General features: G+C 69.2%; 92 protein-coding genes (2 of these 92 only partly in view). 53 read left to right on the top strand and 39 right to left on the bottom strand.

Features of this window, described 5'->3' with window-relative positions; translation table 11 throughout:
• From kduD to AB3X07_RS00575, 3 genes are all read left to right on the top strand, one after another.
• Positions 1 to 335 carry the 3' portion of a 2-dehydro-3-deoxy-D-gluconate 5-dehydrogenase KduD gene (kduD, locus tag AB3X07_RS00565; RefSeq protein WP_369941797.1) on the top strand. Its footprint begins 421 nt before the window's first position, so the window shows 335 of its 756 coding nt (coding positions 422–756); its start codon lies beyond the left edge, outside the window; the stop codon is at positions 333 to 335.
• Between the two features lie 103 nt (positions 336 to 438).
• On the top strand, positions 439 to 1,095 hold the full coding sequence (locus tag AB3X07_RS00570; protein ID WP_369941799.1) for an RpiB/LacA/LacB family sugar-phosphate isomerase: 657 nt from the start codon (positions 439 to 441) through the stop codon (positions 1,093 to 1,095).
• 146 nt (positions 1,096 to 1,241) lie between these two features.
• Positions 1,242 to 2,390, top strand: a complete 1,149-nt coding sequence (locus tag AB3X07_RS00575) for a GDSL-type esterase/lipase family protein (RefSeq protein WP_369941801.1) — start codon at positions 1,242 to 1,244, stop codon at positions 2,388 to 2,390.
• Between the two features lie 104 nt (positions 2,391 to 2,494).
• On the opposite strand, the gene AB3X07_RS00580 is transcribed toward AB3X07_RS00575, so the two are convergent.
• A complete protein-coding gene (locus tag AB3X07_RS00580) occupies positions 2,495 to 3,109 on the bottom strand; it encodes an NAD(P)H-dependent oxidoreductase (protein ID WP_369941803.1) in 615 nt (204 codons plus the stop codon).
• 71 nt (positions 3,110 to 3,180) lie between these two features.
• On the opposite strand from AB3X07_RS00580, the gene AB3X07_RS00585 reads away from it, so the two are divergent.
• A complete protein-coding gene (locus tag AB3X07_RS00585) occupies positions 3,181 to 3,843 on the top strand; it encodes a TetR/AcrR family transcriptional regulator (RefSeq protein ID WP_369941805.1) in 663 nt (220 codons plus the stop codon).
• A 235-nt stretch (positions 3,844 to 4,078) separates the two neighbouring features.
• On the opposite strand, the gene AB3X07_RS00590 is transcribed toward AB3X07_RS00585, so the two are convergent.
• Together AB3X07_RS00590 and phhA are read right to left on the bottom strand one after the other, a co-directional pair.
• A complete protein-coding gene (locus AB3X07_RS00590) occupies positions 4,079 to 4,525 on the bottom strand; it encodes a hypothetical protein (protein ID WP_369941807.1) in 447 nt (148 codons plus the stop codon).
• A 55-nt stretch (positions 4,526 to 4,580) separates the two neighbouring features.
• Entirely contained in the window at positions 4,581 to 5,471 is an 891-nt protein-coding gene (gene phhA / locus AB3X07_RS00595; protein WP_369941808.1) for a phenylalanine 4-monooxygenase, read from the bottom strand.
• A gap of 127 nt (positions 5,472 to 5,598) precedes the next feature.
• On the opposite strand from phhA, the gene AB3X07_RS00600 reads away from it, so the two are divergent.
• Positions 5,599 to 6,078, top strand: a complete 480-nt coding sequence (locus AB3X07_RS00600; protein ID WP_369941810.1) for an Lrp/AsnC family transcriptional regulator — start codon at positions 5,599 to 5,601, stop codon at positions 6,076 to 6,078.
• A 57-nt stretch (positions 6,079 to 6,135) separates the two neighbouring features.
• Here the strand turns inward: AB3X07_RS00600 and AB3X07_RS00605 are convergent, their stop codons facing one another.
• Entirely contained in the window at positions 6,136 to 7,005 is an 870-nt protein-coding gene (locus AB3X07_RS00605) for a hypothetical protein (RefSeq protein ID WP_369941812.1), read from the bottom strand.
• 329 nt (positions 7,006 to 7,334) lie between these two features.
• Here AB3X07_RS00605 and AB3X07_RS00610 point away from each other — a divergent pair, with 329 nt between their 5' ends.
• The 3 genes from AB3X07_RS00610 (at position 7,335) to AB3X07_RS00620 (ending at position 11,916) form a co-directional block, all read left to right on the top strand.
• Positions 7,335 to 9,533, top strand: coding sequence for a TonB-dependent siderophore receptor (locus AB3X07_RS00610; RefSeq protein WP_369941814.1), 2,199 nt, complete (start codon positions 7,335 to 7,337; stop codon positions 9,531 to 9,533).
• 130 nt (positions 9,534 to 9,663) lie between these two features.
• Positions 9,664 to 10,530 carry a hypothetical protein gene (locus tag AB3X07_RS00615; protein ID WP_369941815.1) on the top strand — a complete coding sequence of 289 codons (867 nt, stop codon included), beginning with the start codon at positions 9,664 to 9,666 and terminating at the stop codon, positions 10,528 to 10,530.
• Between the two features lie 36 nt (positions 10,531 to 10,566).
• Entirely contained in the window at positions 10,567 to 11,916 is a 1,350-nt protein-coding gene (locus tag AB3X07_RS00620) for an XVIPCD domain-containing protein (protein ID WP_369941817.1), read from the top strand.
• Positions 11,917 to 12,039: 123 nt separating this feature from the next.
• On the opposite strand, the gene AB3X07_RS00625 is transcribed toward AB3X07_RS00620, so the two are convergent.
• The 3 genes from AB3X07_RS00625 to AB3X07_RS00635 all read right to left on the bottom strand — a co-directional run bounded on the left by AB3X07_RS00625 (position 12,040) and on the right by AB3X07_RS00635 (position 14,379).
• Positions 12,040 to 13,068 (bottom strand): patatin-like phospholipase family protein, encoded by a 1,029-nt coding sequence (locus AB3X07_RS00625; protein WP_369941819.1) that lies wholly within the window; start codon positions 13,066 to 13,068, stop codon positions 12,040 to 12,042.
• Between the two features lie 109 nt (positions 13,069 to 13,177).
• A complete protein-coding gene (locus AB3X07_RS00630; protein WP_369941821.1) occupies positions 13,178 to 13,819 on the bottom strand; it encodes an NrsF family protein in 642 nt (213 codons plus the stop codon).
• Positions 13,816 to 14,379 (bottom strand): sigma-70 family RNA polymerase sigma factor, encoded by a 564-nt coding sequence (locus AB3X07_RS00635; RefSeq protein ID WP_369941823.1) that lies wholly within the window; start codon positions 14,377 to 14,379, stop codon positions 13,816 to 13,818. Before AB3X07_RS00635 ends, AB3X07_RS00630 begins: the two co-directional genes overlap by 4 nt.
• 509 nt (positions 14,380 to 14,888) lie before the next feature.
• Here AB3X07_RS00635 and AB3X07_RS00640 point away from each other — a divergent pair.
• The 7 genes from AB3X07_RS00640 to AB3X07_RS00670 all read left to right on the top strand — a co-directional run bounded on the left by AB3X07_RS00640 (position 14,889) and on the right by AB3X07_RS00670 (position 19,250).
• The gene (locus tag AB3X07_RS00640) at positions 14,889 to 15,176 is read left to right on the top strand and encodes a DUF2282 domain-containing protein (protein ID WP_369941824.1); all 288 of its coding nucleotides are present in this window, start codon (positions 14,889 to 14,891) and stop codon (positions 15,174 to 15,176) included.
• A gap of 16 nt (positions 15,177 to 15,192) precedes the next feature.
• A complete protein-coding gene (locus AB3X07_RS00645) occupies positions 15,193 to 16,035 on the top strand; it encodes a DUF692 domain-containing protein (protein ID WP_369941826.1) in 843 nt (280 codons plus the stop codon).
• The gene (locus tag AB3X07_RS00650) at positions 16,032 to 16,796 is read left to right on the top strand and encodes a putative DNA-binding domain-containing protein (RefSeq protein ID WP_369941828.1); all 765 of its coding nucleotides are present in this window, start codon (positions 16,032 to 16,034) and stop codon (positions 16,794 to 16,796) included. Before AB3X07_RS00645 ends, AB3X07_RS00650 begins: the two co-directional genes overlap by 4 nt.
• On the top strand, positions 16,793 to 17,251 hold the full coding sequence (locus AB3X07_RS00655) for a DoxX family protein (protein ID WP_369941830.1): 459 nt from the start codon (positions 16,793 to 16,795) through the stop codon (positions 17,249 to 17,251). The genes AB3X07_RS00650 and AB3X07_RS00655 overlap by 4 nt, the downstream gene beginning before the upstream one ends.
• Positions 17,252 to 17,337: 86 nt before the next feature.
• Entirely contained in the window at positions 17,338 to 17,613 is a 276-nt protein-coding gene (locus AB3X07_RS00660; protein ID WP_369941831.1) for a hypothetical protein, read from the top strand.
• A 66-nt stretch (positions 17,614 to 17,679) separates the two neighbouring features.
• Positions 17,680 to 18,516 (top strand): DUF692 domain-containing protein, encoded by an 837-nt coding sequence (locus tag AB3X07_RS00665; RefSeq protein ID WP_369941833.1) that lies wholly within the window; start codon positions 17,680 to 17,682, stop codon positions 18,514 to 18,516.
• On the top strand, positions 18,513 to 19,250 hold the full coding sequence (locus AB3X07_RS00670) for a putative DNA-binding domain-containing protein (RefSeq protein WP_369941835.1): 738 nt from the start codon (positions 18,513 to 18,515) through the stop codon (positions 19,248 to 19,250). Before AB3X07_RS00665 ends, AB3X07_RS00670 begins: the two co-directional genes overlap by 4 nt.
• Before the next feature lie 55 nt (positions 19,251 to 19,305).
• On the opposite strand, the gene AB3X07_RS00675 is transcribed toward AB3X07_RS00670, so the two are convergent.
• Positions 19,306 to 20,322, bottom strand: a complete 1,017-nt coding sequence (locus tag AB3X07_RS00675; protein WP_369941837.1) for a TIGR00266 family protein — start codon at positions 20,320 to 20,322, stop codon at positions 19,306 to 19,308.
• A gap of 486 nt (positions 20,323 to 20,808) precedes the next feature.
• Between AB3X07_RS00675 and AB3X07_RS00680 the strand changes: the two genes are divergently transcribed.
• Positions 20,809 to 23,745, top strand: a complete 2,937-nt coding sequence (locus tag AB3X07_RS00680; RefSeq protein ID WP_369941839.1) for a TonB-dependent receptor plug domain-containing protein — start codon at positions 20,809 to 20,811, stop codon at positions 23,743 to 23,745.
• A 137-nt stretch (positions 23,746 to 23,882) separates the two neighbouring features.
• On the opposite strand, the gene AB3X07_RS00685 is transcribed toward AB3X07_RS00680, so the two are convergent.
• The 3 genes from AB3X07_RS00685 to AB3X07_RS00695 form a co-directional block, all read right to left on the bottom strand.
• Positions 23,883 to 24,713 (bottom strand): acid phosphatase, encoded by an 831-nt coding sequence (locus AB3X07_RS00685; protein ID WP_369941840.1) that lies wholly within the window; start codon positions 24,711 to 24,713, stop codon positions 23,883 to 23,885.
• 352 nt (positions 24,714 to 25,065) lie between these two features.
• Positions 25,066 to 25,845, bottom strand: coding sequence for a rhomboid family intramembrane serine protease (locus AB3X07_RS00690; RefSeq protein WP_369941842.1), 780 nt, complete (start codon positions 25,843 to 25,845; stop codon positions 25,066 to 25,068).
• Positions 25,846 to 25,948: 103 nt separating this feature from the next.
• Positions 25,949 to 26,902 (bottom strand): TerC family protein, encoded by a 954-nt coding sequence (locus tag AB3X07_RS00695; RefSeq protein WP_369941844.1) that lies wholly within the window; start codon positions 26,900 to 26,902, stop codon positions 25,949 to 25,951.
• Between the two features lie 258 nt (positions 26,903 to 27,160).
• Here AB3X07_RS00695 and AB3X07_RS00700 point away from each other — a divergent pair, with 258 nt between their 5' ends.
• The 10 genes from AB3X07_RS00700 to AB3X07_RS00745 all read left to right on the top strand — a co-directional run bounded on the left by AB3X07_RS00700 (position 27,161) and on the right by AB3X07_RS00745 (position 41,692).
• On the top strand, positions 27,161 to 28,342 hold the full coding sequence (locus AB3X07_RS00700) for a class I SAM-dependent rRNA methyltransferase (protein WP_369941846.1): 1,182 nt from the start codon (positions 27,161 to 27,163) through the stop codon (positions 28,340 to 28,342).
• Positions 28,343 to 29,140: 798 nt separating this feature from the next.
• Positions 29,141 to 32,314, top strand: coding sequence for a TonB-dependent receptor (locus AB3X07_RS00705; RefSeq protein ID WP_369941848.1), 3,174 nt, complete (start codon positions 29,141 to 29,143; stop codon positions 32,312 to 32,314).
• A 140-nt stretch (positions 32,315 to 32,454) separates the two neighbouring features.
• Positions 32,455 to 33,219, top strand: a complete 765-nt coding sequence (locus AB3X07_RS00710; protein ID WP_369941850.1) for a SapC family protein — start codon at positions 32,455 to 32,457, stop codon at positions 33,217 to 33,219.
• Positions 33,220 to 33,224: 5 nt separating this feature from the next.
• Entirely contained in the window at positions 33,225 to 34,244 is a 1,020-nt protein-coding gene (locus AB3X07_RS00715) for a cupin-like domain-containing protein (RefSeq protein ID WP_369941852.1), read from the top strand.
• A gap of 56 nt (positions 34,245 to 34,300) precedes the next feature.
• Complete coding sequence (locus tag AB3X07_RS00720) at positions 34,301 to 35,824, top strand: tryptophan halogenase family protein (RefSeq protein ID WP_369941854.1); 1,524 nt, start codon at positions 34,301 to 34,303, stop codon at positions 35,822 to 35,824.
• Positions 35,825 to 35,949: 125 nt separating this feature from the next.
• Positions 35,950 to 36,519, top strand: coding sequence for a hypothetical protein (locus AB3X07_RS00725; RefSeq protein WP_369941856.1), 570 nt, complete (start codon positions 35,950 to 35,952; stop codon positions 36,517 to 36,519).
• Positions 36,520 to 36,664: 145 nt separating this feature from the next.
• A complete protein-coding gene (locus AB3X07_RS00730) occupies positions 36,665 to 37,915 on the top strand; it encodes a dipeptidase (protein ID WP_369941858.1) in 1,251 nt (416 codons plus the stop codon).
• A gap of 463 nt (positions 37,916 to 38,378) precedes the next feature.
• Positions 38,379 to 39,530, top strand: a complete 1,152-nt coding sequence (locus AB3X07_RS00735; protein ID WP_369941860.1) for a glycerate kinase — start codon at positions 38,379 to 38,381, stop codon at positions 39,528 to 39,530.
• A 375-nt stretch (positions 39,531 to 39,905) separates the two neighbouring features.
• A complete protein-coding gene (locus AB3X07_RS00740) occupies positions 39,906 to 40,307 on the top strand; it encodes a DUF2628 domain-containing protein (RefSeq protein WP_369941862.1) in 402 nt (133 codons plus the stop codon).
• Between the two features lie 173 nt (positions 40,308 to 40,480).
• A complete protein-coding gene (locus tag AB3X07_RS00745; RefSeq protein WP_369941864.1) occupies positions 40,481 to 41,692 on the top strand; it encodes an MFS transporter in 1,212 nt (403 codons plus the stop codon).
• Positions 41,693 to 42,039: 347 nt separating this feature from the next.
• Here the strand turns inward: AB3X07_RS00745 and AB3X07_RS00750 are convergent, their stop codons facing one another.
• The 3 genes from AB3X07_RS00750 to AB3X07_RS00760 form a co-directional block, all read right to left on the bottom strand.
• A complete protein-coding gene (locus AB3X07_RS00750) occupies positions 42,040 to 42,765 on the bottom strand; it encodes a DUF6882 domain-containing protein (RefSeq protein WP_369941866.1) in 726 nt (241 codons plus the stop codon).
• A complete protein-coding gene (locus AB3X07_RS00755; protein WP_369941868.1) occupies positions 42,762 to 44,189 on the bottom strand; it encodes an amino acid permease in 1,428 nt (475 codons plus the stop codon). Before AB3X07_RS00755 ends, AB3X07_RS00750 begins: the two co-directional genes overlap by 4 nt.
• 234 nt (positions 44,190 to 44,423) lie before the next feature.
• On the bottom strand, positions 44,424 to 45,047 hold the full coding sequence (locus tag AB3X07_RS00760; protein WP_369941870.1) for a glutathione S-transferase family protein: 624 nt from the start codon (positions 45,045 to 45,047) through the stop codon (positions 44,424 to 44,426).
• Between the two features lie 246 nt (positions 45,048 to 45,293).
• Here AB3X07_RS00760 and rmuC point away from each other — a divergent pair, with 246 nt between their 5' ends.
• Positions 45,294 to 46,883 (top strand): DNA recombination protein RmuC, encoded by a 1,590-nt coding sequence (gene rmuC / locus AB3X07_RS00765; RefSeq protein WP_369941872.1) that lies wholly within the window; start codon positions 45,294 to 45,296, stop codon positions 46,881 to 46,883.
• Between the two features lie 144 nt (positions 46,884 to 47,027).
• On the opposite strand, the gene AB3X07_RS00770 is transcribed toward rmuC, so the two are convergent.
• Positions 47,028 to 47,729 carry a hypothetical protein gene (locus AB3X07_RS00770; protein ID WP_369941874.1) on the bottom strand — a complete coding sequence of 234 codons (702 nt, stop codon included), beginning with the start codon at positions 47,727 to 47,729 and terminating at the stop codon, positions 47,028 to 47,030.
• Positions 47,730 to 47,902: 173 nt separating this feature from the next.
• On the opposite strand from AB3X07_RS00770, the gene AB3X07_RS00775 reads away from it, so the two are divergent.
• The gene (locus tag AB3X07_RS00775; protein WP_369941876.1) at positions 47,903 to 48,445 is read left to right on the top strand and encodes a glutathione peroxidase; all 543 of its coding nucleotides are present in this window, start codon (positions 47,903 to 47,905) and stop codon (positions 48,443 to 48,445) included.
• A 1,404-nt stretch (positions 48,446 to 49,849) separates the two neighbouring features.
• Here the strand turns inward: AB3X07_RS00775 and AB3X07_RS00780 are convergent.
• The 6 genes from AB3X07_RS00780 to AB3X07_RS00805 form a co-directional block, all read right to left on the bottom strand.
• Positions 49,850 to 50,926: a VacJ family lipoprotein gene (locus tag AB3X07_RS00780; RefSeq protein ID WP_369941878.1), complete on the bottom strand. Its 1,077-nt coding sequence runs from the start codon at positions 50,924 to 50,926 to the stop codon at positions 49,850 to 49,852.
• Between the two features lie 4 nt (positions 50,927 to 50,930).
• Positions 50,931 to 51,227 (bottom strand): lipid asymmetry maintenance protein MlaB, encoded by a 297-nt coding sequence (locus AB3X07_RS00785; protein ID WP_369944857.1) that lies wholly within the window; start codon positions 51,225 to 51,227, stop codon positions 50,931 to 50,933.
• 7 nt (positions 51,228 to 51,234) lie between these two features.
• Positions 51,235 to 51,903, bottom strand: coding sequence for an MlaC/ttg2D family ABC transporter substrate-binding protein (locus AB3X07_RS00790; protein WP_369941879.1), 669 nt, complete (start codon positions 51,901 to 51,903; stop codon positions 51,235 to 51,237).
• On the bottom strand, positions 51,900 to 52,445 hold the full coding sequence (gene mlaD, locus AB3X07_RS00795; RefSeq protein WP_369941881.1) for an outer membrane lipid asymmetry maintenance protein MlaD: 546 nt from the start codon (positions 52,443 to 52,445) through the stop codon (positions 51,900 to 51,902). Before mlaD ends, AB3X07_RS00790 begins: the two co-directional genes overlap by 4 nt.
• Positions 52,446 to 52,541: 96 nt before the next feature.
• Complete coding sequence (locus tag AB3X07_RS00800; RefSeq protein WP_369941883.1) at positions 52,542 to 53,291, bottom strand: MlaE family lipid ABC transporter permease subunit; 750 nt, start codon at positions 53,289 to 53,291, stop codon at positions 52,542 to 52,544.
• Positions 53,291 to 54,082, bottom strand: coding sequence for an ABC transporter ATP-binding protein (locus AB3X07_RS00805; protein WP_369941885.1), 792 nt, complete (start codon positions 54,080 to 54,082; stop codon positions 53,291 to 53,293). Before AB3X07_RS00805 ends, AB3X07_RS00800 begins: the two co-directional genes overlap by 1 nt.
• 602 nt (positions 54,083 to 54,684) lie before the next feature.
• Between AB3X07_RS00805 and AB3X07_RS00810 the strand changes: the two genes are divergently transcribed.
• A complete protein-coding gene (locus AB3X07_RS00810) occupies positions 54,685 to 54,972 on the top strand; it encodes a DUF6916 family protein (RefSeq protein ID WP_369944858.1) in 288 nt (95 codons plus the stop codon).
• On the opposite strand, the gene AB3X07_RS00815 is transcribed toward AB3X07_RS00810, so the two are convergent.
• The 4 genes from AB3X07_RS00815 to AB3X07_RS00830 all read right to left on the bottom strand — a co-directional run bounded on the left by AB3X07_RS00815 (position 54,965) and on the right by AB3X07_RS00830 (position 57,286).
• On the bottom strand, positions 54,965 to 55,534 hold the full coding sequence (locus AB3X07_RS00815) for a GNAT family N-acetyltransferase (protein ID WP_369941887.1): 570 nt from the start codon (positions 55,532 to 55,534) through the stop codon (positions 54,965 to 54,967). The genes AB3X07_RS00810 and AB3X07_RS00815 overlap by 8 nt on opposite strands.
• An 8-nt stretch (positions 55,535 to 55,542) precedes the next feature.
• Positions 55,543 to 56,079: a phage tail protein gene (locus AB3X07_RS00820; RefSeq protein WP_369941889.1), complete on the bottom strand. Its 537-nt coding sequence runs from the start codon at positions 56,077 to 56,079 to the stop codon at positions 55,543 to 55,545.
• A gap of 59 nt (positions 56,080 to 56,138) precedes the next feature.
• Positions 56,139 to 56,666: a phage tail protein gene (locus tag AB3X07_RS00825; RefSeq protein ID WP_369941891.1), complete on the bottom strand. Its 528-nt coding sequence runs from the start codon at positions 56,664 to 56,666 to the stop codon at positions 56,139 to 56,141.
• 68 nt (positions 56,667 to 56,734) lie between these two features.
• Complete coding sequence (locus AB3X07_RS00830) at positions 56,735 to 57,286, bottom strand: phage tail protein (RefSeq protein ID WP_369941893.1); 552 nt, start codon at positions 57,284 to 57,286, stop codon at positions 56,735 to 56,737.
• A gap of 298 nt (positions 57,287 to 57,584) precedes the next feature.
• Between AB3X07_RS00830 and AB3X07_RS00835 the strand changes: the two genes are divergently transcribed.
• Positions 57,585 to 62,315, top strand: coding sequence for a putative Ig domain-containing protein (locus tag AB3X07_RS00835; protein ID WP_369944859.1), 4,731 nt, complete (start codon positions 57,585 to 57,587; stop codon positions 62,313 to 62,315).
• Between the two features lie 191 nt (positions 62,316 to 62,506).
• Here AB3X07_RS00835 and AB3X07_RS00840 read toward each other — a convergent pair whose 3' ends face one another.
• Positions 62,507 to 63,463 carry an IS1595 family transposase gene (locus AB3X07_RS00840; protein ID WP_369941895.1) on the bottom strand — a complete coding sequence of 319 codons (957 nt, stop codon included), beginning with the start codon at positions 63,461 to 63,463 and terminating at the stop codon, positions 62,507 to 62,509.
• A 256-nt stretch (positions 63,464 to 63,719) separates the two neighbouring features.
• Between AB3X07_RS00840 and recC the strand changes: the two genes are divergently transcribed.
• The 8 genes from recC to AB3X07_RS00880 all read left to right on the top strand — a co-directional run bounded on the left by recC (position 63,720) and on the right by AB3X07_RS00880 (position 75,675).
• Positions 63,720 to 67,133, top strand: coding sequence for an exodeoxyribonuclease V subunit gamma (gene recC / locus AB3X07_RS00845; protein WP_369941897.1), 3,414 nt, complete (start codon positions 63,720 to 63,722; stop codon positions 67,131 to 67,133).
• Positions 67,130 to 70,987: an exodeoxyribonuclease V subunit beta gene (gene recB, locus AB3X07_RS00850; RefSeq protein ID WP_369941899.1), complete on the top strand. Its 3,858-nt coding sequence runs from the start codon at positions 67,130 to 67,132 to the stop codon at positions 70,985 to 70,987. Before recC ends, recB begins: the two co-directional genes overlap by 4 nt.
• 154 nt (positions 70,988 to 71,141) lie before the next feature.
• Complete coding sequence (gene recD / locus AB3X07_RS00855; RefSeq protein ID WP_369941901.1) at positions 71,142 to 73,097, top strand: exodeoxyribonuclease V subunit alpha; 1,956 nt, start codon at positions 71,142 to 71,144, stop codon at positions 73,095 to 73,097.
• A 62-nt stretch (positions 73,098 to 73,159) separates the two neighbouring features.
• Positions 73,160 to 73,873, top strand: a complete 714-nt coding sequence (locus AB3X07_RS00860; RefSeq protein ID WP_369941902.1) for a hypothetical protein — start codon at positions 73,160 to 73,162, stop codon at positions 73,871 to 73,873.
• Positions 73,874 to 73,966: 93 nt separating this feature from the next.
• A complete protein-coding gene (locus tag AB3X07_RS00865) occupies positions 73,967 to 74,248 on the top strand; it encodes a hypothetical protein (protein ID WP_369941904.1) in 282 nt (93 codons plus the stop codon).
• A gap of 218 nt (positions 74,249 to 74,466) precedes the next feature.
• Positions 74,467 to 74,775: a hypothetical protein gene (locus AB3X07_RS00870; protein ID WP_369941907.1), complete on the top strand. Its 309-nt coding sequence runs from the start codon at positions 74,467 to 74,469 to the stop codon at positions 74,773 to 74,775.
• A 13-nt stretch (positions 74,776 to 74,788) separates the two neighbouring features.
• Complete coding sequence (locus tag AB3X07_RS00875; protein WP_369941909.1) at positions 74,789 to 75,142, top strand: hypothetical protein; 354 nt, start codon at positions 74,789 to 74,791, stop codon at positions 75,140 to 75,142.
• Positions 75,143 to 75,348: 206 nt separating this feature from the next.
• On the top strand, positions 75,349 to 75,675 hold the full coding sequence (locus tag AB3X07_RS00880) for a hypothetical protein (protein WP_369941911.1): 327 nt from the start codon (positions 75,349 to 75,351) through the stop codon (positions 75,673 to 75,675).
• A 263-nt stretch (positions 75,676 to 75,938) separates the two neighbouring features.
• Here the strand turns inward: AB3X07_RS00880 and AB3X07_RS00885 are convergent, their stop codons facing one another.
• A complete protein-coding gene (locus tag AB3X07_RS00885) occupies positions 75,939 to 76,271 on the bottom strand; it encodes a hypothetical protein (protein WP_369941913.1) in 333 nt (110 codons plus the stop codon).
• A 260-nt stretch (positions 76,272 to 76,531) separates the two neighbouring features.
• Here AB3X07_RS00885 and AB3X07_RS00890 point away from each other — a divergent pair, with 260 nt between their 5' ends.
• The gene (locus AB3X07_RS00890) at positions 76,532 to 77,080 is read left to right on the top strand and encodes a DUF805 domain-containing protein (RefSeq protein WP_369941915.1); all 549 of its coding nucleotides are present in this window, start codon (positions 76,532 to 76,534) and stop codon (positions 77,078 to 77,080) included.
• Between the two features lie 225 nt (positions 77,081 to 77,305).
• Here AB3X07_RS00890 and AB3X07_RS00895 read toward each other — a convergent pair whose 3' ends face one another.
• The 5 genes from AB3X07_RS00895 to AB3X07_RS00915 form a co-directional block, all read right to left on the bottom strand.
• Positions 77,306 to 78,931: a hypothetical protein gene (locus AB3X07_RS00895; protein WP_369941917.1), complete on the bottom strand. Its 1,626-nt coding sequence runs from the start codon at positions 78,929 to 78,931 to the stop codon at positions 77,306 to 77,308.
• Between the two features lie 172 nt (positions 78,932 to 79,103).
• The gene (locus tag AB3X07_RS00900) at positions 79,104 to 79,550 is read right to left on the bottom strand and encodes an HIT family protein (RefSeq protein WP_369941919.1); all 447 of its coding nucleotides are present in this window, start codon (positions 79,548 to 79,550) and stop codon (positions 79,104 to 79,106) included.
• Between the two features lie 551 nt (positions 79,551 to 80,101).
• Positions 80,102 to 80,974 carry a hypothetical protein gene (locus tag AB3X07_RS00905; RefSeq protein WP_369941921.1) on the bottom strand — a complete coding sequence of 291 codons (873 nt, stop codon included), beginning with the start codon at positions 80,972 to 80,974 and terminating at the stop codon, positions 80,102 to 80,104.
• A 129-nt stretch (positions 80,975 to 81,103) separates the two neighbouring features.
• Positions 81,104 to 81,673 (bottom strand): hypothetical protein, encoded by a 570-nt coding sequence (locus tag AB3X07_RS00910; protein WP_369941923.1) that lies wholly within the window; start codon positions 81,671 to 81,673, stop codon positions 81,104 to 81,106.
• Positions 81,674 to 81,898: 225 nt separating this feature from the next.
• The gene (locus AB3X07_RS00915; RefSeq protein ID WP_369941925.1) at positions 81,899 to 82,723 is read right to left on the bottom strand and encodes a restriction endonuclease; all 825 of its coding nucleotides are present in this window, start codon (positions 82,721 to 82,723) and stop codon (positions 81,899 to 81,901) included.
• A gap of 289 nt (positions 82,724 to 83,012) precedes the next feature.
• On the opposite strand from AB3X07_RS00915, the gene AB3X07_RS00920 reads away from it, so the two are divergent.
• Complete coding sequence (locus AB3X07_RS00920; RefSeq protein WP_369944860.1) at positions 83,013 to 83,696, top strand: DUF2306 domain-containing protein; 684 nt, start codon at positions 83,013 to 83,015, stop codon at positions 83,694 to 83,696.
• A gap of 305 nt (positions 83,697 to 84,001) precedes the next feature.
• Here the strand turns inward: AB3X07_RS00920 and AB3X07_RS00925 are convergent, their stop codons facing one another.
• The gene (locus AB3X07_RS00925) at positions 84,002 to 85,264 is read right to left on the bottom strand and encodes an alpha/beta hydrolase (protein ID WP_369941927.1); all 1,263 of its coding nucleotides are present in this window, start codon (positions 85,262 to 85,264) and stop codon (positions 84,002 to 84,004) included.
• On the opposite strand from AB3X07_RS00925, the gene AB3X07_RS00930 reads away from it, so the two are divergent.
• Entirely contained in the window at positions 85,263 to 85,412 is a 150-nt protein-coding gene (locus AB3X07_RS00930; protein ID WP_369941929.1) for a hypothetical protein, read from the top strand. The genes AB3X07_RS00925 and AB3X07_RS00930 overlap by 2 nt on opposite strands.
• A 460-nt stretch (positions 85,413 to 85,872) precedes the next feature.
• On the opposite strand, the gene AB3X07_RS00935 is transcribed toward AB3X07_RS00930, so the two are convergent.
• The 3 genes from AB3X07_RS00935 to AB3X07_RS00945 all read right to left on the bottom strand — a co-directional run bounded on the left by AB3X07_RS00935 (position 85,873) and on the right by AB3X07_RS00945 (position 89,750).
• Positions 85,873 to 86,304: a hypothetical protein gene (locus tag AB3X07_RS00935; protein ID WP_369944862.1), complete on the bottom strand. Its 432-nt coding sequence runs from the start codon at positions 86,302 to 86,304 to the stop codon at positions 85,873 to 85,875.
• A 162-nt stretch (positions 86,305 to 86,466) separates the two neighbouring features.
• The gene (locus AB3X07_RS00940; protein ID WP_369941931.1) at positions 86,467 to 87,366 is read right to left on the bottom strand and encodes a type II toxin-antitoxin system RelE/ParE family toxin; all 900 of its coding nucleotides are present in this window, start codon (positions 87,364 to 87,366) and stop codon (positions 86,467 to 86,469) included.
• A gap of 275 nt (positions 87,367 to 87,641) precedes the next feature.
• Positions 87,642 to 89,750, bottom strand: coding sequence for a methyl-accepting chemotaxis protein (locus tag AB3X07_RS00945; protein ID WP_369941933.1), 2,109 nt, complete (start codon positions 89,748 to 89,750; stop codon positions 87,642 to 87,644).
• Between the two features lie 288 nt (positions 89,751 to 90,038).
• On the opposite strand from AB3X07_RS00945, the gene AB3X07_RS00950 reads away from it, so the two are divergent.
• From AB3X07_RS00950 to AB3X07_RS00975, 6 genes are all read left to right on the top strand, one after another.
• Positions 90,039 to 91,388 (top strand): MFS transporter, encoded by a 1,350-nt coding sequence (locus AB3X07_RS00950; RefSeq protein ID WP_369944863.1) that lies wholly within the window; start codon positions 90,039 to 90,041, stop codon positions 91,386 to 91,388.
• 153 nt (positions 91,389 to 91,541) lie between these two features.
• On the top strand, positions 91,542 to 92,144 hold the full coding sequence (gene folE / locus AB3X07_RS00955; RefSeq protein ID WP_369941935.1) for a GTP cyclohydrolase I FolE: 603 nt from the start codon (positions 91,542 to 91,544) through the stop codon (positions 92,142 to 92,144).
• Between the two features lie 71 nt (positions 92,145 to 92,215).
• A complete protein-coding gene (locus AB3X07_RS00960; protein WP_369941937.1) occupies positions 92,216 to 93,685 on the top strand; it encodes a DUF3375 domain-containing protein in 1,470 nt (489 codons plus the stop codon).
• A complete protein-coding gene (locus AB3X07_RS00965) occupies positions 93,672 to 94,373 on the top strand; it encodes a DUF4194 domain-containing protein (protein WP_369941939.1) in 702 nt (233 codons plus the stop codon). Before AB3X07_RS00960 ends, AB3X07_RS00965 begins: the two co-directional genes overlap by 14 nt.
• A gap of 86 nt (positions 94,374 to 94,459) precedes the next feature.
• Positions 94,460 to 98,119, top strand: a complete 3,660-nt coding sequence (locus tag AB3X07_RS00970) for an ATP-binding protein (RefSeq protein WP_369941941.1) — start codon at positions 94,460 to 94,462, stop codon at positions 98,117 to 98,119.
• 5 nt (positions 98,120 to 98,124) lie between these two features.
• On the top strand, positions 98,125 to 99,303 hold the full coding sequence (locus AB3X07_RS00975) for a Wadjet anti-phage system protein JetD domain-containing protein (RefSeq protein ID WP_369941943.1): 1,179 nt from the start codon (positions 98,125 to 98,127) through the stop codon (positions 99,301 to 99,303).
• Positions 99,304 to 99,342: 39 nt separating this feature from the next.
• On the opposite strand, the gene AB3X07_RS00980 is transcribed toward AB3X07_RS00975, so the two are convergent.
• The gene (locus AB3X07_RS00980) at positions 99,343 to 100,116 is read right to left on the bottom strand and encodes a sulfite exporter TauE/SafE family protein (RefSeq protein ID WP_369941945.1); all 774 of its coding nucleotides are present in this window, start codon (positions 100,114 to 100,116) and stop codon (positions 99,343 to 99,345) included.
• A 97-nt stretch (positions 100,117 to 100,213) separates the two neighbouring features.
• Between AB3X07_RS00980 and AB3X07_RS00985 the strand changes: the two genes are divergently transcribed.
• Together AB3X07_RS00985 and AB3X07_RS00990 are read left to right on the top strand one after the other, a co-directional pair.
• Positions 100,214 to 100,606 (top strand): YchJ family metal-binding protein, encoded by a 393-nt coding sequence (locus tag AB3X07_RS00985; protein ID WP_369941947.1) that lies wholly within the window; start codon positions 100,214 to 100,216, stop codon positions 100,604 to 100,606.
• A 102-nt stretch (positions 100,607 to 100,708) separates the two neighbouring features.
• Entirely contained in the window at positions 100,709 to 102,400 is a 1,692-nt protein-coding gene (locus AB3X07_RS00990) for a sensor domain-containing diguanylate cyclase (protein WP_369941949.1), read from the top strand.
• A gap of 43 nt (positions 102,401 to 102,443) precedes the next feature.
• Here the strand turns inward: AB3X07_RS00990 and AB3X07_RS00995 are convergent, their stop codons facing one another.
• Positions 102,444 to 103,367, bottom strand: a complete 924-nt coding sequence (locus AB3X07_RS00995) for an IS110 family transposase (protein WP_369941951.1) — start codon at positions 103,365 to 103,367, stop codon at positions 102,444 to 102,446.
• A gap of 362 nt (positions 103,368 to 103,729) precedes the next feature.
• Here AB3X07_RS00995 and AB3X07_RS01000 point away from each other — a divergent pair, with 362 nt between their 5' ends.
• From AB3X07_RS01000 to bphP, 4 genes are all read left to right on the top strand, one after another.
• Entirely contained in the window at positions 103,730 to 106,042 is a 2,313-nt protein-coding gene (locus tag AB3X07_RS01000; RefSeq protein ID WP_369941953.1) for a lytic murein transglycosylase, read from the top strand.
• Between the two features lie 695 nt (positions 106,043 to 106,737).
• Entirely contained in the window at positions 106,738 to 107,988 is a 1,251-nt protein-coding gene (locus AB3X07_RS01005) for a TCR/Tet family MFS transporter (RefSeq protein ID WP_369941955.1), read from the top strand.
• Positions 107,989 to 108,156: 168 nt separating this feature from the next.
• Positions 108,157 to 108,762 (top strand): biliverdin-producing heme oxygenase, encoded by a 606-nt coding sequence (locus AB3X07_RS01010; RefSeq protein ID WP_369941957.1) that lies wholly within the window; start codon positions 108,157 to 108,159, stop codon positions 108,760 to 108,762.
• Complete coding sequence (gene bphP, locus AB3X07_RS01015; RefSeq protein WP_369941959.1) at positions 108,759 to 110,654, top strand: bacteriophytochrome BphP; 1,896 nt, start codon at positions 108,759 to 108,761, stop codon at positions 110,652 to 110,654. Before AB3X07_RS01010 ends, bphP begins: the two co-directional genes overlap by 4 nt.
• Positions 110,655 to 110,673: 19 nt before the next feature.
• On the opposite strand, the gene AB3X07_RS01020 is transcribed toward bphP, so the two are convergent.
• Positions 110,674 to 110,741 carry the end of a benzoate/H(+) symporter BenE family transporter gene (locus AB3X07_RS01020; RefSeq protein ID WP_369941961.1) on the bottom strand. Its footprint extends 1,120 nt past the window's final position, so 68 of the gene's 1,188 nt are visible here — the last part of the coding sequence; the start codon falls outside the window, past its right edge; its stop codon occupies positions 110,674 to 110,676.

The following is a 110,741-nucleotide window of genomic DNA, read 5'->3' on the forward strand; positions in this document are numbered from 1 at the left end:
TCGCCTCGATGCTGTCGTTCCAGGGCGGCATCCGCGTGCCCTCGTACACCGCCAGCAAGTCCGGCATCGCCGGCATCACCCGCCTGCTGGCCAACGAGTGGGGCGCCAAGGGCGTCAACATCAACGCCATCGCTCCGGGCTACATGGCCACCGACAACACCGCGCAGCTGCGTGCCGACGCGGCCCGCAACCAGTCGATCCTGGACCGCATCCCGGCCGGGCGCTGGGGCGTGCCGGAGGACCTGGGCGGCACCGCCGTGTTCCTGGCCAGCAGCGCCTCGGACTACGTCAACGGCACCGTGATCCCCGTCGACGGCGGCTGGCTCGCCCGCTGACGCCGTTCCTTCTCCCTTCGGGAGAAGGTGCCCGAAGGGCGGATGAGGGTACGACCACCGCCGACCTCTCCTAACCAAACCAATCCCCCACCAAAGGACCCCCATGAAAATCGCACTAATGAATGAGTTCAGTCAGGCCGCCAAGAACCCGGTGATCCTGCAGCAGCTCAACGACGTCGCCGCCGCGCAGGGCCACAGCGTGTTCAACGTCGGCATGGACGGCGACAACGACCATCGCCTGACCTACATCCACCTGGGCATCTGCGCCGGCCTGCTGCTCAATGCCAAGGCGGTGGATTTCGTGGTGGCCGGCTGCGGCACCGGGCAGGGCGCGATGATGTCGCTCAACGCGCACCCGGGCGTGTTCTGCGGCTACTGCATCGAACCCACCGACGCCTACCTGTTCGCCCAGGTCAACAACGGCAACGCGCTGGCGCTGGCCTTCGCCAAGGGCTACGGCTGGGGCGCGGAAATCAACGTGCGCTACATCTTCGAGAAGGCCTTCGGCGGCGAGCGCGGCATGGGCTATCCGGCCGAGCGCCGCGAATCGCAGCAGGCCAATGCCGGCATCCTGACCCAGGTCAAGCAGGCCCTGGCCAAGTCCTACCTGGACGGCCTGCGCGCGCTGGATCCGGAGCTGGTCAAGCAGGCGGTCGGCGGCGAGCGTTTCCAGCAGTGCTTCTTCGCCAACGCGCAGGACGCGGAGCTGCGCGCCTTCGTCGCCGGCGTGCTGGGCAAGCCGGAAGCCGCCGCGGCCTGATCGCATCAAGCCCCTCTCCCGCGGGAGAGGGGTTGGGGTGAGGGCCGAATGGTTCGACCAATCTGCACCGCGTCCCTATCGCCTCGCCGCGATCGCCACGAAGGAAGCGGCGGCGCAAGCGCGGACGCCGCGCAACGGAGTCCACCATGCGCCTGTTCGTGTCCGTAACGTTGTGGCTGCTCTGCATCGGGATCGCCTGCGCCGCACCGCAGCGCGTGTTCATCGCCGGCGACTCCACCGCGGCCGAATACGGTCCCGGGCGCGCGCCGCAGGCCGGCTGGGGCCAGGCCCTGCAGAGCTATCTGGATCCGGCCGCCTGGCAGGTGCGCAACCACGCCAAGGGTGGACGCAGCGCGCGCAGCTTCATCGCCGAGGGCCGCCTCGACGCGATCGCCAAGGAGCTGCGGCTCGGCGACGTGCTGCTGATCCAATTCGGGCACAACGACGCCAAGGTCGAAGACCCGAACCGCTACGACGATCCGCAGCAGGCCTATCCGCAGTACCTTTCGCGCTACGTGGCGCTGGCCCGCGACAAGGGCGCCACGCCGATCCTGCTCACGCCCGCCGCGCGCCTGCTGTACGACTTCGGCTCCTTGCTCGACACCCACGGGCTGTACACCCAGGCGGTACGGCGCCTGGCCGCCGAGCAGCAGGTGGCGTTGATCGATCTCAATGCCAGCAGCAGCGCCTGGATTCGCGCGCTGGGCGAACGGGCCGCCAAGCCGTACTTCCTGTTCGTGCCGGAACAGGGCAAGGCCGACGGCACCCATTTCAGCCACGCCGGCGCGGCCGCGGTAGCGTGCCTGGTGGTGCGCGACTGGGCGGCCTTGCAGCCGGCATTGAAGGCCCAGCTGCGCCGCGACATCGACTGCGGGATGCCGGCTGACCGCGTGGCGGCTGCGGCGCCGGCGCCGGCCGCGCAACCGATGCCGGCGGCATCGCGGGTGGTGCAGGAAGGCGACCTGGCCCGCACCCAACCCGGCCCGCATGGCGGATCCGGCGACACCACCGCCTATCCGTTCTTCGCCGACGCCCCCGGCCTGGCCTTCGTGCTGCGCAAGCGCGTGTTGCACAAGGGCGCCGGCATCGGCCTGCATCTGCACGACAAGGACGAGATCTACTACATCGTCAGCGGCCGCGGCCTGTACGCGCTGGACGGCCGGCAGTACGCCGTCGGCCCCGGCCACGCGTTGCTGACGCGGCCGGGCAGCACGCATGCGTTGCAGCAGGTGGGCGAAGACGATCTGGTGCTGCTGCTGGCGTATCCGGTCGCAACGCCCGCTGGCGCCCACTGAACGACAGACGGCGGCGGCGATCGCCTAACGGCGTGCACCGCTCGCCGCGGCCAAGCTTCCCGACGCGACGCGACGTGCTGGCGGGGGCCATTCATTCCGCCATCTCATTCCGCCATCGCCGCCTCGCGCTCGGCGGAGATCGGGAACAGCGTGCGGCCGATGGCCTGTGCGGTTTCCAGGTGCGTTGCGGGGTCCTGCACTTCGGAGTCCGCCAGCAGCGTCGACGACAGCACCCGCGCGCCGCAGTAGTCGAAGATGCCATGGTCGATCTGCGTCTTCATCGCCTCGGCATAGCCATGCCGGGCATAGGTCGGGGCATCCGCGCCGGCGACGCCGAGCAGGTGCACCTGCAGATGCCGCAGCTTCTTCACCAATCCGCCCTGGGCGCTGAAGTCGAAGGCCCAGCCATTGCTGAACACCCGGTCGATCCATCCCTTCATCAGGCCCGGCATGGACCACCAGTAGACCGGATACACCAGCAGCAGCGCCTGGTGGCGGTCGATCCTGGCCTGCTCGTCGAGCACGTCGGCCGGCGGCGATGCCTGGGTGCGGTGCACCGCGAGGTCGGCGGCGGTGAAGCGTGGATCGAACCCCTCCGCCGCCAGGTCCGCGACGTCGAAGCCATGCCCGGCGGAGGCGATGCCCTGGCCGACGCGCTGGGCGATGCCGTGGGTGAGCGAGCCCGGTTCGGGATGGGAGACGACGATGAGTGCGCGCATCGGGATTCCTGGGAGGGCAAGGCGACGGATGTGGTAATATACTTTTAGTAACCTACTTTTGGTATATGTAGATGTCAACTGACTCTGCGCCATCCGCGCCCCCTCGACCGGCCCGCCCCCGGCTGGCGCGCGAAGACCGCCATCGGCAGTTGCTGGACGTCGCCTGGCGGCTGGTGCGCGACGAGGGAACCGATGCGCTGACGCTGGGGCGGCTGGCCGAGCAGGCCGGCGTCACCAAGCCCGTGGTGTACGACCACTTCCAGTCGCGGGAAGGCCTGCTCGCGGCGCTGTATCTGGAGTACGACGCGCGCCAGAGCGCCCTGCTGGACGCCGCACTGGCCGCCAGCGAACCGACCCTGGCCAGCCGCGCGAGGGTGATCGCATCGTCCTACGTCGGTTGCGTGATGACGCAGGGGCGCGAGCTTCCGGGCGTCGCCGCGGCGCTGGTCGGCTCCCCCGCGTTGGAGAAGGTCAAGCGCGATTGGGAGGTCGCGTTCCTGGACAAGTGCCGCAGCGTACTGGGGCCGTTCGCGCGGGGCCACACGATCGCGCCGGCCGCGCTGCGCGCGATGCTCGGTGCCGCCGATGCGTTGTCCTATGCCGCCGCCGCTGGCGAGGTCAGCGCCGAAGACGCGCAGCAGGAACTGTTCGTCCTCATCGTGGCGATGGTGGAGAGGAGCCGGGCGGCGGTCGCTGTCCCGGCCGCGCCTGCCCGGGCGCGCAAGCGGCCGTGAACGGCCGGACTGCGGACGCAGGGTGCACGCGAGGCGCATGAAACGGCGCCAGCGGCGCGCCGGCTGCCAACGCGCGCATTGCCGCGGCGCCATCCGCCAACCGCCCGGTGCTGCAGCCGTTCGCTGAAACCTGCACCTGTGCCCGGCGCGCAGGCCGTGATCGCCTCGGCGAGCACGGCAGCCGGTGGCACCGGCACGCTCCATGCGCAGGTGGCGTTTCGGCCGCCCGCGGCGGCTAGCGGCTCTCGTTCAACACGCGCTGCGCCTCCTGCGTGTCCGCACGATAGCGGAACTGGGCGCTGTCGGCCGGCTGGAAGGTGGGCCCGTGCAGCAGAAAGACGTAATGGGTATGGGTCATGGCGCGCTGCATCTGTCCCAGGCTGTAGTGCCACATCTGCCACTCGGGAACCACCAGCGTGGCCGGTACCTTGGCAGAGGTGGAGGTCACCACCCGATCCACCTGCAGGTGGTAGCGGATCAGATTCGGACCACCGGGGCCGGTCCGCGCCTGCGGATCGGTCACCGGCTTGCCCTGTGCGTCGACCATGTCTACGGCGGTGACCGTGGCAAGCAGCACGTGGTCGGTCTTGGCCAGCAAGGCATCCAGCGGCATCGGCACGATCGAGGTCGACCACGCCGGTGCGGCCACCGCCAATGCCAGCAACAGCATCCATCGCGTCATCGCATGCTCCAAGGTGCGCCGCAGCGCGCCGATCCAGCGACCATACCCCCGATCGTCACACGTCGCCGTCGCGGCTCCAGCCCTCGCCGCTGCCGCGCTGGAATACGCGGTCCTGCGCCTGCACCTCGCCGGCGGCGATGGGCTGCTCGCGGCTCAGCTGCGCATAGAGCGGCGTGAAGTCCGGCGCGGTGGCCTGCATCAGCTGCTCGAAGCTGTCGATGACGAAGTAGGTCTTCTGGTAGGTATCGATGCGGTAGCGGGTGCGCATGATCCGCGTCAGGTCGAAGCCGATCCGGTTGGGCGCGGCCGACTCCAGCGAATACAGCGATTCGCCCTTGGAGGAAACGATGCCGGCGCCGTAGATGCGCAGGCCGTCCTTGGTGTCGATCAGGCCGAACTCCACCGTGTACCAGTACAGGCGGGTGAGGTTCTGCAGCGCCTCCGGGCCGATCGCATGCGCCTTCACCCCGCCGCGGCCGTAGGCCTGCATGTAGTCGGCGAACAGCGGGTTCATCAGCAGCGGCACGTGGCCGAACAGGTCGTGGAACAGGTCCGGCTCGGCGATGTAGTCGATCTGCTCGGGGCGGCGGATCCACCACGTCACCGGGAAGCGGCGGTTGGCCAGGTGGTCGAAGAAATCCAGTTCCGGCAGCAGGCCCTCGACGCCGACCAGGGTCCAGCCGGTCGTCGCGCCGAGCACCTCGTTGAGCTGATCGAAGCGCGGGATCGCCTGCGGGCTCATGCCCATCGCGTCCTGCGCCTGCAGGAATTCGTCGCAGGCGCGGCCGACCAGAAGCTCGCGCTGGCGCTGATAGAGCGTGCCCCAGGTGGCGTGGTCGTCGGCGCTGTAGCTGTCCCAGGGCTGGGCGACCACGGCGGTGGTGTAGACCGGCACGTAGCCCTTGTCGGTCTGCTGGTGTTCGACGCGGCGCGGTGCGGTGTCCATGGGCGGCAGCTCCGGGAGTAATGCCTGTGATGGTAGGCGTCAGGCCGCGCAACGGGCTTGCAAAGTTGCGCGTCCATAGCGGCTGCGCGCAAGATTGTTGCAACGAAACCATGCTGCAGAGCAATAAATGACCGACTCGGCCGTGTTCGACCGCACCGACCTGCGCCTGCTGGCCCTGCTGCAGCGGCAGGGCCGGGCCAGCAACGCCGAACTGGCCGCGCAGGTGAACCTGTCGCCGTCGGCCTGCCTGCGCCGCGTGCAGCGGCTGGAGGCCGAGGGCGTGGTCGCCGGCTATGCGGCGCGGCTGGCGCCGTCGGCGATCGGCCTGGGGCTGCAGGCGTTCGTGCGCGTGCAACTGGAGAAGCATGGGCAGAGCGGCATCGCCCATTTCGCCGAGAGCGTGCAGGGCTGGGACGAAGTGGTGGCCTGCCACGCGCTGACCGGCGACATGGACTACCTGCTGCACGTCTACGTGCGCGACCTGGCGCATTTCTCCGCGTTCCTGCTGGACAAGCTGCTCAACGCCGCCGGCGTCGCCGACGTCAATTCCAGCTTCGTGCTGCGCACGGTCAAGGACTTCGCCGGCTTGCCGCTGCCGCGCGGCTGAGGCGGCGCGGCGGGCGGTTGATCCGGGCAAGCGCCTCGCAGGCGTGCCGTTCGCCGTTCAGGGCCCGGGCGCTTCCGGATCCTCGCTGAGGTACCAGCATCCGTCGCGCCGCTCGAAAAGGAAGGAATTGCCTTCCGACATGTTCATGTCGTAGCGCACCAGGCGCGTGCCCGCGTCGGGTTGCGTGATCCGCACGGGCAGCGGCGTCGCGTCCACCTGCCCGTCGCGGCCGACGAAATGGAACGCGCCGCCCTGGTAGCGCAGGTCGAAATCGCGATAGTCCGGGCCGCGCACGTACACCGGCTGCTCCTGGTCGCTGTCGCCATCGGAGCGCAGTTCCATCACCTTGACCAACGGCGCGGTGAACCTGGGCTGGAGTGCCGTATCCGCGGCGAAGCGCTGCAGGAACTGGGCGAAGTCCTGCGCCGGGCAGGTCGTCGCCGGCGCCGCGCGCGGCGGCGCCTGGACGTCCAGGGAGCGCGCCTTCAGTGCGGTGCCGTTGTGCGCATCGTAGGGACCGTAGGTGGTGATGCGGGCCAGCAGGCCGAGCGCGCGGTTGGCGAAGCGCATGCTGCAGTAGCCATCTGCGCTGCAACTGTCGACCTCCGGGAGGAGATAGCACACCTCCGCGTCGCCGCCGATGTTGTCCCAGCACTTGGGGTCGCGCAGCGGTAGCCAGCCGGCTTGCAGGAGCTGCGCACGCAGTTCGCTGTAGGCCATGTCCTTGCGGAAGGACTGGACGATGGCCGGCGCCTGCGCGGTGGCGGTTGGCGCAGATGCAGGTGCAGGTGCAGGTGCAGGCGCTTGCGGCGGCGCGGCGGCGGTTGCCGCCGGCGGTGTCGGCGTGGGTGTGGCGCCGCCTGGTGCGGCCTGGGTGCAGCCACCGGCCAGGGCGATCGGCAACAGGAGGAGCGCGTGGGCACGCATCGCGGATCGTCGCTCGTGTGATGACCGCCGCGAGTCTAGCGTCCGATCGGTGACGGCGACAGCCGCCTCCGCGCCGGCGTGGAGGGCCGGCGGGCGATGTCGAAGCGCAGTCGCGGGGCGCCCGGACCCCCGCGTCTCGCTTGTTCAATTTTTGATAACGATTTACATTTACGTTCTCGCGACAGCCGCCGCAGCCGTCCGCCCCCCGCCGATCCCCGCCAGCCCTCCGTGGCCAGCCATGCCGGATAGCCGCGCCGTGGAGTGGGCCTGCGCGTGTCTTTTTCTCCCCACGCCCGGCCACCGCCGCGGCGCCCAACTACCCGATGCCCATGACGCTTCCCGCCCCACGCCTGCTGCCGCTTGCCCTGTCGTCCATCCTCTCTGCCGCGATCGCCCCGTATGGCGTCGCGGCCGACGCTGCCGCCGACGTCGCGCCCACCACCCTGGACAAGGTGCAGGTCGACGGCAGCCCGTCGCGCGCGCAGCCCTCGACCACCACGCGCCTGCCGCTGACGCTGCAGGAGACGCCGCAATCGGTCAGCGTGCTGGGCCTGCAACGGCTGGAGGAGGAATCGCTGTTCAGCGTCAACGACGTGATGCGCAACGTCACCGGCGTCAACGTGTCCTTCTACGACACCCAACGTCCGCTGTATTTCGCGCGCGGCTTCCAGATCACCGATTTCCAGGTCGACGGCCTGCCGACCTACAGCGGTTCCACCAACCAGGAATACGACATGGTCTTCTACGACCGCGTCGAGGTGATCCGCGGCGCCAACGGCCTGCTCAGCGGCGCGGGAATTCCGTCGGCCACGGTCAACATGCTGCGCAAGCGCCCGGGCAAGCGCTTCGACGCGTCGTTCGCGGCCACGGCGGGCAGCTGGGACTTCCGCCGCACCCAGGCCGACGTGACCGCGCCGCTCAGCGCCGACGGCCGCTTCCGCAGCCGTTTCGTCGCCGCCTGGCAGGACCGCGACTACTACTACGATCACTACAGCGAACAGAAGATGTCGGGCATGGCGGTGCTGGAAGGCGACCTGACCGAGTCCACCACCGTCACCGTCGGCTACCAGCGCCAGGACAACGATCCGGTCGGCTCCACCTGGGGCACGGTGCCGTACTTCGCCGCCGACGGGTCCTTCGCCGACCTGCCGAGTTCGACCAATCTGGCGCCGAAATGGGCGTACTGGAAGCGCGACACCCACACCACCTTCGCCAACCTGGAGCAGCGTTTCGGCGAGCGCTGGCTGCTGAAGGTCAACGTCGCGCGCACCGAGGGCGACGTGCGCAACCTGCGCGTGTACGGCAGCGGCTATCCGGACCCGCGCGACGGCAGCGGCATCTACCTGCGCGCCGCCGCCGGCGAAGCCGCCGACACGCGCGATGGCGTGGATGTCTATCTGTCCGGATCGTTCCCCTTGTTCGGGCGCGACCACGACCTGGTGTTCGGCGGCAGTTGGCAGGACCTGCAATCGACCACCGCCACGCTGGCGTTGCGCTATCCCGGCGACTGGGCCACGTGCGGGCGCGAGCGCTGCTACTTCATTCCCAACGTGCACGACTGGGACGGCAACATCTCCGAGATCCGCTACGCGCGCACCGGCGCCTCGCGGGTGGCGCGCACCACCCAGCGCGGCGTCTATGCGTCCACGCGCCTGCGCCTGGCCGAGCCGCTGTCGCTGATCGCCGGCGCGCGGCTGAGTTCGTGGGAAACGCGCACGCGCAGCTACAACGCCAGCGGCGCCTACACCGGCACCAGCGGCCGCTACGACGTCAGCGACGAAGTCACGCCCTACGTCGGCCTGGTCTACGACCTCAGCGCGGACATCTCCGCCTACGCGAGCTACACCGAGATCTTCAATCCGCAGAACTACAAGGACAAGGACAACAACCTGCTGGCGCCGGTGGAGGGCTCCAACCTGGAAGCCGGGATCAAGGCCTCGCTGTTCGGCGGCCGCGCGCTGCTCAGCGCGGCGGCGTTCGAGGCGCGGCAGGACAACTACGCGGTGCGCGACATGAGCCAGCCCGAGGCCTCGCTGCCCGACGGCGGTTCGGCCTACATCGGCGTCGACGGCACCAAGAGCCGCGGCTGGGAGCTGGAATTCAACGGCGAACTGCGCCCGGGCTGGACGCTCAACGCCGGCTACACCCACGCCAGGGTCACCCGCGCGCCGACCGACGCGATCTACGCCAACCTGCCCGAGGACTACCTGCAACTGTCCACCCAATGGCGCCTGCCGGGCGCGTGGCAGCGGCTGAGCCTCGGTGGCGGGCTCAGCTGGCAGAGCGCGGTGCGCGGCTACAACATCCCGCGTCCGCTCGGCGACGGCAGCGGCAGCACGGCGCCGGTCACCGTGGTGCAGGACGCGTACGCGCTGCTGCACTTCAACGCGAACTACCAGCTCAGCGAGCAGTGGACCGCGACGCTGGCGGTGCGCAATGCGCTGGACAAGAAATACTGGGCCAACCTCGACTACCAGAACTACGGCGAACCGCGCTTCGTGAGCTTCACCCTGCGCTGGCGGTACTGAGACGTGTCGCGCGGCGGGCAAGGAGGCCTGCCGCGGGCGTGGCCGACGCTGCGGCGCCGCGTTTCCATGGGGTCTCCGGCCGGGCACGGGCATCCGCTTATACTGCCGCGGACATCATCGGAGGATGTGCATGAAACCTGCCCGGCGCCTGGCTTGCTTGTGGTTGCTGACCAGCATCCTGCCGCTGGCGGGATGCGCGCAGCCCGGCTCCGCCGATACGTCCGCCGCCACCTCCACCAATGCGCAAGGCTGCGTTAGGAAGCGCCATCTCGGTCCGCAGGACCCGTTCCAGACACCGCCGCCGCTGATGGAGGCATGCCTGGGCCCATACAAGCTGCGCATCCCGGCCAACTACTTCGGCGACCAGATGGGGCCGAACTTCGACGACAGCTTCGGCCTGTATCTGGAATACCCGTCGCTGCAGCCGTTCGCACCAGGCGAGCGCACGCATCTGAGCCTGGATGTGTCGACGCGGACGGTCGATATCGGTTACCACTATCTGGATCGCGCGAATCTAGGTGACGTCTTGTATGAGCCGAGTTCCAACGAGAATGGCGACCCAGCAGAACGTCTTGAAGGCAGAATCCGCGGCAAGGAAATCCATGGGCTGACGCCCTATTATGCTGATATGGAGAAGTTCTCCGCTTACTATCGTAAGAAAGGTTACGACGAATCGCATTCGGATGAGCCGACCAGCATTTTCAATGTGGCTAGCCAAAAAGACTGGTATGTGGCGCGGGACGACAAGGGACAGGTCAGCACGCTCATCAAATGCACCTCCCACGAAGTGACCCCGTCCGGTGTCGAGTTCCGCGACGGAAAACTGGTGCGCAGCCGTGGTGAACCGTTGCCACAGTGCAGTCATCTGTTCGTTCTGAAAGAGTTGAAAGTCCTGGTGGAAATCCGTTACGTCCGCTTCGCATTACCCGATTGGCGAAAGATTGAAACAGCCGCGCGTGATGATCTAAGGAAGTTCATGGTGGAAAGGCCGAGGTAGTTGAGTGCAAATGACTCAGAATAAGGAGTATTTCTGATGGCGGGGCTTGATGAAAAGGATATCGAAATCCTCAAATCCTATGCGCAAGATGGAAACCGGGAGCTCTACTGGAACTATCTGGCGCACAAACAAGGCAACGACGGCTACGGCTTGCTGGCGCTGGGCGTAGTTCGCAACGACAACGCGCCAGGCGCTACCGCCAACGTGTTCGCGGATCGACAGGCTCGTGAGGATGGTGTCCGCATGAGCGAGCGCCAATGGCATGGTTTTGGGATCGACTTGATGAGGTCTGACTTCGAGCAGCGTGAGATCTATCAAAAGAAAGCGCATCGCCCCGATCTGGCGCTCAACCTCCCGGTCAAGGACGTCGAAGCCGTCCACGACGCCACCTTCCAGAAATATGGCATCGATCCCGACGGCTGGACACCGCGAAAATTGCTCGACGCCGCACGTCGTCATGGCGGCGAGGCTGCGGCCGAGAAGGTCTGGTCGTCCATGCTCGACAACTCTGAGATGGGACTCAAGCGCCTGGGAGACACCATCAAGGGCATCAAGGACCACGATGACGCGCAACTCGATGGGCGCGCCTATCTATGGGGAATGGGCGTTGCGCGGATTGGTGCCGACCTAGCGCTATCGAGTGCCGATCCAGATAGGATCGGAATCCGCGACCTTTCCTTCATCTACGATCGACAGAACCGAAGGTGGAGCGCCGAAACCAACAGCGACGGGCTGATCGGCAGGCACCCCGTGCGCGATCCCCAGCAAATTCGCGAACTCGACGACACGCGCGAACTGCGCCTGCAGCGGCAACAGCTACGGCAGCAGTTCCATCCGGACGATCCATACAGGCATCAGCCCGTCCTGCGCAGCCCGCAGACCTTGGCCGAAACCGATCCGATGCGGCCCACGAACGCCGAGCCACTGGCGGCGCGCGAGACCGATCCCAGCCAGCCAGACCATCCACGGCACGCGTTGCATCAACAGTGTGTGGCCGGCACGCATGCGCTGGATCGGCGGCTTGGGCGCAGCCCTGACGCGGCCAGCGCATGCATGGCGGCCAGTGCGACTGATCTGGCCGCGCGCAGCGGTCTGACGCAGGTCGACCACGTGTTGTTGAGCGAACGTGGACGTACTGCGCAGGCGGGGGAACTGATGTTCGTAGTGCAGGGCGATCCGAAGGATCCGGCGCATCTGCGTGCGCAGATGCCGACCGAGGACGCGGTGCGCACGCCGGTGGCGGTGTCGTTCGAGCGGCTGGCCACATTCGATCGGGAACAGGCGCTGGCGCAGACGCAGCAGCAGGCGACACGCCAGCAAGCCGCGCAGCTGCAGGAATCGCAGCAGGAAACGCAACGTCAGGGCGCGGCGGCACTGCGCATCTGAGCGATCTGGTGCGCGTCCTGACGCGCCGCTGTCAGCGTTGTTGCCTGGTCAGCTTCCAATGGATGACGAGATCGTCGCAACGACCGGCGCACCCGATTTCCGCGCCCGGCCGTGCGCCGCACCTCACTCCTGCTTCTTGCACGGATCGTCGCGGCCCAGCAGGCGGCCCAGGCGCGACCGCGGCTCGCACGGCGGCGGCGCCGGTTGCGCGGCCTTGGTCGCGGCGGCGGCGGCGGCCGCGCGCTGTTGCTGCAACTGCGCCAGTTTGGCCTTGATCTGCGGCATCGCCGCCAGCGCGGCCTTCTCGCCTTCCAGGATGGCGGCATTGCGCTGGGCGAAGTCGGCCGCGCCGATGTCGTTGACCTTGGGCCGGATCACGATGTCCGCGCGCGCCAGTTCCTGCTGGCCCAGGCGCTGGCCCATGATCGCGATCGACTGATTGACGGTGCCGAGCATGCTGCCCGGGTTCTTGCCGGTGGCCTTGCTGGAGATGTCCACCGCGACCACGAAATCGGCGCCGAGCTGGCGCGCGGCGTCCACCGGCACCGGGCTGACCACGCCGCCGTCCACGTAATGGAACTTGCCGATGGCCACCGGTTCGAACACCCCGGGAATGCTGCTGGAGGCGCGCACCGCCTGGCCGGCGTTGCCGCGCACGAACACGGTGCGCTCGCCGTCCTCCAGGCGCGTGGACACCGCGGCGAAGGGCTTGGCGAGCTTCTCGATCGGCTTGCCCTTGAGCTGGGCGTTGACGTAGTCCTGCAATGCCTGGCCCTGCACCAGGCCACCGGAGAACAGGCGCATGTCGCGAATGCTGCTTTCGTCCAGCGCCACCGCGGCCTGCTGCATCTGGAACGCATCCATGCCGCTGGCGTACAGCGCGCCGACCACGCTGCCGGCGCTGGTGCCGGACACCACCACCGGCTCCAGGCCGTTGGCCTGCAGCATCTTGATCACGCCGATATGGGCGAAGCCCTTGGCCGCGCCGCCGCCCAGGGCGATGCCGATGCGCAGCGGCTTGGCCGCCGCGGCCGGCGCCAGGCCGGTCACCACGGGCGCCGGCGGCGCCGGCTTGGGCTCGCCGCCGCATGCAGCGAGCAAGCCGAATAGGGACAGGGACAGGAACAGGCGCGGGGAACGGGAGGCGGTCATGGGTGCGGCGTCGTGGAAGGAGAGGGCGGAGCCGGCGCGAGCATACCGGGATCGGCCTGCACCGCCCACGACCGGAGGTCATGCCGACCGGCGCACGCGCCGTCGCCGGCTACCAGCGCAGCAGCCGCGGACCGAGCGCGGCGCCGAGCAGGGTCGGCAGGGCCAGCCCCAGCACGTACCACAGCGCCCAGAACGGCGCCGCCATCTCCGGGCAGTGCAGGCAATAGGCCATCGTCGCCAGCGCGCCGCCCAGCAGCCCGCCGGCGGCGCCGGCCGCGCGCAGGCGGGTCGGCGCCAGGCCGCGCAAGGCCCAGAACACGCTGGCGAAGGTCGGGACCGACAGCAACGCGATGTTGAACGGGCAGCTGTGCCAACTCTGCCCCAGCAGCAACGGCAGGCGCAGTTCCGCCGGCGCCGTCCACAGGACCGCGATGGCGGCGAGCCACACCGCCACGACCGGGCCACCGATCGCGATGGCCGCGGCGCCGACCCTCCGGCCCGGCGTCGCCAGGCGCCAGGTGACCACGCCGGCACCGGCGGCCAGGCAGGCGGCGAAACCCAGCTTGGCCCAGAATGCCGGCTGGCCGGCGGCGGCGGCCAGATCCGGGCGAATGCCGAACACCGCGCCCATCAGCAGCAGCGCTCCCAGCAGTCCGCACGGCAGCGCCAGCGCGAAGCGCCGCGCGGAGGCGTGCCGGTCCACCTGCAGCGGCTCGCGCGCGAGCAGCGCGATCAGTTCTTCGGTCTTCATGTCGCACTCCTGATCTTCAGCGCCAGCGCCTTGAGTCCGCGATGCACGCCGACCTTGACCGCCGATTCGGACATGCCGGTCAACCTGGCGGTCTCGCTGACCGACAGGCCTTGCAGTTTCACGTGCACGATCGGCAGGCGGTGCCGGTCCGGCAATTGCTCCAGCAGCCGGCCGATCTCGTGGCGGGCGTGGGCCGGGGCGTCGTCCACGTACGCGAACAGCTCGGTGGCGGCGTCCAGCGGTAAGGGGGGCGGCCCCTTGCGTGCGTGCGCCCGGTAGAAGTCCAGCAGCTTGTAGCGGGCGACCGCATACACCCATGCGGTCAGCGGTTCGCCGCGGCGATAGGTGTGGCGGCTGTTGTGGATGGCCAGCAGGGTCTCTTGCAAGATGTCCTCGACGTCGTCCGGTGCCTGGCTCAGGCGTCGGCGCAGGAAGCCGCGCAGGTGCGCGCTGAGTTCGTCCAGGAACGTGCGATAGCCGCGCGCGTCGCCGTCCAGGCCGGCCACGAATAGAAGATGCAGGCGCGCTTCCACCGCCTGCAGCGCGTCCAGGCGGCTCATCGCGCCCTGCCGCCGGCGGCAGGGCCGGGCGCATGGCGGGAAGCACGGATGGGCATGCGCTGCGCTCCAAGGCGGCCGGGCGGTCGCCGGACCACCACGATACGCCCGCGCTGGCCTGCCCGCAGGCCCCGCATCCCGCGCCCAGCGGCCGCCGCCACGGTCGCGGCAACGTCTGGCGCCAGCGCCAGGCAGGCAACGCCCAGACCAACCGGTGCCGGCCGAGCGAGGCCGGCGCGCGGGCCCGCCGCCACGACGGAGGGTGGCGCAGGCGCAGGCGTTCCGGGCGCGGCGGTTCCCCCTGTCTGGCGATTCACTGCTGTTTCCGGTCGGTGGTCATTGCGACGGTAGTTCGCCGGAGTCGCGCCGGCGGTTACAACCGCCACGCGCTTTTTTCGATCGGCGCGCGGCTGTAACCGCGGCGGCGCTTGTGGCGAATGCTGGGAGGATCCGGCCGCACCGCGGTCGCGATCCGGTTGCTTCCCTTCGATCCCTGCCACAGGAGCAGTCCCATGAAGAGCCACAACGCCGCCTCGCTCGCCCTGACCCTGGCCGCCCTCGTCGCCGGCGCGGCGATGGCGCAGTCCGCGGACCCGCATGCCCCGCCCAAGCCGATGGAGAAGTGCTACGGCATCGCCAAGGCCGGCCAGAACGATTGCAAGGCCGGCGCCGGCACCAGCTGCGCGGGCACGTCCAAGCGCGACTACCAGGGCAACGCCTGGAAGAACGTGCCGGCGGGCACCTGTGTCGGCATCAAGACGCCGAAGGGCCACGGCACGCTCGCTCCGGTCGGTGCCTGAGCGCGGCGCCGCGGCCATGCAGCTCGGCGCCGGCATCGGCCTGAAGCCGCAGCACTACGCGCAGGCGTTGGACTGCCCTGCGCCGGGACTGTGGTTCGAGGTGCATCCGGAGAACTACCTGGTCCAGGGCGGCCCGCGCCTGGCCTGGCTGGAGACGATCGCCGCGCGCCATCCGCTGGCGCTGCACGGCGTGTCGCTGTCGCTGGCGGCCGATGCCGATCCGGATGCGCTGCACCTGCGCCGCCTGGCCGCGCTCGCCGAGCGGGTCCGGCCGTGGCAGGTGTCCGAGCACCTGGCCTGGTCGGCCTGGCGCGGCCGCTACCATCCGGACCTGCTGCCGATCCCGCGCAGCGCCGCGGCGCTGGCGCGCGTCGTCGCCAACGTGCAGAAGGCGCAGGACGCGCTGGGACGCACACTCGCGATCGAGAACCCGAGCCACTACCTGGCCTTGCCCGGGCATGCGTGGAGCGAACCCGACTTCCTGGCCGAACTGGTACGCCGCAGCGGCTGCCGGCTGCTGCTGGACCTCAACAACGTACACGTCAGCGCGCACAACCTGGGCTACGACGCCCATGCCTACCTGGACGCGTTCCCCGCCGACGCGGTGGTGGAAATCCACCTGGCCGGGCACGCCGAGGACGCGGTGGACGGCCAGGCGTTGTTGATCGATTCGCACGATGCGCCGGTGCACGACGCGGTATGGGCGCTGTATGCGGACTTCCTGGAGAAGGCCGGACCGCGGCCGACGCTGATCGAGCGCGACGACAAGCTGCCCGACTTCGCCGTGCTGCTGCGCGAGCGCGAGCGCGCGCAGCGGCTGCTGGAGCGCGCCGCCATCGACCGGCGCGCGTGCGCATGAGCGCGCTGACGCACTTCCAGGACGCATTCGTCCGTGCGCTGTACGCCGATGACGACGCCGGCGGACTGGTCGCGCAACCGGGATTGCGCATCCATCGCAACAGCGTGCTGCGCGCCTGCGTCGATGCGCTGCAAGCGAACTTTCCGAGCGTGCAACGGCTGGTGGGAGCGGCATGGTTCGAGGCGACGGCGCGCGCCTACGCTCGGCGCTGTCCCCCGGACGACGTGCGCCTGCTGCACTACGGCGGCGACTTCGATGCGTTCCTCGCCGCGCTCCCCGAGGCCGGGCAGCTGCCCTACCTGCCGGGGGTGGCGCAACTGGATCGCAGCTGGCGCGAGGCGCATGTCGCAGCCGATGCCGCCGTCCTCGATCCGCAGTCCGTGGCCGCCTTGCCGCCCGAACACCTGGCGGGCGCGCGCCTGGCTCTGCATCCGAGCGCGCGTTGGCACTGGTTCGCCGGGCTGCCGGTGTATTCGATCTGGTGCGCGCAGCGCGACGCGGTATCCGTGCCCGACGACCTGGCCTGGGCCGGCGAGGGCGCACTGCTGCTGCGACGCGACGGCCAGGTGCGCTGGCAGGCGCTGGACCGGGGCGGCTGCGTGCTGCTGGAGGCCTGCCAGCGCGGGGCCACGCTGCAGGACGCGGCGGCGCAGGCGCAGCAGGCCGATCCCGCGTTCGCACTGGCCGACACGTTTGCGGCGTTGCTGAGCAGCGGCGCGTTCCGTTCCCTCACCCCTGCTTCCATGCAAGGACGTCCATGACCTCCATCCTCCCTCCGCATGGCCTGCGCGCGCGCTGGAACCGCCTGGCCGGCGCCGCCTCGCAGGCGATCGGCCATTCCGCGCTGGCGTTGCTGTTCCGGCTGTCGATCGCCGCGATCTTCTTCCTGTCCGGACGCACCAAGGTCAGCGGCGTGCTGACCATCACCGACAGCACCTATGCGCTGTTCCGCGAGGACTACCGCGTGCCGCTGCTTGCGCCGGAACTGGCCGCGCACCTGGCCGCCTACGCGGAGCACCTGTTCCCGCTGCTGCTGGTGCTGGGCCTGTGCACGCGGCTGTCGGCGCTGGCCCTGCTGGGCATGACCGCGGTGATCGAAATCTTCGTCTATCCCGATGCCTGGCCCACGCACTTGAGCTGGGCCGCGCTGCTGGCGTACCTGCTGCTGCGCGGCGCCGGCCGCCTGTCGCTGGACCGGTTGCTGCGCATCGCATGACGGTCGCATCGCGCTGTAACCGCGGCGGCGCTTGCGGCGAAGTACCTGCTGCCATTCCGGCATGCGTCCATCCTCGAGGAATCTCCATGATCGCCAACCATCCCGTTACCGGCTTCGCCGCCACCGCCGCCCTGCTCGCCATCGCCGCCGCGAGCGTTCCGGTCACCGCCAGCGCCGCCGCCAAGGGCGATGCCAAGCTCGTCGCCTGCTATGGCATCAACAGCTGCAAGGGCCAGTCCGATTGCAAATCCGGCAGCCACGAGTGCAAGGGCCAGAACGCGTGCAAGGGCCAGGGCTTCAAGGAGGTGACGGTGAAGCAGTGCACCTCGGCCGGCGGCTCGCCGACCGCGCCCGCCGCCTGACGCGGCGCCCTGTTCCGGCCGGTGCCGCGCGCCCCGGTCGGGACGACGAACGAGACTCTGCAGCGGATGGACACGATCGCGCCTTTCCACGGTTTCGGGCTGGGCCTGCGCCCGCCGCACTATCCGCGCTATCTGGAGGAGCCGCCCGCGCTGGATTTCGTCGAGGCGATTTCGGAGAACTTCATGGTGTCCGGCGGCCGCCCGCTGCACGTGCTGGACCGGGTGCGCGAGCGTTACCCGGTGGCGCTGCACGGCGTGTCGATGTCGCTGGGCTCGGCCGATGGGCTTGACCGCGACTATCTGCTGCGGCTCAAGCGCCTCGCGCGACGCGTGCGTCCGTTGTGGGTGTCCGATCACCTCAGTTGGAGCGCGGTCGGCGGGTTCAACACGCACGATCTGCTGCCGCTGCCCTACGACGGCGAAGCGCTGGACGTCGTCTGCGCCAACATCGCCCATGCCCAGGATGTGCTGGAGCGGCCATTGCTGCTCGAAAATCCGTCCACCTACCTGGCCTTCGCAGGCGCCACCATGAGCGAAGCCGCATTCCTGCGCGAGGTGTGCACGCGCACCGGCTGCTATCTGCTGCTCGACGTCAATAACGTCTATGTCAGCGCGGTCAACCACGGCGCCGATCCGCAGGCCTATCTGGATGGGTTGCCGTGGGAGCGCGTACGCCAGGTGCATCTGGCCGGGCATAGCCAGGGCCGCGAGCTGCTGATCGATACCCACGCCCAACCGATCTGCGATCCGGTGTGGGCGCTGTACGCGGCGGTATGCCGGCGCATCGGCCCGATGGCGAGCATGATCGAGCGCGACGACCGGATTCCGCCGCTGGCCGAATTGCTGGACGAACTGGACATCGCACGCGGCATCGCCGCCGGCGCGGTGCGCGCGGCCGCATGAGCCTGCTGGCGTTGCAGCGTCGCTTCTCGGGTTGGCTGCGCGACCCCGCGGCCGATGCGGATGCCTGCCTGGACACGCGCCAGCGTGCCGGCCTGCGCGTGTATCGGCACGCCTACCGCGCGCAGCTCGGCGACGCGTTGCGCGACACCTACGCCATCACTTTGGCCTGGCTGGGCGACGCCGCGTTCGACGCGGCCGCGGCCGGCTACGTGGCGCAGCATCCCCCGTCGGCCTGGAACATCGGCGCCTACGGCGACCGGTTCGGTGCCTACCTTGGCAGATGCCATCCCGAGCGGCCGGAGATCGAGGACCTGGCCTGGCTCGACCTGGCCTTGCGCCGCTGTTTCGATGGGGTCGACGCAGCGCCGGTGACATTCACGACATTGACTGGCCTGGACTGGGAGCAGGCGCGCCTGCGCTTCGTGCCGACGCTGCGCAGCCGACGGATGCGCAGCAACGCCGCCGCGATCTGGCGCGCGCTGTCCGAAGCGCTCAAGCCGCCGGCCGCAGTGCGGTTGCCGGCGGCGACGGTGATCCGGGTCTGGCGCAAGGGCTTGTCGCCCTGTTTCCAGAGCATGCTGCCGTTGGAGGCGCGCATGCTGCGCGACGCGCGTGCCGGACTGGCGTTCGGTGCGCTGTGCCGGCACGCGCCCAGCGACGATCCGGCCGTCGTCGGGCGGGTGCTGGAGCAGTGGTTGCGCGACGAACTGCTGGCGGCGGTCGTCCCGGGATAGGCGGCGTTCGCGCCGCATACCCGTGCCGCCGCGAGCGCGGCGGCACGGGGTGGCCTCAGAAGTTGTTGTCGCCGTCCAGGATCCGCCCGAAGCCGCCCAGCACCGAGCCTTCGCCGCGGTTCTGCCCGCCGCCCTGCGGCGCGGCGGCGAACATGCGCCCGGCCAGGCGCGAGAACGGCAGCGACTGCAGCCACACCTTGCCAGGGCCGGTCAGCGTGGCCAGGAACATGCCTTCGCCGCCGAAGAACATGCTCTTGATGCCGCTGACCGGGCGCACGTCCATGTCCACCGTGGAATGGAACGCGACCACGCAGCCGGTGTCCACGTCCAGGCGTTCGCCGGCGGCCAGCTCGCGCTCGACCACGCAGCCGCCGGCATGCACGAACACCCAGCCGTCGCCTTCCAGCTTCTGCATGATGAAGCCCTCGCCGCCGAACAGGCCGGTCATGATCTTGCGCTGGAAGTGGATGCCCAGCGACACGCCGCGCGCGCCGGCCAGGAAGCTGTCCTTCTGGCAGATCAGGCGGCCGCCGTGCTGGTCCAGCTTCATCGCCAGCACCGTGCCGGGATACGGCGCGGCGAAGGCGACCTTGGCCTTGCCCTGGCCCTGGTGGGTGAACACGGTGGTGAACAGGCTCTCGCCGGTGACCAGGCGCTTGCCGGCCGAGAACAGCTTGCCCATCAGGCCGCTGCCCTGGCTGTTGGAGCCGTCGCCGAACACGGTGTCCATCTGCACCGCCGCGTCCTTGAACATCAGCGCGCCGGCCTCGGCCACGGCGCTCTCGCCCGGATCCAGTTCGATCTCCACGAACTGCATCTCGTGGCCGACGATGCGGTAGTCGATCTCGTCGGCGCGGCCGCCGGCGCCGGGCGGCGGCGGCAGATCCGGCGGCAGGCCGGCCGCGTTGGTGTCGCGCAGTTCGTCGATCTGGCTGGCCGGCTTCCAGCCGCTCTGGCCCTGGCGCCAGGCCAGCGCGGCCGGATGGGTGCGGGCGAAGGCGATGGCGTCGGCGTCGTCGAGCGGGCCGGAACGCGCCTGTTCGCTGCCGGTGAGGAAGTACCACTGGGTCATGGCGAAGCTCCTGATGGGCGAAAAATGCGTGCCGAGTCTAGCCCGTGCGCCGGGGACGTCCGCATCTGTCTCAAGGCATGGGGACGGCTGGCGGAAGGCCGCCTCGGGGGCGATGGCACGCTGCGACGGTACGCAACGCGACATGCGCGCGAACAGGTGCGGCCGCTCCGGCCGAAGTCGCGCCTTGCAGGCAGGCTGCGGCGGACGAGCACCGGGCGGGCGAACGCAGCCATCGCCTTGTCGCACCGAGCGGACGTGACCCCCAACGCGCGCAGGCCGCAACTCGCTGGAGCTTCGACTCGATGGCTTGGATCGTTCCAAACACCAACGCGCATCACATTTATCGTTTGTTTATCTAGCGTATGTTCGCCCCCGGGGGATCGATGACACACGGCCGACATGTCTCCACCTCGAGCCAACGCGGCAATCGGGGGGACCTGTCCAGCGTGTCGGACCGTGTAGGCCTTTCAACGTCGGAGGGGACACATGCACTGCTCAACACTGCATCGCACCGCCATGGCGAGCGCGCTCGCCATGGCCTTGTTTTCGCCGTTAGCCGCGCTGGCGCAGGACGCGCCGCCACCGCCCGCGGAACGGACCGACCCGTCCGCCGCGGCCGGGAGCAATGAAAAGGCGAGGACGCTCGACTCGATCATGGTCACCGGTTCGCGCATCAAGCGCGCGGAGGTCGAGGGACCGGCGCCGGTCACGGTGATCACCGGCGCGCAGATCATGAAGGAAGGCTTCACCACGGTGTACGAAGCGCTCGGCTCGCTCACCGAGGTCACCGGCAACGTGCAGAACGACTACGACTGGGGCCAAAGCTCGGTCAACGCCAGTCCGCTGAACCTGCGCAATCTCGGCCCCGGCCGCAGCCTGCTGCTGATCAACGGCCACCGTGTGGCCGACTACCCCATGCCGTACCAGGGCAAGAGCAACTTCGCCAACTACAACAACATCCCCACCGGCATCGTCGATCGCATCGAGGTGCTGTCCACCGGCGCCTCGGCGATCTACGGGTCCGATGCGGTGGCCGGCGTAGTCAACGTCATCCTGAAGAAGGACATCGACGGCGACACCCTGCGCGCGCGCTACGGCACCACCACCGAGGGCGGGCGCGACGTCCGCGATGTGTCCTGGTCCGGAGGCCGCCACGGCGAGGACTGGAGCGTCGCTTACACGATGCAGTACTTCGACCGCAAACCGCTGTGGTCGCACGAACGCCCCTTCATGGACGAGGAATCGGATTCGCCGCGCCGCAACTGGAGCTACGGCGGCGTGCGGCAGAACACTGCGACCAATACGCCGCAGGCCGGCATCCGCCTCTTCGACGTGACCAACAATGTGCGGATTCGCCCGCCGAGCGGCGCCTGCGATCAGTTCGACGGCGAGTTCTACGAACACAACCGCATCACCTACAACGATTTCAACGGGGCGCAGACCGACACCGGCTGGCAGTGCGCCAATCGTGCCGCGTTCCAGCACTGGACGCTGCGCAACGGCAGCAAGGACCTGTCGCTGTATCTGTACGGCACCAAGCAGTTCGGCGACGTCGAAGCCTGGGCGACCTACGGCTACTGGGATTCGACCGGCAAGAGCAATACCTTCATGCCGGCCTGGGCCAGCCCGGACTACATCGACCGCGACAGCGGCCAGCGCCGCAGCCTGTTGCGCTACTTCGCCCCGGGCGAGATCGGCGGCGAGGACAGTGCGCTGACCAAGTCCAAGGAAAAGAACTGGGATTTCAGCGTCGGCCTGCGCGGCACCGTGTTCGGCGATCGCTTCGACTGGGAAGTGATGGCCGGCCGCGCCGAATACGAGATCCAGGAGCGCTTCCCGATCATCCACAACCCGCGCGCCTCGGAATTCTTCCTGGGCCCGTCGCTGGGCATCGATGCGACGAGCGGCCTGGAGATCCATGCCCCCGGCTACAACCGGCTATGGAATCCCGTGTCGCGCAACGACTACGAAGGCATCCGCGCGATCGGCGACAAGAAGGCGCGGACCTGGCTCAGCCAGGCCAGCGCCGTGCTCAGCGGCGATCTGTTCGAAGGCTGGGCCGGCCCGATCGGCTTTGCCGGGGTGCTGGAAGCCGCGGAGCAGGGCTACAAGCTGACCCCCGACCCCAACACCCTGGGCCTGAACCCCGTGTACGAAACGCCGTTCGGCAACGTCGAGACGGGCGGCGGCGAGCGCAAGCGCTATGCGGCCGGAGTGGAATTCAAGATTCCCCTGCTCAAGAACCTGATCCTGTCGGCCGCCGGTCGCTACGATCGCTACGACGCGGTCGCCGACGATGCCGCCACCACCTACAACGCCGGCCTGGAGTGGCGTCCGTTCACCAGCCTGCTGCTGCGCGGCAGCTATGCCACCAGCTTCCGCGCGCCGGACATGCACTTCGTCTATGCCGACCCCAGCGAAAGCGTGGCCGACCAGGTCGACTACCTGGCCTGCCTGACCGATCCCAACCGCCAGACCAGCAACTGTCCCGGCGGCGATGGCGACCCGTACCACATCGACAATCCCGTGATCGCCCGGCAGGGCTCGCAGGATCTGCTGTACGAAACCGGCGACTCGCTGACCTACGGCTTCGTCTGGGACGCGTTCGACGGCTTCTCGCTCAGTGTCGACTACTGGCGGATCAACATCGAGGATGCGATCGACGACGTCGGCGCCGACCAGGTGTTGCTGGACGAGGCGTACTGCATCACCGGGCAGCAGCCGGCGGACAAGCCGGCGCGGACCCCGCCCAGCCAGGCGCTGTGCGACCTGCAGCGCAGCCGCGTGACGCGCGACGCCGACGGCGTGGTGACCCGCGTGGAGATCGGCCCGATCAACCGCGCCAAGCAAAGCGTGAGCGGTGTCGATCTGGCCTCGCGCTACAGCGTGCAGACCGCGCGCTTGGGCAATTTCGACTTCGCGCTCAACTACACCCGGCAGCTGACCTACAAGTACGCGCAGTTCGACGGCGATCTGTTCGAGAACACCCGCGACCGCGAACGCCAGATCCGCTACCGCGGACGCGCCAGCGCGACCTGGACCCTGGATCCGTGGACCGCGGTGCTGTACGTGGACTGGACCGCGGGCACCCGCAGCGACCGCTTCGGCGGTTGCACCGCGCTGCCCAATGGCTTCCGTCCGGACGTGGCCACCGACTGCACGGATCTGCGCACGAACGCGGCGGGCGAGCGCAGCATCAGTTACGGACAGAAGAGCGAGCTGGTGGGTTACTACAACCAGGACCGGATCTACTGGAACGCCAGCCTCGGCTATCAGGCCACGGACGCGTTGCGCCTGAACGTCTACGTCAACAACATCCTCAACGATCATTATCAGGACAAGTGGTGCGGTGGCTTCGCCTACTGCGTGTCCAATCCGGTGGGGCGCGAGGTGGCTGCCGAGGTCGTCTACCGCTTCGATTGAGGCGGCCACCGCGCCGCCGTCCGAACGAAGCGCCCGGCGTGGCCGGGCGTTTCGCCTCGCGGCGCTGGCGTGGGGCAGGCGACCCCTTCTCGCGGGGCGGTTTCAGCGACAGGCCGGCCGATCGATCACCGCAGCGCCTACAGCGCGCTGGCGGGCCGTACCTGTAACGTCTCGGCTTCCGCCGCGCAATCCTTGGCCGGCGCCAGGCCGTGTGCGCGGGCGGCGGCGATCTCCTTGCGCGCGCCTTCCAGGTCGGCGCGGAAGCCCGGGTCGTCGTGCAGCCGCGCCACCGTGGCCGCGCCCATGAAGCGGCCGGCGAGTACGTCGCTCTGCCAATGCACGTTGCACACCAGCCGGCTCTCGCCGTAGTTGCGGCCGCGCGCGATCAGCGCATCGGCGCGCTCGGGCGCGATCTCGCTCAGGGTCAGCGCCCAGGCCCAACCGATGGCACTGTGTCCCGACGGATAGGAGCCGCTCTGGCGCAGGTCGTCGAGGTCGTCGGGGGTGCAGACCGCCTGCTGGTTGCGCAGGAACGGCCGCGCGCGCTGGTACTGGCGCTTGGCCGCCTTGGTGGCGGCGCTGGCGTCGATGCGGCTGCGCTCCAACAGGGTGTACAGGTGCGGGGTGCGCTGCGCATCGATCGTCACGCCCAGCGCGCAGGCGAACTGGCCGGCACCGCTCGGAAAGCGCAGATCGGCGTCGCGCGAGGCCTGCTGCCAGCGCGCGCTGCCGCCTAGCGCCAATGCCTCGCGGTTGACCGCCAGATCCAGCGCCTCGCCGGGCGAGCCCTCGGCCGGCGGCGGCGGCAACAGCTGCAAGCTGTCGGGGACCGCCGCGGCAGGCAGATAGCCCACCGCCTTGGCCGCCACAGGCGAGGGCGCACGCAGCGCGGGGCCGCTGCAGGCGGCCAGGGCGAGCGCCAACACGACGGCGACGAAGCGGAAACGGCAGGTGGGCGACACGGGCATGCGAACTCGGACAGCGAAGGCGGGCCGATCAGTGTACGGCCCGCCGCACGGTGCCAGGGCGGATGCATCGGGCGTCAGGCGTTCGATGTGGTGTGGGAGCGGCTTCCGTCGCGACGGCTCTTCACGAGAAGGCCCCGTCGCGACGTAAGGGCACCTCTAATGACGTCGGAAGCTTTCTGTAGGAGCGGCTTTAGCCGCGACAGGCGTTACCGGGAACGCTTCGTCGCGGCTAAAGCCGATCCTACAAGGAAAAATAGCATCTGACTCGATGTATGGCGGAAGCAGGTTGTCAGAGGCGCATTGAAGTCGCTCCCGCGTGTGCTAGCCCAGGCTGGCTGCATCCATCCCGGCCTCAGCCCCCGTCGCGCTCCTCGCGCGGCGGGAAACGCAGCACCACGCCGCGCGGCGGTGGCGCAGGCTGCCACAGCACCGGCACCTGCGCCGGCGGCGGCGGTTCCAGTTCCTGGTCCAGCGGCACCAGCGTGTCCTCCTCCTCGTCTTCCCAGCTGTAGCGCTGGCGCGGCGGCAACGGGTCGCGGTGGCGCAGCAGCAGCGCCGCGATCACCCCGCCCACCGCGCCGCCCAGGTGCGATTGCCAGGACACGCCGGCCTCGTGCGGCAGCACCGTCACCAGCATGCCGCCATAGAACAGGAAGGCGATCATGCTGGCGGCGATCGCCGCGCGGTCGCGGCGCAGCAGCGCCAGGAAGAACACCAGGAACAACAGGCCGTGGGTGACGCCGCTGGCGCCCAGGTGATGGCTGCCGGGGTCGCCGAGCAGCCAGGCGCCCAGGCCAGCGCCCAGCCACAGCAACGGCAGCCCGGCCAGGGTGGCGCGCGGATACACGCTGCCGGCCAGGGTGCCCAGGATCAGCAGCGCGCCGGCATTGGCCGCCAGGTGCTCCAGCGACCCGTGCAGCAGCGGCGCCGTCAGCAGCCCGAGCAGGCCGCTGGCCTGCTGCGGCCCCACCGACCAGGGCCGCCAGTCGAACAGGCCCTGGCTGGCGAACACCGCCACCAGCAACGCGACGAGGGCCAGGCTGGCATTGAAGGCGCGCAGGATCCGGGCGCGGTCGAAACGGCCCTGCGCCTCGTGCTCGGGCGGGGGCGTGGAGAGCGAAGAGGTGTCCATGGATCCCTGGATGGCGGCGCCTGGCGCACAAGGCAAGGCGCCGCCGGTGGGAGGGACTGGCCGCGGCCGCGGGACAATCCGCGGCCGCGGCGCCGGCGCCGGGTCAGTGCGCCGGCTTGGCCGGACGCAGCAGGCTCAGCACGATGGTCGCGCCGATCACCACCGCCACCGCCAGCAGCGACACCAGCACCGGGATCTTGTACAGGTCGATGATCAGCATCTTGGTGCCGATGAACACCAGCACGATCGCCAGGCCGTAGGGCAGCAGGTGGAAACGGTCGGCCATGCCCGCCAGCAGGAAGAACATCGCGCGCAGGCCCAGCACCGCGAACACGTTGGAGGTCAGCACGATGAACGGGTCGGTGGTGATCGCGAAGATCGCCGGGATGCTGTCCACCGCGAAGATCACGTCGGTGATCGCGATCAGCATCAGCACCGCGAACAGCGGGGTGAACCAGCGCTTGCCCTCCTGGGTCACGCTCAGCGCGTTGCCGTGGTACTGCGGGGTCAGGCGCAGGTGCTTGCGCATGAAGCGCAGCACCGGGTTGGCCTCCAGGTCCGGCTCCTTGCCCGCCGAGAACCACATCTTGATGCCGGTCAGCAGCAGGAACGCGCCGAACACGTACAGCAGCCAGTGGAACTTGGTCAGCAGCACCGAGCCGGCGAAGATCATCACCGCGCGCAGCACGATCGCGCCGAGCACGCCGATCACCAGCACGCGCTGGCGCTGCTCCTCCGGCACCGCGAAGTAGCTCATGATCATCAGGAACACGAAGATGTTGTCGACCGCCAGCGACTTCTCGACCAGGTAGCCGGTCAGGAACTCCAGCCCGTACTGGTTGCCGGTGGCCACGTCGATGGTCTCGCGCAGGTACCACCACAGGCCGGCGTTGAACGCCAGCGCCAGGGCGATCCAGCCCAGGCTCCACCACAGCGCCTCCTTGAAGGTGACCTTGTGCGGACCGCCGTGGCGCATCAGCACCAGGTCCGCCAGCAGCGCCACGATCACCACGATCGCGAAGCCGCCCCACAACCACACGTTGCCTATCGTTTCCATTGGGGATTTTCCGTCTATGAACAGGGAACCTCGGGGCCGCGGCGGCGGAGGCGTTCCGGACGGAGACGACGGATGTCGTCCAGAGGGTGCCTTCGCCACTGCGGCGAAGGTCTCGCTCGCAGCCGATGGACCGGCTGCCGTTGCACCGGAGCCCGCGGGCTCGAATTGACGGCGACAACGTCGGGAGCTACTCCCCTTCTGCGCGCATTCTTGCCGCTGCCGGCGGTGCCGTCAATGTGGGCGGCTACAATGGCGTTCATGAATAGTCCCCTGCCCGTAGTCCGCCTCAAGAACGCCTGGCGCTCCAGCCATCCTTGGATCTTCCAGAAACTGGTCGAAAAACCCGCCGCCAAGCCCAAGCCGGGCGCGCTGGTGGACGTGGTCGGGGTGGACGGCGCGTGGATCGGCCGCGGCTTCTACAACGGCCACTCGCGCATCGCCGTGCGCATCCTCGAGACCCATCCGGACATCGCCGTCGACGAGTCCTGGTTCGCGCGCAAGATCGCCGAGGCGGTGTCGCTGCGCCGTGACGTGCTCAAGCTGGACGCGGTCAGCGACGCCTGGCGCGTGGTGCATGCCGAGGGCGACGGCCTGTCCGGCCTGGTGGTGGACCGCTACGGCGACCTGCTGGTGGTGGAGTTCTTCAGCGCCGGCATGTTCCGCCACCGCGAGTGGATCTACGCCGCGCTGCGCGCGCAGTTCCCCGGCGCGCGCTTCTACAGCTTCGCCGAGGAGCACGTGCAGAAGCAGGAGAGCTTCGACTACCGGCCGGTGTCCAGCAGCGGCGAGCGCCCGGAGCCGGCGATCATCAGCGAATACGGCGTGCGCTTCCGCGCCGATCCGGCCGGCGCGCACAAGACCGGCTTCTTCGCCGACCAGCGCGAGAACCGCCAGTGGCTGAGCCAGCAGGTGGAGGGCAAGCGCGTGCTCGACCTGTGCTGCAACACCGGCGGCTTCGCCGTCTACGCCAAGGTCCGCGGCGCCACCGAGGTGGTCGGCGTGGACATCGACGAGGACGTGATCGAGATCGCCAAGGGCAACGCCCGCCTCAACGACGTGCGGCCCAAGTTCGTGCAGGCCGATATCTTCCCGTACCTGCGCGATGCCGCCGCGCGCGGCGACCGGTACGACGTGGTGATCCTGGACCCGGCGAAGATGACCCGCGACCGCGACCAGGTGATCCCGGCGCTGAAGAAGTACCTGGACATGAACAAGCTGGCGCTGGGGGTGGTCGCGCCGGGCGGCCTGTTCGCCACCTTCTCCTGTACCGGCCTGGTCGCCGAGCACGAGTTCCTGGACATGCTGCGCCGCGCCGCGTACTTCTCCGGCCGCACCATCCAGATCCTGAAGGTGGCCGGCGCCGGCGCCGACCATCCGTTCATGGCCCACGTGCAGGAATCGCGGTACCTGAAGGCGGTGTTCTGCCGCGTGCTGGACTGAGCGAACGGCCGCGGCGCGCCGGCACTGGCCGCGCGCGTTGCGGCATCGCGCCATCGCTGTTGCGCGAGGCCGTGGATGTGCCGGCATCGTCGTCTCTCGATGAGAGCGTTTACAGCGCCGCCGCGAACGCGCGCAGCGGCCAGGCATGCGACACCCAGTCCCCGGCGGTGATGTGTCTTGGTCTCTGCCGACGCCACGCGCGCTATCGCGCTGTCAGGCGTTGTCGCCCGGCGGTCCGCGGATTCGAGGCAACGCCGCAACCGGATCGCAGCGCTCAAGCGGCTTCGCAACGTCGCGCACACCGCGCGCCATCCCGCATTGGCGATGACCGCCGCGCGGCCGTTTTGCGCAACGTCCATCACTGATAACGCTTACACCGTGGTCCGCATCTCAGCGAATGTCTACGTCACGTTGCTTTGTTGCGCCGCACGGTGACAAACGCTGGCACACCGGATTAGGTTTGCGCGGTCGGTGATAGCGCTATCACGATCCGGCAAGAGCTGACGCGGCGAGCGCCGCGGCCAGGCCGCACGGTTCCGTTTCGCGTTGGGTACCGGCATTCGTTGTAGCGGGCGGCTGTGCCAGCGCCCGGATCGCAAAGTGGGTGGGTGCGCGATGGCGCGCCCGGCACCTTTCGGGGGGAAGGCGCGATTCATCCATCGATCGAGCAGTAGGGGATCACATGCAGGCATGCAGCGATGCGTGTCACGTACCAGGGACCGCTTCGACGTCGGCATTCGCCGCGTCGTACGCCGCGGACGGCGATGTCCGTCCGACTCCAGCACCGAGGACATTCTGATGCGTCAGCAGTTGAAGAAGTTCCGCTCCAAGGCCATGTTCACCTTCGTCGGCGGGGTGCTGGTGATCAATCCGGCGTTCGCCCAGCAGGCGCCGCAGACCCAGGCGCAGACCCCGACCCCGACCAGCCAGTCCTCGTCCTCGACCGACGCCACCACCCTGGACACGGTCAGCGTCACCGGCATCCGCAACAGCCTCAACCAGTCGATGGGGATCAAGCGCGACAACGCCGGCGTGGTCGATGCGATCAGCGCCGAGGACATCGGCAAGTTCCCCGACACCAACCTGGCCGAATCGCTGCAGCGCATCACCGGCATCTCGATCGAGCGCCGCGACGGCGAAGGCGCGCAGGTCACCGCGCGCGGCTTCGGCCCGCAGTTCAACGCGGTCACCCTCAACGGCCGCGTGATTCCCGGCGCCGACGCGTTCGGCGCGCCGGGCGCGGTGCCGATCGGCGGCGTGGACGGCGGCACCCGCGCGTTCAACTTCGCCCAGCTCGCCTCCGAGGCGATCACCGGCCTGGAGGTGTACAAGACCAGCCGCGCCAATGCGCCCAGCGGCGGCATCGGCGCCACCATCAACATCCTCACCGACCGCCCGTTCAATCACAACGGCGTGGTCGCCAGCGCCGGCGTCAAGGCCGCCTACGACGATTCGCAGCCGTTCGACAACAAGGTCACGCCGGAAGTGTCCGGCATCTTCAGCTACACCAACCCGGACAAGACCTGGGGCATCGGCCTGAGCGGCAGCTACCAGAAGCGCCGCGGCGGCTCGGTACAGGCGACCGAAAATGCCTGGAACATCCAGCGCTGGACCGGCACCGATCCGGCGCTGCGCCCTGACGCCAACGTGCAGAACGCGCCGGCGATCGGTCAGCTCTACGGCATGCCCAACGACCTGCGCTATGCCTTCGCCGATTTCGAGCGCGAGCGCCTCAACGGCCAGGCGGTGCTGCAGTTCGCGCCGACCGACGCGCTGACCCTGACCCTGGACTACACCTACTCCAGCAACGAGATCCGCGAGGACCGCGGCGAGCAGGGCATCTGGCTGCAGCGCGCCAACAGCTTCACCGACCTGGTGTTCGACACCGGGCAGGCGGTGGCCACCCCGGTGTACCTGCGCGACGTGCCCAACGGCGCCAAGGACTTCGGCATGGAGCAGCAGCGCAACATGCAGAAGTACAAGCTCGGCTCGCTGGGCTTCAACGCCGACTGGCAGGCCACCGACCGCCTGCGCCTGACCTTCGATGCGCACAACTCCAAGACGCAGAGCCTGCCCAACGATCCGGTCACCGGCGGCAGCGCCACCTATCTCAGCTACGCCGGCACCAACAACTGCACCAGCGGCACCCAGTGCGGCGGGCAGTGGGCGCAGGAACTGTTCTTCAACAACAGCCTGCCGATCGGCGCGCGCACCTGGTATCCGACCGCGGCCGATTCGATCGCCGGGACCAACGGCCTGCTCAACCAGGACTTCAGTCCGGCCGAAATCGGTTCGCAAGTGCTGCGCATCTATTACCAGAGCCAGGTGACCGAGGTGAAGGAAGGGCGCGTCGACGGCCAGTTCGACTTCGACAACGGCCGCTTCCAGTTCGGCGTGGACAGCGCCAAGACCACCATGAACCGGCGCACCAGCGATACCTATTCGGCGCTGGGCGACTGGGGCGTGGCCAATGCCGGCAACGAGCCGGGCATGCTGGCGCTGTTGCAGCCGGTCGGGATCACCGGCATGTTCAAGGACTTCAATGCCTCCGGCGCCGCGCCGCATGCCTGGCGCGGCAACGCCGACCAACTGGCGCAGTGGGCCGGCAACGCCTACGGCGCGACCACGCGCTACAACCCGCTGTTCAGCGCCGACAACCAGGTCGAGGAAAAGACCCGCGCCGCGTACATGCAGTTGGAATTCGACGGCACGCTCGGCAGCATGACCACCAATACCCGCATCGGCGTGCGCTACGAGAAGACCGATGTGGTCTCCACCTCGCAGGTCGCGACCCCGACCGCGCTGGAGTGGCAGGCCAACAACGACTTCCAGTTGTTGCGTTCCGACGAAGTGCAGCCGTTCAGCGAGAAGCACAGCTATAGCTACGTGCTGCCGAACCTGGATTTCAGCATCAACCTCACCGACGAACTGAAGGCCCGCGCCTCGTTCGGGCAGAGCATCGCGCGCGCCCCGTACAGCAACCTGCTTGCCGGGCCGACGCCGGGCACGCCGAGCGGCTCGATCCTGATCAATCCGTCCACGCGTGCGTCCGGCAGTGCCCAGAACCCGAGCCTGGATCCGCTGGAATCCAACAACCTGGACCTGGCGCTGGAGTGGTACTTCGCCGATGCCAGCTACGTCTCGCTGACGTTCTGGGACAAGCGCGTGTCCAACTTCATCGGCACCAGCGTCACCCGCGAAAACCTGTACGGCCTGCGCGATCCCACCTCCGGGCCGGACGCGCAGGCGGCGCTGGCCTTCCTGCAGAGCGGCGCCTGCGCCGCGCAGGTCGGCGCCGCCGGCAACGACGTGGCCGCGGCCTGTTCGGCCAACGACACCTCGCTGTTCTCGGCGATGGCGCTGCTGCGCAACGCCGCGGCCACCGGCGGACTCGGTGCGTACAACGGCAGCTCGGCGCAGAGCCTGGCGCTGGAGAATGCCTACGACATCGTCGCCGCACCGAATGACCCGCTGTACGAGTTCGACGTGTCGCGCCCGGTCAACCAGAACAAGGCCAAGATCCACGGCTGGGAAATGGGCGGACAGTACTTCTTCGGCGATACCGGCTTCGGCGTCTACGCCAACTACACCATCGTCAAGGGCGACGTCGGCTTCGACAACACCGTGCTCGACCGCGACCAGTTCGCGCTGCTCGGCCTCAGCGACACCGCCAACGTCATGCTGATGTACGAGAAGTACGGCTGGAGCGCGCGCCTGGCCTGGAACTGGCGCGACGAATACCTGATCGCGGCCAACCAGGACGGGTCCAACCGCAACCCGTACTACGTCGAGCCGTACCAGCAACTGGACCTGAGCGTGAGCTACGCCATCACCGACAACCTGTCGATCGGTTTCGAGGCGATCAACATCACCAGCGAGGACGTGCGCTGGCACGGACGCTCGAAGAAGCAGGTGATCAAGGTGCTGGACCAGAGCCCGCGCTATACCTTGGGCGTGCGCTACAACTTCTGAGTCCGGCCGGCCGCGCGCGGCGGTGGCCGCGTGCGGCAACGCGCGTGCGCCGCACCGCGTCTTGCGGGCGCGGCGCTTTGCTGCAATGGTCGCGTGGCGCGGCGTCCGCCGCCGATCGTCACCGACCCGCTGGAGACCAGATGGCCCGCTACGAACTGCTCAACAACGTCGCCCACCAGGACCTGCGCGTGATCCTGCGCTTCGGTACCGAGTTCGGCGACGCCACCGGCGTGGTCCAGGCGTTTCCCACCGAGTTCGCCGAACTGCAGCGCGAGTATCCGATCCTGCTGCGCAAGCGGGCGGACGGGGACGGCTACCAGGCGGTGGCATTGCTGGGCTTCGAGCAGCACGAGAACCTGTTCCTGCACGGCGAGCGCTGGAATGCCGCCTACCTGCCGGGCATCGTCGCCAAGGGGCCGTTCCTGATCGGCTTCCAGGAGCAGTACGAGGACGGGCAGCTGCGCCGCGAGCCGGTGATCCATGTCGATCTGGACCACCCGCGCGTGAGCTTCGGCGAAGGCGAGCGGGTGTTCCTGCCGCAGGGCGGACACAGCCCGTACCTGGAGCACATCATCACCGTGCTGCGCGGCATCCGCGACGGCGTGGAAGGCGGCGATGCGATGTTCGCCGCCTTCGATGCGCTGGGGCTGATCCAGCCGTTGCGCATCGACGTGCAACTCGGGCAGGCGCACAACGTGCACCTGGCCGGACTGTACGGCATCGACCGCGAGCGGCTGGCCGCGCTGGATGCGGCGTCGTTGCACGGATTGCACCAGGCCGGCTACCTGGAAGGGGCCTACCTGTTGCTGGCCTCGCTGCACAACATGCGCCGGCTGATCGCCGAGAAGCAGCGTCGCCTGCAAGCGCTGGACACCGCCGCGGCCGCCGCCGGGCAGGCCGCCTGAGCGTCGTGGCGGACCTGGCGGCGATCGCCGAACGCAGCGACTGCCGAGCCACGGCGCTGCCGCTGGCCGAATTGCTGGAGGCCGGCGAACCGGTGGTGTTGCGTGGGCTGGTGCACGAGTGGACGCTGGTCCAGGCCGGATTGCGCGGCGCCGACGCGGCGATGGACCTGCTGCGCGGGCACAGCAACGGATGCGCGCTGCAGTATTCCTACGGCGCGCCGGACATCGCCGGGCGGCCGTTCTACAACGAGGACTTCACCGCGTTGAACTTCGAGGTGCGGCGCGGCGACCTGTCGGGCCTGCTCGAGGAGATCGCCGCGCACCAGGACGATCCGCGGCCGCCGGCCTACTACCTGGCCTCGCTGCCGGTGGACGATGCCCTGCCGGGCTTTCGTGCCGGCAACGACGTGGACTTCGCCGCGCATTGGGTGCAGACGCGGCCGAGCATCTGGATCGGCAACCGCATCACCGCCTCCTGCCACTACGACGCGCCGCACAACCTGGCCTGCTGCGCGGTCGGACGGCGCCGCTTCACCGTGTTCCCGCCCGATCAGATCGGCAATCTCTACCCCGGTCCGCTGGAACCTACGCCGGGTGGGCAGGCGATCAGCGTGGTGGATTTCGCCGCACCGGATTTCGACCGCTACCCGCGTTTCCGCGAGGCGCTGGCGCATGGCCGCAGCGCGGTGCTGGAACCGGGCGATGCGCTGTTCCTGCCCGGGCTGTGGTGGCACCACGTGGAAGGGCTGGAGCCGTTCAACGTGCTGGTCAACTACTGGTGGAGCAGCGTGCCGGCCTGGCTGCCGCCGCCGCTGCCGGCGCTGTACCACGCGCTGTGGGCGCTGCGCGACCGCCCGCCGGCGGAGAAGGCGGCGTGGCGTGCAGTGTTCGACTACTACGTGTTCGGGCCGGCCGAGCGCGCCGGCGCGCATCTGCCGGAACAGGCGCGGCAGGTACTGGGGCCGATCGACGACGCGCGCGCGCGGCAGCTGCGCGCGATGTTGCTGGCCAGGCTCAACCGCTGACCGCGCGCGATCGCGCGGTCGGCCCCCACATTCACGAGCGCAGGAGAGACGAGCCCATGGCCCAGATACGCAAGGTGGTGATCGCGGGCGGCGGCACGGCGGGCTGGATCGCCGCCAGCGCGCTGGCGCACCAGTTCCGCGACCTGCTGGACATCACCCTGGTCGAGTCCGAGCAGATCGGCACGGTCGGCGTCGGCGAATCCACGGTGCCGCCGATCCGCAGCTTCCACCGCTTCCTGCAGATCGACGAACAGGAGTTCCTGCACACCGTCGCCGGCACCTTCAAGCTCTCCATCTCCTTCGAGAACTGGCGCCGGCCGGGCGAGCGCTATCTGCATCCGTTCGGCATCACCGGGCAAAGCACCCTGGTCTGCGCGTTCCATCACTTCTGGCTGGAGGCGCAGCGGCGCGGCATGCCGTCGGAGTTGGGCGACTATTGCCTGGAGACGGTGGCTTCGCGCGTGGACCGCTTCGCGTTGCAGCAGACGCCGCCGGTCAATTACGCCTATCACCTCGATGCCGGGCTGTACGCCGGCCTGTTGCGCCGCCACGCCGAGCGCCACGGGCTCAAGCGCGTGGAAGGCAAGATCCAGCAGGTGCGGCAGGATCCGGAAAGCGGTTTCGTGCAGGCGCTGCTGCTGGAAGACGGCACCCTGCTCGAGGGCGATCTGTTCATCGACTGCACCGGCTTCCGCGGCCTGCTGACCGAGCAGACCCTGCACAGCGGCTACGAGGACTGGAAGCAGTGGCTGCCGTGCGACCGCGCGGTGGCGGTGCAGACCGAGGCGGTGGCGCCGCCGGTGCCGTACACCCGCGCCATCGCCCACGCCGCCGGCTGGCGCTGGCACATTCCGCTGCAGCATCGCGTCGGCTGCGGGCTGGTGTTCTCCAGCGCGCACATGTCCGACGACGAAGCGCGCGCCAAGCTCCTGCACGACGCCGCCGCGCCGGCGATCAAGGAGCCGTGGCTGGTGCCGTTCCGCAGCGGCCGCCGGCTCAAGGCCTGGAACAAGAACGTGGTCGCGCTCGGCCTGGCCAGCGGCTTCATCGAGCCGCTGGAATCGACCAGCATCCACCTCACCATCGCCGCGGTGATGCGGCTGATCACCCTGTTCCCGACCGACGGCATCGCCCCGTCGATGGTGGACATCTACAACGAGGTCAGCCGCGCCGAGATGGAGCACGTGCGCGATTTCATCATCCTGCACTACCACGCCAACCAGCGCGACGAGCCGATGTGGCAGGCCTGCCGCGAGATGGCCCTGCCCGAGTCGCTGCAGCAGCGGCTGCGCGCCTGGCGCGAACGCGCGCACGCCTGGCAGGGCAGCGACGAGCTGTTCCGGGTGGATTCGTGGATCCACGTGTTGCTCGGCCAGGGCATCGTGCCGACGCAGCATCACCTGCTGGCGCGCGCGCTGCCGGACCGGGAACTGCAGCGCTTCCTCGACGCGATCCGCCAGCCCATCGACGACGCGGTGGCGCGCATGCCGTCGCAGGAGGCGTTCATCGCGCGCTACTGCCAGGCCGGGCCGGAGGTGTGGGCCGGTCGCACCCCGTCCAGGATGCCGACGCCGGCCTGAGCGCACTCGCGCGCCGGCCCTCACCGCGCGTAGGGCCGATCGTGGTCCGGCCCCGCATGTGCACGGGCGCTCGCCCGCTGGTGTGACGGGCGCGCGGGCGCTAGCCTTGGCGGTGAGCGTCAGCGGTGACCGCGGAGGCATCCGCCGCGGATGCCGCGCATGGCTTGCCGCGACGAGATTCCTGCGAGGCCGCGATGTCCCCATCAACGCCGCATGCCTGCCCGGATCCGGCAGCGCCACTGCGCTATCCGCCCGGCTATCCGCCGACCGGCGGGCGTGCGCGATTCTTCATCGGCGTGCGGTGGCTTGGCCCGGACCTGTCGTTCTTCGGGCGACTCGGCGCCCAGCAGAAGGCGCGCAGCGCCGCGTTACTGGATCTCTGGGGCGGCGGCGCGCGGCAGCAGGCGGCGTGCGTGATCGGCGCGATCCTGGCGCGGCGCCTGCGCTGGCCCGGCACCTGTTTCCTGCCCGACGACGCGTTCGTCGTCGTGTGCGGCGGACCGCGCTTCGGTGTACTGGACATCGACTACGACGCCGAAGACGCGATCGGCGAAATCGAGGAGCAGCTCGGGGTCGCGATGCCCGCCGGTTTCTGGGAGGGGACGGCGACGCAGACCCTGGGCGAGGTGGTCGATGCGCTGCTGGCGGCAGGGGCATGCGTTGGCGCAGCCCGCACGCCGCATGCGTCTGGCTGATCGCCGTCACGCGCAGCGGCCCGGTCCGAGCGAACCGGACGGCGGGCGTCACTCCCCCGATACGCGCACCTACCCGCCGTGGCGGGTCGCGGCAGGCGCGGCATGGCTATCATCGAACCGCCGCTCTCTCCGGGAACTTCCGCGCATGAACCTGCACGTCCTTGGTCTTTCCCTGTCGCTGGCGCTGGCCGCGGCGTTGCCGGCGCAGGCCGTCGACTTCACGAAAGCGGAAATGGCGCGCGCCACCGCGTTGCAGCAGCGCTTGCTGACGCTGGACTCGCATCTGGACACGCCGGCCAACTTCGAGCGCAGCGACTTCGACATCATGGCGGCGCACCCGGGCACGCGCATGGCGCAGGTGGACTACCCGCGCATGCGCGCCGGTGCGCTGGATGGCGGCTTCTGGGCGATCTACACCGGCCAGGGCGACCGCAGCGCGCAGGCGCACCTGGACGATCGCGACGCCGGGCTGGCAAGGCTGCTGGCGATCCACAGGGTGGTTGCAGCGCACCCGCAGCAGTTCGCCCTGGCCACGACGCCGGCCGATGCGGCGCGGATCAAGGCCGCCGGCAAGCGCGTGGTGTTCCTGAGCATGGAGAACGCCAGCCCGCTGGTCGCCGATCCGTCGCTGCTGCGCTTCTACCACGCGCAAGGCCTGCGCCTGATGAGCACCGTGCATTTCCTCAACAACGAATTCGCCGACTCGGCCACCGACCCGAAGGGGCCGCAGTGGCGGGGCCTGAGTCCGGCCGGGCGGGAACTGGTGCAGCAGGCGCAAAAGCTCGGCATCGTCATCGACCAGTCGCATGCCTCCGATGCGGTGTTCGACCAGTTGATCGCGCTGTCGCCGGTGCCGATCCTGCTCTCGCACAGCGGCGCGCGCGCGGTGCATGCGCATCCGCGCAACATCGACGACGCGCGGTTGAAGGTGCTGGCCGCGCACGGCGGGGTGATCCAGCTCAACTCCTATGGCGGCTATCTGATCGACACCGGCGCCAGCCCCGAGCGCAAGGCCGCCGAGCAGGCGTTGAGCGCGAAGTACGGCGACTGGGAGCACCTCAGCCTGGCCGAGGGGCGCAAGCTGGAGCAGGAGATCAGGGCGCTGGATGCCAGGTATCCGGTGCGGCAGGCGACGCTGGACGACTTCTTCGCGCATCTGGAGCATGTGCTGGCGCTGGTGGGTCCCGAGCATGTGGGCATCGGCATGGACTGGGACGGCGGCGGCGGGGTCGCCGGCATGGAGGACGTCGGCGACCTGCCGAAGATCACCGCCTGGTTGTTGCGCAAGGGCTACAGCGAGCAGCAGATCGCCGCGATCTGGAGCGGCAACGTGCTGCGCGTGATGCAGCAGGCGCAGGACTGGGCGGCGGCGCAGGCGCGCACCGCAGCGCCCTGAGCCCACTTGGGTCAGCGCGACCGGCGTGTTCCGCGCGGCAGCCGGTGCGCCGGCCGCCAGGTGGCACGCGGCGGTGGCGGTCGATCGAAGCGGTGCATCCTCCGCGCGCCGCTTGCCGGCCCGCGACATCGCTCGATCGCCCAGGCGGGCGCACGCGAAAAACGCTGCGCCAGTTTTTACGTAGGAGCGGCTTCAGCCGCGACAGACACGCACCGCCCCACCACGGCGACCGCCGCCGCCGCGACGAACGCGACCGAACGCTTGGTAGCGCCGCGACTGGCCCTTGGCCATGCTGCACGGCACCCCGCACCTGGCGACAACGCCGCAAACGACAGCGCTTGCGCCCACTGCCACGGCCGGCGCCACCGACGCCGATCCGCAAGACCAAGCCGCACCGGCGCCGCGCCCACGCCATGCCGCACACCGAACCGGCACCGCGCAGCATCGGCTAGCATCGGTGCCCATGCACATCGTCATCGCCCCGGACGCGTTCAAGGAAAGCCTGTCCGCGCTGGAGGTCGCCACGCAGATCGAAGCGGGCTTTCGCGACGTGTTCCCGGCATGGACCTACCGCAAGGTGCCGGTCGCCGACGGCGGCGAGGGCACGGTCGCGGCCCTGGTCGCGGCGACCGCTGGGCGCTGCATCCAGCACACCGTGAGCGGGCCGTTGGGCACGCCGGTGCAGGCGTGCTTCGGCCTCAGCGGCGACGGCCGCACCTCCTTCGTCGAGATGGCCGCGGCCAGTGGCCTGGCGCTGCTGCCGCCGGCGCAGCGCGACCCCCTGGCCGCCACCAGCCATGGCGTCGGCGAACTGCTGTTGGCGGCGCTGGACGCCGGCGCAAGCACGCTGGTCGTGGGGATCGGCGGCAGCGCCAGCACCGACGGCGGCGCCGGCATGGCGCAGGCGCTGGGCGTGCGCCTGCTCGATGCCGACGGCCGTGCGCTCGCGCCTGGCATCGGCGGCGGCGCGCTGGCCGCGCTCGCACGGATCGATGCGAGCGGCCTGGATCCGCGCCTGCGCGCCTGCACGATCCAGGTCGCCTGCGACGTCGATACGCCGCTGACCGGCGCGCAGGGCGCCGCGGCGGTGTTCGGGCCGCAGAAGGGGGCCACGCCGGCGCAGGTCGCGCAGCTCGAGGCCAACCTGCGCCACTACGCCGCGGTGATCGCGGCGGACCTGGGCGTGGCGGTCGCGGCGCGGCCTGGGGCTGGTGCCGGTGGCGGCCTGGCCGCGGCGCTGGTCGCGTTGCTGGGCGCGCCGCTGCGCCCGGGCGTGGAGATCGTCGCCGAGGCGCTGGGCCTGGAGGCCTCGCTGGCCGAGGCCGATCTGGTGATCACCGGCGAGGGCCGGCTCGACGGCCAGAGCGCGCGCGGCAAGGCGCCGCTCGGCGTCGCCCGCATCGCCAGGCGCCTGGGCAAGCCGGTGCTGGCGATCGCCGGCGGGCTGGACGCGGGCGCGGCGCTGCTGCACGCGCAGGGCATCGATGCGATGTTCGGCGCGGTGCAGCGCCCATGCACGCTGGAGCAGGCGCTGGCCGAGGCGGCGGCGAACCTGCGCACGGCGGCGCGCAATGTCGCCGAAGCGATCAGGATCGGCCAGACGCTGGGGAACTAGGCGCTGCGCCGGCGCATCACGGGGGCGACCATGCCGGGCGTCGGCGGGCAGGCGTTGCGAGGGTGGGGCGATCCTTGCCTGCCTGACCGGGAGCGTCATCCAACGTGGCCAGGGACGATGGGCTGCAGGCACGGTTCCCTGGGCGCCGATCTTGATCCCGAGTCGATGGTGCGGGTCTCCACCTCGACCTGGCTCGGCCCACGGGCCCAATCCGAAGCCTCATCGAGCCTTGCGCACCAGGCCGCACTGTCGCGCCGTTGCTGCCTACGACAGTGCCGTGAGGACGAAGCCACTCTCCCTGGCCCAAGGCGCCGATAGCGCCATCAATCCCCATTCAGCTACAATGAAAACGATTACATAAAGGATTTGATCTCCATGAGCACCCAGAATCTTCCCGAGCGCGCGCCGCTCAGCCCGAAGTGGCAGTTCCGGTTCGACTTCTTCGACCGCCACGGCGGCCCGTCCTCGCCCGGCTTCAAGCCGGCGTTCAAGGCGCTCTCGTTCGGCGACCGGCTGAAGGTCAACATGAACTTCTTCGCGTTCTTCTTCGGCTGGATCTACTTCTTCATCCTCGGCCTGTGGCGCAAGGCGATCGTGCTGATCTGCATCTCGGTGCTGCTCGGCGTGCTGTCGTTCTTCCTGCCGCGGATGGTGGTCAATGGCCTCGGCGTCGCCTACTCGGTGCTGGTCGGCATGATCGCCAACTATGCCTACTACCTGGAAGTGAAGCAGGGCAGCACCAGCTGGAACCCCTTCGAAGGCATGCGCTGGTGGTAAGCGCCGGCCTTCGGCGCGCCGGCTGAGCCAGCGCGCCGTGAGTGACGCGGTGGCATCGCCACGCCCGCCGCCGCGGAACCCCGGCCACGACGCAACGCTGTGTCGTGGCCGGACCGGTTGAGTCCGCCGGCCGCGCCGCCTACCGTGGCGCCTCCGCTGCCAGGCTGCCCGCAATGCACCCGAACCCGCCCCAGACCGATGCGGCGCCCGCCGGCCTGTCCTCCGGCCTGATCGCGCTGTTCGCCGCCGCCTGCGGCCTGGCGGTGGCCAACATCTACTTCTCGCAGCCGCTGATCGGCCTGATCGCGCCGGAATTGCGGCTGCAGCCTGGCCTGGCCGGATTGATCGTCGCCTTGACCCAGCTCGGCTATGGCGCCGGCCTGCTGTTGCTGGTGCCGCTGGCCGACGTGGCCGAGAACCGGCGCCTGGCGATCCTGCTGCTCGGCGGCGTGGTGCTGGGCCTGGTCGGGATCGGCCTGTCGCACTCGGCGGCCGGCTTCCTGCTCGGTTCCTTCGTGGTCGGCGTGTGCGCCGTGGCCACCCAGATCCTGGTTCCGTTCGCCTCGCACCTGGCGCCGGAGGCCAGCCGCGGCCGCGTGGTCGGCACGGTGATGGGCGGATTGCTGGCCGGGATCATGCTGGCGAGGCCGTTCTCCAGTTTCGTCGCCGCCACCCTGGGCTGGCGCGCGGTGTTCTTCCTGTCGGCGGCGCTGATGCTGGCGTTGATGGCGGTGCTGCGCTGGCGCCTGCCGCAGCGCCGCCCGGCGCAGCGCGCCTCCTACGGCCGCGTGCTGGCCTCGCTGCCGCGGCTGTACGCCGCCACCCCGTTGCTGCGCCGGCGCGCGTTCTACCAGGGCATGATGTTCGCCGCCTTCAACGTGTTCTGGACCGGCTCGCCGCTGTTGCTGGCGCAGTCGTTCGGCCTGGACCAGCGGCACATCGCGCTGTTCGCGCTGGCCGGCGCCGCCGGCGCCCTGGTCGCGCCGGTGGCCGGGCGCATGGCCGACCGCGGCTGGACCCGCCCGGCCACGGGCTGGGCGCTGGCCGCCGCGGCGCTGTCGTTCGGCATCGGTGCCTGGGCCGCGCACGCGCATGCGTTGCTGTGGCTGGTGGTCGCCGCGCTGATCCTGGATGCGGCGGTGCAGGTGTGCCAGGTGCTGAGCCTGCGCAGCATCTACATGCTGGCGCCCGAGCAGCGCGGCCGCCTCAACGGGCTGTTCATGACCTCGGTGTTCCTGTGCGGCGCCACCGGCTCGGTGCTGGCCGCGGCGGTGTTCGCCTATGCCGGCTGGAGCGGACTGTCGCTGCTCGGCGCCGGCTTCGGCGCGGCCGCGCTGCTGTTCTACTTCAGCGAATTCCGGCGAACGGTGGTGCCTGCGCGGTGAGCGCGGGGTGGTGTGCGGTGTCGTCTGTTTGATCCGGCTGTTCCTTCTCCCGTCGGGACCATGGCCCCCTTTTCGGGGGAAGGTGCCCCGCAGGGGCGGATGAGGGTACGGGCGAAGCCTCGTGCACCCAAACTCCGCGAGACGCTTTCGCGCCGCACCCTCACCCCAACCCCTCTCCCGACGGGAGAGGGGCTAAGCAGTTCCTTCTCCCATCGGGAGAAGGTGCCCCGAAGGGGCGGATGAGGGTACGGGCGAAGCCTCGTGCACCCAAACTTCGCGAGTCGCTTTCGCGCCGGACCCTCTCCCCAACCCCTCTCCCGACGGGAGAGGGGCTTAGGTGGCGGCGATTACTTTTTCCAGAACTGCCATTTCGGCGCCGGTTTTTTCGCCGTCTTGGGGTGCTGCTGCGGGGCGAGGTTGCCTTCCACTTGGGCCAACCGATCCAGCGCATCGAAGCTAAGCGTGATCTGACCGCCGCCGCGCACCGCGACGGTCTGCCCTGGCGCACGCTGTAGCGCATAGCCCTGATCCTCGAGAAAGCCCTCGGTCATCGCCCGGTTGTCGAGCGGAAACTGCGCGACCAGTTGCCCGAGCAAGCGGAGGACGCGCGGATCGTCGCAAGGCGCGAACACCTCGGCCGGAACATCGTCGAGCAGGAAGAACAGCGCGCCGCCCCGGTATGGGCCACGGTAGTAGCAGCGCGCGCTCAGCGCGGCGGCGAGCAGGGCCACCGAATGGCCGTCGTTGTCGTCGTCATCCAGCGGCAGCGAGGCCGTGACCAGCTCGGCCGGGCCCTCGCGCTCGCCGCGCGCGCGCAACGCATTGGCCGCGATCAGCAGGGGCTCCGGCAGGTTGCTGGCGGTATTGGCCCAGGCCCACAGCCAGGTGCCGCTGTCCTCGGCGGCGCTGCCCAGCAACTGCACCGGGAAGTGCAGGTCGTCGCCGAAGTGGGCGATGCCCTCGGACAACTCCAACCGCCAGCTACGCTCGCCGAGCACGTCGGCCAAGGCGATCTGGCGGGCGAAGGCGCTGCCGATGTGGCGCGCCAGGGTCGCCTGGAAGGCGGGCGTCACGATTGCGCGCCCTCACGCTGCAACCGGCTGTTGTGCCGCCCGTAGAGCAGGTAGGCCACCACGCCGATCGCGTTCCACAGCAGGAACCAGCCCTGCGTTTTGTACGGCAGGCTCCAGAACAGGTACAGGCAGCCGCCGATCGCCAGCGGTGCGACCACCCACGCCAGCGGCGTGCGGAACTTGCGGGCGCGCCCGGGTTCGCGCACGCGCAGTACCAGCAGGCACGCGGCGACCGCGATGAACGCGGCCAGGGTGCCGGCGTTGGCCAGCGCGGCGATCTCGTCCAGCCGCGCCACGCCGGCCAGCGCCGCCACCAGCACCGCGGTGAACAGCGTGGTCGCCACCGGCGTGCCGGTGCGCGCGCTGACCTTGGACAGCCCGCGCGGCAGCAGGCCGTCGCGCGACATCACGAAGAAGATCCGGCTCTGCCCGTACAGGAACGCCAGCAGCACGGTCGGCAGCGCGATCACCGCGGCCGCGGCGATCAGCGTCGCCGCCTTGCCCTGGCCGAGTTCGCGCAGGATCAGCGCCAGCGGCTCGGCGCTCTGCCCGAACACCGTGTAGCGCATCGCGCCGACCGCGGCCAGCGCCACCAGCACGTAGATCAGCGTGCAGCCGACCATCGAGCCGAGGATGCCGATCGCCAGGTCGCGCTCGGGCTTCTTGGTCTCCTCGGCCGCGGTGGAGATCGCGTCGAACCCGTAGAAGGCGAAGAAGATGATCGCCGCAGCCGCCATCACCCCGCGCTCGACACCGTCCGCGCCCACCGACTTGACGAAGCCGAACGGCATGAACGGCTCCATCCGCGCGCTGTCGAAATGCGGCAGCGCGATCGCCACGAACATGGTCAACGCGACGATCTTCACCACCACCAGCACCGCGTTGACGGTGGCGCTGGCCTGGGTGCCGACCATCAGCATGCCGGCGACCACGAAGGTGATCAGCACCGCCGGCAGGTTGACGAAGCCGCCCTTCACGTGCGGCCCGGCGGTCAGCCACAGCGGCAGGTCCACGCCCACGCCCTTGAGGAAGCCCACCGCATAGCCGGACCAGCCGACCGCGACCGTGCTGACCACCAGCGAGTACTCCAGGATCAGGCTCCAGCCGACCACCCAGGCGATGCTCTCGCCGAGCGCGACGTAGCTGTAGGTGTAGGCGCTGCCGGCGGTCGGCATCATCGTCGCCATTTCCGCGTAGGCCAGCGCGGCGCAGGCGCAGATCGCGCCGGCCACCGCGAAGGACAGCAGCACCGCCGGCCCGGCCAGGTGCGCGCCGACCCCGATCAGGGTGTAGATGCCGGTGCCGACGATCGCGCCGATGCCCAGCGCCACCAGGTGCGGCCAGCTCAGCGTCGGCACCAGCCGGCGTCCGGCCTCGTGGACGGTGACCAGATCGAGCGACTTGCGCCGGAACAGGAACGACATGCGGGCCTCGGAGACGACAGGACAAGCCCGCGAGTGTCGCCGAATGCGGTGCAGCAAAGCTATCGGCGGCGGCCACGGGCGGCGTGCTGCGGATGGCGCGGTGAGGGTGTCCTCGCCGACTCTGGCCGCGCGGACCACGCGCCCGCCGCGGCGGGGCACCGTGCGCGGACGGGTGGGACTCGACTCGCGCGCGCAAGCGGGCTTACGCACTGCGGCTCCCCGCCGCACCGTCCCTCAGGGCAGGCCGTTGCGCCCGTGGGCCAGGAACCCGGGGCGTGCCGACAGGCGCTCGTAGTACGCCGTCACCGCCGGGAGCGGCGGCCGCGCCATCGGCGTGGCCATCCAGCGCTGGGTGGACAGGCCGAGCACGATGTCGGCCAGGGTGAAGTGCGCACCCGCCGCATAGGCGCCGGTGCGCTGCAACTGCGCATCGAGGATGCCCATGTGCCGATGCCAGTCCTGCGTGCTGCGCGCGATCGCCGTGGCGTCGCGGTGGGCGGGGCTGTCGCGCACCAGCGCCAGGAACGCGTAGCGCCAGGCGGCGTTGAGGTCGGTGGCCTGCCAGTCCATCCACTGTTCGACCAGGGCGCGCGCCTGGGGCGCGTCCGGCAGCAGGTCCGTGCGCCGCTGCCGCGCCGCCAGATAGCGGCAGATGCTGTTGGATTCCCACAGCACGAAATCGCCATCGCGCAACACCGGCACCAGCGCGTTGGGGTTGAGCGCGCGCAACCCGGGGATATCCGCGGAGGCGACGCGGCTGTCGTGGTGCTGCCGGTCGATCGCCAGGTCCAGTTCCGTGCACAGCCAGAGCACCTTGCGCACGTTGATCGAGGACGACTTGCCGTAGAGAGCGAGCATGCGGACGCGGCGCGAAAGGGGCGTCGAGCGTGCCTCAGCGTGGCGTCCCGCGCAACGCGGCGGCGAACGCGCGGACGCGCGGACGGGCCGTGGCGCTTGCCGGCCACGGCCTGCGTGCCGCGCTGCCGCGTCCTCGCGATCGGTCCGCATCGCGCGTTGGGGCCACCGCGTGGCCGCCGGGAGTGGCACGTGCGCGACCGGCACGCGCGGCGCAGCGCCTGAGACGCGGCCGGCTACACTGGCGGCATGCAAACCGATTTCCATTTCCTGATCCTGGCCGGCCTGCTGTGCGTGGTCGTGGCGCTGTTGCTGGCCGTGCTGCTGCGCCGTTCCAACCACACGGCGCTGGAGCAGGTCCTGCGCGAGGAACAACGCAACGGCCGCGGCGAACTGCGCGAACAGCTCGACAGCCTGGCCCGCCAGCAGGACGCGCGCAGCGAGAGCTTCGCCCGCCATCTGGCCGACCTGTCCACCCGCACCGACCAGCGCCTGGACCTGCTGCGCGAGGCGCTGACCGAGGACGCGCGACGCGGCCGGATCGAGGCGGGCGAGGCGCAGCAGCGCGTGGCCGAACTGCTGAACCAGCGCCTGGTCGAGATGCGCGGCCAGCTTGACGCGTTCGGCCAGCAGCAGGACGCGCGCATGCTGCACTTCGGCCAGCAGCAGAGCGAGCTGATCGCGCGCATCGACGCGCACCTGACCGCGCTGCGCGAGACCCTGGTCGAGGACGCGCGCAAGGCTCGCCTGGAAGGCGCCGAATCGCAGCAGCGCTTCGCCGACGCGCTCGGGCAGCGGCTCAACGAACTGATCCAGCGCAACGAGCAGCGCATCGGCGAGATGCGCGGCACCCTGGAAGAGCGGTTGAAGGAGTTGCAGGCCGACAACGCGGCCAAGCTCGAGCAGATGCGCGGCACCGTCGACGAGAAACTGCAGACCACGCTCAACACGCGCCTGGACGCCTCGTTCAAGCTGGTGTCCGAGCGGCTCGAGCAGGTCCAGCGCGGCCTGGGCGAGATGCAGCAGCTGGCCACCGGCGTCGGCGACCTCAAGCGCGTGCTGAGCAACGTCAAGAACCGCGGCGGCTGGGGCGAGGTGCAACTGGAGAACATCCTGGAGCAGACCCTGACCCAGGAGCAGTACGCGCGCGGCGTGCGGGTGCGCCCGGAGCGCAACGAAATGGTCGATTTCGCGGTGCGCCTGCCCGGCCGCGGCCACGAGGACACGCCGGTGTGGCTGCCGATCGACGCCAAGTTCCCGCGCGAGGACTACGAGCGCCTGCTCGACGCGCAGGAACAGGGCGACCCGGAGCTGGTGCAGGCGATGGGCGCGCAGCTGGAACGCGCGATCCGGGTGCAGGCCAAGTCGATCTGCGACAAGTACATCGCCCCGCCGCACACCACCGACTTCGCGGTGATGTTCCTGCCCACCGAGGGCCTGTACGCCGAAACCCTGCGCCGTCCCGGCCTGGCCGACCTGCTGCAGCGCGAGTACCGCATCGTCGTCGCCGGGCCGACCACGATCACCGCCCTGCTCAACAGCCTGCAGATGGGCTTCCGTACCCTGGCCATCGAGCAACGCTCCAGCGAGGTGTGGGGCGTGTTGGCGGCGGTCAAGAGCGAGTTCGGCAAGTTCGCCGGTATCCTGGAGAAGGCCGAGAAGCAGATCAGCACGGTCGGCAAGAGCCTGGGCGAGGCCAGCCGCAAGACCCGCACCATCGAGCGCCGTCTGCGCGGCGTGGAGACGTTGTCCGATGCGCAGGCCGCGCCGTTGCTGGACCTGTCGCTGCCGCTGGACGACGCCGAGGCGGACGAGCCCGCAGGCGACGACCGGGAGTGAGCCTGGGCCGCGGCGCGCCGGCCGCGCGATGCGGGCGGGACGGCGCTGGCGGCTGCGGCGTACTGGCCGACGCGACGTGGGGGCGGCGAACCACGGGTTGCCGCGGCCTTGTGCCACTGCTCGGCTGATCGCCTCCGGCCGTGGTCAGCAGGGGGCGCTCAGGTGCGCGATGACGCCGGCATAGGCCGCGTCGGAGATGGTCGGTCCCCATCCGGGGCCTTGCGGCAGCAAGGGCGCCAGCCGCGCGTCGAGAACGTGCTGGCGCGAACTGCCGGCGAGATCCAGCGTGGTCAGCAGGAAGCCGATGGCGTCGCGATGATCGCTGGTGTAGAGCGCGCTCAATCCGATTTCCGTCGAGACATCCACCAGGCGGCCGGGAACACCGAGCAGCTCCTGGTGCGTCTGCTGGAACGCGCTCGGCGTCGGATCGCCGCGTCCGTTGATCGGCAGGCAGGCGCCGCGGAGGTCCCACCGCGGCAGATCGTCCTCGATCAGCACGGACACCTGGTGGCGCGCCAGCGCGCACAGTTCGTCGGACAGGCGCGCGCGATCGAGGAAGTAGCGGTACACGGTCAAGCCGCCGAGCGCCTGCATCGAGCGGATGGTCAAGGAGCGCAGGAAAGCGTCGTCCAATGGCATGAGGAGTTCCGGAAGCGCAGGGCCGAGGCGATCGCGATGGCTGAGCCGACGTCTGCGCTGGTGCTGTATCCACGGTGCCGATGTCCGCGCGTCGGGCGTGCGGGCCTGGGTAAGGATGCGAATGGGGTGGTGCATCCGCAGTATTTCATGGATGGCAGCAGCGATGGCGGTGGTGGCGATTCCGGTGCCACGCGGCGTGCGAGGCAAGCCTTGCCTGCAACGCCGGTCGCGCCATCCATGCTTGGCCTTCTGCGTCCGTCGAATGCACGTGCGCTGCGGGCATTTCGGTAGTGCAACCAAAGCTCAATGACACCGTCGGCGACGGCGACCAGCAGGCGTGCCAAGGTTTATGCTGGCGCTCCCATTTCGGAGAGTCTTCCATGTCCCAGTCGCTGCAAACCATCCCGCTGACCCGCATCGACGGCCAGCCGACCACCCTGGCCGACTTCGGCGGCAAGGTGTTGCTGCTCGTCAACGTCGCCTCCAAGTGCGGGCTGACCAAGCAGTACGAAGGGCTGGAGGCGCTGTACCGCGAAAAGCATGCGGATGGGCTGGAGGTGTTGGGTTTTCCGGCCAACGACTTCAAGGGCCAGGAGCCGGGCAGCGACGAGGAGATCCAGCAGTTCTGCCAGCTCACCTACGACGTGACCTTCCCGATGTTCGCCAAGATCGCGGTCACCGGCGAGGCGACGCATCCGCTGTACCGCGCGTTGATCGCCGCGCAGCCGCAGGCCGAGGGCGAGGGCCCGATGCGCGAGCAATTGCGCGGTTACGGCATCGACCCCAATCCGGCGCCGGGCGTGCTGTGGAACTTCGAGAAGTTCCTGGTCGGCCGCGACGGCCAGGTGCTCGGGCGTTTCGCACCGGACGTGACCGCCGAGGATCCGCGTCTGCGTGCGGCGATCGAGGCGGCGCTGGGGTAACGGTTTGCGGCGCGTGACGCCGTGAGGTGTGGTGCCTGGGGATCTGGAGACGCTTTGGGGCTTCCGGGTGGCTGGTGATCGCGCCGAAAAGGGTATGGGTCCGCTGCGGTTTTCCGGCTTCGTTCGTCGCGGCTGAAGCCGCTCCTACAGAAGAAGGCCTGCGCTCGTAGTGGCCGCCGGTTTGAATGTCGTGGCGTTGCCGAACCGGTGCGGTTGCCATGCCGTTAGCTTGTCCTGCCGCTGCCGCTGCCGCTGCCGCTGCCGCTGCAGTTTTGGCTTTTGCTTTTGACTTGTCGGGTTCCCTTCCGTAGCGGCGGAGGGACCGGGGAAACACCCCGAAGGGGCGGCGCACATGGATGTGCGCCGTCCGCGGCAGGGGCAGGATGCCCCTTCCGCGGATCCCCGGAGCCTCCGCGGACCCGGAGCGCGTAGCGCGGAGGGCGCGAAGGCAGGGCGTGTTTTCTTTTGGTTACTTTTCTTTGCACGAGCAAAGAAAAGTAACTCGCCGCAAGGCGAAAGCCTTTGCTGTTGCTTGGGATTTGCGTGTCGGACGAGGGGCGTTGTAGGAGCGGCTTCAGCCGCGACCAGGGCCATGGCGATGGTCGGTCTGTCGCGGCTGAAGCCGCTCCTACAAAGAGCGTTAGAGCATTAGAGCCATAGCCAGAGCTTCCGCTGACGCGGGTCACTTTTCTTTGCTTGTGCAAAGAAAAGTAACCAAAAGAAAGCACACCCCGCAGCGCGCCCTCCGCGCTGCGCGCTCCGGGTCCGCAGCCACGACGGGGATTCGCGGAAGGGGCATCCTGCCCCTGCCGCGAACGGCGCACATCCATGTGCGCCGCCCTTCGGGTTTTTCCCCGCCGTGGCTGCCGCGCCGAGGGGACCCGGTAGATCAACAGCCAAGCAACAACAACAACAACAGCAGCAGCAAAAGCAACAGCAACAAAAGCAACAGCAACAAAAGCAACAGCAACAGCAACGACCCCGCTGTACTCGGCGCTGGTCGGTGGTGCGCTGGTCGGGCTAGCGATCCTGGAATAACAGCGGCAACAGTGGTGGAAGGTTGGCGTCCTACGATCACTGTTCGCCCCGTTTGCCAAGCCGGCGACACTGCCCGCTCACGATGTCGATGACGCGGTATGGATCGCGAGGAAAGCCAGTCACAACATCCGGCCGAAGCTGGCTCTGCGTGCACTCAAGCGACTCAGCGGCCCCCACCGCAGCGTTTCAGGATCGGTAGCGCGTCCATCACCATCGGTACGGGTGGGGACGGCTAGCACGCGCTCCCAATCCCGCGGCAAGGGACGCTCAAATTCGCATGTCCCTTGCGTGCGGATGGCAAGGAACCCCACGCCAAAAAAAACCCGGCCGAAGCCGGGTTTCTCGTGCATCACGAAATCAGGCAGCTCAGCGGCTGCCGCCACGCCACTCCGGGATCGGCATCGCGTCCACCGGTACCGTCGGATTGGTCTCTTCCTCGCGCAGATAGTCCGGCAGATCGTCGTCCTGGCGCTTGTGGTGGCTGCGCAGATCGGCCTCGATCTGATACGTGCGGCGCTGCATCCACGCATCGCGGGTCAGCTGGTACTCGTCCGGCGCGTTGTCGCGCATGCTGTCCAGCGACAGCAACTGTGCGCGCGTGTCCACCAACTGCAGGCCCTGCAGGCCGATGCGGACCGTGTCCTCCTCGACCTGTCGCAATGGCGACAACGGCGCGTCGCCGGCCAGGCCGAACACGTCGCGCACCGTGCGCGGGCCGAACAACGGCAACTCCACATAGCGCGAGCGGCGCCAGCCCCACGCGCCCAGCGTCTGGCCGAAGTCCTCGCTGCGCCGCGGCAGCTTGGCGTCGGTCGCCGGATCGAGGAAGCCGCCGATGCCCAGCGTGCTGTTGATCAGGAACCGGCCCAGGGTCTGGCCGGCCTGCAGCGGACGGCCCTGCAGCAACTGGTTGACCATGGTCAGCGGCGAACTGAGGTTGTCGAAGAAGTTGGTCACGCCCAACCGTACCGGCCGCGGCACCACGTTGACGTAGGCGCGCGCCAGCGGCCGCGCCACCGTGCGGTCGACCACGTTGTTGAACTTGTGCACCTTGCGGTTGAACTTCTCCCACGGATCGTAGCTCTGCGGCACGGTGACGCCGGCCGGCAGGGTCGGATCGGCGACCGGGTTGTACGGGTCGCTGCCGTACAGCGCCGCGTAGTCGTCCTCGGCCGCGGTCGGCGTGGCGCCGCCGGTGGGCGGCACGCTGGCCGGTGCGGCCGCCGCGTCGCCGGCCTCGGCCGGCATCGGCGTCGACGCCTGCGCATCGGCCGCCTGCCTCGCCGCTTCGGATGCCTGCGCGGCCGTGTCGGCGGCGTCGGCGGCCGGCATGGTGCTGGTCGTCGCTGCCGGCGGCGGTGGGGGTGTGCGCTTGGGCGCGCCGGCGCAGGCGCCCAGTGCGGCGACCAGGGCCAGGGAGGTGAGGATACGCAGCACGTTCATGGGGTCAGCTCGCCGCCGGGGGAGATTGGAAATCCAGGGTCGGCGCCAGCCGGTAGGCGGCGCTCAATTCGGTCAGGCCGGCCGGGGCGCCGTGCAGGGCGACCTCGGCCTGGCCCTGGGCGCGCAACCGCGCGGCCAGTTCGGCGAGCAGCGCCAGGCCGGCGCTGTCCACCTGGGTCACCTCGCGCAGGTCCAGCGCGCGCGCGCCGGCCAGCAACGGCAGCGCCGCCGGCCACAATGCGGTGGCGGCGGTGCGGTCGAGCACGCCGCTCAGCGCGAGCGTGTCGCCGTCGCGGCGCAGGCGCGGGTCACTTCTTGCCACTGTCGCTCGCCGGTGCGACCTGCAGCGCGCCATTGCGCAGGTCGGCCGCGACCTGCGCGATCGACTTGGTGCGCAGCGGCGTGTCGAACTGGTTGCGGAAGGTTTGCACGTAGGACACGCCTTCCACCATCACGTCGAAGATCTTCCAGGTGCCGCCGTTGTTGCGCAGCAGGTAGTCGACCGGAATCGGATCGCCGCCGCTGCGCAGCAGTTCGGTGGAGACCTTGGCGCCGCGGCCGCCCGGCAACGGCGATTCCGACTTCACCCGCACCTGCGGCTTGCCTTCGAAGGTCAGCAGCGAGCTGCCATAGCGCTGCATCAGGTTGTCGGCCATCGCGTCGGCGAACAGCTTGACGTCGGCGTCGGAGGCGCCGCGGCCGTGCACGCCCAGCACCAGGCGCGCGGCGTAGTCGCGGTCGAAGGACTTGTTCATCTCGCTGTCGATGAACTGCTTGAGCGCGGCGCTGTTGCTCTTGAACTCGGCGCGGCGTTGTTCCAGCGTGGTCAGGATGCGGGTGCTGTTGTCGAGCACGACCTTGCTCGCCGAGCCCTGCTGGGACGCCGACGCGGCGGGCGCGGCCTGGGCCAGCGCGAGGGTGGGGGCGGCGAGGGCCAGCGCGGCGGCCAGCGCGGTGCGGAGCAGTGTGTTGGTCATGGCTTGGGTTCCGTTTCCGTAGAGGGAGTGGCGGGGTTCGCTGAGGCTGCCGCATCGGGTGTTGCGTTCTTGTCGCCGCCGCCACTGCCGCCGCCGAACATGTACTTGCCGACCAGCTGGATCAGGTCCACCGCCGGCTGGGTGAAGGCGATCTCCTGGCCCGGCTTGAGCGTGTCCGGATCGCCGCCGGGCTGCAGCCCGACGTAGCTTTCGCCGAGCAGGCCGCTGGTCAGGATGCCGGCCGAGGTGTCCGCCGGCAGGTCCTTGTAGCGGTCGTCGATGGCCAGGGTCACGACCGAGTCGAACTTGGCCGGATCCAGCTCGATCTTGGCCACCTGGCCGATGATCACCCCGCCGATCTTCACCGGCGCCTGCTGGCGCAACTGGCCGATCTGCGAGAAGCGGGCGATCAGCTCGTAGCGACCGCCGCCGAAGCCCCACTGGCGGTTGGTGGAGGCGAGCGCCAGCACCAGCAGCGAGGCCAGGCCCAGCAGCAGGAAGGCGCCGACGGCGAACTCGAGACGGGGACCACGGATAGCCATAACGTGTCTACCTTGTTGATTCATCCGGGCCGCGGCGACAGTGCCGCAGCCGTTACAGCATGGCCCGCCGGCGCGGCGGGCCGTGGCCTGCGGTTCCTACTGGAACAGCAGCGCCGACAGCACGAAATTGAACATCAGCACCAGCAGCGAGGCGTTCACCACCGCGCGGGTGGTGGCCACCGAGGTGCCCTCGATGGTCGGCTCGGCATGAAAGCCGACGTAGGACGCGACCAGCGCCGCGGTGCCGCCGAACACCGCCGACTTCAGCATCGCCACGCCGAAGTCGTCCCAGAAATCCACGCTGCTGGCCAACGCCGACCAGAACGTGCCGCGGTCCAGGCCGAGCACGTTCACCGCCTCGAAGTAGCTGGCGCTGATCGCCAGCGAGCAGAAGATGCCGGTCAGCAGCGGCACGGTCAGCACGGCCGCCCAGAAGCGCGGCGCCACGGCCTTGGCCACCGGGTCGATCGCCATCAGCTCCAGCGCCTTGATCTGGTCGGTGGCGCGCATCAGCCCCAGTTCGGCGGCGATGGAACTGCCGGCGCGGCCGATGAACAGCAGCGCGGTCAGCACCGGCGCCAGTTCGCGGTACAGCGACAGCCCCAGCAGCGTGGACAGCGCATCGGACGCGCCATAGGTCTGCAGCGTGCGGTAGCCCTGCAGGGTCAGCACCAGGCCGACGAAGGCGCCGCCGACCGCGATGATCGGCAGCGAGCGCGCGCCGACCTTGTAGATCTCGCGGACCAGCTCGGCCAGGAAATCGCGGGTCGGCAGCGAGCCGCGCAGCACGGTGACCGAGAACAGCCCGGCGCGGCCCAGCGCGCGGATCGAGGCGACGGCGCCCATCAGGCGGCACTCCGCGCGCGCGCCGGCGCATCGAACGGAATCGGGCCGTCCGGGCGGCCGTGCAGGAACTGCTGCAGCAGCGGATCGGTGCTGGCCTGCAGCGCGTCCGGGGTGCCGGCGAAGACCACCCCGCCATTGGCGATGGCCACCGCCTGGTCGCAGATCGGCAGGGTTTCGTGGACGTGGTGGCTGACGATGATGCTGGTCAGGCCCAGGGTGTCGTTGAGGCGCTGGATCAGGCTCATGATCACCCCGGAGGCGATCGGGTCCAGGCCGGTCAGCGGTTCGTCGTAGATCATCAGCGGCGGGTCCAGGGCCAGCGCGCGGGCCAGCGCCACGCGCCGCGCCATGCCGCCGGACAACTCGCGCGGCCAGGCGTCGGCGGCGGCGAGCAGGCCCACCGCGTGCAGCTTCAGCGCCACCAGCCGCTGCAGCACCGGCTCGGGCAGGCGGGTGTGTGCGCGCAGCGGCAGCGCCACGTTCTCGGCCACGCTCAGGTCGGTGAGCAGCCCGTTGCCCTGCAGCAGCACGCCGATGCTCTTGCGCGTCTCGCGCAGCGCGCGGCTGCCGCGCGGCAGCGGCTGGCCGAACACCTCGACCGTGCCGGCGACCGGAATCAACTCGCCGGTCAGCGCCGCCAGCAGCGTCGACTTGCCGCTGCCCGACGGGCCGAGCACGGCGGTGATGCTGCCGCGCGGCACCGCCAGCGAGACGTCGCGCAGGATCGCGCGGCCGCCCCGGTCGATGCGCACACCCGACAACTGCACCAGGTTGGATTCGGAAGACGCCATCGCGGCCCTTAACGAAAAATCAACATAGGATTGAACCAGTCCGCTGAACTTAACCGAACTGGGCCGTGCAGTATTGTCGCACTCGCGGCGCCCGCGTGCGCACGGTCCGGGAATGCCGTACATGCAACAGCGTGTATCGATGTGCGCCGCGGTGGCGGCCGGGAAGGGCGCGTCGCCGTCTGCCGACCACCCCGCTTCGCGTCGCCGCTGTTGGGATGCGTCTCGCGCCGCCGCGCACGGCGTCGGCACTGATGGGGGGCACGTCGGTGGCTGTGATGGGTAGCCATCGACAAATGCGTAAGCCTGGGTCGAAGTCGGTGCGCTGGCGTGATGGCGGCCGACAGTCGCTGCCGCAGGAAGGAAGGGCGCCGCTTGGCGCCAACGCAAGCGTTGCGTGGACGCAGCTCGCGATGCATGAGCCCGATGCCACGGGCAGCGGCGCACAGGTACATTCCGATTCGGTGCATGGAGGTTGTCGTGCACTGCGCCGACGCCATGCGTTCGCTATGCCGATGTGGACAGTTGCGCGCCCATGCTTGTATCGGGCGCGATGGAACGCGAGGATGCATGGCGGTAATCGCGCCGCCGACAGGGAGGAGTGGATGGAGCTGCTGACGCTTGAGCATTTCGCCGGAAGCGTGAACGAGACCTTCGCCGCGGACTTGAACGAAGGCGAGGTTCCCTTCGTGCTGGTCGAGGCACGGCCGCTGCCGGTCAAGTCGAACATGCATCGCGCGCCGTTCTCGCTGCTGTTCCGCAACACGTCCTCGTTCCTGTTTCCGCAGCAGACCTACCGCATGCGCCATCCGCGCCTGGGCGAGGTGGGCATCTTCCTGGTGCCGGTGGCGCGCGAGCGCGACGGCTTCCTGTACCAGGCGGTCTTCAACTGACCGATACGGCCGCGCCTGGCGCGGCCTGCCACCGCATGGCCAGGTGGGTCTGGCTGGAGCCGGTGGCGACGAAGCCCAGCCGCGCGTACAGCCGCTGCGCGGCGGGATTGGCATGCAGCACATGCAGCGACAACGCGCATCCGGCGGCCTGCGCCAGCGCCTGCGCATGCGCGACCAGCGCCGTGCCCAGGCGGTGGCCGCGCCGCTCCGGCAGCAGGCTGATGTCCACCAACACATGCGGCGCGGCGCTGCGGTCCAGATACAGCCGACCGGCCGGCCCCTTTGCGGTATCGACGATCAGGAAATCGGCGGCGGCGAATGTATGCAGGTAATGCGCATGCTGCAACGCGAACTGCTGGTCGAGGAAGGCGCGCTTGGCGGACTCCGGCCATGGCACCGCCGCCAGTTCCTCGCTGCGCGTGCTGGCGTAAAGGGCACGCAGCCAGGGCAGGTCGTCGGCGTGCGCGGCACGCAGGTGGGCGCCGAGCGCGAGCAGCGCGCGCGGCTGCTCGATGGCGTCGGGCCCGGCGGGAAAGTCGGGGCCCGACGCGGTCGTGGCCATGCCGCAGCTCAACTGAAGACGGGATAGTCGCCCGAGAGCGCGATGCAGAAATTCACCGCCAGGTAGGGCTGCCGGTTCTCGTGGGCCTGGCCGGTGCCGGTGGGCAGCAGCATGGTCGGGGAGAACTGCTTGTCGGGCGCGACCGCCAGGAACGGGCGCTCGTTGTTGACGTTCAATGATGACAAGCCCGCACCGCTGACAGGCGCGCCGGCCTTCTTGGCCGGATCGGCCTGCGAGAATGCGTTGACCCCATGCTGATGCATCGGGATCTCCGTACTCGACAGGCTCACCCCTGCGGAACCGAACGTGCTACCCAGCGTGTGCGGGGTCAGGCCCGGACCCGGACCCTGCTGGCAGCCGGCGCGCGCGGTGAAGTTCGGCAACTGGAAGGTGCTGCTGCCGTTGCCGCCGTAGGCCACGCCGAGCAGCGAATACAGCGCGCTGTTCTGCGTGATCGGCAGGACGGCGCCGTTGCACAAGGCCCAGCCATACGGGTTGTAGTCGAAGCCGAACAGCTGGATTTCGCCGAGATAGGGTTCGGTCATGAGCGGATTCCTCCGATGGAGCGGATGCGTGCCGCAGCCATGCCGGCGCGGCGCGGGGATCAGGCCTGTTGCGGGAAGATGCCAGTGGTGGCGATGCAGTACTGCACCGTCAGTGTCGGCATGGTGTTGTCGTGCGGCTGGTTGCCACCGGCATAGGAGGTGCTCTGCCCGGACATCGCCACCATGCTGGCGCCGGTGAGGTCGCTGGCGTAAAACGCCGCGCCGTTGACCGCGCCGGGCACCAATCCAGCGGGCGCCGGTGCGGTCGCCGCCACGGTGGTGGCCTGGGCGGTGTGCGTATGCGCAGGCATCTGCAGATCGATCAACGTCACCGTCTCGGTACCGGCACGCTGGGCAAGCACGTAATTGCTGAGTCCTGGTCCCTGACCTTGGTGGATCGGCAAGCGACCGCGCAGGTCCGGCACTGCGAAGGTGCTGGTGCCATTGCCACCGTAGGCCGTGCCCAGCAGTACGTACAAGGGTTCATATTCGGCGATCTGCAGCAGCGTGCCGTCGCAGGCCTGCCAACCTTGGGGCGTGCGGCCGAAGCCGAACATGCGGATTTCGCCGATGAAGGGAGTACCCATTAGATTCTTCCTGGTCGATGAGGCGCTGCGCGCACTGCTGCGCGCCGCGCGCCCGAGTGCGGATGCGCCTAGCTGCGCGAAGGGAAGATGCCGGACAGCGCGATGCAAAAATTGATCGTGGTGTACGGCTGTACGTTCGGATGCGCTTGGCTGCCGCCACTGTTGGCGATCGTGGATTGCGACAGCGGCACCGTCGCGCCGGGCGCGGCATACAGCGCATGCGGCGTCCCTGGGCCAGGACTGACGATGTTGTTCGCGAACAGGCGACCGACCGGTGCGCGGTTGTCGCCGTTGGCACTACTGCAATCCATCAGGTGGGTATGCGCGGGCAGGTTGCCGCTCACCAGGGTCACCGTCTCGGCGCCAGCGGCTTGACCCATCGGCAGCGCAGACGGCTGCCACGCCGGATCGGCCGACGGCCCATAGCCCATCGGCGTGCGCCCGCGCATGTCCGGCAAGCCGAACGTGGTCTTGCCGTCGCCACCGAAGCGTGTGCTGAGCAGACTGAACAAGGCCTGGTTCTGATTGATCGGCAACAATTGCCCGTTGCATTGCGCAAAATATTTCGGCGCAAACGCGAAGCCGGTCAGCATGATCTGACCGATGAAGAACTCGCTCATGCGGATCTCCCCCCGGAGTTGTGGCGGCAGACCTCGTGTCTGCCGCCGGACTACTTAAACACGACTTGCGCGACATGCAAGCAACGATTTCGATGAACCAGACAGATACGGCGCATTTGTTGCTTTACGTGACGGACGACTTGTTGTTTCAATAGCCGCGCAACGCGCGTGCCGGCCCTTGTCGGACCGATATCCGCGTTGTCCGAGGCACCAGGATGGCTGCCAGCGCCCATGGGGTGGCGCGTTTTTGGGGAATCGAAATATGTCTACGAAATGCACCGCTTCAAGCGGCGTGCGACTGACGTTGCGTTGGCTGATGGCGCTGCTGCTGCTGGCGACGTCGCAGGTCTGCCTGGCTGCCTACTGCACGACGCCTCAAACCGCGACCGTCAACGCGGGCCAGTCGGTGACGTTCGACGTCAGCAACTGCGATGGCCCCGACAACTTTGGCATGAGTGATGGTGCGCAGCCCTCGCACGGAAGCTACTCCCTCACCGGCCAGCTCGATGGTGCCGGAACGCAGCGCGTGACCTATACCAACAACGGGGACGGCGCGACCTCGGACTCGTTCTATTTGTTGGACCAAGACAACGGTCAAGTTGTCTTCAACATCACCATCAACCCCTCGCGCACCGCCAGCATCGCGGTCTCCCCATCCAGCGCCAACGAGGACAGCGGTACGGCCTTCGTCTACACGGTGACGCTGAGCCAGACCAACAGTTCGGCGACCACGGTGAACCTGACCCGCAGCGGCACTGCGGCCAGTGGCACCGACTACTCCGGCGCCGTGACCAGCGTGGTGGTGCCGGCCAACACCACCTCGGCCAGCTTCAGCGTCACCCCAATCGCCGACACCACGGTGGAAGCCGACGAGACGGTGATCTTCAGCGTCACCAGCGGCACCGGCTATTCCACCGGCAACCCGTCCAGCGCCACCGCCACCATCGTCAACGACGACTTCCCGTCCGCGAGCATCACCGTCTCCCCGGCCAGCGTATCCGAGGACGGCTCCGCCAATCTGGTCTACACCGTCACCCTGGACCAACCGTCCCCCTCGGCGCTGTCCATCGGCTTCAGCGTGGGCGGCACCGCGACGTCCGGCACCGATTACGCCGCCGTCAATTCGCCGCTGGTGATCGCCGCCAACCAGACCACAGGCACCATCACGGTCGATCCCACTCCCGACACCACAGTCGAACCCGACGAGACGGTGGTGATCAGCCTCAACGCCGGCAGCGGCTACACGGTCGGCTCGCCGAACAGCGCTACGGGCACCATCCTCAACGACGACCAACCGACGCTGTCGATCAACGACGTCTCCGTGAACGAAGGCAATGCCGGCACCACCAATGCCACCTTCACCGTCTCGCTCAGCCAGCCCGCCGGCGCCGGCGGCGTGAGCTTCGACATCGCCACGGCCGACGGCACCGCCACCGCGGGCGTGGACTACGTCGCCTCCAGCCTCACCGGGCAGACCATCCCCGCCGGCAGCAGCAGCGCCACCTTCACCGTGCTGGTCCACGGCGACACGCTCAACGAACCGAACGAAACCTTCTTCGTCAACGTCAGCAACGTCGTCGGCGCTACCGTCAGCGACGGGCAGGGCCAGGGCACGATCGTCAACGACGATGCGCAGCCGGCGCTGTCGATCGACGACGTCAGCGTCAACGAAGGCAACAGCGGCACCACCACGGCCACCTTCACGGTGAGCCTGAGCGCGGCCAGCGGGCAGACGGTCACGGTCAACTACGCCACCGCCGACGGCACCGCCACCGCCGGCAGCGACTACGTCGCGCGCTCCGGCACGCTGACCTTCGCGCCGGGCGTCACCGCGCAGAGCGTGGCTGTCACCGTCAATGGCGACACCGCGGTCGAGCCCAACGAAACCTTCAACGTCGGCCTGTCCGGCGCCAGCAACGCGAGCATCGCCCGCGCCACCGGCACCGGCACCATCCTCAACGACGATGCGGTGGTGACCATCTCGCCGGCGTCGCTGCCGACGGCCACCGCCGGCACGGCCTACAGCCAGACCCTGACCGCCAGTGGCGGCACCGCGCCGTATGGCTTCGCGGTCACCGCCGGCGCCTTGCCGGCGGGGCTGACCCTGAACACCGCCGGCGTCCTGTCCGGAACGCCGACCGCCAGCGGCAGCTTCAATTTCACCGCGACCGCCACCGACAGCGCCGGCAGCCCCACCAGCGGCAACCGCGCCTACACGCTAACCGTGGCCGCGCCGACGCTGACCCTGCCGGCGACCACCCTGCCCGGCGGTACCGCCGGCCAGGCGTACTCGGCCGCGATCAACCCGGCGACCGGCGGCATCGCGCCCTACACCTACGCGGTCAGCGCCGGCGCATTGCCGGCCGGCGTCACGGTCAACAGCGCGACCGGCGCGCTCAGCGGCACGCCCACCGCGGTCGGCAACTTCAGCTTCACGTTGGTCGCCACCGACAGCACCACCGGCGTCGCCGGACAGGCCGCCCGCAGCTACACGCTGGCGATCGTGGCGCCGACCTTGGCCATCGCGCCACCGACGCTGCCGGCCGGCAGCGTCGGCAGCGCCTACAGCCAGACCCTGAGCGCCAGCGGCGGCACCGCGCCGTACAGCTACACGCTCAGCGCCGGCGCGCTGCCGGCCGGGCTGACCCTGACCACGGGCGGCGCGCTGTCCGGCACGCCGACCGTGGCCGGCAACTTCGCCTTCACCGTCAGCGTCACCGACGCGGGCGGCTTCGGCGCGACGCAGGCCTATACCCTGGCGATCGCGTCGCCGACGCTGACCATCGCCCCGCCGACCTTGCCGGCCGGCGTTGCGGGCACCGCCTACAGCCAGACCCTGAGCGCCAGCGGCGGCACCGCGCCGTACAGCTACGCGCTCAGCGCCGGCGCGCTGCCGGCCGGGCTGACCCTGACGACGGGGGGCGTGCTGTCCGGCACGCCGACCGTGGCCGGCAATTTCGCCTTCACCGTGACCGCGACCGACAGCACGGCCGGCGTGCCCGCGCAGGCGAGCTATGCCTACACCCTGAGCATCGCCGCGCCGACCCTGGCCATCGCGCCGCCGACGCTGCCCGCCGGCAAGGTCGGCATCGCCTACAGCCAGGCGTTGAGCACCAGCGGCGGCACCGCGCCGTACAGCTACAGCGTCAGTGCCGGCACGCTGCCGGCCGGCCTCACCCTGACCGCCGCCGGCGTCCTCGCCGGCACGCCGACTGCCGCCGGCACGGCCAACTTCACCGTCAGCGCCGCCGACGCACGCGGCTTCGGCGCGGCGCAAGCCTATACGCTGGCGATCGCCGCGTCGGTGCCGGCACCGGTGGCCGTGGAAGACAGCGGCGCCACGCTGGTCGATACCGCGCTGACCCTGGCGGTGACCGGCAACGACACCGGCAGCATCGACAGCATCGCGGTGACCACCGCGCCGAGCCACGGCACCGCGGTGGTGAACGGCGTGCAGTTGGTGTACACGCCGGCGACCGGCTACGTCGGCGCCGATACCTTGAGCTACACCGCGACCGGCCCCGGTGGCACGTCGGCTCCCGTGGCGGTGGCCATCACCGTCAACGCGCGCCCGGTGGCGGTGTCGGCGACGGCGGCGGCGGTGCCCGGCGAAGCGCAGACGGTGGACCTGACCCGCAACGCGACCGGCGGTCCGTTCGTCGCCGCCGCGCTGGTCGCGGTATTGCCGGCCAATGCGGGTACCGCCTCCATCACCCGCAGCGGCCCCGCCGCCGTCGCGACCGGCACGCCGACCACGGCCGCGGCCGAAGGCCCCAGCTTCGTGCTGACCTTCACCCCGAACCCGGCGTTCTCCGGCCAGGCGACGGTGCGCTTCACCCTGTCCAACGCGGTGGCGACCTCCGTCCCCGCCGACATCGTGTTCGTGGTCGCGCCGCGGCCCGATCCGACCCAGGATGCGGAAGTGCGCGGGCTGATCGACGCACAGGCCGAGTCGACCCGGCGCTTCGCCAAGGCGCAGATCGACAACTTCCAGCGCCGTCTGGAGGCGACCCATCGCGGCGAGCGCGGCTTCGACAATGGCCTGAGCTTCCAGTCCACCTCGCGCTCGCATTGCCGCGAAGCCGAGCGTGGCGTGACCGCGCAGCCGTGCAGCCAGCCGACCTGGGATGCGGACGCGGATGCGCGCGACCCGGCGGATGCGGGCACGCCGACCGCCAGGACCGCGGTCGAAGGCGATCTCGGCCTGTGGGTGGGCGGCGCGATCCGCTCCGGCAGCCTGGACAAGCAGACCCAGCGCGCCGGCGTGGACTTCCAGACCGATGGCCTGAGCGTGGGCGCCGACTACCGGGCCGCGGACTGGCTGGCGCTGGGCGCGGGCCTGGGCTGGGGCCGCGACGACAGCGATGTCGGCCGCAACGGCAGCCGCAGCAAGGCCACCGCGTACACGCTGGCGCTGTACGCCAGTATCCACCCGGGACGGTACTTCTTCTTCGACACCCTGGTCGGCTACCAGTTGCTGTCCTACGACCTGCGTCGCTACGTGACCGACAACGGCCAGTTGGCCGAGGGCAATCGCGACGGCAGCCAGTGGATCGCCTCGGTGTCCACCGGCGCGGACCTGCAGCACGGCGACTGGCAGATCACCCCGTACGCGCGGGTGGACATGGCGCGCGCCACCCTGGATGCATACAGCGAAGCGGCGATGGCGCCGTATGCGTTGCGCTATGCGGACATGGACGTGTCCACCACCACCGGCAACCTCGGCTTGCGCCTGGAGTGGCGGCGCGAGATGTCCTGGGGCCAGTTCACCCCGCAGTTGCGCGTGGAATACCAGCGCGACTTCCAGGGTCGCGGCGATGCCACGCTGAGCTACGCCGACATCGTCGGCCCTGGGCCGCTGTACCGCACGGGGCTGAGCGTGTTCGACCGCAACCGGCTGATGCTGGGGCTGGGCGCGGTGTTCACCACCGAGCAGGGCCTGTCGACCCGCGTCGAGTACCGCGGCGTGACCGACGGCGACAGCGGCAGCGACCAGACCTGGATGTTCAACGTCGAGAAGAAGTACTGATGCCGATAGCCCCTCTCCCACCGGGAGAGGGGTTGGGGTGAGGGTGCGGCGCGAAAGCGACTCGCGAAGTTTGGGTACACGAGGCTCCGCCCGTCCCCTCATCCGCCCCTGCGGGGCACCTTCCCCCGAAAAGGGGGCCGTGGTCCCGAGGGGAGAAGGAAAAGCCAGTAGCCCCTCTCCCACCGGCCTGATTAGCGCTGTGTCTCAGCTGGCATACGCAGTTGCCGCTCTGTGAGCCGTCCCGCGCTGGCCAAGGCACGGGCCAGGCGCGGCACCATGGCCGCCAGGTTGAAGCGGCGGTTGAACCGATAGGCATGCGCGCGCAGGTAGCGCGCGCCGTATTTCGGGAAGTCCACCGCATGGTGGGTACCGCTAAGCGCGGTCTTGAGATTGCGCAGGATCGTATTGACCCACCGCAGACGAGGCTGCTGGGCGCCTTTGCGGCCGCCTCCGGTCACGATGGCATCGTGTGTCAGGCCTGCCCAGCCCACACCTGTGAACGCTGTCAGCCCATCACTGACGACATGGGTGCCCGGTGCCAGTGCCTGCTGGGCCCACGTGTTCACGACGCTTCTCCGGAAGCTGGAGACCACGTCCAGGCGCAGATGGCGCGGGCGCCCTTGATGCAGGGAAACCGCTGCGATAAACGGCACCTTGTTCCGCCACTGCGGTTCTCCTGGGCCACCGGCGCGTTCGCCGCCCAGATAGGCATCATCGATCTGGACCTCTCCCTCGAGCCGCCGTGACTGCTCACGATCGGCCATCGCCGACATCAGTTTGTGCTTGATCCGCCATGCAGTGCGATAGCAGACGCCCAACTGCCGAGCCAGTTCCAACGCAGCAACTCCATTCTTGGCTTGGCTCACCAGATAGATGGCCAGCCACCACGCTCGCAAGGGCAGTTTGGTGTCTGCCATGGGCGTGCCGGCGGTCAAGCTGGTCTGTACCCTGCAGCGCGTGCATTGCCACAGCTGCTGGTGGCCTCGCTCAAAACGACTGGCATGGGTGTGACCGCATTGCGGGCACACGAAGCCAGCAGGCCATCTGGCCTGAATCAACGCCTCGACACATTGCGTCTCGGAGCCGTAGCGGCTCAGAAAAGCCGGAATCGAAAGCCCCTTCTGGAACTGGATCCGATTGAACGTCATCGCCGTATCTCACTGAAGATCCTGCATTTCTAAACCTAGGCAGCATCACCAGCTGAGACACAGCGCTAATCAGGTCCCACCGGGAGAGGGGTTGGGGTGAGGGTGCGGCGCGAAGCGACTCGCGAAGTTTGGGTGCACGAGGCTTCGCCCGTACCCTCATCCGCCCCTGCGGGGCACCTTCTCCCGGTGGGAGAAGGAAGAGCAGCCAGCCCCCCAACGACGCCGCGCGCGCGCATCCGGCACAATGCCGGCACGCATGCACGCCTCTTCCGCGCCCGATTTCCGCCTGTACCCGTCCAACGCGCTGGATACCCTGGCTGCCCTGCTCGCCGAGGAACTGCGCCGGCCGGTGCCGGGGCAGCCGTTGCTGGCGCCGGAGGTGGTGCTGATCCCGCAGGTGGCGATGCGCCGCTGGCTGCAGTCCACCCTGGCCGCCACGCACGGCGTCGCCGCCAACCTGGAATTCCTCACCCCCGGCGAATTCGTCGCGCGCGCGCTGGACGCCAACCTCGGCGCGGCCGCCGACGACCTGGACGTGGCGACCACGCAATGGCGGCTGTACGCGGCCCTGCAGGCCGACCTGGGCAGCGACGCGGCGCTGGCGCCGCTGGCCGGCTACCTGGCCGATGGCGACGCGCTCAAGCCCTGGGCACTGGCCGGCGAACTCGCCAACGTGTTCGAGAAATACCAGGCCTGGCGCCGCGACTGGCTGCTGCGCTGGGAAGGCGGCGCCGATCCCGACGATCCGCAGGCACGGCTGTGGCGCCGCATCGCCAGCGGCCGCCAATACCGCGCGCGCCGCATCGGCCAGTACCTGGACCGCTACGCGCGCCCCGACGGCCCGCTGCCGCACGGCCTGCCGCAGCGGCTGTTCGCCTTCGCCATCCTCAACGTCTCCCCCGACGTGCTGCGCGTGCTGGCCACGCAGGCGCGCGTGGGCACGCTGCACTTCTACCTGCCCACGCCGACCCAGGGCTACTGGGGCGATCTGCAGACGCTGTGGCAGCGTCGCCGCGAGGACGGCGCGGTCGCGCTGTTCGCCGCGCAGGTGCAGGAGAATCCGCTGCTGCAGGCCTGGGGCGCGGCCGGGCGCGACTTCATGGCGCTGGTCGGCGACTACGAGGTGGTGCATCCGCTGGCCGAGATCGCGGTCTATGCCGATCCGCTGGCCTCCGGGCATCGCCCGCTGGCCGAGGGCGGCCTCGGCGACAGCCTGCTGCGGCGCATGCAGAGCGATCTGTTCCATCGCCGCGCGCCGGCCGCACCGGCGCCGCTGGCGCAGGTGGATCTGGCCGATCCCAGCCTGCAGGTGCACGCCTGCCACACGCGCCTGCGCGAACTGCAGGTGCTGCACGACCAACTGCGCGCCCTGCTCGACGACCCGCGCTTCGACCCGCCGCTGCAGCCGCGCGAGATCGCGGTGCTGTCGCCGGACATCGATCCCTACGTGCCGTACCTGGACGCGGTGTTCGGCGGCCACGGCGACGACGACGCGTTGCCGTACGCGCTGGCCGACGCCAGCCCGTTGGCCAGCGAACCGCTGGCCGAGGTGTTCCTCACCCTGCTCGGTCTGCCGTTGTCGCGCTTCGGCCTGCACGAGATCCTCGACCTGCTGGCCAGCGCGCCGATCGCCGAAGCCGCCGGCCTGGACGAGGCCGGGCTGGAGCGCCTGCGCGCCTGGCTGCACGCCGCCGGCGCGCGCTGGGGCCTGGATGCGACGCACCGCCAGCAGCACCACGCGCCCGCCGACGAGGCCTACACCTGGCGCTTCGCGCTGGACCGGCTGCTGCTCGGCCACGCCAGCGGGGCCGAGGACGACATCGCCGGCGTGGCGCCATGGCCGCAACTGGAAGGCAGCGCGCTGCTGGCGCTGGACACGCTGCTGCGGCTGCTGCGCGTGCTGGAGCGCCATCAGGCGCTGCTGGCCGAGCCGATGACGCCGGCGGACTGGCGCGAATGCCTGCTCGGCCTGCTCGACGCGCTGCTGCCGCAAGCGCCGTCGGCACCGCGCGCGCAGCGCGCGCTGGACCGGCTGCGCACGCTGATCGACCAGTTCGCCCGCGATGCCACGCGCGCCGAGTACACCGGCAAGGTCCCGGCCGAGGTGGTGCGCGCGCATTTCGCCGCGGCGCTGGGCGAATCGGACACGCGCGCGCCGCTGCTCACCGGCGGCATCAGCTTCGGCCGCATGGTGCCGATGCGCCTGCTGCCGTTCCGGGTCATCTGCCTGCTCGGCATGAACGATGGCGACTTCCCGCGCCGCGACCGGGCCGCCGGGCTCAATCGCCTCACCGCCGAACTGGGCAGCGACCGCCGCCGCCACGGCGACCGCTCCACCCGCGAGGACGATCGTTTCCTGTTCCTGCAGCTGTTCGCCTCGACGCAGGACGTGTTCTACCTGAGCTATCTCGGCTCCGACGCGCGCGACGGCACGCGCCGCGAACCGTCGGTGCTGGTCAGCGAACTGCTGGCCAGCGCCGCGCAATCCCACGCCGAGCCGACGGCGATCGACAAGCTCGTGGTCCGGCATCCCTTGCAGCCCTTCGCCGCCGCCGCGTTCGGCGCGCTCGGCGAGGACGGCGCCGACCCGCGGCGTTTCAGCTATCGCCGCCAATGGCGGCCGGCGGTGGACAGTCTTGCCGCGCAGCGCCAGGCGCTGGCGCCGTGGATCGACCAGGCCTTGCCGGCCGTCGCCGCCGCGCCGCCGGCGAGCCTGTCGATCGACGACCTGCGCCGCCTGTTCGCCGACCCGGCCGGGCAGTTCCTGCGCCACCGCCTGGGCATGCGCCTGCCCGATCCGGCGGCCGAAGACAGCGACCTGGAGCCGCTGCTGGCCCCGGACGGCGCGCTGGAACACCACGACCTGCAGCAACAGGTGCTGGAGGCGGTGCTGGCCGACGCCGCCGACGCCGGCCTGTATGCGCGCCTGCGTGCGCGCGCGCTGCTGCCGTCCGGGCCGCTCGGCCGGCGCCTGCTCGACCAGCGCCTGCGCGAACTGCGTCCGTATGCGCAGGCCTTCGCGCAGTGGCGAGGCGCCGCGCCGGCGCAGTCGCGGCGCCTGCAGGCGCAGATCGACGGCATCGCGTTGCATGGCCGCGTGCCGGGCTGGTACGACCACGGCGTGGGCCGGGTGCAGGTCGGCGCGGTGGGGGGCCGGGCGGCGATCCGCCACGGCCTGGAATGGCTGCTGCTGCGCGCCGCCGGCGAGCACGCGCCCTACGTGCGCTTCTTCGACGACGACGGCCTCGGTCCGCATCCCATGCACGGCGATGCGATCGCACCGCTGTCGCAGGCCAAGGCGCAGGCGGCGCTCGCTGCGTTGCTGCGGCTGTATCGGCAAGGCCTGCAGGCGCCGCTGGCGTTCGCCCCGTACAGCAGTTGGAAGTTCTACCAGGCCGCGCGCACCGGCGACCTGGCCAAGGCGGTCAAGGACGCGGCCGCGCAGTGGCAGGCCAGCTTCGGCTGGAGCGAAGCGGCGAGCCCGGAGTTGCGCCTGGTGCATCGCGGCCGCGACCCGTTCGCCGACGCGCAGCGCTTCGCCGCGTTCGCCGCGACCAGCCACCTGCTGTACTCCCTGCTCGAACGCGGCGACGCGGACGACGCGCCGGACCCGGCACAGGTCGCCGACAGTTGGCACCACTGGCGCGGCACGCAGGAGGACGCCGAATGAACGGCTCCCCCGCCGACGATCCCTACCTGACCTTGCCGCTGCACGGCGTGCGCCTGATCGAGGCCAGCGCCGGCACCGGCAAGACCTTCACCCTGGCCACGCTGTTCACCCGGCTGGTGGTCGAGCGCCGGCTACGCATCGGCCAGATCCTGGCGGTCACCTTCACCGAGGCCGCCACCCAGGAACTGCGCCGCCGCATCCGCGAACGCCTGGCCCTGGCCGCCACGCTGGTGCCCGACCCGACCCTCCCTGTAGGAGCGGCTTCAGCCGCGACAGACACCCCGAACGCCCTGTCGCCCACCGAAACCGCCGACGCGCCATCACGGCAGAACCCGCCCCCACAGCAAGCACCAGACGCCGCCCTCACCCGCGCCATCCTCGCCGCGCACCTGGCCGCCAGCGACGAAACACCCACCGCCCTGCGCCGCCGCCTGCAGCAGGCGGTGGAGGACATCGACCTCGCCGCCATCTTCACCATCCATGGTTTCTGCGCGCGCGTGCTGCGCGAACATGCGCTGGAAAGCGGCCAGACCTTCGCCGCGCCCGAACTGCTGGCCAACGACCGCGAACTGCTGGCCGAAGTCGCCGCCGACCTGTGGCGCCAGCGCGCCGCCGACCCGGCGATGGCCGAGGACCTGGTCGCGCTGTGGCCGGGCGGGCCGCAGGCATTGGCCGGCGACCTGCGCGAACTGGTGCGGCATCCGCGGCTGCTGCCGGCCGTCGCCACCACCGCCGACGATCCCGCCGCGCTGCTGCAGGCCGCGCACGACGCCGCCAACGCCTTGGCGGCCGCGTTCCATGCGCATGGCGTCGCCTGCTTCGAGGCCATCATGGCCGCGCTCGACGCGGGCGCGCTCAGCAAGGTCAGCTACAAGCCCGAGTGGCTGACGGCGTTGTGGCAGTGGTTCGCCGCCTTCGCCGAGGCGCCGGCCGCCGGCCTGCCGCCGCATCCCAAGCTGGTCAAGCTGACCGCCGCGGAACTGGTCGCCGGCACCAACAAGAAGTTCGCCGGCAGCACCCCGACCTCGCCGCTGAGCCACGCGATCGACACCTATCTGGCCGCCCTGGCCCGCGTCGAGGAATGGCGCGGCCGGCGCCGCATCCGCCTGCTGCACGCGCTGCGCGACGACGCCAGCGCCCGCCTGGCCCTGCTTAAGCGCCAGCGCCGCGTGCAGACCTACGACGACCTGGTCGACGGCGTGGCGCAGGCGCTGCAGGGCGCGCAGGGCGCGGCCTTGGCGCGGCGCCTGCGCGCGCAGTATGCGATCGCGCTGGTGGACGAATTCCAGGACACCGATGCGCGGCAATGGGCGATCTTCTCGCAGGTGTTCGGCGCCGCTGCGGCGCACGCCGGCGGCGAGCACGGTACGCCGTCCGACGAGGACGCCCTTGCTCCGTCCGGCGAGGCGCCGGCGCGCCTGCTGGCGCTGATCGGCGATCCCAAGCAGGCCATCTACGGCTTCCGCGGCGGCGACGTGCAGACCTACCTGGCCGCGGCCGCCACCGCCACGCCGGCGCCGCCGCTGGCGCACAACTTCCGCTCGCGTCCCGCGGTGCTGGCGGCGATCGAGGCGTTGTACGCGCGCGCCGGCCATGCGCAGGCGTTCCTGACCGACGGCATCGCCTTCCACCCGGTGCAGCCGGGCGGCACCCGCCGCGACGATGATCTGCAGCGCCATGGCGCCACCGCGCCGGCGCTGACCGTCTGGCGCGCGCCGCCCCCGCCGTTGCCGGACAAGGGCAAGCCCAAGCCCTGGAGCGCCGGCCGCGCGCGCGCGCTGTGCACCGCCGCCTGCGTCGCCGCCATTCGCGGTTGGCTGGCCGATGGCCGCGCCGGTACCGCCACCGTCGGCGGGCGTCCGGTGCAGGCCGGCGACATCGCGGTGCTGGTACGCAGCCACGGCGAGGCCACCGCCATCCAGCAGGCGCTGGGCGCGGTCGGCATTCCCGCGGTGGCCGCCGGCCGGCGCAGCCTGTTCGCCACCGACGAGGCGCTGGAGGTGCTGACCCTGTTGCAGGCGCTGCTCGACCCGGGCGACGACAGCCGCCTGCGCGCGGCGCTGGCGACGGTACTGATCGGCGAGGACGCCGCCGCGATCGCCGCGCTGGAACACGAGGGCGACCGTCACCGCCGCTGGCAGCAGCAGGCGCTGGACTGGCGCGAGCGCTGGCAGCGTGGCGGCCCGCTGGCGCTGCTCGGCGACCTCGGCGCCGCGCACGCGCACCGCCTGCTGGCGCTGGCCGATGGCGAGCGCCGCCTGACCAACTACCTGCAACTGGCCGAGGCGCTGCAGGAAGCCGACACCCGCGCGCTCGGCGCGCACGGGCTGGTGGACTGGCTGGCGCGGCGCATCGCCAATGCCGACGACGGCGACGAGACCCAGCAACTGCGCCTGGAATCGGATGCGCGCCGGGTGCAGATCGTGACCCTGCACAAGAGCAAGGGCCTGGAGTATCCACTGGTGTTCCTGCCCTACGTCGGCATCGGCCGCAGCGAGCGCGGCGCCGGCCGCCATTGCGCCGTGCACGCGCCGCCGCTCGGCCGCCAGTTGCACTGGAATACCTCGAAGTGGAACGGCGGCGCCGACGACCCGGCCTGGAGCGCCGCCGAAGCGGCGTGGAAACAGGAACAGCGCGCCGAGGACGCGCGCCTGCTCTACGTCGGCCTGACCCGTGCCGAGCACGCGCTGTGGATCGCCAGCGGCGCCTTCCACCAGCACGAGCGCAGCGCGCTGGCGGCCATGCTCGCCGAGCCGGATGCGCTGCAGGCCGCGGCCGGCGAGGCGATCGTGATCGACACCACGCCGCCTCCGGCCAACCTGCCGCGGCTGCCGCCGGCCGAGGACGTGCAGGTGCCGCCGGCACGCGCGCCGCAGCGGCGCATCGCGCCGGAGTGGTGGGTGTACAGCTTCACCCAACTGGCCAACGCCGATGCCGGCGCCGCGGCCGATCCGATGGCCAGCGCCACCGTGGTCGGCGGCGGCGGCAACGACGAGCCGTCGGCGCGCGAGGCGGCGGGCGGGGCGCCGGACACGGACACGGAGACGTTCGATCGCCGTTTCGCCGGCAACCGCTTCGGCGTGGCGATGCACGACGTGTTCGAACGCTGCGACTTCGCCGCCTGGCGCGCGTGGCGCCCCGGCCAGCCGGCGCCTGACGGGCAACGCGCGGCCATCGTCGAAGCGCTGCAACGCGGCGGCTACGCCCAGGACGAACTGGAGGACGGCATCGCCATGCTCACCGCCCTGGTCGGCCACACCCTCACCGTCGCCTTGCCAGAAGGCAGTCGCCTGGCGGCCGTGCCGGCCGCGCAGCGCCGCAACGAAATGGAATTCCACTTCGCGATGCGGCCCACCCGCGTCGACGCGCTGCTGGCGCTGCTGCACCGATTCGGCGTGGTCGGCGAACGCCAGGCCTTCGGCGCGCGCCAGCGCCTGGAAGGGCTGATGACCGGCCTGATCGACCTCACCTACCAGCACGACGGACGCTGGTACGTGCTCGACTACAAATCCAACCGTCTGCCCGGCTACGACGCCGACGCGATGGCGCGCGCGATGGCGCACAGCGAGTACGAACTGCAGGCGCTGATCTACACCGTGGCGCTGCACCGCTGGCTGCGCTTCCGCCTGGGCGAAACCTACGATTACGCCCGCGATTTCGGCGGCGTGCGCTACCTGTTCTGCCGCGGCCTGGACGCTACCCGCGATCCCTCGCCGGGCGTGCACGCCTGGCGCTTCGACCCGGACCTGGTCGAAGCCGTCGACGCCCTGTTCGCCGGCGCCCCTGAGCCCCTCTCCCCGCGGGAGAGGGGTTGGGGTGAGGGTCCGTCCGCTCACGGAGGCCCCACTCCATGAGCAAATCCAACCTGCTGGCCGCCCTGCACCGTGCCTTCGCCCAGCACCTGATCCAAGCCATGCTGCCCGAGTTTGCCGCCGCCCCGCCTAAGCCCCTCTCCCCCCGGGAGAGGGGTTGGGGTGAGGGTCCGTCCGCTCACGGAGGCCCCACCGCGTGAGCAAATCCAACCTGCTGGCAGCCCTGCATCGCAGCGGCACCCTTCGCACCCTGGACCACGCCTTCGCGCAAAGCCTGAGCCGCCTGGACCCGGAAACGCCCGATCCGGTCCTGGCCGCCGCCGCCTTGGCCTCGCTCGCCGTGGCCGGCGGCCACGCTGGCCTGGACCCGGCCCGCGCCAGCCTGCTGCTCGACCCGCGCGACGGTCCATCGCCCGCGCTGCCGGACCCGGACGACTGGCAGCGTGCCCTGGCCGCCTCGCGCTGGGTCGCGCAACCCGCGCCGGACGACGCGGCGGCCACCGACTGCCCGCTGGTGCTGGAACAGGGCCTGCTCTACCTGCGCCGCTACCGCGAGTACGAACGCCGCCTCGCGCAGGGCCTGCGCCGCATCGCCGCGCAATGGCTGCCGACCTTCGATGTCGCAGCGTTGGCACCGCTGTTCGCGCAATTGTTCCCGCACGCAATTCGCTCCGCACCCGATCACCTCGCCGACCGCCAGGCCCAGGCCGCCGCGCTCGCCCTGCGCCGCGCCCTGTTGCTGGTCACCGGCGGCCCCGGCACCGGCAAGACCACCACCATCGCGCGCCTATTGCTGCTGCGCATCGCGCAAGCCCAAGCTGCCTCGGCCCCCGCGCCGCGCATCGCCCTGGCCGCGCCCACCGGCCGTGCCGCCGAACGCATGGCCGAAAGCCTGCGCGCCGCCGTGGCGCGCGCACTGGACAACGGCATCGCCCCGGCCCTGGCTGCCGCCCTGCCGGCCGGCGCCAGCACCCTGCACCGCCTGCTCGGCGTGATCCCCGACCTGCCGCGCTTCCGCCACGACGCCGACAACCCGCTGCCGTTCGACCTGATCGTGGTCGACGAAGCCTCGATGGTCGACCTGCCGCTGATGTGCAAACTGGTCGAAGCGGTGGCCGACGGCACCCAACTGATCCTGCTGGGCGATGCCGACCAGTTGCCCTCGGTCGAAGCCGGTGACGTGCTCGCCGCGATCCTGCAGGCCGCCGGCCCGGGCGACGCGCTGCAGGCCGACGACGCGCAGGCGCTGCAGCCGCTGCTCGGCCCCACCCACGGCGTCACCGCCGGCGGCGGCCTGGCCGGCCATCGCGTGCACTTGCTGCGCGGCTATCGCCATGCGCAAGGCTTCGCCCTGGCGCCGCTGGCCGACGCCGTGCGCGCCGGCGACGCCGACACCGCCCTGGCCCTGCTGCGCGGCGGCGAGCTGGCCGGCGTGCACTTCCACGAAGACCACGACGACCCGCTCGTCGCCCGCCGCGACGCCCTGCTCGCGCACTGGCGCGCGCTGGCCGATGCCGAAGACCCCGCCGCCGCCCTGCGCGCGGCCGCGCGCCTGCGCCTGCTCAGTGCGGTGCGCGCCGGCGCGCAGGGCGCACGCGGCCTCAACGCGCGCATCGAACAACTGCTGGCCGACAGCGGCGGCGGCCCGCGCCGCCTCGGCGCCGCCTCGCCCTGGTTCCATGGCCGCCTGCTGCTGATCACCGAAAACAGCTACCGCCACGGCCTGTTCAACGGCGACGTCGGCATCTGCCTGCGCGACGCGCAAGGCGCGCTGGTGGCCTGGTTCGAAGGCGAGGGCGACGGCCAGGTCCGCGGCTTCCATCCCGCCGCCTTGCCCGCCCACGAAAGCGCCTTCGCCATGACCGTGCACAAGGCCCAGGGCAGCGAGTTCGACGAGGTCTGGCTGCAGCTGCCGGTGCGCGATGCCCGCGTGCTCAGCCGCGAACTGCTCTACACCGGCATCACCCGCGCGCGCCGCAGCCTGCACCTGGCCGCCAGCGAAGCGGTGCTGCGCGCCGCGCTGGCGCGGCATGCGGCGCGGATTTCGGGGTTGGCGTGGCGGTTGGGTGGGGTGGAACAGGCTTCCACACCGTCTTCGTCAGTACCTCAATCGGAAGGCCCGCCACTTCCCGTACAGGGCACATTGTTCTAGCCGATTCGCACGGGTACAACGTTGATCCGATCCACCTGCCGCGGCGTCATGGAAGTTGAGCGATGAAGGTATTTTTCGATCGTCATGCTGCATTGCTGGAAAAGGCATTGAATTGCAAGCTGCCCGAGGCAGACGCATTTTGGCTCAGGTGCGCCGCTCATGGCGACGGAGAAATCGTTGACTGGACAACTGCCAATATCGGCTCAATTTCGTTCTACGCCATGCTGATAGATGACGACTTCTATTCAGATGGGAAAAATGAAAAGCTGAAAGATTTTCTTGGCGCATTTGGTAAAAATAACATGCTCCAATTGAATAGGGAGAAAGCCATTGGCTTGAAGGGCGAGCTCAAAGAAAGCAATCTATATCTGGATGTTTGCGAATTGGCATCTTCGGATGCCCATGACATCAAGAAATTCTTGGGTAGAATTTTCAATTCAAAACTGGGCTTCCTGGTTGCTTCAAGGAACCCGATAGGCGTTGATGACATTGCTTCCATCAGTCGAGCCATCCTCAAAGAAACTAATTTGAATGATGTGCTAGGTGGCATAAAGGAATATGGCGATGTATTTTTTGGTCTTGCCATGGAGAGTGATGAAGTGACGAGAAGCCTGGTCTTTCTGGGGAAAAGGGGCCTGCTTCAAGAGCTTCCTGCTTTACAGGACGACTACCCAAATGAGGATTTTTCCAGCATTGAGGAGTCTATCGCGGTGTTTGGCGATAGGTTTGCTGGGAGATCTGAATTTTCGCGGTTGTACGCGAGTGGCGATCTCTGAAAGTAATTTCGCAACTTTCCCAAGGCGCCAGCCACGTCTAGATTTTAAAAGGCAGGGCGGGCAGGTCGTAGTGATCAAGAATGGTCTATCGAGATGGCACTGGATTTCTATTTATTTTCCAAGAAAACAGCAAGAACCGAATCTTTTAAGATTGATGGGGTGGACCTTCATTTATTCGAGAAAAGCTTTCTCGATTTGCAAAAAAGCACGGGTGTATTCATTGACCCATATGGTAGATGCAAGATTCACCCGGAACACCTGAGGATAATAGTAAGTTCGCTTGATGGTGTTCGCGGCGACAAGGTTTGTAGATTTATCGATTTCTTGAAGGAGGCTATTGATCAACATGAATTATTAATTGCAGATGGAGACTGAGTAATCGTCTTCCTAGTCAAGCATCATGCAAAGACGCCGCAGTTTCAAGCGGAAATTTTTACATCGAAACATATCGCTAAGAAAGGGCTTCGGCAATGAATTTTCATGATGCGTTGCTTCAAAGCCCGGAGGCAAAGTATCTTGAATTTGTAGATTTGACGGAATCTGCCAACCGACAACGGATTCAAGCCGCAAAAAAGTACCGAATGGAGTCTCGCGTGAAAGCGACCAAGGTTCGAGTCATCTTGGCAGTTGGCACATTGCTGCTGCTCGGCAGTTGGCTATGGATCGGCTTCGACAAGTACGTTGGAGACCACGAGGTTGGAAGCGCCTGGGAGCCATTCCTCAAGTCGCGCCCGACTTTGACCGTGCTCTTCACCAACCCCGCGCAGCAGGGGCTGGACAGGGATGCCTTCGACGCCATGGACGCGGCACGCCAGCAGGCATTCCGTGACTACTGCGCTATCCGCTTCGGCATCGCAGACCCGCATCGGTGCGAGCAAGCCGTCGAAGACCGGCGCCTGTAAAGACGGGAAACGCATGGACAGTTTCGACTTCTTTGTTGATAGCTTTATCGAAAAAGAGCAACGTGAGCGTTGGCGCTTCTTCAGGGCCAAAGGCTGGGCTAGAGTGCGTGAAAATCTGGGCCAACTTGAAAACCACTTGGATCAGAAGAAGACCATCCTCGTACAGAAGAATTCTTTCGAATTTGCAGCGCAGAAAATACAGGAATTCAAATTTTTGTCCGGGAAGTTGATTGATTTCAGGGTTGATGAATTGGTAGTACATCCGCCATTTCTGGATAGGGTGTCAAGCAACTCTCTATTGGTTTTTGAGAGGGAGAGAATCGCTTTTTATTTTCACGATGAGGGTTGGGTCTATTTCTGTCGATGATCAACGACAGAGCCAATAAGATGCGCAACTGAAGTGTAGTGCGGACCAATGATCCTGGGAGCGCACGATGCACGCGGCGGCTGCGCGCCGTCAGGACGGACAGTCTCGCGGCAGAGGTCCCGCTGTCAGCCGATCCCACCGGGAGGCACATCGCCATGGAGGACCAATGGCGTTAACCTGTCGAAGAATTTTTCAAAACAGATGCCATGACCCTTGCCAGACTCCAGCAAGTCAAAGCAACGATTGAAGACGTAGGCTGGACCATTGTGGCGCCAGAGGACGACATTTTTGAAGTTTTTGACAACCAAATAATTTGGACGATTCGCTATCGAGAAAGCGAAGTGTTTACGGAACTGATATTTCAGCTTGTCGCTGCTTTCGGTGGGAGAACCGAAAGACTGGCCGACTTGCTGTTCTTCAGGGTGGAGGGAGACTCCGAGCACTATTATTTTTACAAGATAAAAACCGATGATTGGAAAGCTGTCTTAAGTGAATTTAGAAGAAGGATTTCGTTGATCCCTCCGAATTCTTGAAGCGCATCGACAGCCCGCGCTTTGCGCTGGAGCGGGATGGGGGCTACACAGCGCATCGACAGCGTAACTGGGTAAGCGCTACTTCCAAGTGCGGCCGCAGGCCGCGTCTGGCAGCAACGCACACCGCGGCCATGCTGCCCGCGAGAGAAGTGGCAGCGTCGGCGCTACAGAATTGAATTTCGGTCATTCGGGTTTCGGCGTCGATCGGGACACTGCGTGGGATCGCAGGCAGAGTCATCGCCTGCGTCCCTGTCCCCTCGCACTCACCTGGCCGGGACGCGCCGGTACTCGTCGCTGCCGGTATTGAGGCGCCCATCGGCCTCGTCGATGGCGAAGTTCACCGTTTCGCCGTCGTTGGAGACCTGCAGCACGCCGTCCTTGTAGATGGCCGGGTAGCTCTCGGTCTTGGGCTTGCGGGTGAAGAACCGCGGCGTGGTGTTGCGCACCATGAACGACTCGCCGTTGCGCTCGATGTCGATCACGTCGTCCTGCGACTCCACGTTGACCCAGTGGCCGACGAACTTCTCGCCTTCCACCTTGGCGCACCCGGTCACCAGCAATGCCGCGGCCAGCGCGGCTCCCATCCACTTCGTCATCTGCAGCGCTCCGGTTTGCAAGTCGGGGCAAGGATGCGCAGTGCCGGATGTATGGGAGGTCAAAATGCCGAGGGTACGTCGCCTATGGCACAGTGCAGACCGGGAGGGCCGGCCGCCTTGCCATCCCGTCCGCCGCGTCCGCGGCACACCCGACAGCCCCATGTCAGGGTCCTGCCGTACCCGTGTCGCAGCGCCGTCGTCACCGGATGGCGCGATGCGGCAGGATGATGGCTGCACCTAAGCCTGATGCCGAGACGCCGATGTCCCTCGATGCTGCCCGACTGCACGCACTGCGCACCGCCCGCCACTGGTCGCAGGAGCAACTGGCCACGCTGAGCGGCCTGAACCTGCGCACCATCCAGCGGCTCGAATCGGGCGGCAAGGCCTCGGTCGAGTCGGTGCGGGCGCTGGCGGCCGTGTTCGAGGTACCTGCGGAGAGCCTGCTGGCGGGCCGCCCTGCGCCTGGCCAACCGGCGCTTGGCGCGATCCGCGAGGGCGTGCTGCGTGGCCTGGACTTCGGCGGCACCACCGCGCGGGCGGAGTTCTGGTGGTTCGCGCTCGCCGTGGCCATGCTGCTGGCCGTCGCGCAACTGCTCGCCGACGCGGCCGGGCCGCTGCCGGCACAGTTGGCCGGCCTGCTGGTGCTGCTGCCCTGGCTCGCGGCCTGCACCCGTCGCCTGCGCGATGCGGGACTCAGCCCCTGGTGGCAGCTGATCAGCCTGGCGCCGGTCGCCGGCATCCTGGTCCTTCTCTACCTGCTGACCTGTCCGACCAAGCAGGGCGAATCAGGCAAGGCGGCGACGAGCTGAGCCGGCATCGCCGGCACAGGGGCGTCGCCATGTCGTGACCCGAGCGAGGTCGGCTGGCGGCGGATAGTGAACCTGACCGGGCGTCGTCCCATCGTCGCCCGCTGCGCTCTGCGGGAATGGCGAGCCGACGTGCCAAGCCGCGGATTGCCGGCGATCGGGCGCTGATCGATCGCCACCGGCGGACGGATCAAATGCCTCCGTTTTCCTTTGCCCAGCGCGACGCGCTCAATGCCCGGCTTGCTCGCGCGCCTCGATCAACTGCCGGCGTTCGGGCTTATCCGCGCGCTGCGCCACCGCCAGCAGCTTCTGGTAATAGGCGCGTGCCTTGGCGCCGTCGCCGGCCTGCCTGGCGGCCGCGGCCGCGCCGTACAGCGACCAGAAGCGATTGGGCTCCTGCACCAAAGACGCTTCAAATGCCGTCAGCGCGTCGGCGGCCTGGCCCTGCGCCAACAGCATCTCGCCCAGCATTTCCCGGGCCGGCGCCAGCGGGCCCGGCGTGACCGAGGCCAACTGCGTCTTGTCCTCCAGATCGGCGGCCTGGCGCATGCCCGCCAGCGCCTCGGGCACATGCCCTTCCTGCAACGCCAGAATCGCGGCGACCGCGCGCCGCTGGATGTCGGTCTGCCCGGCCCAATAGTCCTCGCCCTGCTTGGCCAGCGTGGCGTGCAACTGGTCCAGCGACGCCATCGCCGCGCGTGCGCCGGCGCCGTCGTTCAGATGCGCCGCGCCCAGGCCGCGGGCGAAATAGGTGATCGAATCGGCGTAGGGAAAGCGGCTGGGCACGGCGTCGAGTGTGGCCGCCTGCGCCCAGTCGCGGCGCTCCAGCGCGTAGCGCGCGGGAATCGCGGCGCGCGCATAGAAGGCGGCCGAGGCCGGCGCCGCGCCGTTCGCCTTGGCCGGATCGAAGCGCGCGAAGACCTGCGCCGACGCGGCGGCCAATTGCCCCGCGGCCCGGTCCTGCCCGGTCTGCAGATAGCCGTAGATCATGTAGTCGCTGGCGTGCAGTTCGTCGGCCGGCTGGCCTGCGGCCCGCGCCGCAGCCGCCGAGGCCAGGTTGGTGTCGATGGACGCCTGCCAGTCGCCGATCCGGGTGAAGGTGTGCGACGGCATATGCAGCGCGTGCGGCGTGGACGGCGCGATCGCGCCGTAGCGCTGCGCGGCCTTCGCGGCGCGCGACGCCAGCGCCGGCTCGTCGTAGGCATGGATGATGTAGTGGGCCAGGCCGGGATGATCGGGATACTTGGCGAACAGCGTCTCCAGGATCGCGCCGGCCTTCAGCTGCTTCGCATAGGTCTTGTCGGCGGGATCGGCGGCCGCGGCCAGCGCCAGGGCGTAGAAGATGCGCGCTTCGGTGTCCTTGGGGTAGGCCGCGGCCAGCCGCTCCATCGCCTGCTCGTAGGCCAGCGTGCGCGCGTCCTGGTCCAGCCGGTCGGCGTCCACGTACAGATGCGCCACTGCCTCGAGATAGGCCCGCTCGCGCGGCGTCCTGGCCTGCAGCGCCCGCCCGGCGTTGACCGCCTCCAACCCCTGCTGCACTTGCGCGGGCGACTTGAACCCGGCGAACGGATTGCTCCAACTGCTCAGGGCGATGCCCCAATAGGCGATGGCGCAGGTGGGGTCCGCTTCCAGCGCGGCGCGGTAGCCGGCGATCGCCGGTCCGAACTGAAAGGAGTGCATCAACGCGACCGCGCGATCGAACTGCGGCTGCGCCGCCGCATTGCACGACGTCTGGAAGTGGACCTCGCCCAGCCGCTCCATCGCGGGGTGGTCGTGCATGGGGTCGTGCGCCGAGGCATCGGCCGCAGCCAGAGCGGCCAGGAAAAACGCGGCAAGAAAGCGTGTGGCGTTCATGACCCCTGACCCTTGAGAGACGGCGCTCGGCGCATCTTTCCCCTGTCCTGCACGAAAGTCCATTGCGCTGCACTTGGCAGGCACCAGCGCCGGCCCCGGAGCGCACAAGGGCCGCTCCTGGCGCATTGCCATTACGTCAGAACCGGCGGCAATCGGTCACGGGAGGAGAGGCTTACGGCAACGCAGCCCGCAGACGGGCCGCCAGCGCGATGCGCTGCTCGGTGGTGTAGGGCACTTTCCGCCCCCCATACAGCCCGTCGTTCGCGTAGCGCGGGAATACGTGCAGATGGTAGTGCCACACATCCTGATTGCCGGCCGGCCCGTTGTGTTGGCGCGTGGAGATGCCTTCGCAGCCGAAGGCGGCCAGCATCGCGTGCGCCAGGCGCCGCGTGGCGCGGAAGACCTCGCGGCCCAGCTCGTCCGGTATGTCCAGCACGTTCTCGTAGTGACCACGCGGGATCACCAGGCAGTTGCCTTGGATGCCGGCGTAGTGGTGTGTGGGCACCAGGGCGAACACGCTGGCATCCACCAGGACAACGGCCGATTCCGGCGCGGGCGAGGGCAGCGTGGCGGCGATACCGCAGAACGGACAGTCGTAGCCGGGAGGAGCGTGCTGCATGAGGCGCAACGGCGAAGAGCGCCCACCGCGGGGCGGGAACGGATTCTGTGGCGCGCTCTGGCTAGCCGTCAATCGGACAACGCGGTGGACTTGGAGCCGAAGCCCATGCTCCTAGGTGATGGTGGTCGGGGAAAGTGCACTCTGACCCAGTTTTCGGGGAAGAAGCGCACACTGAGTCCCCAGCTACCATCGGTCGGCAGAAAGTGAACCTGACCCCGTATTCCCGGCGAGGGTAACGTGGCCGCGATACCGCAGAACGGGCAGTCGTAGCCGGGAGGAGCGTGCTGCATGAGGCGCAACTGCGAAGACAACCCGCTGTGGGGCGGGAGCGGATTCTGTGGCGGGCTCTGGCTAGCCGTCAATCGGAGAACGCGGGTGGTGGACTGGAGACGACGTCAATGCCACCAGGCGATGGTGGCCGGGGAGAAGTGCACTCTGACCCCGGTTTCCGCCGGTTTCCGCCAGTTCCCCGCGTCCACGCCGACGCACTGTGATGGCTGGGTGAATTGCACTCTGACTCTCAGTTCCCAAAATTAATAAAAATTGTGTCGCTATTTCCGTTGGAGCGACTTCAATGCCTTGAGAAAAAATTCATTCTGAAAGATCATTAGTTCGATCCCCTCAGACGTGATTTTAGGGCCATCATGAAGCATTTGCTTATTTTCAACCAAACGATAATCTTCGTTATCTTTAGGCTGCCATTCGAGTTTATCAATCCATGCTACTAGATCGGAAAGAGCCGCTGCCTCGCGGAATGCAGCAAGAAAAAGCTCGAACGGAATAACATTAATATCAGAAACATCTGATGCTGCGCCTCCATAGCCAGACACTGTCACGAGGCCCCGGATGCTCCAATCCAAGCCTACTTCCATGCCAAGCGAATTAAGTATAGATTTCGGGTTGTCTTTGATCCACTTTACTTTCCTTTGGACTTGAATGACCTTGCGATGAATTTCCTTCTTTCTATTTAAAACCTCTCGAGGATCCCCGGGTTGAAGCATCGCGCGCATCTCACACACTAAAAAAATATGCGCTTGCTCATCCCAAAGTAATAGGTCAATCTCCTCCTTTTCTCCGCCAGACCGAAGCATGATGCCCGTTCTTGAGCTATTTAGAGTTAAGCCTTTGCTTTCGCCTAATTCGCGGAGCATCTCTTTTTCGAACGCACCGCTTTGTCTGTCAAAAGATCTAGGATGACGCCTTGCCTGAAGACTAAGTAAATTTCTCTCTATGTTTCCAGACAGCCAGAAGCTTGGCGCTATGAGGAGGCGACTGCAGCCCACTGAAATAAATGGTTGAAGAGCCGGGTCCGGTGAGCTTGTTCCTGATCCATAGGTCAATGCATCGACAAAAATACCGATGGTTTCATCCTGTAAAGAAGAAAGGACTTTAAGGTCCTTGATCAACGCAGAGCGATCGATCACGAGTACAAGATTTTCGTGGCCGCCTCCTCTGTGGTTTAGTCTGCGCGCTCCAAATTGAATTGCAACGAAGTGATATAGCAGCCTAACAGTCATGCTATTCAATAGAAGGTTGGTGCTGTGCCTGTCTCCCTATTCGAATTCCCAGTTCTCGGGGATGATATTCGGCTGCTGTGGTAAACTCTCTGCAAGTTCGTACGCAAAATCTCCATCGTATGTGTAATGCAATAGACGTTTTGATTTAGTAACGGATGCTGCAATCGCGTCGACGATCAACGGAACTACGTCAATACCTCTAAGCCAACTTAATATGATGGTGATGAAGCCAGGTACTTCTTGGCGCTGAACCGCGAGTAGCTCGAGTACTGCATGAGAAGGAGCCGAGTCCCTCTCCACGATAGAAATCTTGTATTCGCTTTCTCCAATATGTTCTATGGATGCACTCCCTGAATGGAGAGAGGCAACAAGCCGATGTGCACGCGAGAAATCTAAGCCTGCAAAATAGAGCCGCGAAGTCGTCTTGTAAAATTCTGGGATCACCTCGCGTGGAAGTCTAATTTCACCAAGCTCTTTGCACTCGTGGTTGAGACGTAAAAATATGTGCTTAAGTGAATACTTCGTTTGGTCCACTAGGTGGCCAAGTAATTGAGGCGATAGATCTTCTTCATCAAATAAGTTCCGTATGCAGTCTTCGGTTACCATCAGACAGTACCAGCGGCTTAGATAGAGGATGTCACTTGGAATTTTGACCGCCGAGAAGAATTGATCAAGCTCAGATTCTAATGTGGATAGAGGCATTGATTTCTTTGATAAGTTAGACGCGGTGAAAATCTGGGGTGCGCACATCTCTTTCATAAGAGTGGCAGCACCAAATGCTATTAAATATTCACATCGTTGCTGCTAGCCAGTAATGGAGATCGGGTTTACTTATCCACTTCCTCGACAGCGCGGGAACTGGCTGCAGCCAAGAAATGCCTCCCCCGTGCGCCTGTTGGTTCGCTGTACGAGTACGCTTCCGCATCGTCGGCAGGTGGGTGATTGAGAGGGGGTTTCGATATTCGAGCCGAGCGCCGGTTCGGTGCGGGAATCGGGATGTATTCCAAGAGCGCTGCCACGATGCGCCGCTTGGATCATGGTCAGTAGCTGCTCTCCGCCGATCAGCTCGATTGGCTTACCAAGCGCAAACCGCGCCGCATCGGCTGTGTATCCACCCACACAAACGATCTTCACCGCGTCCGCTTGGTGATGCGCCAGCAGCCCATACATCTCGCGTACGACGCTGACGCCGACCTGCTGCCGCTTCCACTGCTTGCACTGCACCAGGGTGCGGCGACCGTCCTTGCGCAGGATCAGGTCGATGCCGCCGTCGGCGCCGCCGAGGCCGGTTTCTTCCACGGCATAGCCCTGTCGGCGGAAGGCTTCGCCGACCAGCAATTCGAATTGGCGCCAGCCGCCGGCGGCAAGGCTCTCCAGCGTCGTTCGCGTGTCCAGCAAGCGGCGACGGTGGCGCGCCTTGAAGAAGGAGGCGAGCGCTGCCATCCAGCAGAGCAGCAGCAGGATCCACGCGAGGGGAGCGAACGCGCCTTCCGATTGCTGGGCGATGGCCTGCGACAGCGCACCATCGTGGCGGGAGAACCACCAAGGGATGCCGTCGCGCACGGCGAGGAACCCGGCGATGCCGGCCGCGATGCCTAACGGCCACGGCAACGCCGCCAGTGCGTCGAATCCTGTCTTTCCCCGTTTGCGTCCCATGCGACCCCCGTCCCCGGATCGACCATAGTCCCGAGCGCGGCGGCTGTCTGTAGTGGGCACTGTGTCGTCTACAAATCGAGACACGGGCCACAATATTGGCGGAAGCTGTCGATTCGCGACTGGCAGGCGGGTCGTACGCGCTGATCAGCGACGCGACGTTGGCGCAGCGCTCGCTCACCTGCCCGCCCATCGCCCGACGCCGCCTTCCATTGAGCCAAGCCATCCATGCTAGCGTCGCGCTGCCGAAGGGTCCGGCGTAGCGCAGGGACAGGGAATGAGCATCGAGTCGATGGATCGTCGCGCGCCGTTGCAGCGCACCAAGCCAGTCACGCGTCTGGCCTGGTGGCTGCTCTGGCTAGCCCTGGCCTTGTTCGCCGCCGAGTTCGTCCATTCGGTCTATCTGAAGTACGCCTCGCTGCAGTCGCCGGCCTATGCGATGTTCCTGACCCGGCGCGGTTGGCTGTGGTGCCATCTGGGGGGCGGCGCGGTCGGCTTGTTGCTGGGCGCGCTGCAGTTCGCGACGCAGCGCTGGCGGCGGTGGCCGCGGCTGCACCGTTGGGTGGGGCGGGTTTACTTCGCCGGCATGGCGGTGGCGATGGTCGGAGCGGTCGGCTTGATCGCCACGTCGCCGGCGCCGCTGTCGATCCGGCTGGCGTTTTCGGTGACGGCGCTGGTGTGGGTGGTCACGGCCTCGATCGGCTTGCGGGCGATCTTGCGCGGCCAGTTGTTGCGCCATCAGCGCTGGATGGTGCGGGCCTATCTGGCGACGTTGGCGCCGGTGCTGTTCCGGCTGACGCTTCCCACGGCGATCGGGTTGGGCATGACGCCGTCGCCGGGCCTGATTGCGCTGTTGCTGTGGGCCAGCTGGGTCGTGCCGTTGTCGGTGTATGGCGTGGGCCGCGCGGTTGCCGACGCGCGTTGCCGGCGAAAGCACCTGTCGCTGCTGCCGCGTGGAGCTGGTCTCGGCGCGTGAGGATGTCCAGGCGCATGGCGATATGCGCCAGTCTGCGAACGCCGCTGCCGGCATCGCAAGGCTGATCTGCCGACATCGTGATGCCTGAGCAAGCTGTCGCAAGCGCCCGCGCCTCCGCTGTCGCGTAGCTGCGCACAACGCGCCGTTACCGGCGTCGCCACTTTAGGTGTTGGCTCCAACAGCACGCAGTGCCCGCATCGCGCAGAAAACGCCGCCACGCCTGCGCCCAGGCGTGGCAGCCAGCGGGACGGACGATCGCAGGCGCCGGGGGAGGGAATGCGCCTGCGTTGTCGTCCGCCGCGACCTCAGCGGAGCTTGTCGAACAGTTGCTGGCGCACGGCGACGACGCAGGCGTCTTCGGTCAGCAGGTGCTCGAAAGCGCTGTTGTCGCTGGGCTTGCCGGAGCCCAGGTCGAGCAAGGACACCTGGTTGCTGCCGCGCGCCTTGAACGCGGCGATGGCGGTGGTGGCGTTCTTCAGCGGCACGGTGGCGTCGTTGTCGGAACCGCACAGCAAGGTGGGCGTGCGCGGGGTCCAGGCGAGCAGGTCGTTGCGTTCCAGGTCGCGCAGGAACGGGGCGTTGGCGTTGCTGGCGAAGTCCTTGTAAAAGCCGGGCTGGAAGTACTGACGGATCTTGTCCACGCCAGGCAGGGTGTCGCCGAGCACCAGATCGGTCAGGCTCTGGTTGCCGGGGAACAGTTTCTCGACTTGCTTGGCCCACGGATCCTGGAACACCTGCGACGGGTCGAGGTAGAGGTTGTGGTATGTGTGCTGCATGCCGACGATGGCGTAGCTGGCCAGCACGATGCCGAAGGTGTTCTCGCCCACGGCGTTGTGGCCGCTCCAGCTGTCGCGGAAGGTCTGGCTGAGCGCGTATGGGCCGGAGATCGGCGCGCTGGCGACCAGGTGGAATTCGTCGGACAGGTGCGCTTCGATCTCGCGCTGGGTGGCCATGGCGGCGTGTCCGCCCTGCGAGAAGCCGGTCAGCATGACCTTGCCCGACAGCGGGGTATTGAGCCGCTGCAGCACCTGGCGCGCGGCGCGCAGGGCGTCGATGGTGGAACTGGCCTCTGACGCGGCGTGCAGGTAGGGGTGGAACGGGTAGGTGGACTGGCCGATACCGAGGTAGTCGCTGCTGACCACCACGTAGCCCTGGGTGGCGAGGTGGGTGACCATGGTGTCGTCGCCCTTGGCATCGCGGATTTCCTTGGCCTGTTCGGCGCGGCGCAGCGATTCGGTGCCCTGGCTGTAGCTCACCAGCGGGAACGGCCCGGTGCATTGGCTGCCGCCCGGCACCAGCAGCGCGGCGGAGGCGGTGGCGGGCTCGCCGTCGACGCCGATGGTGGCGTAGGTGAACTCGGCGACGCGCACGTCGCACTTGGCCTGGTCGGTGGATTGGTCGTTGACCAGCAGGGTGCCGATCGCCTGGTGAGTGTAGCTGGTCAATACATTGCTCTTGAGCAGCGTGCCGCGCGCCGGTGCGGCCGACGCGGCCAGGGGCAGCAGTGCACCCGCAACGCCGATGGTGGACAGTACGCACAGCGCCAGCCGATTCCGCAGTGTGGCCATGAAGAACATCCTCGCGAGTGATCCCGGTTGCCGGGTGGGTGGGCGCGAACGCTACTCCGGCGTTGCGAATAGTTTTCTTACAGCGCGCGGCAATGTTTATCTGCAGTATGGATTCGCGCGGCAGACAGGCGAATATCGCGACACTTAGCGAAAACAAATCATGCGCTGCATCGGGGCGATAGCGTGCGGGGCGGCACGTCGCTGGCAAAATTCGCCTTAATTCCGCACGAATGCGATGGATTTCGGCATGCCCGCCAATGTCGAGATAAAATCGCGATGATGCCGGGTGTTTGATTCGGGGCTGGATCTTTCAGTATTCGATAATATCCATATCGAAATTATCGATACGTTGAGAAAAATATCCGATGCGCGTTGCACGCCGGCATGACGATCGCAGGCCATGAGTGCGCGGTGGCGACATCGGTGGCGAGCGGATATCGCCCGGCTCCGCCCTCGGTGATGACACCAGGGCCTGCGTGCGCCGCGTCTTCCTCGGATGTCCAGGCGGCGCGACGCAGCGCAGCGGCGCACAAAAAAGCCGGCGGCCCCATCGGGGCACGCCGGCCGGTGTGGCTGCCTGCGCGGCCGCGCAGGCCGGGCGATGCGGATTAGCGCACCTTGTACAGCACCGCGGCGCCGGGCTTGGGCTCGAACATGGGCACGGTCTGCTGCTTGAGCGCGGTGCCCTTGGCGTCCCACACCAGGGTCTCGGCGGGGTACTCCTCGTTGCGGGTCATGGCGTCGATCTGCTTCACGATCACGGTCGAGCCGGCCTTCACTTCGGGGTTCCAGGCGAACACGCCCAGCCTGCCGTAGAACACGGCCGGCGCGTCGGCGTCGAGGCGCCGGTCGGGGCACATGACCAGGCCGCGGTCGAGCATCACGCGCAGCGCGCCGACCGGTACGGCTTTCACGGTGGGCGCGGTGCGGTCGGTGCTGTGGCCGGGGCAGACGTTGGCCGAGCGGAGCAGCATGTCGTCCACCACTTGCCGGTCGGACTGGGCGAACGCCGGCGCGGCGAGGGCGGATAGCGCGAGCACCGCGAGGGAATGTTTCCAGGGCATGGGCGACTCCTTTCAATGGAGGAAAGACATCAACGGCCATCGCCGCGACGCGAAGAACGGGCCGCGACGGCGCGCGCAGACTCTAGCAACCGCTCCGGCGCCGATTGCAAAGCGGGCGTGAGGGCGCGGCGCGCGCGTTCAGCGATACGGGCCGGGGCCGCGCCAGACCAGTTCGCCGCGGCGGTAGACCTGCAGCATGGTGATGACCTGGCGGGCGTCGCCGATGCCCTTGAGTTCCGGCGAGTCCGGCGGCAGCGCGCGGCATTTGCCGGAGCTGCGGTCGAGGGCGATCTGCAGCGGGCAGACCATGCGGTATTCGGTGCCGGGCAGCAGGATGAAGAGTTCCTTCATGCCCTGCGCCTGCCAGGCGCGCAACTGGCTCTCGCTGCCCAGGTCGTAATAGACCAGATAGCCGCCGACCTCCAGGCTGGGTTGGGCGGCGTCCATGTCGTGGCGATTGCCGCGGCTGCTCGGGCCGGCGGTCAGGCCGTTGTTGTCCGGGGCGGTGTCGGTGTCGAGCGCGCCGGGCGGGCGGCCGGTCCAGGTCTGCGGTCGGCGCTCGGTCGGCGGCGGTGGGGGGCTGGGAGTCTGCGCCTGACTCTGGATCGGGGTGTCCTGGGCCGGCGCCGGCGTGGGCATTGCCGGTTGCGGCGTGGGCGTGGGCGCCGGGGTCTGCTCGGCGCCCTTGGTGGCGGTGTCGGTCGGCGGCACCGGGTCGTCGGATTGCGCGACCAGGGTGGATTGCACGGGCGTGGCGGCGCGCGCGGCGCGCCGATGGGCGGGGGCGTGGGCCGGCGGCGGGGTCGGTTGCGGCGGCACCGGGCGATCGGTGGGCTTGGTCTCGCCGATGAAATCCACCTTCATCCGGCTGCCGCCGGCCGCGCCCTGCGGCGAGGACATGGTCGGCTTGGCCGCGTACAGCAGCAGCAAGGCCATCAGCACGTGCAGCAGCGTGCTGACGGCCAAGGCGATCCAGCGCTGCCAGCGCTCGCTGCGGGTCTCGGCCCGGCTGGGCGCTCGGCTCGACGCGCGGCTCATGCCGTCGCGGCCGCGTCGGGGGTGCGGGCCTTCATGGGGTGTGCGCGGGGAAGGGCGAGCGTGGGAGGGCGCCATCCTAACGCGTACGCCGCCGGCTGCCGTGCCACGGCTCGCGCCGCCCGCCATCGCCCGACACCTCGCGTTCACGCGTTGCCGCGCGCGCCGGTGGGCCGGCGGCGGCACGGTCGATACGGAGCCTCGGGCGACCGAAGCCGGCCGGCGAGACGACAGGCCCGCGACGCGTGCGGCCCGCAGCGCCGGCCGCTGGCCCGCCCTCAGACGTGGGCGCCGACCTTGAACACTTCCACCGCCTGGGTGAGCTGCGCGGCGTGCTCCTCCAGCGCCTGCGCCGCGGTGCTGGCCTCTTCCACCAGCGCCACGTTCTGCTGGGTGGTCTCGTCCATCCTGGCGATGGTCTGGTTGACCTGTTCGATGCCGTGCGCCTGCTCGCGCGAGGCCGCGGAGATGTGGCCCATGATGTCGGTGACGTGCTGCACGCTGGCCACCACCTGGTCCATGGTGGCGCCGGCCTTGTGCACCAGCGCGGCGCCGTGGCTCACGCGTTGCACCGAATCGTCGATCAGGGTCTTGATCTCCTTGGCGGCGCTGGAGGCGCGATGGGCGAGGGTGCCCACTTCGGAGGCGACCACGGCGAAGCCCTTGCCCTGCTCGCCGGCGCGCGCGGCTTCCACCGCGGCGTTGAGCGCGAGGATGTTGGTCTGGAAGGCGATGCCGTCGATGACCGAGATGATGTCGGAGATGCGCTTGGACGCGGCCTCGATGCCGTTCATGGTGTCCACCGCCTGGCCGACCACGTCGCGGCCTTCGGTCGCCACGCCGGCCGCGCCCAGCGCCAGTTGGTTGGCGCGCTGGGCGTGCTCGGCGTTCTGCTTCACGGTGGAGGTCAGTTCCTCCATCGAGGCGGCGGTTTCCTCCAGGCTGGCCGCCTGCTGCTCGCTGCGCTGCGCCAGCTCCTGGTTGCCGCTGGCGATGTCCTCGGCGGCGAAGCCGATGCTGTTGGTGCTGCGCTGGATGTGGGCGACGATGTCGGTGAGCTGGCGCACGGTGCTGTTGGCGTCGTCGCGCATGGTCGCGAACACGCCGTGGAAGTGGCCGCTCATGCGCACGGTGAGGTCGCCGTCGGCGATGCTGCGCAGCAGGGCGGAGAACTTGGCCAGGTTGGTGTCGGCGGTGGCCATCATGGTGTCGAGGTTCTCGACCATGGTGCGGAACGCGTGCTCGAACTTCTCCGGCTGCCCGCGATGGGCGAAGTCGCCGGCGCAGGCGGCTTCGGCCAGCGCCTGGATCTGCACGTTGATCGCGTGCAGGTTCTGCTTCACCCGCTGCATGGCGGCGGTGATCGCGGCCTTCTCGCCGGGGTAGGGGGCGATGTCCTGGCTGAGGTCGCCGATCGCGTAGCGGCCCATCACCTCGGTGATGCGCAACTGGGTCTGCACGTGCGCGTCGACCAGGGCATTGGTGTCGGCGACCATGCGCCCGTACTCGCCGGGGAAGCGCTGCGCGTCCATGCGGTAGCTGATGGCGCCGGCGTCGTGGCGGGTGGCCATCTCGCGCTGCGCGGAGATGACCTCGTGCAGGCGCCGCTGCATCTGCTGCATCGCGCGCAGCAGCTGCCCGGATTCGTCGTTGGCGGTGGCGGTGTCGGGGCTGCCCAGGTCGCCGGCGCCGATGCGCTCGGCCAGGCGCAGCGCCTGCCGCAGCGGCAGCACCACGCTGCGGGTGAGCCCGATCGCGATGGCGGTGCCCAGCAGCAGGGCCAGCACGGTGCAGCCGATCATGAGCAGAGCGAAGCCGCGCGCGGTGGCCATCGCCTCCTTGGCGGCCTGGCGGTTCTTGGCCTCCTGCAGGTCGATGAAGGCGTTGATGCTGGCCAGCCAGTCGACGAAGGCCGGACGCGCCTGCTGCAGCAGCAGCGTGCGCGCCTGCGCGTCGTCGCCGGCCTGGCGCAGGCCGCGCACCTGCGCGATCAGCGGCATGGTGCGCTGTTCCACGCCCTGGATGCGCTGCAGGATGGCCTTCTCCCGCGGATCGGTGGAGGCGGCGAGCAGCGCGTCGAGCGGTTGCGCCGAGCGCCGGTAGTCCGCGGCCAGCTTGTCGATCAGTTGCTCGGTGGCCTGGCGGCCGGCCGCGTCGTCCAGCAGTACCACGTCGCGCAGGGCGATGGCGCGGTCGTGCACGCTGCCGCGGAAGTTGATCGCGTAGCGCTGCTTGACGCTGTTGACCTCGTTGATGGCGGTCAGGCGCCGGTCGATGCTGTGGACGCGCTGGATGCCGACCACGGTGAGCAGGACCATCAGCACGATGATCGAGAGGAAGCCGAGGGCCAGGCGCTGGCCGATGCGCAGATTCGAGAAGGCGTGCATGGAGGGGGAAGCCGGCGTAGAGAGGGGAATCCGGCGGTGAGTGGCGACGGAAGAGCGATCCGGTTGCCAGTGGCCGCGCGGTGTGCGGGAGCGCATGGATAGCGGCGTGCGGCCGGGGAACTGAAGCGCGCCGCGCTGCCCTCGCCGAATCCGAGGGTGGTACCAGGGCGCCTAGCGCCACCATTCCCTATGCCCGCTTCCCGATTCCCCGGCCGCCAGGTCGCCACGACAGGACGCTCGCACACGCCTGCCTATACTCGGCCGGTGTTCTCCAACCAGGCCGACCGCATGCAGCCTTCCTCTGCCTCCACCGCCGGCGCCGCGCCTGGCAGCCTCCGCCGCTCGGTGTCCAACACGCTCAAGGGCTCGGCCGGCAACCTGGTCGAGTGGTACGACGTCTACGTCTACTCGGTGTTCGCCACCTATTTCGAGTCGCAGTTCTTCTCCAAGGAAGACGCGAACGCCAAGCTCTACATCTGGGCGATCTTCGCGGTGACCTTCCTGATGCGGCCGATCGGCGCCTGGTACTTCGGCCGCTTCGCCGACCGCTACGGCCGCCGCCTGGCGCTGACGGTGTCGGTCTCGGTGATGGCGGCCTGCTCGTTCGTGATCGCGGTGACGCCGACCGTGGCCAGCATCGGCGCCGCCGCGGCGGTGGTGCTGGTGCTGGCGCGGCTGCTGCAGGGCTTCGCCACCGGCGGCGAATACGGCACCAGCGCCACCTACATGTCCGAGGCGGCGATCCCCGGGCGGCGCGGCTTCCTGTCCTCGTTCCACTACGTCACCCTGGTCGGCGGCCACGTGCTGGCGCAGGCGGTGCTGCTGGTGATGCTGCACTTCTTCGACAAGGGCCAGGTCTCCGAATGGGGCTGGCGCGTGGCCTTCGGCCTGGGCGGCGTCGGCGCGCTGGTGGTGTTCTGGCTGCGGCGCACGATGGACGAATCGCTGACCGCCGAGCAGATCGCCGCGGCCAAGCAGGGCGGGGCCAAGGCCTCCGGCTCGCTGCACGAACTGTTCGTGCACCAGTGGCGCCCGCTGCTGCTGTGCTTCCTGGTCACCGCCGGCGGCACCGTGGCCTTCTACACCTATTCGGTGACCGGGCCGAAGATGATCCAGACCGCGTTCGCCGGTGGCGACGTGATGGCCGGCACCGTGATCAACCTGGTCGCGCTGACCGTGCTGATGCTGATGCAGCCGGTCGGCGGCTGGCTGTCGGACATCGTCGGGCGCAAGACGCTGCTGGTGTTCTTCGGCATCGGCGGCGTGCTCTACACCTGGTTCCTGGTGATGGAACTGCCCAAGCAGAGCGACTGGCTGGCCGCGTTCGCGATCCTGACCGGCGGCTTCGTGATCCTCACCGGCTACACCTCGATCAACGCGGTGGTGAAGGCCGAACTGTTCCCGACCCACATCCGCGCCCTGGGCGTGGGCCTGGGCTACGCGCTGGCCAACTCGGCCTTCGGCGGCACCGCGCCGCTGCTGTACCAGGCGTCGTTGAAGACCGGCCATGTGAGTACCTTCGCCTGGTACGCCACCGCGGTGATCGCGGTGTCGCTGGTGGTGTACGTGTTCTTCCTGACCAACAAGGGCTCGAACTGGCTGGACCACGAGGGCGAGATGCACGCGCGTCGGCGCTGACCGCGGGCGGCGGCGCGGTGCCGTCCGGACGGACGGCACGAACGCTGAACGGAGCACCCGCGCCGGCGCGTGCGCCTGGCCGTCCCGGCGCCGTCCATGCGACGGCGCCGGGACGACTCGGGTACCATGCAGCCCCCTTACGGGCGTTCCCCCATGGCCGATTCAGACAAGACTCCCTCCTCCCCGGTGACCCAGGCGCAGGCCGAAGACGCCGTGCGCACCCTGCTGCGCTGGGCCGGCGAAGACCCCACCCGCGAGGGCCTGCTGGACACCCCGCGGCGCGTGGCCGAAGCCTACGGCGACTGGTTCAGCGGCTACCGCGCCGACCCGCGCGAGTACCTGATGCGCACCTTCGAGGAAGTGGCCGGCTACGACGAGCTGATCGTGCTGCGCGACATCGAGTACGAAAGCCACTGCGAACACCACATGGCGCCGATCATCGGCAAGGTCCATGTCGGTTACCTGCCGCGCGGCAAGGTGGTGGGCATCAGCAAGCTGGCGCGCGTGGTCGAGGCCTACGCGCGGCGCTTCCAGGTGCAGGAGAAGATGACCGCGCAGATCGCGCAGTGCATCCAGGACGTGCTGCAGCCGCTGGGCGTGGGCGTGGTGGTGGAAGGCGCGCACGAGTGCATGACCACCCGCGGCATCCACAAGCGCGGCGTCAGCATGGTCACCTCGAAGATGCTCGGCACCTTCCGCGAGGACGCGCGCACCCGCGCCGAGTTCCTGCGCTTCATCGACGGCGGCGTGCGCTGAGCGTGCCGTATGCGTTGCCGCGTTAACCCGTCCGCGCCGTCGCCACGCCCGTTGCGCCGCGCTCCTTCGGCATGAAGCACCGCGCCCGTATCGCCCGCTACCGCACGCTGCGCGAGCAGCCGCTGTGGAAGCTGCTCGCCGCCGACCAGGCGCCGGAGGTGATCGGCCTGCTGCAGACCCTGCTGCTGGAAACGGAGCGGCGGCTGCCGGCGGCGGTGCTGCACGAGCGCCTGCAGCGCATGCTCGACGAGCTCAATGCCGACGAGCTGTCGCGCGAACTGCCGCGCACCGCGCAGGCCTACGTGGCGCACTGGCTGGCGCAGGGCTGGCTGGAGCGCCGGCTGCCGGACGGCGCGCAGCAGGAGGAGTACGAACTGTCCACCCAGGCCGCGCAGGCGATCCGCTTCGCCGATGGCCTGGAACACGCGCGCGGCGCGGCCACCGAAAGCCGCCTGGCGCTGGTGATGCAGCAGTTGGCGCAGTTGGCGGCGCTGACCGAGACCAACCCCGATGCGCGGCTGTCGGCGCTGCGCGACGAGCGCGACCGCATCGACGCGGAGATCGCGCGGGTGACCAAGGGCAAGGTCGCGGCGCTGGACGGCAAGCGCGCGCTGGAGCGCGCGCGCCAGGTGATCGCGCTGGCCGACGAGCTCACCGAGGACTTCCGCCGCGTGCGCGACGACTTCGAGCAGCTCAATCGCGATTTCCGCGAGCGCATCATCGACGACGAGGGCGAGCGCGGCGAGATCCTGGGCAAGCTGTTCGAGGGCGTGGACGTGATCGGCGACAGCGATGCCGGCCGCAGTTTCCAGGCGTTCTGGGCCTTGCTCAACGACGCCGAACAGAGCGCCCAGCTCGACGCGGCGCTGGAGACGGTGCTGTCGCGCGGCTTCGCGCGCAAGCTCGATCGGCGCGAGCGCGGTTTCCTGCGCGGCCTGACCGGCACCATGCTCGAACGCGGCGGCCAGGTGCACGACGTGATGCAGCATTTCGCGCGCAGCCTGCGCGGCTTCGTGCAGAGCCGCGGCTATCTGGAACAGCGCCGGCTCAACCAGTTGCTCAAGCAGGCGCAGGCCGAGGCGCTGGCGCTGCGCGACCACATTCCCGCGCAGCGCGGCATCGGCCGCGACCTCAACCTGACCACCAGCCGCCTGCGCTCGTTGGCGCAGTGGCGCCTGCACGACCCACGCCAGCAGCAGGTCGAGGGTGGCATCCAGCGCAACGAGGCGGCGGCGATCTCGCTGGACAGCGTCGGCGACCTGGTCGCGCAGTCGGAAATCGACTTCCGCAGCCTGCGCCGCGACCTGTTTGACCTGCTCGGCGAGCAGCCGCAGTTGTCCATCGCCCAGGTCCTGGCCCAGCGCGAGGCCAGCCAGGGCCTGGGCAGCGTGATCGGCTACCTGTCGCTGGGCACGCGCCATGGCGTGGTCGCCGCCGATCAGCACGAGATCGCGCAATGGCGCGGCGGCGACGGCCAGTGGCGCCGCGCGCGCATTCCGTTGGTGTGGTTCACCCAGGAGAAACGCCATGAACTGGCATGACGACACGTTGGATGGCGACCAGGAACGCGTGCCCGAGGCGGCCGACGACGCGGCGCCCGAGGCCGGCACCGGCCTGTTTCCTGGCGACAGCGGGCGCCTGCCGGTGGAGGCGCGACGCGCGCTGTGCCAGTTGCTCAGCGGCCCCAGCGTGGACGCGCAGCGCCACAGCAAGCTGTGGCCGGCGCTGTTGCGCAGCGAGGCGCCGATCCGCAGCGCGCTGGCCGACCTGTTCCTGGAACTGGTGCTGGACCGCGAGGCCGGCATCGCCTTCACCCGCCAGGCCGACACCGGCGAACTGGAAGCGCCGGTGCTGCTGCGCTCGGCGCCGCTGACCTTCATCGATTCGGTGCTGCTGCTGTACCTGCGCCAGCAACTGGCCGAGGCCGACGCGCGCGGCGTGCGCGCGGTGGTGGAGGAAGCGCAGCTCGGCGAGGCGCTGGCGGTGTACGAGAAGAATCTCTCCACCGACCGCGCCGGCTTCCTGCGCCGGGTCGGCAATGCCGTGCAGAAGATGAAGGACAACCACATCCTGACCCGCCTGCGTGGCGAGGACGACCGCTATGAGGCTTCTCCGGCGCTGAAGCTGCTGTTCTCGGCCGAGGACGTGGCCGCGCTGGCGCAGGTCTATCGCCAGTTGCGCGAAGGCCCGGGCGGCGAGGACGACGCCGAGACGACGCAGGACGCCTGAGCCGCGCCGGCTCGGGGTCGGTACCTTGCCGGCATCGGCATCGGCATCGGCTTGGTTCCGCGCGCCCCCGTCCCTAGACTGTGCGGATGAAATCCTCCGCTTCCACGCCCGCCCTGTTCGCCGGCGATCTGCCCGATCCACGTCTCCAGCAATTCCGCATGCGCCGCCTGCAGGTGCACAACTGGGGCACGTTCTCCGGCCTGACCGAGATCCCGATCGCGGAGCGCGGCTTCCTGTTCGTCGGCCGTTCCGGCTCGGGCAAGTCCACCCTGCTCGATGCGATGTCGGCGCTGCTGACGCCGCCGAGCATCGTCGATTTCAACGCCGCCGCGCGCGAGGCCGAGCGCAGCGGCCGCGACCGCAACCTGGTGTCCTACGTGCGCGGCGCCTGGGCCGACCAGCACGACAGCGAATCGGGCGAGATCGCCACCCAGTACCTGCGCAAGGGCGCCACCTGGACCGCGCTGGTGCTGGAATACCGCGACGGCGAGCACCGCGTGGTCAGCCTGGTGCGGCTGTTCTGGATCGCCGGCAACGGCACCGCCGCGGCCGACGTGCGCAAGCACTACATGGTGGCCGAGCGCGCGTTCGACATCGCCACCGACCTGGACGGTTTCGACCTGGACCTGCGCAAGCTCAAGCAGCGCCTGCACGACGTGCACCATTTCGACAGCTTCGCCGGCTATGCCGAACGCTTCCGCCACCAGCTCGGCATCGGCAACGAGATGGCGCTGCGGCTGCTGCACAAGACCCAGTCGGCGAAGAACCTCGGTGACCTCAACGCCTTCCTGCGCGGCTTCATGCTCGAGGAGCCGAAGACCTTCGACGCGGCCGAGCGGCTGGTCGGCGACTTCGCTGAACTCGACGGCGCGCACCAGGCGGTGGTCACCGCGCGGCGCCAGGTCGAGACCCTGCTGCCGGCGCGCGCGCACCACGCCGACCTGATGGCGGTGCGCCGCCAGCGCAGCGAACTGGACGAACTCAAGCTCGGCATCGACAGCTACCGCGAGCAACGCCGGCTGGCGCTGCTGGATGCGCGGCTGCAGGAACTGGATACCCAGGACCGCGGCCTGGCCGGCGAGGAAGGGCAACGCCGCGCCGCGCTGGAGAACCATCAGCGGCGCCTGGACGATCTGGAAGCGCAGCGCCGCGCGCAGGGCGGCGAGCGCATCGATGCGCTGGAACGCGAGCGCGGCCAGCTCGAAGCCGAGCGCGACCGCCGCGCCGCCAAGCGCACCCAGGCCGAGCAGGCCTGCCGCCAGCTCGAGCAGACCCTGGCCGGCAGCGCGCATGGCTTCGCCGAGCAGGCCGCCCAGGCGCGCGCGGCGCTGGAGGACGGCACCCGCGCGGCCGCCGAACTCGACGAGGCGATCGGCCAGCGCATCGCCGGCAAGGCCGAGGACGCCAAGCGCTTCGCCGAGGTGCGCGCCGAGATCGAGGCGCTCAAGCGCAACCCCTCCAACATTCCCGCGCCGATGCAGGCGCTGCGCGCGCGCCTGAGCGCCGACACCGGTGTGCCCGAGGCCGCCCTGCCGTTCGTCGGCGAGTTGCTGCAGGTGCGCAGCGAGGAATCCGACTGGCGCGGCGCCATCGAGCGCGTGCTGCACGGCTTCGCGCAATCGTTGCTGGTGGACGAGCGTCACTATGCCGACGTGGCCGACTGGGTCAATCGCACCCACCTGGGCATCCGCCTGGTCTACTACCGGGTCCGCGACAACGAACACGCGCTGGCGGCGCGCGCGCCGGCCGCGGGTTCGCTGCTGCACAAGCTGGAGGTGCGCGAGCACGCCTTCGCCGGCTGGCTGCGCCGCGAACTGGGCAAGCGCTTCGACTACGACTGCGTGGACAGCGCCAAGGCGTTGCGCCATGCCGAGCGCGCCATCACCCGCGAAGGCCAGGTCAAGCATCCGGGCGAGCGTTACGAGAAGGACGACCGGCATGCGGTGAACGACCGCCGGCGCTGGCTGCTGGGGTTCGACAACCGCGACAAGCTGGCCTTGTTCGAGGAAGAAGGCCTGGCGCTGGCGCAGCGCATCGCCGCCTGCGACGCCGACGTGGCCGCATTGCGCGCGCGCCGCGAACGCGACGGCGCGCGGCGCCTGGCCCAGCACACCCTGGCCAACCTGGCCTGGGACGAGATCGACGTGGCCGCGCCGCTGCAGCGCCTGGACGACATCGCCACGGCGCTGCGCCAGTTGCGCGAGGGCGACGCCAACCTGCGCGCGCTGGGCGAGGCGATCGACCATGCGCGCGCCGACATCAAGCAGGCCGAGCGCACCTTCGAGGGCGTGCGGACGGAGCGCATCACCCTCGGTGCCGAACGGTCGCGGCTGGAAAAGCAGCGGCTGCACTGCGCCGACGCGGACGCGCGCGTGGTCACGCCCCTGCAGCGGCAGGGATTGGACGAGCGCCTCGCGGGCCTCGGCGTGCTGAGTCTGGACAATCTCGAGGCGCATTTCCGCCAGATCGGCAATGCCCTCGTCGAGCAGACCAGCGCCAGCGACAAGGAACACAACCGCCTGGAGCAGCTGCTGCTCGGCTGCTTCCGCCGCTATTGCCAGCAGTGGCCCGAGGACAGCGGCGATTTCACCGTGAACCTGAGCAGCGCCGAGGATTTCCTCGCGCGCCTGCAGCGCCTGGAACGCGATGGCCTGCCGCAGCACGAGGCGCGCTTCTTCGAGCTGTTGCAGAGCCAGAGCAAGAACAACCTGCTGGCCCTGCAGCGGCATACCGCCGAGGCGCGCAAGTCGATCGCCCAACGCCTGGACGAGGTCAACGCCAGCCTGGAACAGGTGCCGTTCAACCGCGGCACCTTGCTGACCATCGAGCTGAGCGATCGCCGCCTGCCGGAAGTGATCGAGTTCCACCAGCGCCTGCGGGACGTGCTCGGCCATCACCAGACCGAGCAGCGCGAGCTGGCCGAACAGCAGTTCGCGGTGCTGCGCGAACTGGTGCGCAAGCTCGGCTCGCAGGACGGCGAGGACAAGCGCTGGCGCGAGCTGGTGCTGGACGTGCGCCTGCACGTGGAGTTCGTGGGCGTCGAACTGGACGCCGCCACCCGCCAGCAGGTGGAGATCTACCGCAGCGGCGCCGGCAAGTCCGGCGGCCAGCGGCAGAAGCTGGCCACCACCTGCCTGGCCGCGGCGCTGCGCTACCAGCTCGGCGGCGAGGACGGCGAACTGCCACGCTACTGCGCGGTGGTGCTGGACGAAGCCTTCGACAAGGCCGACAACGAGTTCACCGCGCTGGCGATGAACATCTTCGAGAACTTCGGCTTCCAGATGGTGGTGGCCACGCCGTTGAAATCGGTGATGACGCTGGAGCCGTTCATCGGCGGCGCCTGTTTCGTGGAGATCAGCGGCCGCCACGATTCGGGCGTGCTGCTGATCGAGTACGACGAGCAGGCGCGCCGGCTCAAGCTGCCCGAGCGCACGCGCGGCGCGACCGCGGCGGATGCGCCCGCGGCCGTGGCGGAGACGGAGAGGGCGGACGCCGAACAGGCGACATCGGCGCCGCAGCGCCTGCGTGCGCACAGCGCGTCGGTGGTGCGCGCCGCGGCTGCCGATGCGGTGATGTCCGATGCCGCCGTCGCCATGGTCGCCGCCCCGCAGCGCACGCCATCCCAACCGAAGCCCGAGCCTGCGGCCAAGGCCAAGGCCAAGCCGAAAGCCAAGCCGAAAGCCAAGACCAACCCCAAGGCGAACGCCAAGGCCCGCGACAAGGCCAAGACCAACACCAAGGCCTGACCCGCATGGCGCGCGCCACCGCGATGCTGCTGCCCGATGCCGCGCTGGCCGCCTTGCGCGCGCAATGGCGGCTGCATCGCGGCGCCTGGTTGCTGGGCGAGGCCGCGCCGCAGCCGGTGGCGCTGCGCATGCCGACCCAGGCCCAGGCCAGCGCCGGGTTCGAGGCGTTCGGCGCCTGGCTGCGGGCCTGGCGCGACACGGCGTTGCCAGGCCAGGTGCAGATGCGCGAGGTGAAATGGCCGCAGCTCGGTCCGCAACGCCTGCCGTGCGCCTGGCAGGTCGGCGCCGATGAGGCGGCGCTGGCGCTGGGCGAACAGCCGCGCTGGCAACGCGCGCGCCAACGCTGTGCCGTGCTCCTGGCGCGCTGGCCGCAGGCCGCCGGGCTGGCCGCGCGCCTGCACCGTCAGTTCGACCTGCTCGCCGACGCGCCGGAATCGGAGTTCCAGCGCCTGCTCGCCGTGGTCGATTGGCTGCATGCGCATCCGCACAGCGGCCTGTTCCTGCGCCAGTTGCCGATCGCCGGCATCGACAGCAAATGGATCGAGCCGCGCCGCGGGGTCGTCGCCGATTGGCTGGCCGGACTGCGCGGCATCGCCGAGCCGCGCGGCTTCGACAGCCTGTCCGGGCTGCGCCGCGCGCCCGACCGGGTGCGCCTGCGCCTGCTCGATCCGGAACTGCGCGCGCGGCTCGGCGGGTTGGAGGACCTGCAGGCGCCGATCGCGCAGATCGCCGCGTTGCGGTTGCCGGTGCGGCAGGTGCTGATCGTGGAGAACCGCGAGACCGGTCTGGCCTGCGCGGATCTGCCAGGTACGCTGCTGTTGATGGCGCGCGGGTATGCGGTGGACTACGTGCGCGCCATCGACTGGCTGCAGGAAGTGCCGCTGTACTACTGGGGCGACATCGACACGCACGGCCTGGCGATCCTGCATCGCCTGCGCCGGCATGCGCCGCGGACGGTCGCGCTGCTGATGGACGCGGCCGCCCTGCGCGCCACGCCATCGGACCTGTGGGGACACGAACGCCGCCAGCATCGCGCGCAGCGGCTGGAGGCGCTCACCGCCGCGGAGCAAGCCCTGTACACCGATCTGCGCAGCGGCCGCTTCGGCCCCGCGCCGCGCCTGGAGCAGGAGCGCATCGCCTGGGACTATGCGTGGCCGCGCATCCGTGCCGCGCTGGCCGGCTGACGCAACGCCGCGCGGCCGATCCTGCGCCGCCGGCTGCGCTCAGCGCAGCAGCTCCCAGCCCATCTTGCCGATCAGCACCACCACCAGCACCAGGAACAACTGCCGGATCAGCGGCGTGCCGCCGCGCAGCGCCAGCCGCGTGCCCGCCACCGCGCCGGCGACATTGGCCACGGCCATCGGCACCGCCGCCGCCAGCAGCACCTTGCCGCTGGGCACGAAGAAGCACAGCGCGGCGAGGTTGGTGGCCAGGTTGACCACCTTGGAGGCGGCCGAGGCGCGCAGGAAATCCAGGCCGAAGAAGCGGATGAACAGGAAGATCAGGAAGCTGCCGGTGCCGGGGCCGAAGAAGCCGTCGTAGAAGCCGATCGCCGCGCCCATCGCCAGTGCGATCGCCAGTTCGCGGCGGCCGATGTGGCGCGGCCGGTGCAGCGCGCCGAAGTCCTTCTTGACCAGCGTGTAGGCCAGCATCGCGATCAGCAGGACCAGGATCAGCGGCCGTACCGCCTGTTTCGGCAGCAGGCTGACCGCGGTGGCGCCGAGGAAGGAGAACGCGAACGCGGCCGCGGTGGCGTACAGCACCGGCCGCCACGGGAAGCGCACATTGCGCGCGTAGCGCCAGGCCGATGCGCCGGTGCCGGCCATCGCGCTGAACTTGTTGGTGCCCAGCAACAGCGCCGGCGCCTGCTGCGGCAGGGTCGCGAACAGCCCGGGCAACTGGATCAGGCCGCCGCCGCCCGCCGCCGCATCCACCAGCCCGGCGACGAAGGCGATGCACAGCAGCCAGGGCAGTTCGGCGGGGATCAGCTCCAGCAAGGCGGGGCTCCGTGCGATCGGGGGGCGCCAGCATAGCCGCATCGGCGCGCCGGACCGCGGGCGTGCGCCATGGCGCCGCAGCCGGCACAATCGACGCATGTCTCCGTCCGCACCACGCCTCGCCGATCCCTGTCCCTGCGGCCGCCCGCGCGACTACGCGCAGTGCTGCGGGCGCTACCATGCCGGCGCCGCCGCACCCGATGCCGAATCGCTGATGCGCGCGCGCTACAGCGCCTACGTGCGCCGCGATGCCGACTATCTGCGCGCCAGCTGGCACCCGTCCACGCGCCCGGCGGATCTGGAACTGGATACGCACACCACCTGGCTCGGCCTGACCGTGCAGCGGGTCGTCGCCAGCGGTGCCGACAGCGCCGAGGTCGCGTTCCTGGCGCGCTATCGCATCGGCGGCGGCAGCGCCGTGCGGATGACCGAACACAGCCGTTTCGTGCGCGAGGACGGCCATTGGTACTACCTGGACGCGCTGGACTGACGCCATGGCCAGGCCTGGCATCAGGTTTGCGTGGGCCTGGCGGATGATGTCGCAGTGTCCGCCGTTCCTACAGCCGTGATGTCTTTTCTGGGGACCGCGCGCTTGGCCCGGTTGCGCCGCTGGCGCCGCGATGGCTGGGCATTCCTGTGCGGCTGCCTGCTGCTCGCCAGCCACGGCGCCGTGGCGGCACCCGCGCCCATGCCGGCGCTGGAAGGCGCCTGGCGTCCAGTCGTCGCGGCCGACCGCGGGGTGCCGCCCTCGCGTACCGATCCCGCCCTGCAACGTTTCGATCCGACCCGGCTGACCTCGTTGCAAGGCGGCGAGGCCGGCGCCTGGGTGTTGCTGTGGCCGGCGCAGGGCCATTGGCCGCCGGCGCCGTGGGTGCTGGAAGTGCCCGGTCCTGCATTGCAGCGGGTCACCTTGTTCGCACCGGCCGCCGGCGCGGTGCCCCAGCAACATTGGTTGATGCGCGACGACCCGCAGGCGTTGCCCGGCAACGGCCGTCTCGGCTTCCGCATCGAGGTCGCCCCACCCGCCGGGCAACCGCTGCGGCTGTGGGTGGACCAGCGCGGGGTCATGGCCGCGGCGCTGCGTTTCCAGTTGCGCAGCGAGTCCGACTACCTGCGCCAGGACGGCCGCTGGCTGGTGGTCGCCAGCCTGAGTTTCGCGATCATGCTGAGCATGGCGGCGATGGCGTTGGTGTTCGCCTGGCGCCTGCGCGAGGCCACCTTCCTGTACTACGCCGTCTACGTGCTCGGCTACGGCCTGGTGATGGCGCTGGAGACCGGCTACGTGGTGCATCCGCTGGGCCTGGAGACGATCGGCCAGGCCGCACGGTTCTGGGGTCGCCTGGGCGTCACCACGTCGATCGTGGCGGCGGTGCTGTTCCTGGAACGCTTCGCCGACCTGGCGCAGTACCTGCCGCGCGCGCGGCGCTGGCTGCGCGGCTACGCGCTGCTGGTGGCGGTGATCGCGCTGCCGGCGCTGCTGCCGCTGCCGTGGCTGGAGACGCTCGGCCGGGCGCTGGTCAACCCGCTGCTGATCCTCGGCGGACCGCTGTTGCTCGGCATCGCCGTGGCGGCGGCGTGGCGCGGCTCGCGCTACGCCGGGCTGTTCCTGCTCGGCTGGACGCCGCTGCTGCTGGTCACCGCGCTCGGCAGCCTGCAGGGCTTCGGCATGGTGGCGCACTGGACGTGGAGCGAAGAGGCCGCACTGGCCGCCGGCGCGTTCGAGGCGCTGGTGCTGTCGCTGGGCCTGGCCGAGCGCAGCACCTCGCTGCGCCGCGACCGCGACCAGGCGCGGCAGCTGGCCGACCTGGATCCGCTGACCGGCCTGTTCAACCGCCGCGCCTGGCACGAGCGCCTGACCGCGCTGAAGCAGGCCACCCGGCGCCGGCGGCAACCGTTGGCGCTGATGTTCCTGGACGTGGACCACTTCAAGCGGCTCAACGACCGCTACGGCCACCGCGCCGGCGACGACGGCCTGCGCGCGCTGGCCCAGGCGCTGCGTGAGGAATTGCGCGGCGACGATCTGATCGGCCGCTACGGCGGCGAGGAATTCGTGATCGCGCTGCCCGGGATCGACGCGGCGCAGGCCACCCCGATCGCCGAACGCATCCGTGAGCGCTTCCGCGCCCAGGCCGCGCTGGCGTTTCCCGAGCTGCAACCGACGGTGAGCATCGGCGTGGTCCAACTGCGCCCCGGCGACGATGCCAACAGCCTGGTGCAACGCGCCGACGAGGCGCTGTACGCGGCCAAGAGCGGCGGCCGCAACCGCGTGGTCGTCGTGCATTGAGCGGGCGCCAACCGGCCGCAAGCAACCCTGTAGGAGTCAACTGTCATGCAGCAGCGATGACGGGAGGCGGGTAAGAGGCCTGATCGCGTGCGATGGCATTGAGCCAGCGCAGGAACTTGTGCATGCAGGCGACGATGGCGACCTTGGACGGCTTGCCTGCTGCCTTCAGGCGTGCATAGGTGTTGGCTAAGGGGGAGCCGGCGCGGATGGAGGCCCAGGTGGCCATGTACAGGACCCGTCGCACGTCGGCGCGTCCGCCGGTGATGCGGCGTTGGCCTTTCCAGCCACCGCTGTCGCGATTGAACGGGGCCAGCCCGACCAGGGCGGCGAGCTTGCGCGGCGGCAGCGTTCCCAGTTCCGGCAGCCGTGCGGCCAGGGTGGCGCGCAGGATCGCTCCGACCCCAGGGACCTTGGGCAGGGTCGAACATGTTCTGGCCTGTTGCTCGACCTGCCGGTCCAGCGCCCGGATCTGTTGATTCATCAGGGCGATGACCCGCTCGCACTGGTGGCGCACGTCGGGACTGGTGATGTGATCCAGGCGGCGCCGGTGGGCATCGCGCTGGCCGACCACGGTGGTGCGCAGGTCGAGCAGTTCGCGTAGCTGCTGCAGGTGCTCTGGCAGCACGGTCGTGGGCGTGGTCGGGATGTGCTCAGCCGCGATGGCCAGCAGCCGCGCGTCCAGGGCGTCGGTCTTGGCATGCAGGCCCAGTGCGTTGGCCAACGCACGCGGGCGCTGGGCAGACATGCGCACCGCCGGCAGGTCGGCCTGGCGCAGAGCCCGCAGCACCGCCGTCTCATAGCCGCCGCTGGCTTCCAACACGATCCGCTCACAAGCCATCGTGGACAGACGCTGGACCAACTCACGCCGTCCTTGCAGCGTGTTGGGCTGGGTCCAGGCCAGTCCGTCCGGCTGCACATGGATGACCAGTTCGGCCTTGGCCACATCGATTCCGACAAAGCGCCGCATAGACGTTCTCCGCAGTAGACTCAGGGACGAGAGCGCTCCTGCCGATGCCCACGCTTGTGAGGTTCGAGTTCGCGGCTCGGGCAACTGTTCGGGCTTATCAGGCAGGAGAAACGGAGTGCGGCGGCACTGACTCCTACTCGTGCTCGTTTGGCACTGCGGCTAAACGGCCTGCCGCACTCCGCTCTCACCTACAACGATAAAGCCTAGTAAGACACAAGCGGCTTTAGCCGCGACGAGGCGTTCCTTGTAAAGCCCGTCGCGGCTGAAGCCGCTCCTACAACAGCGCGGCTGCGACACCACGTGAGCCGCCCATTCCCCACGGTTGTTTATGATGTCCGGCCTGCCGTTGGCGAGGAATTCCGATGATGCGTTTCGCCTGGGCCCTGCTGCTGGCCGCGCCCTGCGCCGCCGCGCAGACCCTGCCCGCGCCGCCGACGCCGGTGGCGCCCGACCCCGCCTTCGTCGGCTGCCTGTCCACGCTGCGCACGGCTGCCGCCAAGACCGGCGTGACCGCCACCGCGTTCGACCGCTTCACCGCGAACGTGCAGCCGGACATGAGCGTGCTGCCGCTGCTGGACGCGCAACCGGAATTCACCACGCCGATCTGGGACTACCTGGCAGCGCTGGTGGACAGCGAGCGCGTGGCCGATGGCCGCGCGCTGTTGGCCACGCACCACGACCTGATCGCGCGGGTGGCGCAGCAGTACGGCGTCGATGCCGAAACCGTGGTCGCGGTGTGGGGCGTGGAGAGCGACTACGGCCGCCTGGCCGGCAAGCGCCCGCTGCTGGTGTCGCTGCTGACCCTGTCGTGCAACGGCCGCCGCCAGCCGTTCTTCCGCGGCGAACTGTTCGCGCTGCTGAAGCTGCTGCAGGCCGGCGACCTGCAGCCCGAGGGCCTGACCGGCTCTTGGGCCGGCGCGTTCGGGCAGACCCAGTTCATGCCCAGCACCTATGCGCGCGTCGCCGTCGACGGCGATGGCGATGGCCGCCGCGACCTGGTCGCCAGCATCCCCGATGCATTGGCCTCCACCGCCAACTACCTGAAGCTGGCCGGCTGGCAGAGCGGGCAGCCGTGGGGCATGGAGGTGAAGCTGCCGGCCGGCTTCGACCCGGCCCTGGCCGGCCGCACCCAGCGCCGGCCGCTGTCCGACTGGCGCGCGCGCGGGCTGACCGCCAGCGACGGCAGCGCGCTCGAGCTGCCCGCGCTGGCACCGCAGACGCCGGCCGCGGTGCTGCTCCCGGCCGGCGCGCAAGGCCCGGCGTTCCTGGTGTTCCGCAACTACGACGCGATCTACGCCTACAACGCCGCCGAGAGCTATGCGCTGGCGATCGCCCTGCTGTCCGACCAGCTACGCGGCAAGCCCGGCCTGACCGCCGCCTGGCCCACCGACGACCCCGGCCTGGGCCGGCCCGAGCGGCGCGCATTGCAGACCCTGCTGCTGGCGCGCGGCCACGACATCGGCCAGCCCGACGGCATGATCGGCAGCGCCACCCGCCGCGCGATCCAGGCCGAACAGCAGCGCCTGGGCCTGCAGCCGGCCGACGGCCGCGCCGGGCAACGCATCCTCGATGCGCTACGCCGTGAGGCGTCCGGCATGCCGGCAGCGCCGGCCCCGGCCGCGCCCGCCATTCCCCGGACCGTTCCGGCCACCCAGACGCCTGCTGCCACGCCGGCCGCCCCGGCCGCACCCGTGCCTGCCGGCGCGCCATCGCCATCGCCGTTCGGCGGCAAGCCCGCGACCAGCTTCCGCGTGCCGGCGCGCTACCCGGCCTTCGTCCAAACCCCCGCGCCACGGAGCATCCATCCCATGTCCGAGATCCCCGGCCTGAGCACAGGCGACTTCCACGGTTATCCCTCGCTGCTGGTGGAGACGCCGCAGTCCACCGCCGCGATCAGCCTGTTCGGCGGCCAACTGCTGTCGTTCGTGCCCAAGGGCGGCACCGACGTGATGTGGCTGTCGCCGAGCGCGCAGCCCACGCCAACGCCGATCCGCGGCGGCACTCCGGTGTGCTGGCCGTACTTCGGCCGCCAGGACCAGCGCGACGACGTGCCGGCGCACGGCTTCGTGCGCACCGTGCCGTGGCAGTTGCGCGATGCGCGCCGCGAGGCCGACGGCAGCATCGTGCTGACCCTGGCGCCGCCGGACTTCGACGACCTGCCGCTGCGCCTGCGTATGCAGTTGCACATCGGCGCCACCCTGGAGCAGCGCCTGATCACCGACAACGTCGGCACCGCCCCGGCGCGCTTCACCCAGGCGCTGCACAACTATTTCCGCGTCGCCGACGCCACCCAGGTGCGGGTGCAGGGCCTGGACGGCCTCGACTACCTGGACAAGTTCGAAGGCTACGCCACGCCGCACCGCCAGCACGGGGACTGGAGCCTGCAGGATCCGCGCGATCCGGGCCGCAGCGACCGCATCTACACTGGCGCCGGCGGCCGCTACACGCTGCGCGACCCGGGCCTGCAGCGCCGCATCGAGATCGCCACCGCCGGCAGCCGCACCCTGGTGGCCTGGAACCCGGGCGAGGCCGGCGCGCAGAAGATGGCCGACGTCGGCGCGCACTGGCGCCAGTTCGTCTGCCTGGAGGCGGCCAACGCCGGCCCCGACGTGATCGACCTGGCCCCGGGCGCGCAGCACGTCCTGCAGCAGACCATCGCGGTCGCCGCGCTGTGACGGCACGGGCCGTGGTCTCCGTTCGCCAGGCCTGCGCCGGCGAACGTTGGCCGCGGTCCGTCGCCACGACGCGTTCGGCCAACCAGCCGTCGTGCATGCCGATACGCAGTGCCCCATGTTTCTTGTGGGAGGGACTTCAGGGCACCTCTGACAACGTCGGACAGTGCCCTGTAGGGGCGGCTTCAGCCGCGACGGGCTCTACCGGGAACGCTTCGTCGCGGCTGAAGCCGCTCCTACAGGGCGTGCTGCATCCGGTTGGTTGTGGCGAAAGCAGGCGATTGGACGTGCCCTTCCGTCCCGACGCGCCTCCCGACGTGATGGCGCACACGGCGGCCCGATGCGCTCGACCTAAGCCGGCGCACGCTGCCCCCAAGCCTGTCGCCATACCGCATTCGACCCACCCAGCGACGTGCCCGCCGATCGCAAGCGCGCTGCGGGCTCCTTATGGGAGGGACTTACGTCCCGACGCGCAGCTCCGGCAGGCAGCGGCGCCGACACTTCGCCGTGATCTCCCGTGCGCAACGACGTGCGCATGGGAAGGACGCGGCGTCACCACCACCCCAGCGTGTCCCGGTCATCTCCGACCCACGGCTTCCGCGTCGCATCGCCGGCCATCCACTTCATCGCAACCTCTCCCACCGTTCCCCGCAACGCGACGCCGCCGCTTACACTGCCGCGTCCGTCGGAGAGTCGCCGTGCCGTCCTCGCCTCCTGCCGCGCGCACCCGCCGCGCCGCCCTGATCTTCATCTTCATCACCTTGCTGATCGACGTGCTGGCCTTCGGCGTCATCATCCCGGTGCTGCCCGGACTGGTGCGCGGCTTCACCGGCGGCGATTTCGCCGCGGCGGCCAAGTGGGTCGGCTGGTTCGGCTTCCTGTTCGCCGCGCTGCAGTTCGTCAGTTCGCCGTTGCAGGGCGCGCTGTCCGACCGCTACGGTCGGCGCCCGGTGATCCTGGCCTCGTGCCTGGGCCTGGGCGTGGACTTCGTGGTGATGGCGCTGGCGCAGAGCCTGCCGCTGCTGCTGTTGGCGCGGGTGGTGTCGGGCATCTTCTCGGCCAGCTTCACCAGCGCCAACGCCTACATCGCCGACATCACCGCGCCGGACAAGCGCGCCAAGGCCTACGGCATGATCGGCGCCGCGTTCGGACTCGGCTTCGTGGTCGGCCCGCTGCTCGGCGGCTGGCTCGGCAGCTACCACCTGCGCGCGCCGTTCTGGTTCGCCGCCGGGCTGGCCCTGCTCAACTTCCTCTACGGGCTGTGGGTGCTGCCCGAGTCGCTGGCGCCGGAGCGGCGCACCCCGCGCCTGGACTGGGCGCACGCCAACCCGTTCGGCGCGCTTCGTCTGCTGCGTCGCTACCCGCAGGTGTTCGCGCTGGCCGCGGTGATCTTCCTCGCCAACCTGGCGCACTACGTCTATCCCAGCGTGTTCGTGCTGTTCGCCGAATATCGCTATCAATGGGGTCCCAAGCAGGTGAGCTGGGTGCTGGCCCTGGTCGGGGTGTGCAGCATCGTGGTCAACGCGCTGCTGGTCGCGCGCGTGGTGCGCCGGTTCGGCGAGCGCGGCGCGCTGCTGTTCGGCCTGGGCTGCGGCGTGGCCGGCTTCGCCATCTACAGCGTCGCCGGCAGCGGCGCGATGTTTCTGCTCGGGGTGCCGATCAGCGCGCTGTGGGCGGTGGCCGGGCCGTCGGCGCAGGCGATCGTCACCCGCCACGTCGGCGCCGATGCGCAAGGCCGCGTGCAGGGCGCGCTGATGAGCCTGGTCAGCCTGGCCGGCATCGTCGGGCCGCTGCTGTACACGTGGGTGTTCGCGCTGTTCATCGGCCGCCACGCCCCGGCGCATCTGCCCGGCGCGCCGTGGCTGCTGGCCGCATTGCTGCTGGCGCTCGGCTGGGTCCTGGCCTGGCGCGCCGCGCGCCTGCCCGAGCGTGCCGCCGCAGCCGTGTAGGGCGCCGGACCGCCGACCCAGCGCGCCGGCGGATGAATCGCTCAGGTTGAGGCGCGACAAACCGGCGCATCGCTGCGCGTGTCGCCTGGCGCCGCGCATTCATGATGCTAGGCTGTGTGGCCTATCCGCCGTCGCGGCCTGCCAGGCTGCCTCAGACCGCACGCCGTCATGATGCCGCTTCCCGACGGGGCCGCCGCGCCTCCGCCCGCCACCGTCTCGCGCCTGCTGCGCGAGGCCACCGCGCAGCAGCACCAGGCCGTCGAACGCCTGCCGGCCATGCGCGCGTTGATGCACGCGGCCTTGTCCGTGGACGACTACATCCAGGTGCTGCGCCGCCACCACGCCGTGCTCGCCGGCTGGGAACGGCGCGAGTCCGCCTGGCTGCATGCCAGCGGCGATGCCGACTGGCGCTACCAGCCGCGTGCCGCGCTGCTCGAACAGGATCTGGCCGCGCTGCATGCGCCGCCGCCAGCGTCGGCAGTGCCGCCGCCGGCGCACGGCAATGGCGGCCGCTGGGGCATGCTGTACGTGGTCGAAGGCTCGCGCCTGGGCGGCCGGGTGATCGCCCGGCACCTGCGGCAGACCTTGGTCGAGGCGACGCCGGCACTGACCTACTTCGAGCTCGGCCACGCCGAGCCGGCGAGCTGGCGGCGCTTCCAGCAGCGCCTGGAGCAGGCACTGCCGACCACGGCCCTGCGCCAGGCCGCGGTCGACGGCGCACGCGCGATGTTCGCGCACTTCCACACCCACCTTGCCCTGGAGACCGCCGCATGAGCGCTACCGCCGCCCCGCTGGACATGGAGGCCTGCGCGCGCGAGCCGATCCATATCCCCGGTTCGATCCAGCCGCACGGCGTGCTGCTGGTGATCGAACCCGCCGATGGCCGCATCGTGCAGGCCAGCACCACCGCCGCCGACCTGCTCGACATGCCGCTCACCGACGTGCTCGGGCAGCGCTACGAGGCATTGCTCGCGGTGCAGGCGCCGACCGAGGTGTCCGAGAGCACCCACCTGGCCTACACCGACGTCGACTTCCCCGGCCGGGCCACCCCGCCGCGGCAGCGCTGGGTCGGTGCCTGGCATCTGTATCCGGAGCAGTGGCTGCTGGAACTGGAGCCGCGCGACGCGCCGCTGGCCGACGCCACCTTGCGCGAGGCCTTCCCGATGCTGCGCCGGCTGGAGGCCGACAACAGCATCGACGAGGCCTGCCAGCGCGCGGCCAAGAGCCTGCGCACGCTGATCGGCTACGACCGGGTGATGATCTACCGCTTCGACGACGAGTGGAACGGCGACGTCGTGGCCGAGGCGCGCGCGCCGGAGCTGGAGTCCTACCTCGGCCTGCACTATCCGGCCAGCGACATTCCGGCGCAGGCGCGCGCCCTGTACCTGCGCAACCGGGTGCGCCAGATCGCCGACGTCGGCTACGTGCCCGCACCGATCCAGCCGACCCTGCATCCGCGCCTGCGCACGCCGGCGGACCTGAGCGACGTCAGCCTGCGCAGCGTCTCCCCGGTGCACCTGGAATACCTGGCCAACATGGGCGTCACCGCCACCCTGGTGGCCTCGATCGTGGTCAACGACGCGCTGTGGGGGCTGATCGCCTGCCACCACTATCGCCCGTACTTCTGCAGCCACGAGATGCGCGACGTCACCGATGCGCTCAGCCGCGCGCTGGCCGGGCGTATCGGCGCGCTGACGGCCGTGGCGCGTGCGCGCATCGAATCGGTGCTGCTGACCGTGCGCGAGAAGCTGATCACCAACTTCAACGAAGCCGAGATGCTGACCGCGGACATGCTCGACGACATGGCCTCGGACCTGCTCGACGTGGTCGATGCCGACGGCGTGGCGGTGTTCCACGGCGAGCACGTCACCCGCCACGGCACCGTGCCGGCCGTCGCCGACCTGGCGCGCATCCGCGAGCAGATCGAGTCCAGCCACCACGAAGCGCTGCGCCACGATGCGGTCGGCGCGCTGCACACCGACCAGATCGGCGACACCTTCCCGGATCTGGCCGACCTGGCGCCGCTGGCGGCCGGCTTCATCTTCGTGCCGCTGATGCCGCAAGCGCGCAGCGCGCTGCTGTGGACCCGTCGCGAACAGGTGCGCACGGTCAACTGGGCCGGCAACCCGCAACTGTCCAAGCTGCAGGACATCCCCAATTCGCGCCTGTCGCCGCGCAAGAGCTTCGACCTGTGGCAGGAAACCGTGCGCGGCCGCGCGCGGCCCTGGTCGCCGTTGAGCCTGGAGTCGGCGCGCAGCCTGCGGGTGCTGATCGAACTAATGGAACGCAAGCGCTTCCAGCAGGACTTCGCGCTGCTGGAGGCCTCGTTGTCGCGGCTGCGCGAGCCGGTGGCGATCGTCGAGCGCGGCAACGACGGCCGGCCCAGTCGCCTGGCCTTCGTCAACGAGGCCTTCGCGACGCTGTTCCAGCGCGAGATCGCCGAACTGATCGGCAGCGAGCTGGAGCAGCTGTACGCCAGCGACGCGGTCCCCGCCGAGACCCAGCGCATCGCCACCCTGCTGCGCCAGGGACGCGCCGCCTACGTGACCTTGCCGCTGCGCATCGAGTCCGCCGCCGCGGTGCACCGCCAGTTCGATTTCGAACCGCTGCCCAGTCCGTCCGGCGTCTCCACGCATTGGCTACTGCAGCTGCGCGACCCGCGCTGAGTGCACGGGCGGCGCCTGCTCAACGCGGGCGCCGCCATAGCAGCGAGGTCGCCGCGCCGGCCAGCAGCCCCCAGAACGCCGCGCCGA

It is taken from the genome of Xanthomonas sp. DAR 35659, from assembly GCF_041242975.1.
In the GTDB taxonomy this organism is placed as follows: domain Bacteria; phylum Pseudomonadota; class Gammaproteobacteria; order Xanthomonadales; family Xanthomonadaceae; genus Xanthomonas_A; species Xanthomonas_A medicagonis.

What these genes read in the sequence shown, in the direction of transcription:
- AB3X07_RS00570 (WP_369941799.1), top strand. Translation starts at nt 439, where the DNA reads ATGAAAATCGCACTAATGAATGAGTTCAGTCAGGCCGCCAAGAACCCG.
- AB3X07_RS00575 (WP_369941801.1), top strand. Translation starts at nt 1,242, where the DNA reads ATGCGCCTGTTCGTGTCCGTAACGTTGTGGCTGCTCTGCATCGGGATC.
- AB3X07_RS00580 (WP_369941803.1), bottom strand. Translation starts at nt 3,109, where the DNA reads ATGCGCGCACTCATCGTCGTCTCCCATCCCGAACCGGGCTCGCTCACC.
- AB3X07_RS00585 (WP_369941805.1), top strand. Translation starts at nt 3,181, where the DNA reads ATGTCAACTGACTCTGCGCCATCCGCGCCCCCTCGACCGGCCCGCCCC.
- AB3X07_RS00590 (WP_369941807.1), bottom strand. Translation starts at nt 4,525, where the DNA reads ATGACGCGATGGATGCTGTTGCTGGCATTGGCGGTGGCCGCACCGGCG.
- phhA (WP_369941808.1), bottom strand. Translation starts at nt 5,471, where the DNA reads ATGGACACCGCACCGCGCCGCGTCGAACACCAGCAGACCGACAAGGGC.
- AB3X07_RS00600 (WP_369941810.1), top strand. Translation starts at nt 5,599, where the DNA reads ATGACCGACTCGGCCGTGTTCGACCGCACCGACCTGCGCCTGCTGGCC.
- AB3X07_RS00605 (WP_369941812.1), bottom strand. Translation starts at nt 7,005, where the DNA reads ATGCGTGCCCACGCGCTCCTCCTGTTGCCGATCGCCCTGGCCGGTGGC.
- AB3X07_RS00610 (WP_369941814.1), top strand. Translation starts at nt 7,335, where the DNA reads ATGACGCTTCCCGCCCCACGCCTGCTGCCGCTTGCCCTGTCGTCCATC.
- AB3X07_RS00615 (WP_369941815.1), top strand. Translation starts at nt 9,664, where the DNA reads ATGAAACCTGCCCGGCGCCTGGCTTGCTTGTGGTTGCTGACCAGCATC.
- AB3X07_RS00620 (WP_369941817.1), top strand. Translation starts at nt 10,567, where the DNA reads ATGGCGGGGCTTGATGAAAAGGATATCGAAATCCTCAAATCCTATGCG.
- AB3X07_RS00625 (WP_369941819.1), bottom strand. Translation starts at nt 13,068, where the DNA reads ATGACCGCCTCCCGTTCCCCGCGCCTGTTCCTGTCCCTGTCCCTATTC.
- AB3X07_RS00630 (WP_369941821.1), bottom strand. Translation starts at nt 13,819, where the DNA reads ATGAAGACCGAAGAACTGATCGCGCTGCTCGCGCGCGAGCCGCTGCAG.
- AB3X07_RS00635 (WP_369941823.1), bottom strand. Translation starts at nt 14,379, where the DNA reads ATGAGCCGCCTGGACGCGCTGCAGGCGGTGGAAGCGCGCCTGCATCTT.
- AB3X07_RS00640 (WP_369941824.1), top strand. Translation starts at nt 14,889, where the DNA reads ATGAAGAGCCACAACGCCGCCTCGCTCGCCCTGACCCTGGCCGCCCTC.
- AB3X07_RS00645 (WP_369941826.1), top strand. Translation starts at nt 15,193, where the DNA reads ATGCAGCTCGGCGCCGGCATCGGCCTGAAGCCGCAGCACTACGCGCAG.
- AB3X07_RS00650 (WP_369941828.1), top strand. Translation starts at nt 16,032, where the DNA reads ATGAGCGCGCTGACGCACTTCCAGGACGCATTCGTCCGTGCGCTGTAC.
- AB3X07_RS00655 (WP_369941830.1), top strand. Translation starts at nt 16,793, where the DNA reads ATGACCTCCATCCTCCCTCCGCATGGCCTGCGCGCGCGCTGGAACCGC.
- AB3X07_RS00660 (WP_369941831.1), top strand. Translation starts at nt 17,338, where the DNA reads ATGATCGCCAACCATCCCGTTACCGGCTTCGCCGCCACCGCCGCCCTG.
- AB3X07_RS00665 (WP_369941833.1), top strand. Translation starts at nt 17,680, where the DNA reads ATGGACACGATCGCGCCTTTCCACGGTTTCGGGCTGGGCCTGCGCCCG.
- AB3X07_RS00670 (WP_369941835.1), top strand. Translation starts at nt 18,513, where the DNA reads ATGAGCCTGCTGGCGTTGCAGCGTCGCTTCTCGGGTTGGCTGCGCGAC.
- AB3X07_RS00675 (WP_369941837.1), bottom strand. Translation starts at nt 20,322, where the DNA reads ATGACCCAGTGGTACTTCCTCACCGGCAGCGAACAGGCGCGTTCCGGC.
- AB3X07_RS00680 (WP_369941839.1), top strand. Translation starts at nt 20,809, where the DNA reads ATGCACTGCTCAACACTGCATCGCACCGCCATGGCGAGCGCGCTCGCC.
- AB3X07_RS00685 (WP_369941840.1), bottom strand. Translation starts at nt 24,713, where the DNA reads ATGCCCGTGTCGCCCACCTGCCGTTTCCGCTTCGTCGCCGTCGTGTTG.
- AB3X07_RS00690 (WP_369941842.1), bottom strand. Translation starts at nt 25,845, where the DNA reads ATGGACACCTCTTCGCTCTCCACGCCCCCGCCCGAGCACGAGGCGCAG.
- AB3X07_RS00695 (WP_369941844.1), bottom strand. Translation starts at nt 26,902, where the DNA reads ATGGAAACGATAGGCAACGTGTGGTTGTGGGGCGGCTTCGCGATCGTG.
- AB3X07_RS00700 (WP_369941846.1), top strand. Translation starts at nt 27,161, where the DNA reads ATGAATAGTCCCCTGCCCGTAGTCCGCCTCAAGAACGCCTGGCGCTCC.
- AB3X07_RS00705 (WP_369941848.1), top strand. Translation starts at nt 29,141, where the DNA reads ATGCGTCAGCAGTTGAAGAAGTTCCGCTCCAAGGCCATGTTCACCTTC.
- AB3X07_RS00710 (WP_369941850.1), top strand. Translation starts at nt 32,455, where the DNA reads ATGGCCCGCTACGAACTGCTCAACAACGTCGCCCACCAGGACCTGCGC.
- AB3X07_RS00720 (WP_369941854.1), top strand. Translation starts at nt 34,301, where the DNA reads ATGGCCCAGATACGCAAGGTGGTGATCGCGGGCGGCGGCACGGCGGGC.
- AB3X07_RS00730 (WP_369941858.1), top strand. Translation starts at nt 36,665, where the DNA reads ATGAACCTGCACGTCCTTGGTCTTTCCCTGTCGCTGGCGCTGGCCGCG.
- AB3X07_RS00735 (WP_369941860.1), top strand. Translation starts at nt 38,379, where the DNA reads ATGCACATCGTCATCGCCCCGGACGCGTTCAAGGAAAGCCTGTCCGCG.
- AB3X07_RS00740 (WP_369941862.1), top strand. Translation starts at nt 39,906, where the DNA reads ATGAGCACCCAGAATCTTCCCGAGCGCGCGCCGCTCAGCCCGAAGTGG.
- AB3X07_RS00745 (WP_369941864.1), top strand. Translation starts at nt 40,481, where the DNA reads ATGCACCCGAACCCGCCCCAGACCGATGCGGCGCCCGCCGGCCTGTCC.
- AB3X07_RS00755 (WP_369941868.1), bottom strand. Translation starts at nt 44,189, where the DNA reads ATGTCGTTCCTGTTCCGGCGCAAGTCGCTCGATCTGGTCACCGTCCAC.
- AB3X07_RS00760 (WP_369941870.1), bottom strand. Translation starts at nt 45,047, where the DNA reads ATGCTCGCTCTCTACGGCAAGTCGTCCTCGATCAACGTGCGCAAGGTG.
- rmuC (WP_369941872.1), top strand. Translation starts at nt 45,294, where the DNA reads ATGCAAACCGATTTCCATTTCCTGATCCTGGCCGGCCTGCTGTGCGTG.
- AB3X07_RS00775 (WP_369941876.1), top strand. Translation starts at nt 47,903, where the DNA reads ATGTCCCAGTCGCTGCAAACCATCCCGCTGACCCGCATCGACGGCCAG.
- AB3X07_RS00780 (WP_369941878.1), bottom strand. Translation starts at nt 50,926, where the DNA reads ATGAACGTGCTGCGTATCCTCACCTCCCTGGCCCTGGTCGCCGCACTG.
- AB3X07_RS00790 (WP_369941879.1), bottom strand. Translation starts at nt 51,903, where the DNA reads ATGACCAACACACTGCTCCGCACCGCGCTGGCCGCCGCGCTGGCCCTC.
- mlaD (WP_369941881.1), bottom strand. Translation starts at nt 52,445, where the DNA reads ATGGCTATCCGTGGTCCCCGTCTCGAGTTCGCCGTCGGCGCCTTCCTG.
- AB3X07_RS00800 (WP_369941883.1), bottom strand. Translation starts at nt 53,291, where the DNA reads ATGGGCGCCGTCGCCTCGATCCGCGCGCTGGGCCGCGCCGGGCTGTTC.
- AB3X07_RS00805 (WP_369941885.1), bottom strand. Translation starts at nt 54,082, where the DNA reads ATGGCGTCTTCCGAATCCAACCTGGTGCAGTTGTCGGGTGTGCGCATC.
- AB3X07_RS00810 (WP_369944858.1), top strand. Translation starts at nt 54,685, where the DNA reads ATGGAGCTGCTGACGCTTGAGCATTTCGCCGGAAGCGTGAACGAGACC.
- AB3X07_RS00815 (WP_369941887.1), bottom strand. Translation starts at nt 55,534, where the DNA reads ATGGCCACGACCGCGTCGGGCCCCGACTTTCCCGCCGGGCCCGACGCC.
- AB3X07_RS00820 (WP_369941889.1), bottom strand. Translation starts at nt 56,079, where the DNA reads ATGACCGAACCCTATCTCGGCGAAATCCAGCTGTTCGGCTTCGACTAC.
- AB3X07_RS00825 (WP_369941891.1), bottom strand. Translation starts at nt 56,666, where the DNA reads ATGGGTACTCCCTTCATCGGCGAAATCCGCATGTTCGGCTTCGGCCGC.
- AB3X07_RS00830 (WP_369941893.1), bottom strand. Translation starts at nt 57,286, where the DNA reads ATGAGCGAGTTCTTCATCGGTCAGATCATGCTGACCGGCTTCGCGTTT.
- AB3X07_RS00840 (WP_369941895.1), bottom strand. Translation starts at nt 63,463, where the DNA reads ATGACGTTCAATCGGATCCAGTTCCAGAAGGGGCTTTCGATTCCGGCT.
- recC (WP_369941897.1), top strand. Translation starts at nt 63,720, where the DNA reads ATGCACGCCTCTTCCGCGCCCGATTTCCGCCTGTACCCGTCCAACGCG.
- recB (WP_369941899.1), top strand. Translation starts at nt 67,130, where the DNA reads ATGAACGGCTCCCCCGCCGACGATCCCTACCTGACCTTGCCGCTGCAC.
- AB3X07_RS00860 (WP_369941902.1), top strand. Translation starts at nt 73,160, where the DNA reads ATGAAGGTATTTTTCGATCGTCATGCTGCATTGCTGGAAAAGGCATTG.
- AB3X07_RS00865 (WP_369941904.1), top strand. Translation starts at nt 73,967, where the DNA reads ATGGCACTGGATTTCTATTTATTTTCCAAGAAAACAGCAAGAACCGAA.
- AB3X07_RS00875 (WP_369941909.1), top strand. Translation starts at nt 74,789, where the DNA reads ATGGACAGTTTCGACTTCTTTGTTGATAGCTTTATCGAAAAAGAGCAA.
- AB3X07_RS00880 (WP_369941911.1), top strand. Translation starts at nt 75,349, where the DNA reads ATGACCCTTGCCAGACTCCAGCAAGTCAAAGCAACGATTGAAGACGTA.
- AB3X07_RS00885 (WP_369941913.1), bottom strand. Translation starts at nt 76,271, where the DNA reads ATGACGAAGTGGATGGGAGCCGCGCTGGCCGCGGCATTGCTGGTGACC.
- AB3X07_RS00890 (WP_369941915.1), top strand. Translation starts at nt 76,532, where the DNA reads ATGTCCCTCGATGCTGCCCGACTGCACGCACTGCGCACCGCCCGCCAC.
- AB3X07_RS00895 (WP_369941917.1), bottom strand. Translation starts at nt 78,931, where the DNA reads ATGAACGCCACACGCTTTCTTGCCGCGTTTTTCCTGGCCGCTCTGGCT.
- AB3X07_RS00900 (WP_369941919.1), bottom strand. Translation starts at nt 79,550, where the DNA reads ATGCAGCACGCTCCTCCCGGCTACGACTGTCCGTTCTGCGGTATCGCC.
- AB3X07_RS00910 (WP_369941923.1), bottom strand. Translation starts at nt 81,673, where the DNA reads ATGGTAACCGAAGACTGCATACGGAACTTATTTGATGAAGAAGATCTA.
- AB3X07_RS00915 (WP_369941925.1), bottom strand. Translation starts at nt 82,723, where the DNA reads ATGGGACGCAAACGGGGAAAGACAGGATTCGACGCACTGGCGGCGTTG.
- AB3X07_RS00920 (WP_369944860.1), top strand. Translation starts at nt 83,013, where the DNA reads ATGGATCGTCGCGCGCCGTTGCAGCGCACCAAGCCAGTCACGCGTCTG.
- AB3X07_RS00930 (WP_369941929.1), top strand. Translation starts at nt 85,263, where the DNA reads ATGAAGAACATCCTCGCGAGTGATCCCGGTTGCCGGGTGGGTGGGCGC.
- AB3X07_RS00925 (WP_369941927.1), bottom strand. Translation starts at nt 85,264, where the DNA reads ATGGCCACACTGCGGAATCGGCTGGCGCTGTGCGTACTGTCCACCATC.
- AB3X07_RS00940 (WP_369941931.1), bottom strand. Translation starts at nt 87,366, where the DNA reads ATGAGCCGCGCGTCGAGCCGAGCGCCCAGCCGGGCCGAGACCCGCAGC.
- AB3X07_RS00945 (WP_369941933.1), bottom strand. Translation starts at nt 89,750, where the DNA reads ATGCACGCCTTCTCGAATCTGCGCATCGGCCAGCGCCTGGCCCTCGGC.
- AB3X07_RS00950 (WP_369944863.1), top strand. Translation starts at nt 90,039, where the DNA reads ATGCAGCCTTCCTCTGCCTCCACCGCCGGCGCCGCGCCTGGCAGCCTC.
- folE (WP_369941935.1), top strand. Translation starts at nt 91,542, where the DNA reads ATGGCCGATTCAGACAAGACTCCCTCCTCCCCGGTGACCCAGGCGCAG.
- AB3X07_RS00960 (WP_369941937.1), top strand. Translation starts at nt 92,216, where the DNA reads ATGAAGCACCGCGCCCGTATCGCCCGCTACCGCACGCTGCGCGAGCAG.
- AB3X07_RS00965 (WP_369941939.1), top strand. Translation starts at nt 93,672, where the DNA reads ATGAACTGGCATGACGACACGTTGGATGGCGACCAGGAACGCGTGCCC.
- AB3X07_RS00970 (WP_369941941.1), top strand. Translation starts at nt 94,460, where the DNA reads ATGAAATCCTCCGCTTCCACGCCCGCCCTGTTCGCCGGCGATCTGCCC.
- AB3X07_RS00975 (WP_369941943.1), top strand. Translation starts at nt 98,125, where the DNA reads ATGGCGCGCGCCACCGCGATGCTGCTGCCCGATGCCGCGCTGGCCGCC.
- AB3X07_RS00985 (WP_369941947.1), top strand. Translation starts at nt 100,214, where the DNA reads ATGTCTCCGTCCGCACCACGCCTCGCCGATCCCTGTCCCTGCGGCCGC.
- AB3X07_RS00995 (WP_369941951.1), bottom strand. Translation starts at nt 103,367, where the DNA reads ATGCGGCGCTTTGTCGGAATCGATGTGGCCAAGGCCGAACTGGTCATC.
- AB3X07_RS01000 (WP_369941953.1), top strand. Translation starts at nt 103,730, where the DNA reads ATGATGCGTTTCGCCTGGGCCCTGCTGCTGGCCGCGCCCTGCGCCGCC.
- AB3X07_RS01010 (WP_369941957.1), top strand. Translation starts at nt 108,157, where the DNA reads ATGATGCCGCTTCCCGACGGGGCCGCCGCGCCTCCGCCCGCCACCGTC.
- bphP (WP_369941959.1), top strand. Translation starts at nt 108,759, where the DNA reads ATGAGCGCTACCGCCGCCCCGCTGGACATGGAGGCCTGCGCGCGCGAG.